The sequence below is a fragment of the Novosphingobium sp. AAP1 genome (assembly GCF_001295765.1).
Lineage (GTDB): Bacteria > Pseudomonadota > Alphaproteobacteria > Sphingomonadales > Sphingomonadaceae > Novosphingobium > Novosphingobium capsulatum.
In genome coordinates this window covers 682,102-796,437 of the sequence record NZ_LJHO01000001.1, presented here as the reverse complement: position 1 = coordinate 796,437, position 114,336 = coordinate 682,102, and the positions used below count along the sequence as shown (strand labels likewise).

The window sequence follows — 114,336 nt, the reverse complement described above, 5'->3', positions numbered from 1 at the left end:
ATGCCTGCCAGTGGCACGCCCGCGCAGATCGCCACGCCAAAGCGCAGGATCACCGGGATGGGATTGTCCATCGCGGCAAACAGGCAGCAGAACACCGCCGTCATCGCCGCGGCGCCCGCGCCATCGGCCCAGCCGGAATAGATCCACAGCGCGCAGCAGGCGATCACGGCCACCGACGCGGCGATGCCGGCCATCAAGGCATGGCCCAAATCTTGGTGCAGGCGCAGCGCGGCGCGCGGGCTGCGCAACGAGGCGGGCAGCGGCTGGCGCGGATCGCGCAGGTGGTCGAGCGCCTGGCGGCAATCGGCCAGCAGCGTCACCACCTGGGCCAGGCGCACGCGATAGCTGGTTGCCAGCAGATCGTGCCAGGATTGCGGGCGTATGCTTTCGGGCACGGCGATCGCCGGGCGATCGAGCGCAGGGCAACCCGCCGCGATCCAGGCGCGGGTGGCGGCCTGGGCGCTTTCCAGATCGGGATCGGCGCAGGCATCTTCGGTGGCGATGGCGCTGCGCCGGTCCGACAGGCCCGAGAGCAGCGGCAGCAGCACGAGCATGCGTTCGAGCAGCGCGCGCAGCGTGCCGGTCATCTCGCGCCAGTGCGAGGTATCATAGGGCACGTGAATGGCCATCAGCGCGCAATCGACCACGTCGACGGCCAGTTGCTGCTGTTCGCGGGGCGCGCGGCGAGGGGCGCCGCCGTCATCGGCGCTGCGCACGCAATCGGCGAGCCAGGCTTCGGCATCGCCCAGCCAGCGTTCCAGCCGCGCACCCAGCGGCACGGCCACCGATTGCGGCAGGAACAGGCTGTGGGTGAGCGTGGCGGCAACGATCCCCAGCGTGATTTCGGTAACGCGCGCGACTGCCGTATCGAACACGGCATAGGGCTGGTTGACCGAAGGAAAGGCGATGATCGCCGCGGTATAGCCCGCCAGCATCAGGGTATAGGACCGCGCCGAGCGATCGAGCAACGACACGGTGAGACAGCCACCCACCCACAGCGCGAGCACGGTGGAAAGGATCATCGGCGTATCGACTAGCACCGGCACCACGGCCACGGCAAAGACCGCGCCGACAAACGTGCCGATCACGCGGTAGATCGCCTTGGAGCGGGTGGCCCCGGCCAGCGGATTGGAAACGATGAACGCCGTCGTCATCGCCCAGAACGGGAACGGCAGCCCGACCCACAGCCCGATCCACAGCGCCAGAAACCCCGCCGCCACGGTCTTGGCCGAAAACAGCAGGGGTTGCACCCAGGCTTTGGGAAACAGGAACATGGGATCGGGCTGCTTTCGTTCAGGCCGCTTGCACCTGGCGCAGCAGGATGCGCGCCACCGCTTCGGAACTGGCCGGGTTCTGCCCGGTTACCAGGTTGCCGTCTTCCAGCGTGAACACGCCCCAATCCGGACCCTTGCGATAGTCGCCGCCCTGTGCCGTGAATTCATCCTCGATCAGGAACGGCACCACCTGGGTCAGGCCAACGGCCTCTTCCTCGCTGTTGGAAAAGCCGGTGACGGGGCGGCCGGCCACGATCGGGCGGCCATCGGCGCCCTTGACGTGGCGCAGCGCGCCGGGGGCGTGGCAGACCAGGCCGAGCGGCTTGCCGGCGCGATCGAAGGCTTCGATCAGGGCGATGGACACCGGGCTTTCCGCCAGATCCCACAGCGGGCCGTGGCCGCCGGGATAGAACACCGCGTCAAAGCCGGCGGCATCGACATCGGCCAGCGGCGTGGTGTGGGCCAGCGCCTGCTGCGCGGCAGTATCGGCACGGAAGCGTTCGGTGGCAGGCGTCTGGGCATCGGGTTCATCGCTGCGCGGATCGAGCGGGGGCTGCCCGCCGGCGGGCGAGGCCAGGACGATCTCGGCCCCGGCATCCTTGAACACGTAATAGGGGGCGGCAAACTCTTCCAGCCAGAAGCCGGTCTTGTGGCCAGTGTTGCCAAGTTCGTCGTGCGAGGTCAGGACCATAAGAATCTTCATGGATTTACTCCAGAGCGGCTGGCCGATCGAAGCGATCATGCCAGCGAAAGATGGACAGGGACATTCCCCATGATCGCCCGGCTATAAGGGCAGGCCCCATGGGCGGCCTCCATCAACGCACGAGCGCGTTTTGGATCCATGCCGGGCAAGGATACCGCCAGCGTGATGCCCAGGCCAAAGCCGCCTTCGGGGCGGGGCGCCAGGCCCACCGTGGCGGTGACGCTGGCATCGCCGGGAAGCGGCGGATGATTCTGATTCTTCAGCGTTTTCATCGTGCTGAGGAAACACGCGGCATAGCCTGCGGCAAACAGCTGCTCGGGATTGTTGCCATGGCCACGGCCGCCCAGTTCGACGGGAAGATCAAGCCAGGCATGCAGCGTGCCATCGCTGGTCGCAACCTGGCCTTCGCGGCCGCCATGCGCGCTGGCGCTGGCCTGATAGAGGCAATCGGTGAGCATGGACGGGTCTCTCAAGCGGCAGAACCGGGGCATTGGCCGTTGGCACAGGGCATCTAGGCGCGAACGCGACGCCGCGCCAAGAAGCGTTATGGCCAACATCCATAAAATTCCTTATGGATTGCGCTATGTCGCTCAACCGCCTGCGCGCCTTTGTCGAAGTCTATCGCCAGCGCTCGTTCACCACGGCGGCGCGCAACCTGGGGCTGACCCAGCCGGCCATTTCCCAGCAGATCGCCAGCCTGGAAGAAACCATCGGCCGGCCGCTGTTCGAACGGCACGGGCGCGGGGTGGTGCCCACGGGCACGGCCGACGAACTGGCATCGGACATTGGCGATCGGCTGGACCAGGCCGAGGCGGCCCTGGCGCAGGCCCGCGCGCGATCGGCCCTGCTGGCCGGGTCGATCCAGATCGTCGGGCATCCCGATTTCCTGTCGGAAGTGGTGGCGCCGCAGCTGGGCACGCTGCTGGAAAGCGGTATTCGCGTGCGCCTGCACGGCGGCACGCGGGGCGAGATCGAGCGCATGCTGATCCATGGCGAGGCAGACCTGGGCGTTTCGGGCTTTCCCGCCGCCGACCGCCGCCTGCGCGGGGAGCACTTGCGCGACGAGGCGACCCGCGCCGTGGCAGCGCCCGCCGTGGTGGCACGGCTGCGTGCGGCGCTGGCCGCGGGGACGGACCTTGCCACGTTCCTGACCGGGCTGCCGCTGCTGTCCTACGGCCTTGATTACCCGCTGATCGACAACTGGCTGCGCCACAATGGCCTGAACCCCGAACTGACCACGCCGGCCATGGTCGGGCTGGACGTGCGCAGCCTGCGCGGCCTGCTGATGGGCGGGCATGGCTGGACGGTTTTGCCCGAATATCTGTGCCGCGCGCATCTCGAAGCCGGCGACCTGGCCGATATTCCGGGCACCGCCGCCGGGCAGGATCACCTGAGCTATCACCTGCTGTGGTCGCCCGCCGCGCTGCGCCAGCCGCGCGTGGCCCACGTGCGCCATGCGCTGATCTGGCGGCTTTACCAGCAATAGGCGCTTGTCATCGCGGGTGATTGCGCCATGATGCTGCGATCACAGCGGTCATGGCGGGGGCACCATGTTGACGATCCACAGCGACGACCATCGCCTGCATCACGGCGCGGGCGAATTCTATCGCGGGCGGATCGTGCCCTGCTTTGAAATGCCAGCGCGGGTGGAGCAGATCCTGGCGAGCGTGGCCGGGCGCGGGCTGGGCCCGGTGGTGGCGCCGGTGCGGCACGGGCGCGCGCCGGTGGAGCGGGTGCACGCGGCCGACTATGTCGATTTCCTGGCCAGCGCCTGGGACGAATGGTGCGCGCTGGGCGAAACCGGCGATGCGTTGCCCTATGCCTGGCCGGCGCGCGACCTGCGCGCAGACCGCGTGCCAGATCATATCGATGGCAAACTGGGGTTCTACAGCATCGATGCCGCCGTGCCGATCACGGCTGGCACGTGGGCGGCGGTTCAGGCCAGCGCAGATTGCGCGCTGACCGGCGCGGCGGCGGTCTTGGGCGGAGAGCGCGCCGCCTTTGCCCTGTGCCGCCCGCCCGGCCACCACGCCGGGCCACGCGCGATGGGCGGCTTTTGCTATCTCAACAATGCCGCGATCGCGGCGCAGGCGATGCGCGATGCCGGGGTGGCCAAGGTGGCCGTGCTCGATGTCGACTATCACCATGGCAACGGCACGCAGGCGATCTTCTATGACCGGGCCGACGTGTTCTTCGCCTCGCTCCACGGCGATCCGGCGGTGGAATACCCGTTCTTTGCCGGCTTTGCCGATGAGACCGGCAGCGGCGCCGGGCAGGGGTGCACTCTCAACCTGCCATTGCCCTGGGGCATGGCGGCGGGGGCTTATCTGGCCGCGCTCGATACGGGCTGCGCGGCCATCGCGGCATTCGGCGCGCAGGCGCTGGTGGTGTCGCTGGGGGTCGATACCTTTGCCGGCGATCCTATCAGCCATTTCAAGCTGGAGAGCGCTGATTTCACCCGCATCGGGGCGCGGGTGGCGGCGCTGGGCCTGCCCACGCTGTTCGTGATGGAAGGCGGCTATGCTGTGGGCGACATCGGCACCAACGTGGCCAATGTGCTGGAAGGCTTTGCCCATGGCTGATGGGGCCGGCACGGGAGCTGGGCTGCAGGGCCGATTGGGGTTCTGGCACCTCATTGGCTATGGCCTGGCGCTGATTGCGCCATCGGCGCCGCTCAACACGCTGGGCGTTGTCTGGGGCAAGGCCCACGGGCTGATCGCGCTGTCCTATCTCTTGGGCGGGCTGTGCATGGCTTTCACCGCCACCAGCTATGCCGTGATGGTGCGCGAGGTGCGCAACGCAGGATCGCTCTATGGCTTCGCCCGCGCCGCGCTGGGGCCGTTTGCCGGATTCATGGGCGGCTGGATGATCCTGCTCGATTACCTGCTCATCCCCTCGCTGGTCTATGTGATCATGGCCGTGGCGCTGGGCCAGTTGATGCCGGATGTCGACCGCGCGGTGTGGATCGTGGCGCTGCTGGCATTCACCACCGCGGTCAACTGGTTCGGTATTCGCTCGACCAGCGTGTTCAACGCGGTGAGCGTCATCAGCCAGATTGCCATCACCGCCCTGTTGGTGAGCGCGGGCATTGTCTTCCTGGGGCCGGAGCAGGCGTTTTCGCCGGCACCGGTCTGGGCCGATCCGCTGCCCTGGCGCGGGGTGCTGGCGGGCACGTCGGTCTGTGTGCTGAGCTTCCTGGGCTTTGATGCGGTATCGACCCTGGCGGAAGATACTGCCGATCGCAGCGGGCGCACGCTGGGCCGGGCGATATTGGCGGTGCTGGCCCTGGCCACGGTGTTTTTCGGCCTTTCCACCTGGGTTCTGGGCAATGCCATGGTCGGGCGGCACTTTGCCAGCCTGGAGGCGGCCCATTACGATGTGGCGGGCATGCTGCTGGGTGGCTGGGCCCGGCCGGCGCTGGCCTGGTTCACTGCGCTGATGGTGGGCTTTACCAATGCCCTGCCGATGCAGGTGGGCGTGGCGCGCGTGCTCTATGCCATGGGGCGCGATGGCCAGGTGCCCGGCGCCTTTGCCCGGCTGCACCCGCGCCACAACACGCCCTGGGTGGCGATGCTGGCCACGACGGGCCTGTCGCTGGTGGTGGCGCTGGCGTTTCGCGACGCGCTGGATTTCCTGGCGACGCTGGTCAACTTTGGCGCGCTGACCGGGTTTGCCCTGCTGCACGTGTGCGTCTTCGTGCATTTCCGCAAGTCGGCGCGGCGCAACCTGGCGCTCCACGTGGTCTCGCCCGTGGTCGGCCTGGCGGTGATCGCCGCGATCCTTACGGGCATGGGCGCCTGGGCGCTGCTGCTCGGCTGCGGCTGGCTGGTCCTGGGGCTGGCCTGGTGGCAAGGGGCAGCGCGCCATGCGCCGCCCCCGGCCAGCGATCTGGCCTATTCGGTATAGGCCTTGCGCAGTGCGGCGATATCGGCGGCGCTGACACCGGCCACCTTGTCGAGATACCCTTCGACCGAGCCATAGCGCGTGTCGATCTCGTCCAGCGCGCTGGCGAGGAACGTGCGGCCATCGGGATCGTGCAGCGGTTGCGGCCGGGCCATCGCCGGGTTGGCCTGATAGCCGGCAAACAGCCGGGCGACCGGATCGCTGGCGGCGGTGGCCGCGTCGATGCGGGGCATTTCCCATTCCGGGCGGCGCAGCGCGGTGGACAGGTCATAGTCCTGGAGGATCACCGCACGCGGGGTGCCCAGCGCCGAGAGGATCAGCGCGGTCATGAACCCGGTGCGATCCTGCCCGGCCGAGCAATTGTATTCGATCGGGCCGGCATGGGCCTTGAGCCGGTCGAACACCAGGCGCACCTGTGGCGCCAGCAGGGTGGGAAACTGGCGATAGAGCGCTCCGCCATTGCCGGTGACCTTGCCGTGGTTGCCGGCAAACAGCGCCATCATCGAATAGGGCACGGCGTCCTGGTGGACCTGGCCGGCCAGGCGCGTGGGCGCCAGGCGGCGTTCCTCGTCAGAGCGCAGGTCGACCATCGTGGTCAGGCCCAGGCCGCGCACCATGGCGATATCGGCCGGCGATAGCAGCGGCGTGGCGCCCGACCGATAGATCAGGCCCCAGCGCACCGCCTTGCCATCGGCAGCCGGATAGCCACCCAGATCGCGAAAGTTCGATCCCTGCGCCAAGGGCAGCATGCGTTCAGCGACGGTGGTGACGCGGCCATCAGACCGGTCGCGCAGCAGCACATAGGGGCGCGGCGTGGCGGTGGCGGGCACTCTGGCATGGCCGCTGCGCACCGCGCGCGCCACGGGCCGCGCGTTGGCCAGCGGGGCATCGGGGCGGGCCGCCAGATAGACATCGACCGGGCCGCTGGCCTGCCAATCGACCAGCAGCGTGGCGGCATCGCTACGGCTGGCGATGGCATCGTGGGCGCGGGCGAGTGTCTGCGGGGCGAGCGCCGGGCTGGCCGCCAGGACCAGCCCGAGAGCCCAGGCGCCAAGATGGGTGCGGCGCATCAGAACCGCACCTGTGCTTCCACGCCCCAGGTGCGTGCTTCGTTGAAGAAGCCATAGGTACCGACCAGCGCGCTTGCCGCCTTGTAGAACATGTGCTGTTCGTTGAAGATGTTGCGGCCCCAGACCGAGACCTGCATCTTGGCGCCGTTGGCGCCCAGGGCAATGTCAGCCAGGCCGATGCGGCCGTTGAACGTCACGCTGGCATCACCCTTGGGCTGGGCCAGGGTAACGGCGCCCGTGGCCGTGTTGAAGCCGGGATCGACGTAGTTGGCGTAGAACCCGCTGTCATAGTTGGCATCGAGATGCAGGCGCAGTTCCGCGTCGGCCACCGGCAGGGTGACGTCCACCGTGCCACTGGCGGCATGCTTGGGCGTATAGACCTGGTAGATCGGGATCGGGGTGGTGATGATCACCCCGTTGGCCTGCGGAAACGGGTTCGACGTATTGGGGATCTTGACGCTGGTATAGGCATAGCTGGCGCCCAGCGTCAGCTGCGGGATGGGCTTGACCGTGAAATCGGCCTCGATCCCCTTGAGGCGTCCGGTGCCCGGCGCATTGTGGGTTTCGGTGGTGGTGCGGGTGGTGTTGAGCAGGTTGCCCTGGGCATCATACTGCAGATAGTTGGCGCTGAAATCGAGCTGGATGTTCTTGTAGGTGCCGGTGTAGGCGGCCACGTTGAAGCGGGCGCGCTTGTCCCAGAATTCGGTCTTGGCGCCTAGTTCGAACATCGAGACGGTTTCGGGATTGAACGGGGCATAGGTGAGCGAGCGCGAGTTGGCGCCGCCCGATTTGTAGCCCGTGCTCCACTTGCCATAGAGATGCACGTCTTCGCTGGCGTCGATCGCCAGGTTGATCATCGGATCGACGCGCGACCAGCTGGCGTCGAGCAGGCGCGGCGCGGTGACGCCGTTGACCGAAGGCGTGGCGCCGTTGACGGTGAACAGCGAACCTTCCTTCTTGTCGTGCGTCCAGCGCGCGCCCAACGTCAGGTGAAAGATGTCACCAGCCAGATCGGGGGTATAGGTGCCCTGGCCGAACACGCCCACGCTGGTGGTGGTGACATGGCTGGCGCGGTCGATGGTAATGCCATCGTAGGTAACATAGGGGATCACCGTGGTGGCGCTGCCGGCGGCATCGGAGAAGGCCATGGTGTAGAACGCCTGGGCGTTGTCCTGCACCTTTTCCTGATACCACATCGCGCCGGCCACGAATTTCACGCGGTCGTAATCGCCCAGCAGTTGCAGCTCTTCGCTCGCCTGGTTCTGACGGAACTGGGCCAGGCTGTAGCGCGAGAACTTGGCGCCGGTGAAGTTGCCGGTGGCGCTGATCGCGCTGGTCGTGGCCGAGCCATTGTCATACTGCGACTGGGTCAGTTCACGGTATGAGGCGATCGACTTGACCTGAAGGTGCGGGTCGAGGTGCCATTCCAGCAGCAGGCGGTGGCCATGGGTCTTGCCCACGCTGGGCTGCTGCGTCACGCCGACGGCGGCCACGCCCACGCGGTTGGGTTCGAGCGGATAGGCGACGGGGCGCTTGAGCGTGCCGGCGCTCACCGTCTGGGCATAGAGCGGGCTCGATGCGTCGTAGGACGTGTCATAGGCATAGTCGGCGCTGAAATCGGGCGTGGGCGTCCACAGCACTTCGCCGCGCAGACCGCGCTTGGTGTAGAAGTTGAAATCGGTCTGCCCGGCCAGCGGGTTCTTGACCAGGCCATCGCGGTGCGACACCACGCCATCGATCTTGGCCGCCAGGTTGCCCCACTTGGGCAGATCGACATGCAGCTCGCCCTTGTAGCTGCCATAGTTGCCGGCGCCGACCAGGGCATTGGCGTGGAATTCGCCGCTGGGCTTCTTGGTCACGATGTTGATCGCGCCGCCTTCGGTGTTGCGGCCAAACAGCGTGCCTTGCGGGCCTTTGAGCACTTCGATGTTCTCGATGTCATAGAGCGCGGTGCCCAGGCCCTGGGCGCGGCCGAGATAGACGCCATCGACATAGACGCCCACGCCCTGGTCACGCGCGGGCTGGTTGCTGTCGGACAGCACGCCGATGCCGCGGATGTTCATGATCAGCGCCGAATTGCGCGAATAGAACGGGGCGACGCGCAGGCTGGGCACGCCGCCCGATTGCAGATCGACCAGCGACTGGATGTGGCGATCGGCCAGGGCCTGGGCATTGAGCACCGAGATGGCGATCGGCGTCTTCTGCAGGTCGGTCTTGCGCTTTTGCGCGGTGACGACGATCTGGTCGAGCGTGCTGGTCAGCGTGGGGTCTGCCACGGGGGCGGGGGCCGGCTCCGGCGCCGGTTCGGCGGCGGCCGCATGCGCCAGGACGGGCAGTGCGGCGCCGGCAAGGCAGAGGGCAAGGGCGCTGGCCGTGCGCAGGGCATGCGGGTGCGCACCACGGCGCGTGGCGTTCTCGATAGGCATGGAATGGTTCCCTCACTGGTGTTGGCGCGGCCAGTACGGTGAGGGAATGTCAGGCAGGTGACGCTCTGTGCCGGTTCGTCACCGCGCTGCAACAAGCCGGAAATTTTTTGCAGTTGCGGGCTTTTGGTCCTGAATCTCGGTCAGGCGTGACAATCAGGCGCGGGGTTGAAAGGCGATGGTCACCTGTTGCGGGGCGGTGCCATCCAGCGCTGCGGCGCTCGACCCGGTGCCCGTCAGCCCGGGCAGCGCCACGGTGCAGGCTTCCTGCCAGCGGTGCACATCGCAGCGCGCGCTGGCGACGGTGTCGCTGGCCGCGCCGGCAAGGCGATAGCGCGCCACTAGCTGGCCCTGGCGCACCTTGGCGGTCTGCACGCCATGGCGGATCATCGCCACCACGGCGAGGTGATCGCCATGCTGCACCACGCGCGGCGTCGCCACGACCACGCCGGCCGGCGGCGGCGCCAGGCTGACCACCGGCAGAATTGCTGCCGTCTGGGCCGCCACGGGCAGGGCGCCCGCGCCGAGCAACAGCGTGGCCAGCGGGAGAAGGACAGGGTGGGGGCAGCGGGGCAAAGCGTTCATGGCGGGTTCCACGGGGACAGGGGCGATCAGACCGTTTCTTCCAAGCCGGACCGGCAGCGGGAGTCAAATTCGCTAACCACGTTGCAAACGCGCTGCACCGTTGCGGGACAGCGCGGCGGGCAATCGTTAGGTTGGATGCTCGTCGGTGTCTTCGTCTGCCCAGATCACGTGGGAATCGATTTCCAGCTTGATCAGGCTGCGGATTGCGGCGCTGCGCGCGGCCACTTCCAAGCGCGCCGCCTCGTGCGCCTGGCGGCGGGCGAGCAGGGCATCGGCCAGATCGATCGCGCCCAGTTGCTGCCCCCGCGCGGTGCGCGTGGCGGCCTGCGCGGTGGAACGGGCCGATGCGGCAATGCCTTCCCACGCGCTGCGCCGGCCGCGGGCATTGGCGAGGTCGCCATCGGCCATGGCTTCCACTTCGCGGCGCACATTGGCGAGGTCGAGCAGGCCGGCACTGGCCTGGGCGCCGGCTTCCTCGGCCAGCGCCTTGCGATAGCCACCACCCAGCGGGATCTGCAGCACCAGGCCGCCGCCGCGTTCCATCCCGCCGCGTTCGCTGAAGGCGCGAAAGCCCACGCTGGGGTCGGCGGTGCGATCCCGCTCTGCCCGCCGCGCCAGGGTGCCCAGCCGCGCCGCCTCGCGATCGGCCGCGCCGATTTCGTGGCTGCGGGCGATGACCAGATCGCGCAGCGTGGCAAGGTCGTTGGCCGGCGTGGGCACCTCGCCCAGCGCGGGTGGCTGATCGGGCAGGGGCAGGTCGGGAAAGTTGGCAGCCAGCAGCGCGCGCGCCTCGTTCATGTCGGCCGCGCTCATCGCGGCGGTGCCCTGTGCCTGGTCGCGCGCGGCGCGGGCCTGGTCCACATCGAGCGCGGCGGCATCGCGCAACTGCTGGCGGCGGGTGACCGCAGCCAGGGCTTCATTGAGCACGGCGACATTGGCGAGATCGACGCGGTGCAACTCGCCCGCGGTCAGCCAGTCGAACCATAGCTGCGAGAGCAGCAGCGCGGCCTGGTGGCGGCTGTCTTCCATGCGGTTGTGCGCCACGTCCACGCCCAGCACCCCGGCCTCGCGATCGAGCGCGGCCTTGCCGGGCAGGCGGATGGGGCGCAGCACCTGGGTATCGAATTCGGCATAGCGGCGCTCGTTGGTCACGTCGCGCGCCTGGATCGTGCCCGTCACCAGCACTTCGTGCGTGCCCTTGGCCAGCGCATTGGCAGCGGCGCGCGCGGCGGAAACGCGCTGGCCGGCGGCCGAGACCGTGGGGTGGTTGTCCAGCGCGGCCACCACCACCGCTTCGGGCGGCAGGTTGGCCGGCGGCACTTCGGGCAGCGGCGCGGCCCAGGCCACAGTCGGCAGCACGACCGCTGGCAGCAGGGCGGCGGTGAGGAGAAGGCAAGCCAAGCGGCGCATCAGGCAATCCTGCCGTGGGAATGGAGGGGGACTGCATGCCAGCGCACCGGGGCGCGGCAGCGGGCAGCGCGCGCGGCATCGACCACGGCGGCGCAGCGGTCTTGCGCCACGATCAGCGTCAGCGCGGCGCGGCGCAGCAGGCCTTCGACCTGCTCGCCCGTGCCGGCGTCGGCATAGTCGTGGCCCAGCACCATTTCGTCAGTGCGGTGCACCGGGGCTGCGGCGGCATCGCGCAGCGCCAGCGCCAGGCCTTCGGCATCGCCACGTGCGCAGTGGAAGGTGAGCAGCAGATCAGCCATGGTGCGCCTCTGTCGGGAGGTCAGTCTGGTTGTCACGCTCGGCCGCGCTTTCCCCGAACCGGGCAAACAGGATCGGTAGCAGCACCAGCGTGAGCAGAGTGGAGGTGACCAGCCCACCGATCACCACGATGGCCAGCGGCCGCTGGATTTCCGAGCCGGGCCCGCTGGAAAACAGCAGCGGCACCAGCCCGAACGCGGTGATGCTGGCAGTCATCAGCACGGGGCGCAGGCGCCGTTCCGCGCCCTGGCGCACGACGTCTGCCATGGGCAGGCCCTCTTCCCGCAGTTGGCGGAAATACGCGACCAGCACCAGCCCGTTGAGCACGGCGATGCCAAGCAGCGCGATGAACCCGACCGAGGCCGGCACCGAGAGATATTCCCCCGAGAGCCACAGCGACACGATGCCGCCGACCATGGCAAAGGGAATGTTGGCGAGGATCAGCCCCGAGGCGCGCAGCGAGCGCAGCGTGGCCAGCAGCACACCAAAGATCAGCAGCAGCGCCATGGGAATGACCAGCATCAGCCGCGCGGCGGCGCGCTGCTGGTTTTCGAACTGGCCGCCCCATTGGATGCGATAGCCTACCGGCAGCGGCACGGCTCGCGCCACCTGCGCCTTGGCATCCTCGACATAGCCGACCAGATCGCGCCCCGAAACGAAGGCCTGGACCAGGGCAAAGCGCGAGGCGTTTTCATGGTCGAGCTTGACTGGCCCGGCCGTGCGCGAAACGTGTGCCATATCGGCGACGCGCGCCACACTGCCCGATGGCGTGACCATCTGCATGTCGGCAAAGCGGGTGGGATCGCTGCGCAAGCTGTCATCGCCACGGATCACGATCGGCACGCGCCGCTGCCCTTCGGCGACGATGCCGGCGGGCATCCCTTCCACCCCGGCGCGCAGAGTGTCTTCCAGCTGATCGACCGGCATGCCCAGCCGCCCGGCCGCGACGCGATCGATGTTCAATTGCAGGTAATCGACGTTGTCGTTGGCCACGGTCAGCACTTCAGTGGCGCCACGCACACCCTTGAGCGTTGCCTGGATACGCGTGGCCAGGTCGGCCAGCACGCGGGTGTCGGGGCCAAAGATCTTCACCGCCAGATCGCCGCGCGCGCCGGTGAGCATTTCGGACACGCGCATTTCGATGGGCTGGGTGAAGGTGGTCTGCACGCCGGGCAAGCCCTCGGTCGCCTTGCGCAGTTCCTCGACCACGAAATCCTTGTTGCCGCGCCATTCCGATTGCGGCTTGAGCACCACGAAACTGTCGGTTTCATTGAGGCCCATGGGATCGAGCCCGATCTCGTCAGAGCCGGTGCGGGCGATCACGTCGGCCACTTCGGGCACGGTCTTGAGCGCGCGCTCCACTGCCATGTCGATCTGCGTCGATTGCGCCAGGTTGATCGTGGGCAGCTTGGTCAGCTGCACGATGACCGAGCCTTCATCCATCGTCGGCATGAAGGTCTTGCCCACTGCGCCATAGGCCAGCACTGCCACGGCGAGGCCACCGGCCGACAGGGCATAGACCAGACCCTTGCGCGCAAAGGCGCCGTCGAGCAGGCGGCGATAGCGCGGGGCCAGCCAGCGCATGATCCATGGCTCGCCATGGTGGCCCTGGCCCAGGCCGAATGAGGCCAGCACCGGCACGAGGGTGAGCGCGAGCAGCAGCGAGCCGACCAGCGCGAACACGATGGTCAGCGCCACCGGGGCAAACAGCTTGCCTTCCAGTCCCTGGAGCGAGAGCAGCGGCAGGAACACCAGGGCAATGATCACGATCCCGGCCGAGACCGGCACGATCACGTCGGCCGTGGCGCGGAACACCTGGTTGAGCCGGGGCAGGCTGTCATTCTTGGCCTGGCCGAGCCGCTCCACCACGTTTTCCACCACCACCACTGCGCCATCGACCAGCATGCCGATGGCGATTGCCAGGCCCCCCAGGCTCATCAGGTTGGCCGAGAGCCCGAACAGGTGCATGAGCAGGAACGTGATCAGCGCGGCCATCGGCAGCGTGGTCGCCACGATCGCCGCCGCGCGCCAATCACCCAGGAACAGCACCAGCAGCACGATCACCAGAATCGTCGCCTCGACCAGCGCCTCTTCCACGGTGAACACCGCGCGGCCGACCAGGTCAGAGCGATCGTAGAATGTGTGGATGGTAGTGCCGGCGGGCAGGGCGTGTTGCAGTTCGGCGAGGCGGGACTTCACCCCCGAAACCACCTTTTGCGCGTCGGCCCCGCGCAGGGCGATCACCAGCCCTTCGACCGTCTCTGCCTTGCCCCCGCGCGACACCGCGCCATAGCGGGTAAGGCTGCCGGTACCGACTTGCGCCACATCGCCCAGGCGCAGCACGCGCCCCTGCGGATTGGCGATGACCAGCGCAGCCAGGTCAGCCTCGGTCTGGATCGCGCCGACGGTGCGCACGATCAGCGCTTCCTCGCCAGTGACCAGGCGGCCGGCGCCATCGTTGCGGTTGCCGCTTTCGATCGCCGCCTTGATCTGCGCGATCGACAGGTGCGCGGCGGCCAGCGCGGTGGGATCGGGGCGCACCTCGAACGTGCGGACAAAGCCGCCCAGCGCGTTGACATCGGCCACGCCGGGCACGGTGCGCAGCGCGGGGCGGATCGTCCAGTCGAGCAGCTCGCGCTTTTGCTGAAGCGACAGGGGGCCATCGATGGTGAACATCAGCACGTCGGATAGCGGCGTGGAAATCGGCGCCATGCCGCCGCTGACCGAACCGGGCAAATCGGCCATCACGCCTGAAAGCCGCTCGGCCACCTGGTTACGCGCCCAGTAGATGTCGGTCCCGTCGACGAAATCGATCGTCACGTCGGCAATCGCGTATTTCGCGGTAGAGCGCAGCACAGCCTGGCCGGGAATACCCAGCATCTCGGTTTCGATCGGCGTGATCACCCGGCTTTCGACTTCCTCGGGCGTCATGCCCGGTGCCTTGAGGATGATCTTGACCTGGGTTTGCGCGATATTGGGATAGGCATCGACCGGAAGGCCGATGAAGGCCCAGGTGCCCAGGAGCGCCACGGCCAGCGCCAGCCCAAGCACGAGCAGGCGATACGAGAGCGAGAGCGCGACTAGCTTGCGCAGCATGGGGCGGGCCTGCTCAGTTCGCTTCGGCCAGCGCCTTCAAGGCGCTGGTGCCATGAACGACGACGGCCTCGCCGGCGCGCACGCCATCCCTGAGGATGACCTGGCCATCGGCCGCGCCCAGGCGGTGCACGGTGCGGCGCTGATAGCCACGCGGCGTGGCGACAAAGACCACCTCGTCCACGCCGATCGTGGTCACTGCGCCTTCGGGCACGCCAACCGCCCCGCCGCTGGCCGCACCCCACACGGTGATCGAGCCGACGCGCCCGGCCACGATGCCGGGATCGGCGGGCAATTGCGCCTTGAGCGTGGCGGAACGGGTGGCGGGATCGATCGCGTTGCCCACCGCCGTGACCGTGCCGGTCACGCTGCCACTGCCACCGGCCACTGGCAGGCGCACGGTCTGGCCCACGCGTACCTGGCCGATCAGCCGCTCGGGCAACTGGGCGGTTGCTTCATAGCGGCCGGCCGCGTCGATCACGAACGGCGCAGTGGTGCCATCGACCGGCATGCCGGCCTGGATATCGGCCTTGGTCACGCGGCCGGCGATCGGTGCGGTCAGCGTATAAGTGCCGCTGCTGCCGCGCGCGCCGACCAGCGCCAGGATGCGCGCCTTTTCGCTGACGTCGGCGCCGGCCTCGGCCGCTACGGCGCGGGCTTCATCGGCGCGGGCCCCGGCGATAATGCCTTCGCGGTTCAATTGCGCCAGGCGCGCCGCGCTCGATTGCGCCACCCCGGCGCGGGCATGGGCGCGGGCGAGATCGGCCGACAGCGTCATCACGTCGCGGCTGGCGACCACGGCCAGGGCCTGGCCCCGCGTCACCGCGTCGCCTTCGACCACCAGGGTGCGCAGCACGGTGCCGGGCAAGGTGGCGGCCACGGCCACGCGGGCATTGGCCGGCGGCGCGATCATCGCCGGCAGATCAGCCAGCGGTGCCTGATCGGCCGCGCGGGCCGGTGCGGTGGCAATGCCAAGCGCCGCCGCCTTGGCCTGATCGACCACGAGCAGGCCATTGGCCGCCGGCGCGCTGGCCGGCGTCTGCGCGGTTTGCGACGTGGCCGGGGTGGGCGTCCGCGTGAACCACCAGGCGCCTGCCGCCGCCACAGCCAAGGCGGCCGCGCCGCCCAGAATCGCCCGTTGTCTTGCCCTGTTCTGCATGGCGCCCAGGTATCGTCCCGGCCTGACGAAAACCTGACGGGGTAGCGTTTTGGTGGTGTTTTCTCAGGCCTCGTCAGGCAAATGCGCGGGAAAACGCAGGATCAGCGTGCGCGCTTCCGGCGCGGTGGCCAATTCTCCGCCATGGCCGGCCATGATCCGCTCGACGATGCTCAGGCCCAGGCCGGCGCCATCGCGGCTGGCATGATCGGCGCGGGCATGGCGCCGCGCCAGCCGGGCCAGCGCTTCGGGAGCAAGCCCGGGGCCTTCGTCTGCCACGCGCAGGCAGCGACCCGGCCCGGCCGCAACCCGCACCAGGCCGCCTGGCGGGGTAACACGCACGGCGTTTTCGATCAGGTTGCGCAGCGCGGCGGCCACGGCCTCGCGGTGGCCGTGCACGGTGATCGCCGCCATCTCGGCTGGCTCGTCCAGCGCGATCTCGCGCCCCTGGGTGATGATCTGTGGGGCGAGCGCGGCCACCACGTCTTCGGCCACGCCGGCCAGGGTAAAGCTTTGCGTGGGTTGCGGGGTGGCGGCCTCTGCCTCGATCTGGGCCAGCAGCAGCAGCTGTTCGACCAGGCGCCGCATCGCCCCGATCTCGCGCCGCAGGTGGGCGCGGTCCAGTGGCTCGGGGCTGTCGAGCTGCATCGCCATGATCGCCAGCGGGGTGCGCAGTTCATGGGCAACATCGGCGGCAAAGGCTTCGTGCTGGGCAGCAGCATCGTCCAGCCGGGCGAGCAGCGCGTTGATCGAGGTGACGAAAGGCGCCACTTCCACGGGCAGCTCGGCATGCGGCAGGCGCAGCCCGCGCCGGGCCGGGGCATGGGCGATGCTTTGTGCGGTACGGTCCAGCGGGCTGAGCGCGCGGTTGATCACCCAGCTCGTTGCCAACAGCGTGGGCACGATCACCACCAGGATCGGCAGCAGCACGTGATCGCGTATCTCGCGCCAGGCCGCTCTGGTGTTGGCGCCGGTCAGATCCTGCGGCGTGATGTCGTATTCCCAGAACAGCGCAAAGATCAGCGTGGCCACGGCAAACACGCAGATCACCGCCAGCCCGGCCGACAGCCGCAGGCGGATCGAGCCGCGCCCCTGGCCCAGCGCGGCGATCATTCCTGCTGGTCCTGCAACAGATAGCCCAGCCCACGGATGGTGTGCAGCATGCTGCCCAGGCCCTTGTCCTCCAGCCGGCGGCGCAGGCGCGAGGCGGCGGCATCGACGGCGTTGGGCGAAACCGCGTCATCGAAGTTATAGAGCGCGTTCTCGATCTGGCTGCGCCGCACCACGCTGCCCGCGCCGCGCATCAGCAGTTCGAGCAGGTCCGCCTCGCGCCGGGCGAGGTCAAGCCGCTGGCCAGCGACGCTGGCCACGCGGCTGGCGGTGTCAAAGCGCAGCGGCCCCACCTCGATCACTGGGTTGGCGCGCGGGCCGGGGCGGCGCAGCAGGGCGCGCAGCCGCGCCGCGATCTCGGCGGTTTCGGCCGGCTTGACCAGGTAATCGTCGGCCCCGGCATCCAGCCCGCCGATGCGATCGTCCAGCCCGCTGCGCGCGGTCAGCACCAGCACGGGCAGCGTCAGCCCTTCGGCCCGGCGCCGTTCCAGCCAGGTGCGGCCATCGCCATCGGGCAGGCCCAGATCGAGCAGCAGCGCATCGAACTGCGCGCAGGCCAATGCGGCATCGGCGTCATCCAGACTGGTCGCGCGATCGCAGACGATGCCGGCGCGCGACAGCCCTTCGCCCATCAGCCCCGCCAGCCGCACGTTGTCTTCCACGATCAGCACCCGCATGGCTGCCGTGTTTAGCCATTAGGCGCCGCCAATGCCATGGTCCTGCAACAATTCCCTGCTGGAGCGGGCCGGCAGGGCACATTCCACTCTGCGATTAATCGCGTGGTGCGTATGACCAATTCTTGACGATTCGCCTGCGCAACCTCTAGCGCGCGCGAAGACTTGCTATGCAACCGGAGTGCGTCCCGTTCGCCAAATTGCCGCCTTGCCCTATCGCACCATCGGTGATGGCCTTTCTGCGCCCATCGAAGTGCTCCTCGTCACCTCGCGCGGGACGGGCCGCTGGGTCATACCCAAGGGCAATTTCGGCAAGAGCGAAGCCGCCCATGCCGCCGCCGCCCGCGAGGCGGAGGAGGAGGCCGGCGTGATCGGGGCGATCTGCCCCGCCGCGCTCGGCCGGTTCGAATACCGCAAGACCCTGCGTTCCGGCGCGTCGGTGATGGTCCAGGTCCAGGTTTTCCCCCTGGCGGTGACCGAGGAACTGCCGCACTGGGCCGAAGGGGAACAACGTACCCGCCAATGGTTTTCGCTTGCTGCTGCCGCCGACGCGGTGGACGAGCCAGACCTGCAGGCATTGATTCGCAGCTTCCGGGCCACGGAATTCCGGGCTCTTGCCACCACCGCACCGCTTGTCCGTCGCTTGGGCAGCGTGAAAGAAAGACTGGGCATGTTTCACTGGTTCCAGAACCTGTTGCCGCGCCAGGGCAACTTCTTCGAACTGTTCGAGGCGCACGGCCAAACCCTGATCGCCGGCAGCAATGCCTTGGCGCGCCTGCTTCAGGGCGGGCCGGGCATGGCCGACCATGTGCGCGAGATTGCCGAGCGCGAGCACGATGCCGACGCGATCACCCGCGAAGTTCTGGTGACCGTGCGCCGCACGTTCCTCACGCCCTTCGATCGCGGCGCGATCACCTCGCTGATCAGCGCGATGGACGATTCGATCGACCAGATGCACCAAACCTCCAACGCGATTTCGCTCTATGAAGTGACCGCGTTCGAGCAGGAAATGGCCGACATGGCCGCAATCATCGTGGAATGCGCGCGCGTCATTGCCGAGGCGCTGCCGCTGCTGCGCTCGATCCACGCCAATGCCGCCCGCCTGCATGAGCTGACCGAGCGACTGGTGCGCCTGGAAGGCAAGGCTGACGAGATCCACGATGCCGGCCTGTCCAAGGCGTTCAAGGCCCATGGCCAGACCGCGCCGATGCAGTTCTTCGTCGCCCGCGAAATCTACAGCCACCTTGAACGCGTGGTCGACCGCTTCGAGGATGTCGCCAACGAGATCGACGGCCTGGTCATCGATCACGCCTAAGGAGCCGGGTTCATGAACCATGTGGCCGTGGCGCTGCCCCTGATCATCGCACTGGTGATCATGGCCTTGGCGTTCGATTTCATCAACGGACTGCACGACGCGGCAAATTCGATTGCCACGGTGGTGTCCACGCGCTTGCTCACACCGGTGCAGGCCGTGCTGTTTGCCGCGTTCTTCAACTTTGCCGCCTATTTCACCTTTGGCCTGAAAGTGGCCGAAACGGTGGGCAAGGGCATCATCGACAAGGACGTGATCACCCCGCAGGTGATCTTTGGCGCTCTGGTCGGCGCAATGACCTGGAACGTGATCACTTGGTGGCGCGGCATCCCCTCCTCGTCCAGCCACGCCCTGATCGGCGGGTTGCTGGGCGCGGGCACGATGCATGCCGGCACCAGCGCGATCGTGTGGAAGGGGGTTACCTCCACAACCTCGGCCATTGTGCTCTCGCCGGTGGTCGGCCTGGTTGTCTCGATGCTGCTGATGCTTTTGTCCTCGTGGCTGTTCGCCAAGGCTTCGGCGCGCACGGCGGAAGGCTCGTTCAAGAAGCTGCACCTCATTTCGGCGGCGGCCTATTCGATCGGCCACGGTGCCAACGACGCGCAAAAGACGATGGGGATCATCGCCGTGCTGCTCTATTCGCAGGGCATGCTGGGCGGCACGTTCCACGTGCCCGGCTGGGTGGTGATCTCGTGCTATATCGCCATGGGCCTGGGCACGCTGTCGGGCGGGTGGAAGATCATCGAAACGATGGGCAGTCGCATCACCAAGCTGTCGCACCACCAGGGCTTCTGCGCCTCGGCCGGCGGCTCGATCATGCTGTTCGCGGCCAGCGCCTTCGGCATTCCGGTCTCGACCACGCACACCATCACCGGCTGCGTCGTCGGCGTCGGTGCCGCCCGCCGTGCCTCGGCCGTGCGCTGGAGCGTGGCCCAGCGCGTGGTCGTCGCCTGGCTTGTGACCATTCCCGCCTCGGCCCTGGTGGGCGCGATCTTCTACGAGATTGCCAAGGTTTTTTGAGCGCTTAGGCGGCGTGGACAAATTCCGCAATGCCACGGTTGCCCTGCAAGAGGCCCTGGCGAGGCGTGAGGCCGCAGGAAGAGTGGGCCTCTTTCAAGGCGGAGCAACGCTGCCAGGGCCTCTTGCAGGGCAACCCCTTCGGGGCTGGACCAAAAACCGCCATTTCCGCGTCGGCTCGTCGCGCAATATTCCCGATATTACGCTTCCTCGCCTCCTTGAACTGGCGGTTTTTGCTTCCAGCCGTGGCACTGCGGAATTTGTCCACGCCGCCTAAGGAGCCGACCGGCTCCCCTGGCGTTGCGTGGCCATGATGTATTTCGAACACGCCGTGGTCGCGCTCGCGCTGCAGTTCCTTATCCGCCGCTGCGGCGGATCGTGGTGGCTGGGCGCGGCGATCGCATCTGCCTATTTCATCGGCCGGGAAGTGGCCCAGGCGGAATATCGCTGGATCGAGATGTTCGGCCAGGGCCGGCGGGCCAATATGCCGTGGTGGGGGCCACTCGATCTGCGCGTATGGCCCAAGCTGGACCAGTGGATTGACTGGATCGGGCCGCTCGTGGCGACCAATGGTCTGGCGCTGATCATGCAGCTGTGGCCGCGCTGGCGCTGAATCCCGGTCGGAACGGTTTCGATCCGCTATTGCGAAGTGTGCGGCGAACGCTATCGCAAACCTTTATGCACCAGCACTCTACGTTGGCGGAGCCAAGCGTGCGAACGTGCGGTCGGAGTTTTGCGTGCCCCCTCGTGACAAACTTTACCTACCCGAAGTCACTCTCTGCGCCGCCACGTCTGTCAACGTTGCAGCGACCGTGTCGGCCTTGCGGGCAAGCCTCGATCAAGTCGCGGTAGCGGACTGTGTGCTTCTCACGGATGCCGATGTCGATCCGGGCGACAGTCGCATTCGCGTGGCCCGCATCGCCCCGCTGCGATCCTCGGCGGCATACTCCGATTTCATCCTGACCAGATTGCTCGATCATGTTTCCACCAGCCACTGCCTTGTCGCGCAATGGGATGGGCATGTGCTGGACGCACGGCGCTGGCAGCCGGCATTTCTGGATTTCGACTATATCGGCGCCAGTTGGCCGCAATTTGCCGATGGGCATGATGTGGGCAACGGTGGTTTTTCTTTGCGCAGCCGCCGTTTGATGGAGGCGTGCCGCAATTGGAACTTCCAGGCGATACACCCGGAAGACATCGCTATCGGTCGTGTCAATCGCCCCTGGCTTGAAGATCAAGGCATGCGCTTCGCTCCGCGCGCTCTGGCCGACCTTTTCTCAGCGGAACGCACTGGCGATAGCAATTCCACATTTGGGTATCATGGTGTGTTCAATATGCCACGCGCTTTGGGTGTGCCCGCTTTCTGGGAAATTTATCGCACACTTGATGATCGCAGCACGATCAAAACCGATTTTTGGCCAATCCTGCGCGCGGTAGGTACCGGAAAGGGTGGGGTAGGGCGTATGCTTCGGATGATGCGTGATTGCATGGGCGCGGCGCCTCATGGCTAAAACGGGGGCCAACCAAGGCGGCGTGTCTGAAAGCTTGCTCGCACGCATTGGATTTCGCGTACGCCTCGTGTGGTGCGTGCTCGCGGTCTATTTTGATGCGCTGCGGATGGAGCCAGCGAAATTTCTTGTCGCGACCAAATGGTGGATACTGCGGAAAAAGGTGAGGGCGCGGGGGCAGTTTGCACCGCTTCTTAGCCGTTCATCACGTGCTTATCCGCTGTGGCTGCTAAAGCGTCACCGCGGTAGATCGCGGGATCTGGGGATTGATCCGCTCGCTGCTGCGGTGATCGCTCTGGTCGATACCTCTGGGCCCCACGACGCCTTGCAGTTGCAGCAAACGATCAAGAGCCTGCACGACCAAGGCGTTGCGTATCATACCGTGCAGGGGGCGTTCCGTAGTATCTTGCCAGCGCTTATAGCCGACTTGGCCAGCAGAGATAGCGCGTGGATAATGCCTATCATGGCGGGGGACAGTCTGGCTTCTGGCGCAATGGCCGCCTATCGGCAAGCTATTGTACAGACACAAGCGAGCATCATCTACGCAGACGACGATTGCATCTCGCCTAGTGGCAAGCGCCATGATCCGCATTTCAAGCCGGACTGGAACGCTCCGCTTTTCGAGTGTTGTGATTACGTTACCGGCGCGTGCCTACTACGGGCAGACCTTCCATTCATGGACACGGCTGCAGACAGAAGAGATTGGGCATCTTGTCTGGTTCGGCAGGCGCTGGACACCACGCCTGTCAAACCCGTTCATGTTCCGGCCGTGCTCCACCACCGATTGCAGCGTCCGCAGCCGATGTTGCCTTTGGCGAAATTGACTTCGCTCGAGTGCTTCCCTTTGGTTTCCGTTATCATTCCCACGCGCAATCGCGTGGATCTTTTGCGCACCTGCCTCGATGGGCTGGCTAGGACTGCCTACCCCAACCTTGAAGTTATCGTTGTCGACAACGACAGTGATGATGTCGCAACGCTGGATTATCTCGCGCGGCTTGATTCTGGGCGATATCGTGTTCTTCGTCATCACGGTCCGTTCAACTACTCCGCGATCAACAATCGGGCTGTATCACAGGCAAGTGGGGAGCTGATCTGCCTGCTTAACAACGATATCGAGATCATTGCTTCCGATTGGCTGGCGATCATGGTGACTGCCGCCCTCAAACCCGATGTGGGGGCCGTGGGAGCAAGGTTGCTGTACCCTGACGGTCGGATTCAGCACGCGGGCGTTGTGATCGGAATGGGCAACGCTGCAGGGCATGCGCATCGGTTTGTGAACCCTGCAGAGGTTGGATACTTTTCCCGGCATAATCTGCCGCAATTCACCACGGCGGTGACGGCGGCTTGCCTGGTTGTCCGGCGCGACCGTTTCTATGCCGCAGGCATGTTGGACGAGGAAAACTTTCCGGTTGCATTTAACGATGTGGATTTGTGCCTGCGGTTGAATGAGATGGGCTGGCAATCCTTTTACGAGCCACGCGCGACGCTGATCCATCACGAATCAGTGTCACGTGGCCGCGATGCTGATCCCATCGGCGCCGCCAGATTTGCCCGTGAACTCGCAGCACTTCAGCAGCGTTGGCATACCGCTGAGTTCGTGGACTCTTATCATCATCCAGATTTGAGCCGGGCCAGCGAAACCTTTGTCATCAGGCTTTGATCTGTAATTGCAGAGCTAGGCGGTGCGATCCCTTGTGGGTTTCATGGATCTGTCCGCACTGGCCGGACCGGAGCCTGGTCGTGCTGTATCGGGTCTCACAGAGGCGAACGTTGCATTGACTCGAAGCGGGCTTGTTGGCCCATCCGGTAACCTTCGCAGATCGTTCGTCCCTGCGTTCCCTCGCGGGACACCGCTCTCGGATCAGCACTGACGCTTCACCGCTGGCAAACAGCTTCTACCTTACCTCATGCCTTGAACAAAGTACCATCGCGCAGCATGGCATGCATGATGACCGCGAGGCGGCGTGCGAGCGCGACGCGGCCCTTTTTCAGGCCGCGACGCTTGGCGATCTTCATGGCCCATGTCTTCAGGGCAAAGGTCTCACGGCTTCGGGTAAGTATCGAGTTGGTGGCTTCGTAAAGCAGTTTGCGCACGGTCCCGTCGCCCTGCTTGGTAATCCGGCCCGTCCAGTCGAGTTCGCCCGATTGATGCCGTCGGGGCACCAGGCCGAAGTAGGCGCCGGCGTTGCGGGATTGTCGGAAGCGGCCTGCCTCATCGACCGCAGCTGCGGAGGCGGCCGATGTCTGCACCCCGACGCGCGGTATGGTCATCAGGATTTCACAGGCCTGTGACTTATTATAACGCGCAACCGCCGATCCATTTCCTTGATCTGTTCCATCAGCTCCGCACGTACCGACAACAAGGAAGCGATGGCGTCACTCAGACCAGGAATGTGGGCGGCCTGCATGATCTTCTCGAGGAATGCCTTTCCTTGGCCAGCGCCAGGGCGATAGGCAAACGTGGCGCAAAGACCGCGGATCATGTTGTCGAACCGGACGCGCGCTTCCACCAGATGGCTCCGCGCGGTGATGACGCTGCGCACACCATGCGCTGCTGGCGACTTGACGTGCACTTCCTTGTAGAAGCCTGTTCGTGCCAGCTGGGCGAGCCCGGCGGCATCGCGTGGATCAGCCTTGTTCGCCTTCATTGCATTCAGGCTCTGGTGCGCCTGGCGGGCATCGATGCACACGACCGCGACGCCCAGTTCGCGAAGGCCCAGGCAGATCGCAGGCGACATGCGCCCTGTTTCGATCACGACTCGCTCGATAGGACCATATCGCTCGAGCATCATCGCGATGGCCTCAGGGGAACTCTCCACCTTCTCCGACACGAGCTTCCGACCATTTTCGTCAACGATGCAGACCTGCGTGGTTTCCATCGACAGGTCCAATCCAGCGGAATGCTTCATGGCTGCTTCCTTCCTTCAGGATTCGACAACCAGAAGTGTGCGCCTCTACCGAGGCCCGAGGGAAGCAGCCGCAATTACACGATGACTCGTACCGAGTTGCGCATATCGCGGGTCTTAGCAGCAGCGATGGAACAGCCGAGTTAGTGCGGCAGCTCTCCGGGCGAGGAAGCGGAGAGGGGGCAGCAAGGCATGCGGTTTCTTGGGGTGTCCACGCCGCCTAAGCACAAAGGTTTGGCGATCTGGCAAAACCAACAGTGCTCTGGTCGTCGTGTTTTATGTTTGCTTGGCTTCCTGCGTACCTTGCGCTGCATGGGCCTATGCCCTAGCGACCACAACGATATGCGCGAGCGCTGGGGACCACTCCGGTGCTCCTTCCGTTTGACGCAGGCATTATGAACGCTGAAACCACCTATCCTGCAGATGCCGCTGCTTCCAAGCAGAGTTCCAAGGCCATGAGTTGGGCGATAAAGAACCGCTGGTTCGTCCTTTTTGTTATAATCCCTACGATATTTTCCGCGATCTATTACGGATTTATTGCCTCGGATATTTATGTTTCAGAGTCGAGGTTCGTCATCAAATCTCCTGACGAGAAACGGCCGCAATTATCCTCTCTTGCCAATCTGATCCAGACCACTGGTCTCTCCGCTGGCCAGGAGCAGTCGAACGAGATTCTTGATTTCGTGCGCTCGCGCGACGCTTTGGCCGCGTTGGAGAAGCAAGCGTCGATCCGTCAGCGCTATGCCCGCGCCGGTGACGCGCTTTCCCGATTTCCAAGTTTGTTTTCGGGCACTTCGTTTGAATACTTGTACAAATATTACACGAAGATGGTCGATGCCGATCTCGATACCCAGACCGGCACAGCTGTTGTTAAGGTTAAGGCCTTCACGCCTGAGGACGCATATCAGATAAACCGCACCTTGCTTTCGTTGAGCGAGGATATGGTGAACCGGCTCAATGCGCGCGCGCAGGGGCGTGGGATCGCCGAAGCCGAGCGGCAGGTTTTGATCGCCACCAATCGCGCCAAACAGATCACCGTCACGCTGACGCAGTATCGAAATCGCTCGGCATTGATTGATCCCAGCAAGCAAGCCGTTGGTGTGTTAGAGATTTCCAATCAGATGGTGGCACAGCGTGCGGCCTTGGCAGCGCAGTTGGCGACGATGGAGCAACAGACGCCGCGCAACCCTTCGATCCCGGCGCTGCGCGATCGCGTCGCGGCAATCTCAGCGCAAATTGCGCAGCAAAACAATCGTGTGGTCGGCGGATCTGGTACTATCGCCTCCAAGCTCGGTAGTTACGAAGATCTGCTGGTGGAACAGAAATTTGCCGATGACAGTTTGACGGCAGCCAACGCTGCGTTGGTCCAGGCTCGTGCTGATGCGCAACGGCAGAAGTTCTATCTCGAGCGGGTGGTGGAGCCTAATCGCCCTGATGAAGCCCTCCTGCCGCATCGCCTACTCAGCATACTGACGATAGCTGCCGTGGCGTTCTGCCTCTATTTTGTTGGCTGGATGCTGGTTGTGGGCATCCTCGAGCACTCGCCCGAGAACTGAGCGATGGCAAAAGACGAATGGGTGCGTTTTCGCAACGGACTGAAGATTCAGGGCCGCGTGATTCATGCTCTCATTATCCGGGAACTTATTACCAGGTTTGGCCGCGAGAATATCGGCTTTCTCTGGATGATGGTCGAACCGCTACTGTTTGCGAGCCTCGTCGCGCTCATCTGGCGCTATCTGCATGGGGCGCAGGAGCATGGGGTAGAGGTCGTTGCCTTTGTGGTGACGGGCTACATTCCATTGACGCTGTTCCGTCACGCTGTGGCGCGCAGCGTGGCGATATTTCAGGCCAACAGCAGTCTGATGTATCATCGACAGATACAAATTCTGGACTTCATTATCGTCAGGTTCGTTATTGAGATGCTGGGCGCAATGATGGCTTTTCTGCTCGTTGCCCTCATTCTAATGGGGCTCGGGCTGTTTCCCATACCCTCCAATCCTGGCCTCATGATCGCTGGATGGCTGGTTTATTGCATATTCTGCTTTTCGTTGTGCCTGATCATAGCGCCTTTGTCAGAAAAGTCGGAAGTTCTCGAAAAGTTCATGCCGGTTACCACATATATCATGATCCCGTTTTCTGGCGCGTTCAGCATGGTTTCCTGGATAACGCCGGGGTTGCGCCACTACATCCTGCTTTCGCCGTTCGTGCATGGCATGGAGATGATCCGCGGCGGAATCTGGGGCAGTAGGGTTGTAGTGTATTACGACGCGCTCTACCCGCTGGGGGTATCCCTGTTCATGGCGGCGATCGGACTGTCGCTGTGCCGTCGCATCCGTTCCGAACTGGTGGTCGAATGATTGACTGCAAGGACGTTTGCAAGTCCTACAAGATGGGACACGGACGCAAGCACGTTCTTCGCAACGTGAATCTGCGCGTCGGCGCAACCGACAAGATTGCCTTCCTTGGGCGGAACGGGGCAGGAAAATCAACTTTTATCAAGATGTTGGGCGGTGTTGAATTGCCTACGTCAGGTTCGATCAAACGCGAGATGTCGGTGTCATGGCCGCTCGGGTTTAACGGTGGCTTTCAGGGAAGTCTCACCGGATACGACAATGCCCGGTTCATCGCTCGCATCTATGGCAAGCCGTATGATTGGATGAAGGATTTCATTGAGGATTTTACCGAGCTTGGCAGGCAGTTGGCCATGCCGGTGAAGACATATTCGTCCGGGATGAGAGCCAGACTTGCATTCGGCTTGTCTCTTGCAATTGATTTCGATTGCTACCTCATCGATGAGATCATTCTCGTCGGCGATAGCAACTTCCGGAACAAATGCCATTACGAGCTTTTCGAGAAAAGAAAGGATCGAGCCTTGATTTTGGCATCTCACGACATGGGTGTGATCAAGGAACTGTGCAATCGCGCGGTCATTTTTCGCGATGGACAGGCGCATGATACCGATGATGTAGAACAGGCAATATTCGATTACGAGCGACTGTGAATATCCTGCCGACAGATATATTGCCAAGTTTTCTTCAGATATTTCGAATATATTCGAGTAAATCAAAACGCCTTAAATTAATCGATCCGCGATGATGCGGCTGCCGCCTTTCGGACGGTGGGAAATTTTTTGCCGGCGATCGAGTGACGTGCTCCCCTGATTGTTACCGATCAGAGGTAGAGTCTCGCTCCTTCATGATGATTGTTTGATGGGATGCCAACGTGTCTGGGGGTATGCCCGTGTGCCCAATGCCCGCTTGCGACCGCCACGACGCCTCACCCGCAGCCCTTCCTCGCGGGAGATCCGCAGTAGCTTCTTGTGGTTGGACGTCATGCCTTCCCGCGCCAGCAGATAGCCCAAGCGGCGATAACCGAACCGGCGGCGTTCTCCCGCCAATTCGCGCAACTGTTGCCGCAGAGGCGCGTCGTCTGGCCTGTTCGGCTGATACCGGACCATCCTGCGGCTCACGCCGACCAGTGAACACGCCCGACGCTCGTTCACCCCATGATGCTCACGGGCATGGGCGACCGCTTCCCGCTTGGCGCCGGGCGGCACCATCTTTTTGATGCCAGATCCTTCAGTACCGCGTTGTCGAGCATCGCCTCGGCCAGAAGCTTCTTCAGGCGGGCGTTCTCTTCCTCGAGCGACCGCAGGCGACGCGCCTCGGACACCTCCAGGCCACCGAACTTCGACTTCCACTTGTAGAAGGTCGCCGAGCTAATCCCGTGGCGCTGGCATACCTCCGCTGTAGCCATGCCAGCCTCCTGCTCCTTCAAGATCGCAATGATCTGTTCCTCGCTGAACCTGCTCCGCTTCATTCCGTCCGACTCCTTCGTGGTCGGACTCTACCATCGGGCGGTCACATTTCAGGGGAGCACGTCATAATCAGTCTATCACGATACCACGGCCGCAGTAGAAATCATCCAGCGCTAGAGACGAAAATATCTTCTGTTCATTTGGCGAAAGACCATGAACGAAGCGGGAGAATAGTTCCTCGCAGCGTGCGCCGTCTATGTGGAGGTTGCTACTCATTCCGCGACGGAAGCAAGCTGCATCATCCACAAATGCCAGAGCACCTCGCTGCATTTCGTGTCGAACAGATCGACCAATATCGACGTATTCGCTGCGCTCACGCAATTCTGCGTCACCGGCAGACGTATAGCGCACGACTTGCTCATCGTCGGCACTCAGCATCTTTTCGAGGAGAAAACTGTTGGTAAACAGCGGCGAAGCTGAAGGGCTGCGCTCCGCAGCGTGAACGAAACATCCCTTGGCAACGACGTTCGCGCTGTGGCCCAGCGCGCTGCCCTTCTGATCGGTCATCATGTAAAGGCCGTGAACCTTATGGTCGAGCAGTTTGATGAGATGCCGCTGGATCGTCGCGCCGTAACCAACATCGACCACTGCGCTCTTGCTCGATCCGTCCAGACCCATGGCTCGATAATATCCCAACGCGTTTTCCCGCTCCATTTTTGCCTGCGCAAAAATGTGGGGGGATACGGCGCGAAGGAACGGGCGAATATGGTCGATGCCACCGTCCTGTATGGTAAGCGGTGCGTTGCGGGCCCACAGGCGGTTTCGTTCCGCCTCCGCCCACGCCTTGGCGTCCAATACCGTGCCGAAGCGCTCGTTGAGAAACATGTCCATCGTCGCGCCGTAAAAATTGTTCGAAGCGGCGATGTGAAAGATATCTTCCATAGTTTCGATACAAGGCACTGTGACGGCGCGACGGGATATCAGCAGATAGTCGCTTTGTAGCATATCTGCGCTGCCGGCCTGCCAGCGATCGAACACGGTCTTCAGAAATTTGCCTTCACGAGCGAGAAAATAAAGGCGATCGATGCCGTGTTCTTTTGCCTGAGCCTGCAGCCATTGGGAAAAGGCCGCGGTTATGGGGCCAAGCAGCCCATAGCCGATGGCGTGCGCATCTGCGCCGAACATGTCTGCGGGCGAGAAATCGGGATAGGTGATGGCCGAATAGTTTTCGGCAGCGATCGCCCCGAACAGGAACTGATCGCCCAACGGTGCGTGCTCGCTGTCCGGCACCACCCCGGCGAAGCGTGGAATCGCTCGCAGTATGTTAGTCGCTTTGACCAAGTGGATGGTCCGGATACCCATGTCTGCTGGAATCTGGAAATCCGAACGCTCATTGTCGCCTACCATGACCATCTCGTGAGGCGCGATTTGTTCATGAGCCAGAATGTGTTCGTACAATTTGCCGCTATCTTTGCGAACGCCTACCTCGCAAGACAGATAGAGTGTGTGCCAGCCGGCGATTGCGCAACGTTGCAGCATCGCTTCGATGGCTTCGCGAGGCAGGAACATATCACTGGCAAGTATGACTTTTTTGCCACTTTGAAGCGCGAATTGAAGAAGTTCGATTCCTTGCTTGCGCGGGCGTACGGATAGGATTTCCAACTCGATCTCGCGATCGGGCGTCAGCTCCGCTGTGCTGTTGGCAGGGCCGACAAGATGCTCATAAATATCGTGGATATCGACATCCCGCGCCTTGGCTTCGCGCGCCGCACCTTCGGCCCGCATGCGCGAGTTCCTGAAATCTGACCAACCGTTCTTTTCGTGTTCCGAATGCAGCAGGCGCTTGACGTAGTCGGCGTCGAGCAGTGGCCGTGTCAGCAGGGTGTCGAAAATATCGAACGCAACGATTTGGGTTTCCGGAGCGGCGACGATGGCGTGAAGGTGCTCGATTGGCCGATCGATAAATTGATTGAGGCGCCAGCGCGACCAACTTGGCGTTTGGGTGTCGCGGACAACCCCGTGTTGGTAGTGCCGTGATGTTGGCACTACCCCCAGCATGCGCTCGATGCAGTGCGCCAGCGTGCCATCGGTCTGCCCCTGTTCGGGGGGGAAGTTTTCCCATTGCAACCCGCCTTCCAGCAGAGGGCGTAATGCGTCGGTCTTTGCCCAGAACATCGAACCGGCCGGGAAATCGAAGTAACCCTCGGGCAATGCATCCACTCCGAAGCGTGGCGCCCATGCGCGGGCGATTCCCGAGTTGGCGAGCCAGGTATTCGCCATGTAAGGAAGGTTATAGAAGCACTGTGGGTATACAATGCCATAACGGCTCGTGTTTAGTGCCCTGAGATATAGGGCGATGCGCCCGGGGCTTTCAAACAGCGAATGGAGAATGTATTCGCGCCATCCGTCTGTTGATCCATTATTATATAAAGATTTTTTTGTCTGAATGTGCGAGATGACGTCATATTTTGCCAAGTCAGCGCCGAATTCAACGACCAAGGGGGCAATGTCGCGCCCGATATTGGGCACGACACGCACATCTACCTTCTTGGCATTCGGAATTGTGCTGAAGACCCGCAAAACGGCTTCACGTGAAGCTTCGTTGGAGGTGGACGCATAAAGGTCGAATGCGCAAGGTATCTGGCCGAGATGGTAAGCAAATTCTTCGGCCAGATCGGCATAGTACATATGGGCATGAACGCCGACGCGAATGCCTTGCACGGCCGAGACATCGATTTCGCCCGGACCCACGAATTCTGCCGGTGCGCGCCCGAGGTAGGAGAGATCGGCGCTGTCATTGAAGTTTGTGTTTTCGTCCAGGCTTTCAATGGCGTCGCGCGCGATTTCGCGCACGAACTCCTCAACCCTGAATTGACGGCCGGTAAAGCGTGCGAACCCGGGCGAGGGCTTGCGGCCAATGCGTGCCCCAAGCCACAGGTAGTGGTATGCCGGGTCGAGCCCGAGGAGGCCGACATCGGCATATTCTTTCAGGTACCAGGCGGCATCAAAGTGCTTCCACTGCCGCACGGCGGAAACTTGTTCTTCCGTGATGATCTCGATCATCGTCATGCGCCCTGTCTGATCACGCGGCCTTCGCGCATACCGTGATTGATGTAGTGCCGCAGCGGGTGGATCTCCGCCCGTGCCACTTCAGGGTATATCGCAGTGTATTCGTTCGCGTCGAACAAGCCTTCCTGCCGAAGCCAGCGTTCGTGCCGTTTATGGGCAAAGTAGGTGGGCAGCAGCGTTCCGAGGCGGGCCTTGGCCGAACGGGAGTACCCCTTAGTCAAAACGGCTACAACTTGGCGTAGCCACTCAGCTCGTTCCTGCTCGCTGGCAATAGCTTGGTCACGTTCCTGCATCAGTCGGGTGAGCCGAGCAATTTCGCGGAAACGATCTTCCAGGCGCTGTTCGCATTGCGTCTTTTGGCTGGTAATCTGTTTGACCTCTTCGGCCAGTGCCGCGTGCAGAGATGTGGTGTCCGACGGTGGCGGCAGGCTAGTTGCTGCAACATGCTTCGCGCGCTCCAGGTCGGCTTCCAACCGCGCGATCTCGGCCATAAGCTGGGCGATAGCTTCGTCGCGTTCCAGCATGGCAGCGCTATGAGCCTCTTCCAAACTTTCCCGCTCACTCGCGAAATGCATACGGTCGACTTCGCGAGCAGCCGCTGCTTCCTGCTGCGCCGTCAACAACGTGTCACGCAGGACTTCGCTTTCGGCATGCAAGCGTGATTTCGTCGTCTCGATTTCTTCCGTAGCGCGCTGTGCAGCAATGCGAAGGTTGTCACATTCGATCTGAAGGGCTTCTGCCGCATGGCGCTGAGCCTCGGCTTCGTGACGGAGGCCAATTACCTCGTGGCGGAGGGCGTGCGCCTCCGCCTCCAGCTCAGCAGCCCTATTCTGGGCCGCACTGAGCAGGCGCATATCCTGGGTCTCGTCAGACGGGTTGATAGTTAGCGAAGTGCGCCAGTTGAGGGCGTTGGTTGAGGGAAATTTTAGATGCACAAAATCGCGGATCAGCGGATCCCCGCACGGACCGCGCCTGAAGACCGCGCAAAAATCATTCCAATGATCCGTCTCTCGCTCTGCGATAAAGCTTTCGATCAGCGTCAGCTCGAAACCTTGGCATCGTGCCCAGTCTTCCAGGGCCAGTCCGGAGTCTGGATAGAACCGCCAGCAATCACGGGGGTATCGATGGACTGTCCCATTAGACGGGGCGCTGATATAGATATGTCCGCCCGGTTTGGTCTTTCGGCACATTTCGAGGAACGTTCGCCAAAAAGCACTATCGTGCTCAAATACGGACGAAGCCATGACGAGATCAAAGTGTTCGTCCGGCACGTGCCAGTCGGCGGTTCCGGTGATGACGATGTCGACACCTTCGCCAGGCTCGAAGTCTAGCCCGACATATTCTGCATTACGTGGAGAGTGATCACGCAGCGACCCGTTCACGTTCAATGCGCCGATCTCAAGAATGCGCGCTGGAGCTGACGGCAGGTACGTGTCCATCACGAGGCCGCCAATACGATACGCGGTATCATGCATGGGTGATGCTCCTCGTTGGACGGAATTTCAGTGCGCGGGCAATTCCCCGATATTCAGCGCGGAATGGGCGGGAAACGTAGTTCCGATTTTTAGTCATGCAGAAGAGGCCAGGCTTTCGGCTATGTGTTTCGGTTGATCCGCGCGCGAACGTGCAGATGCGTACCCCAAAGGCATGCGTTTGGAAAACGTTCGCTCTCGGATCACTGTTTGCTGGCACACCCTGGGCACATATGGCGGCGAGTTGAAGGTCGGCGCGAAGTTACGGAGTGTGCCATCATGAAAAGTGCCATATCGGCTGGTCGCGTACCGGCGCCCGGGTGCTGGCAGGCAGCGATGGACTTCGCAGTGCGGTTAAACCTGAATGCTCCATAACCAGCAATGCAAATTCGGCCATTGTCGAAACTCGGGTTCTTTCGCGCAGTTTTTCGGGGACATATGCCTGCGCGTTCATGATGGCCGAGAGCTACCGAAACCTGCCGGCAAAGCCAACAAGAGATTTCCCGTAACAACGGTAGCTGAGCCGTTGCCGGGGCTGCTGATATTCGGTGAGAAATGGCACGAGCGAGCCTGCTGGTGACCTGCGAAGAGCGCTCGCCGCGCGTTTCTCTCATGCCGCGGCCCTTGCTTGCCTGGCGCAGAAAGAGCTGTATGCACTACGCGGATTGCCGCTGGCTATGTGCTTGAACTGTCTCGTGTGGTGCTCGTTTATGGGGTTCGCGGTACAGTGCAGGCGGTCGTGGTACTGCGCTGTGTCGAGGAAAATATGCAGGTAACGGATTTTGACATCCCAGGTTTGAAGTTGTTTGCGCCTCGCCACATCGGCGATGAGCGAGGTTATTTCGCAGAAACGTTCAGGGCCGATGTATTTTCTCAACATAGCTCATTAAATTTTGTTCAAGATAACGAATCTCTTAGCGCTAAGGCTGGAACAATTCGTGGTCTTCATTTCCAGAATGAACCTCATGTTCAAGGGAAGTTGGTAAGGTGTACCGCGGGTGCCTTGTTCGACGTAGCAGTCGATATCCGCGTCGGATCGCCAACCTTCGCCCAATGGGTTGGTGAGATATTAACGCCCGCCAATGGTAAGCAGCTATGGGTTCCTCCCGGTTTTGCGCATGGCTTCTGCTCGCTGGAGCCGAGCACGGTGATTTCCTACAAGGTGACCGGATACTACAACGCAGAGTGTGACAAGGGCTTGGCATGGGATGATCCGGCGATCGGTATTGCTTGGCCAGATATCGCTGATCCATCAACGCTTTCTGCCAAGGATCGGATTCAGCCCAGGCTTGCTGACCTCCCTGTCTATTTCCGTTCTTAACGCGACGCCCAATTGTAATAATATCCGTTTCGGAGCATTTTCTTCATGCGAGTCATCGTTACCGGCGGCGCCGGCTTCATCGGTTCTGCGCTTGTGCGTCACCTTGTGCTTGAAAAAGGCTATGATGTCCTCACGGTAGATGCATTGACGTATGCAGGATGCAAGCAATCACTCACCGCAGTAGAGGGCAAGACCAACCACCGGTTTCTGAAGGCTGACATTCGTGACAGTGCCGCCATGGCAGAGGCAATCGGTTCGTTCCGGCCGGATCGGATCATGCATCTGGCAGCAGAGAGCCACGTGGACCGCTCCATCACTGGCGCAGCCGATTTCATTCAGACCAATATGGTTGGTACGTTTGTGCTGTTGGAGGCAGCGCGCGGTTACTGGAACGGGCTGGATGCCCAAGCCAAGGCTGCCTTTCGTTTCCTGCATGTTTCCACGGACGAGGTCTATGGCTCGCTTGGCGCAGATGGGCTGTTTACCGAAAACACGCCCTACGATCCATCATCGCCGTATTCCGCTTCCAAGGCGGCCTCGGACCATCTCGCCAAGGCATGGCACCGGACATATGGGTTGCCGGTCGTGGTTTCGAACTGTTCGAATAACTATGGCCCTTACCACTTCCCCGAAAAGCTGATTCCTCTCACCATTCTCAATGCGTTGGAAGGCAAGGCTCTGCCGGTGTACGGCAAAGGTGACAACGTGCGTGACTGGCTGTACGTGGAGGATCATGCGCGCGCGCTTGACCTGATCGCCGAACGTGGCCGGCCGGGCGAAACCTACAACGTGGGTGGGCGCAATGAACGTCGCAATATCGATGTCGTGCGTCGAATCTGCTCGGTGCTTGATGTGTTGGTACCGACAGAGCAATCACGCGAAGGGTTGATTGCGTTCGTCACCGATCGCCCTGGCCATGACGCACGGTATGCGATCGACGCCACCAAGCTTGAAACCGAATTGGGTTGGCGTGCGCAAGAAACCTTTGATACCGGGATCGAAAAGACGGTGCGTTGGTATCTCGATAACATGTGGTGGTGGCAGCCATTGCGTGAGCGTTACGATGGGAAACGTCTGGGTCTGGATGGCAAAGTCGAGGTGCAATAATGAAAATTGCAGTGACCGGGCGGACGGGACAGGTCGCGACCAGCTTGATTGAGCGGGGCCGCGCTGCTGGCCATGAAATCGTCGCTTTGGGGCGTCCCGACCTGGATCTTGCAGTATCGGATTCAGTGCAGCGGGCACTCGACGCTGTCGCACCCGATGTCGTCGTATCTGCAGCGGCGTATACGGCGGTGGACAAAGCCGAAACCGAGCCCGACCTCGCCTATGCGGTAAATGCCAATGGAGCCAGCGCCGTAGCGAAAGCTGCGGCGACGCGTGACATTCCCATTATTCACCTGTCTACTGACTACGTTTTCGATGGCGCCTTGTCGCGTCCCTATGTCGAGAGTGATGCCACCGCTCCGACCGGAGTGTATGGCGCGTCCAAGTTGGCCGGCGAGCAAGCGGTACTTGCGCTGCATGCCAAGCAAGCGGCAGTGTTGCGTGTCGCTTGGGTGTACAGTCCGTTTGGCGGCAATTTCGTCAAAACCATGCTTCGACTGGCGGCCGATCGTGATGATGTTGCCGTAGTCGCCGATCAGATCGGAAATCCGACCAGCGCGCTCGACATTGCTGACGGTATTCTGGCGGTCGCCCGCAACCTTATGGTCAGCGCTGATCCTGCGTTACGAGGAATCTTTCATATGACCGCTCGCGGAGAGGCCAGCTGGGCCGATTTCGCCACCGCGATCTTTGCCGCATCGGCGCAACTTGGCGGTGTGAGGGCAGATGTCAGGCGCATTCCCACCAGCGATTATCCCACTCCGGCCAGACGGCCTGCCAATTCCCGCTTGGACAGCAGAAATATTGCCCAGGTTCATGGAGTCGTTCTGCCCCACTGGCGGGATGCGCTGGAGCCGGTTGTGACGCGCCTGCACGGCGGATGACTGGTTTCACGAAACTCGCGTAAGGATAACGATCGCAATGAAAGGCATTATTCTGGCCGGCGGCAGTGGCACCCGGCTCTATCCGATGACGCTGGCGACATCGAAACAGCTTATGTCGGTCTATGACAAGCCGATGATCTATTACCCGCTGAGTACGCTGATGCTCGCGGGAATTCGCGACATCCTGATCATTTCCACGCCGCGTGACCTGCCGGCGTTTCGCGCGTTGCTGGGTGACGGGGCCCAGTGGGGACTGCGCTTGGAATATGCCGAGCAGCCAAGCCCCGATGGACTGGCGCAGGCGTATGTCATCGGCGCAGACTTCATCGCGGGGGAGCCCTCTGCGTTGATTCTGGGGGACAACATCTTTTACGGTCACGGCTTGCCGGAATTGCTTGGTTCGGCCAGCTCGCGGAAGAGCGGCGCGACCGTGTTTGCCTATCACGTGACCGATCCGGAACGGTATGGCGTCGTGTCGTTCGACCAGTCGATGAAAGCGCAGTCGATTGAGGAGAAACCGGACAATCCCCGGTCCAACTGGGCGGTGACCGGCCTCTATTTCTATGACGCGCAGGTCGTCGATATCGCTGCGAACCTCAAACCGTCCGCGCGCGGCGAACTGGAAATCACCGACGTTAACCGCGTCTATCTGGAGCGTGGTGCGCTTTCCGTCGAGATCATGGGGCGTGGTTATGCCTGGCTCGATACCGGGACGCCAGACAGCTTGCTCGACGCGGCCGAATACGTGCGCATCCTGGAAAAGCGCCAGGGGTTCAAGATCGCCAGCCCCGAGGAAATCGCATTTCGCAATGGGTTTATCGACGCCGCAGGTCTTGAAAGGGCCATCGCCAAGCTGGGCAAATCTGATTATGGGCGCTACTTGCGCACAGTGCTGGCCGATTCCGATGTACGCTGATGGACGGGGCCGACCGTCTCCGTGCACTTAGGGGGCTTGGCGAGCGCGTTATATCTTACGGAAGTCGTTCATGAATTTCTATCGGTCACTCCTGTTGAGCACCACTTTGCTGTTGGGTGCTTGCGCAACGCTGCCGTCCAGTGGCCCTACCGGTAGCGAGGTGAGCAAGGGGGTGGCGCGCAACACCCAGCTGGGCGTGTCACTTGTGGAAGTGGACAGCGCCGCGGCAATTCCGCCGCTTCCTGCGGTGGCAACGTCGCGGCTAAGCGATCGGCCCGCGCCGCCTACCGACATGGTCGGCCCTGGCGATGTGCTGAGCGTGGCGATCTACGAGGCCGGTGTAACGCTATTTTCCGGCACGCCGGCGTTTGGCGGCGCGATGGCGACTGGCGTCGACACTGGCTCGCGCGCGCAGACGCTGCCGGAATTGCGCGTTGACGACTATGGCGACATCAATATCCCCTATGCCGGCAAACTGCGCGTGCTTGGCAAGACGCCAGCCGAAATCCAGGCCCAGATCCGCCAGGCCTTGCGTGGCTACTCGCAAAATCCGCAGGTGCTGGTCACGCGGCGGGAAGTGATCACCAATTCGGTCATCGTCGGCGGCGAAGTGGCCAAGCCCGGCAGGCTGGTGCTCAATACCAACCAGGAAACCCTATCGGACGTGGTTGCCCTGTCGGGCGGGTATAGGGGCAAGGCCAGCGATCTGGTTGTGCGGATCAAGCGCCGCGACGAAACGGCGGACTACCGCCTGAGCACCCTGCTGGAAAACCCGGCGCTCGATGTCAGGGCTTATCCCGGCGATCGCTACACCCTGATCTATGACCCGCTGTCGTTCTCGGTTCTGGGTGCGGCGGGGCGGATGGAGCAGATTCCGTTCGTCACGTCATCGATGACCTTGGCCCAGGCCGTGTCTGCCGCGGGCGGGCCAAATCCCAATCTGGGGGACCCCGCGGCCATCTTCGTGTTCCGCTATGTCGATGATCCCGATCACACCGGCCAGCGCAAGCCGGTGGTCTATCACATCAACATGATGAACCCCGGCAGCTACTTCCTGGCGCAGAACTTTGCCATGCATGACAAGGATGTGCTGTACTTCGGCAATGCGCGGGCCAACCAGCCGAGCAAGGTCATCCAGTTGATCAGCCAGCTGTTCTCGCCGGTGGTTGCCGTGACCAGTGCTGTTTCGGTTGTGAAGAACTGATCTTCCGGCAGGCCCCGGCTGGCGCAGGGGCCTGCGCGAATCAGGCCGCCTTGACGACCGTATCGATCGCGAGCAGCCGCTTCCACAGTTCCTCGAAATCAGCGAGGGGCAGGGCATTGGGGCCGTCTGACAGGGCCTTGTCCGGATCGGGGTGGGTTTCCATGAACACGCCCGCCACGCCGGCGGCCACGGCGGCGCGGGCGAGCAGGGGGACGAATTCGCGCTGGCCGCCCGAGCGCTCGCCCAGGCCGCCGGGCTGCTGGACCGAGTGGGTGGCGTCAAACACCACCGGGCAGCCGGTATCGGCCATGATCGCCAGGCCGCGCATGTCGGACACCAGGGTGTTGTAACCGAACGAGGTGCCGCGTTCGCACAGCAGGAAAGCATCGGGATCGTGCCCTGCGGCGCTGGCGGCATTGCGGGCCTTGTTGACCACCTGCTGCATGTCGGCCGGCGCCATGAACTGGGCCTTCTTGATGTTGACCGGCTTGCCGCTGGCCGCGACCGCGGCGATGAAATCGGTCTGCCGCGCGAGGAAGGCGGGCGTCTGCAAGACGTCGACCACGCTGGCGACTGGCGCTACCTGCGCCGCCTCGTGCACGTCGGTGATCACGGGAAGGCCGGTCTCGGCGCGGACCTTTTCGAGGATGCGCAATCCTTCGTCGATGCCGAGGCCCCGGAACGATTTGTCGGAACTGCGGTTTGCCTTATCGAACGAGGCTTTGAAAATGAGCAGCAGCCCCAGCCTGTCCGCCACCCCGGCAAGCGTTTCGGCGATGGAAAGCGTCATTTCCTCGCTTTCGATGACGCAGGGTCCCGCAAATGCGAATAGGGAAGACTGCGGTCGAATCGTATGGCCACAAAGGTGCATATGGGAGAGCTCGCCTGCCGAAAAATTGTGTAATTCACTGCCGGATCGGATGCAGTTTACACGGCCCGAACACAATAGTGATTTCACAACCCTTGGCGGGTATTGAAAATTCTGGCAACAGGTGGGTGATGATATGGCAGCCAATTCCCCCTGCGCACACCGCCATAGCGTGCACGCGAGACCTGCATTGAACGATATGCCCAACAAGCTGATCGACGTGCGCTATGCCGCATCTGCGTTGAAGACGATCGACATCGAACTGGACGCGCTGGAGACCTTGCGCGATGCCCTGCGCGCACCGCAGCTGCGCGAGGCGGTGGAGCAGGCGATCACGGCCCTGGCCACCACGCGTGGCCGCGTTGTCGTGACCGGCATGGGCAAGAGCGGGCATATCGCGCGCAAGATCGCCGCGACCATGCGCTCTACCGGCACTTCTGCGGTCTATCTCCATCCGGGCGAGGCGAGCCATGGTGACCTGGGCATGATCACGCCCGAGGATATCGTGCTGGCCATCACCTGGTCGGGCGAGACCAGCGAACTCAACGACATTTTCCACTACTGCAACCAGTATGGCGTCACGCTGATCGTGGCGACCTCGTTTCCCGACAGCACTGCGGGCCGGGCAGCCGATATCTGCCTGTCGATGCCCCCGGTGCGCGAGGCATGCCCCAACGAACTGGCGCCGACATCGTCCACCACCACGCAACTCGTGCTGGGCGATGCGCTGGCCGTCGCGCTGATCGAGGCGCGCGGCTTCACGCCTACCGATTTCCGTGTGTTCCACCCCGGCGGCAAGCTGGGTGCGCAACTGTGCGTGGTGAGCGACATCATGGGCACGGGAGAGGCGGTGCCGCGCGTGACCAGCGACGAATCGCTGAGCAACGCCACGCTGGAGATGAGCCGCAAGCGCTATGGCTGCACCGCGGTGGTCGATGCCGCAGGCCGGCTGATCGGCGCGTTTACCGATGGCGACCTGCGCCGCTGCATCGCGGCCTATGACCTCAGCGACCAAATCGGCCTGCACATGTCACCCAATCCGCTGCGGGTGGCGCCCGATACCCTGGCATCGGACGCGCTGCGCCTGCTCAACGACAATGCCGTGTCGGTGCTGTTTGTCGTCGAAGGCGAGATCTTGGTGGGCATTGTCCACATGCACGATATCGTCAGGGCCGGCGCCGCCTGATAAGCGGCAGGCATGTCTTCGTCTTCCTCTGCACTGATTGTCGTTCCCGCGCGCCACGGTTCGACGCGCCTGCCGGGCAAGCCCCTGCTGACCATCGCCGGCCGCACGCTGCTCGAACGCGTGCATGCCGTGGCCAGGGCTGCGGCAGAACGCGCCGGGAATTGCGCGGTGGTGGTTGCCACCGATGACGCGCGCATCGCGGCGCATGCCCAGGCGATCGGCGCGGCCGTGACGATGACCGACAGCGCGCTCGATTCGGGTTCCTCGCGCGCCTATGCCGCCGCCGCCGCCTGGCCGGATCGGCCTGACCTGGTGATCAACCTGCAGGGCGATGCGCCGTTCGTGCCGCCAGCGGTGGTGGCCGGGCTGATCGCCACATTGCGCGGCGGCGAAGCAGACGTGGCGACGCCGGTCTATCGGCTCGATTGGCAGCGGCTGGACCGCTTGCGCGCGCATAAGCAGACCGCGCCGTTCAGCGGCACGACCTGCATCCGCGACGCGCAGGGCCGCGCCTTGTGGTTTTCCAAGACGATCCTGCCGGCCATGCGCGATGAGGCCAAGCTGCGCGCCAGCGAGCCGCTGTCGCCGGTGTGGCAGCATCTCGGGCTCTATGGTTATCGCCTGGCGGCGCTGGAATGGTTTGCCCAGGCGCCGCAAAGCCCGACTGAGCGCCTGGAAGGCCTGGAACAGTTGCGCTTTCTCGAAGCCGGGCGGACGATCGCGACGATCGCGGTCGATCCGCCGCTTCATGCCATGTCGGGCATCGATACGCCGGCCGATCTGGCCCTGGCCGAGGCGGCGATTGCCCGGCTGGGCGATCCCTATCCACTGTGACCATGGGCAGCGACCTGCATGGGGCAGCCGCCCGTTTCGTAATCGTGCGCCATGGCAACACCTTTGCCCATGGCGAAGCGCCGCGCCGCATCGGCGCGCGCACCGACCTGCCGCTGACCCCGGCTGGCGAGGAACAGGCCGCGGCGCTCGGTCGCCACTTCGCCGCGCAAGGCTGGCACTTTGCCCGCGCGCTGGTTTCCCCCCTGGTGCGCACCCGCGCCACGGCGGCGGCGATCCTGGCCTGTCAGCCCAATGCGCCAGCCCTGGTGCCCGAACCGAGCGATTGGCTGAGCGAGATTGACCATGGACCGGATGAGAATCAGGGCGAGGAAGCCGTGATCGCGCGCATCGGCGCCGAGGCCCTGGCCGCCTGGGACGCGCATGGCGTGGCGCCGCGCGATTGGCAGGTCGATGCGGAAAGCCGCCTGGCAGCCTGGCACGCGTTCCTGGCCACGGCCACCGGCCCGGCACTGCTGGTAACCAGCAATGGCGCGGCGCGGTTTGCGCTGCTGGCGATCGGCGCGGTGGCTGATCGCCCGCTCAAGCTGGCGACGGGCGCCTATGGCGTGATCTGCCGCGATGCCGACGGCACGCTGCGGGTGGAAAGCTGGAACGTTCGGCCATGAGCGCAGCGCCCCTGTTGCGTGCGCCGCCCTTTCCCTGGGCAGACGCTGGCGTAAACGGCGAGAGCGTCTCGTCGCCTTCGGCTGCGGCCATAGAGGAAGCGCGGGCCTTGTTTGCCGATATCCGCACCGCGCGGGTGGGGGGCTGCTTCTGGGGTGTGCCGGTTGAAGCGCCGGGGCCGTGGCCCGTGGTCTTGCGCCCGCGCGATCGGGCAGAGATGGCGGCGCTGGCCGGCCGCGCGCCGGATCAGGCGTTGTGGCTTGTGGCCGATGAGGGCGCCGCGCTCGATCCATGGTCCGTGCTCGATCGGGCCGCGCGGCTTGTGGCACATGGTGACGACGAGTGGATCGCGCTGGCGCGGTGTGCCGGCGTGGCGGTGGACGTGCTTTCGCCTGGCCGCTTTGGCGCGCCGGGCGATGGAGACGCGGCGCTGGACCATCGGGCGGCGCTGACCCTCGCCAGCATGCGCTATCGCGATCCGTTCACCGGCCGGGAAGCCGGGCTGGCCGCAACCATCGACGTTCTGGCCACCTGGCGCGCGGCGCTCGACGGCAATCGCGCTATCGCCGTGGCCAGCGGCATGGCCTGGTGGAAGCGGGCAGAGATTCGCCGCTTCCTGTGGCATCCGGCGCGGCGGCTGCGCTTCTTCCGCAATCCGCGTCTTGCCCTGGCCCAGGCGCAGCGGGTCCAGGGCGCCGTGGCGATCTGGCCCTCGCGCGTTTCGCCGCAACTGATCGCGCGGGCGCGGCAGCGCGGCGTGCCGCTGGTGCGGGTGGAAGACGGCTTCGTCCGCTCGGTCGGATTGGGGGTAGACCTGGTGCCGCCTTCGTCGGTGGTGGTCGACGCGCAGGGCATCCATTTCGATCCGGCGGCGCCCAGTGACCTAGAAACGCTGCTGGCAACGGCCGCTTTTCCCCAGCGCCTGCTCGATCGCGCGCGCGCCCTGCGCGCCACGATCGTGGCCGCCGGGATCAGCAAGTATGCCGCCGATACCGCCGCCAGCGTGCAGGCCCGGGCCGCGCCAGGCCGCCGCCTGGTGCTGGTGCCGGGGCAGGTGGAAGACGATATGTCGGTCAAGGCTGGCGGGCATGGTCTTGCCTCCAATCTCGAGCTGGTGCGGCGCGCGCGCCAGGCAGAACCCGACGCCGAAATCTGGTTTCGGCCCCATCCCGATGTCGATGCCGGGCATCGCCGCGGCGCCGTGCCCGATGCGGCGATCCTGGCCCATGCGGATCGCGTGGTGCGCGGCGGCGGCATGGCGCCCTTGCTCGATGCGGTCGATGCCGTGCATGTTCTCACCTCGCTGGCCGGGTTCGAGGCGCTGATGCGCCGGCGCGCGGTGGTTTGCCATGGCACGCCGTTCTATGCCGGCTGGGGCCTGACGCGCGATCTGGCGCCGGTGCCCGATCGGCGCGGGCGGGCGCTGTCGCTCGATGCGCTGGTGGCGGGCGTGCTGATTCTCTATCCGCGCTATCTCGATCCGGTGACCGGCCTGCCATGCCCGCCCGAGGTTCTGGTCGATCGTATGGCCAGCGCCCGCGCCACCAACCGCCTGCGCTGGATCGCCCCCTTGCGCCGCATCCAGGGGCGGATCATGGCGGCCCTACGATGACCCAGATGATCCTCGACGTTTCCCGGCTCATTTCCCGGATGCACTATTCGACGCCATCGGGCGTCGATCGCGTGGAAATGGCCTATGTGCGCGGCCTGCTGGCGCGGTTCGGCCATGGGCTGGACTTTGCCGCCGTCCATCCCACCGGCCTCTATGGCCGCCTGCGTCGCGATGCGATCCTGCCCTATTTCGACGAGTTGGAACGCCGCTGGTCGCGCGAGGAAAACAGCCCGAACCGGCGCTCGGTCATTTCGAACCTGCCCCTGCTGTTCCAACTGCTGCCCCGGCGGGCGCGGGGCAGGGGGAGGCGCGCGGTCTATATCCAGGTTTCGCCGCACCATCTGGCCAAGACCGGCAAAATTCGCCGCATCCTGGCGCAGGAGAACGCGCAGTTCGCATGCCTGGTCCATGATCTCATTCCCATGGAATTTCCCGAATATGCCCGGCCCGATGGCGCCGCGCTGCACCAGCGTCGGATCGAGACGGTCACCAGCCTGGCCGATCTGGTGATCGTCAATTCAGCGGCGACCGGGCGCGCGATGCAGCCGTGGATCGCGCGGTCGGGCCGGTCGATCGCGATGGCGGTGGCGCTGCTCGGCACCGTGCCGATGGCGCCGGCGACGCCGTGGACGGGCGATGGCCGCCCCTATTTCGTCTGCCTGGGCACGATCGAGCCGCGCAAGAACCACCTGCTGCTGCTGCATGTCTGGCGGCATCTGGCCGAAACCTTGCCAGCTGACCGCGTGCCCAAGCTGGTGATCATCGGCCGGCGCGGCTGGGAAAATGAGCAGGTGGTCGATCTTCTGGAGCGGTGCCCGGCGCTCAAGGGCCATGTCGAGGAATGGAGCGGTTGCCCCGATCGCCAGCTATCGGCCGTGCTGCGTGGCGCGAAGGGGCTGCTGATGCCCTCGTTCGCCGAAGGCTATGGCATGCCGGTGGCCGAGGCACTGGCTGTAGGCACGCCCGCGCTGTGCAGCGATATCGCCGCCTTGCGCGAGGTGGGCGGGGCCGTGGCGGACTATCTCGATCCGTTGGACGGGCCGGCCTGGACCCGGGCTATCGTGGATTTTGCCGAAGATGGGCCGATGCGCCAGGCGCAACTGCGCCGCGTCCCTGGCTGGCACAATCCCACTTGGGACGAGCACCTCGATACCGTCGTCGCGGCACTGGCGCGGCTGCCGGGGTGACGCATGGCTAGTCTGCGCAACGGCAGCGGCGGTCTGATCTCTTGAAAATTCACACGAAGACACGAAGGCACGAAGAAGTGCCCTTTCATCCTTCCTTCGTGCCTTGGTGGCTTCGTGTGAATCTTGAAGCCGGTGCGAGACTTTGCCGCAGTGCGAGGCTTTAAGAACAAGCGGGACCCCGGATCACGTCCGGGGTGACGAAGAAAAGAAACGAATACATCTACTTATCGTCACCCCGGACATGATCCGGGGTCCCGCTCAATGCTTGGTGGCCTGGCGGTTGATTGCGCGGGTGATGTCCTTGACGAAGCGCGAGTGGCGCACCGCCTTGAGGAAGATGTTCTGGATGAGATTGCCGGTAAAGCGGCAGGGGCGCTTGATCTGGATCAGCAGGATATAGCGATCCTCGTCGGTCTCGTTCCACACCTCGTGGTTGAACATGTCATCGAACAGGAAGGATTGGCCGTCTTCCCAGTGGAGCACGTGCAGTCGCTCGCCCTCTTCGAGGTTCATGCGGCACTTCTCGCGCTCGCGCGGGGCCTTGAGCGCGAGGTGATAGGTCAGCATGCCCTTGGTCATGCCGAAATGGCGGGGAATGTGGCCGCCTGCCTCCATGACCGAGAAATTGGCCGTGACGAGGCCGGGAATCGCTTCGATCAGGCGGGCGGTGATCGGCGCGCGCGCGGCGTTGGCGGCCATGCGATAGCCATAGCCCTTCAAGAAGAACGTACGCCAGCGGCGGTCCTTGGCAATGCGGCCATGGTCGAACGACAGATCGCCAAGCGATGGGATGTCCTTGGCGCGAATCGCCAGGGCTTCGTCGCGAATGGCTTCCCAGTGCTGTTCAAGCTGCGCGATCCAGGGGAAGAATGCCTTGTCCTGCACCGCCGAATCCGGGATCAGCGAATTGCGCATGATCAGCGCATCGACCTTGGGCCGCAGCTCCTTGCCGATCTGGTAGGGCGACTTGCCCAGCAGCGGTATTTTCCAGCCGCGCGCGTTGACGGTCTGCTGCCACTGCGAAGGTTGGCGTTCACCTGCCATGTGCGTCACTTCAGCGAGTTGATCCTGGTGGCGAACACCCGATCCCAGAAGATCGCCGAGACGGCATAGTTGCCGTGCCCATCCACGAAGTGGTGGCGCATGTGGTGCCGCTTGAGCGCCATGGCGATGCGGCCGCGCATCGGCCACTGGTGGCAGGCATAGTGCAGCGTGTCATAAACCACGTAGCCGCTGATAAAGCCGAGGAACAGCCAGCTGCCCGCCGGTCCGATCGCCAGCCACGCGGCCAGCCACAACACGCCCGCCACCGGCAGGCTGGCCGGCAGCGGCATGAGATCGCGCAGCCCGTCGTTGGGATTGTCGTGGTGGTTGCCGTGGATCAGGAACACGAATCGCTGCACCGCCGCGACATTGACATGCCAGTGGAACAGGAAGCGGTGCATGGCATATTCGAACAACGTCCAGCCCAGCAGGCCGGCACCGATCAGACCCAGCGCGTGAAGCGGGCTGGCCGTGCCCCAGGCAACCCAGGCAATGCCGGGCAGAATCATCGCCCAGGCGAGAGCGAACGTGCGCCACGAAATCAGCGTCAGGCGCTCAAGGCCGTCACTGCGAAACAGCCTGATGCGCTGCGGTATGTTTTCGGAAGAAAGCATCTTGATGATGCTGGACATCATCGCCCATGCATTGTCAAGCATTGATGCTGCTAAATGCTACTTCGTTGCGACGACCGGAAGCCGTTACAAAAAGGACATAATACCGGTGGTTAATTACTCCAAATCGGTTTTAATTGTCGGGGCGTCGGGGGGATTGGGCACGGCCATCGCACAGCGTCTTGCCGGGCCCGATACCCTGCTTGTGCTGTGGGGCAGAGACCTTGCGCGCCTGCAAAATACTGCAACATTGTGCAGTGCAGCAGGAGCCGTAACGCTGACGCGTTCGCTGGACCTGCGCGATATTGCCGCCGCCCTGGCCGCGATCGCGGCAGACGATGCGGCCACGCCGTTCGACATGGTGGTCTTTGCCCAAGGGCGCGGTGACATTCGCGCCGCTGATGACCCTGTGGAGCAGCCTGGCCTGGTGACAGAGCTGGCCTTGGTTAATTTCACCGGCCCGGCCACGCTGGCTGCCGCGATGGGCCAGGCCATGGCAGCACGGGGCAAGGGGCGCATCGTCCTGATCGGTTCGGCCGCCGGGTTTCATTCCTTGCCCTTTGCCACGGCCTATGCCGGGACCAAGGCAGGCCTGGCGCGGTTTGCCGACGCACTGCGCCTGGCGCTGCGCGGCCATGGGGTCAGCGTCACGCTGGTATCACCGGGTTTCATCGATACGGCGGCCGGGCGCCAGGTGCCCGGTCCCAAGCCGATGCTGATGGCGCCCGACGTGGTTGCCGATCGCATCGTGCGCGCGGCCGAGCAGGGGCGCGCGCATCTCGTGCTGCCCTGGCCCTTCGTGGTGCTGCGCTGGTTGGATCGGCTGTTGCCACGCGCCTGGCGCGACCGGTTGCTGCTGTCGCTCGCGCCGCCGGCTTGAGTGCAAGGTGCGCTAGCGCGCGGGTTCGAGCATCATGTCGAGGATGGTGTGGTGCAGGCCGGCAGGCGTCAGGTCTGCCGCAGTGTCATCGCCGCGCATCGGCTGCCCTGCATCGTCGAACCGCATGATGACAAAGGGCGTGTGGCGCTTGCCCGCCGGCGTGGTGGCGCCGGGAATGCTGGGGCAGTGATCGCCGAAGAACACCAGCGCCGCCGGCTTTCCGCGTTGCCTTGCCAGTGCGGCAAGGCCATCGGCCAGGCGCGCCAGCATGGCATCGCTGTTGCGCACCAGGCGCAGATAGCCCGGCACCAGTTCTTCCTGGCCATCGCCTGCCCAGGGGCCATGGTTCTCGATCGTCACGGCATAGAGCAACGTCGGCGCGCTGGCCGCCTTGAGCGTGGCCAGGATCACATCGGCCATGGCGGCATCGGTCACATAGCGGCCCTGATCCGGCGCGGGCGGGGCGAAATGCGTTTCTCCCACCAGGCGGGCAAAGCCGCCGGCGGGCATGATGCGGTCGCGCCCGTAAAAGCGCATGTCGTGCGGGTGCAGAAACGCGCTGTCCCAGCCGGCCGCGCGCAGCCGTGCCGGCAAGGCCCACGATCCTTCGCCGTGTGCGGTGAGGAATGGATCGAAGCGGCGAAAACCCAGTTCGGCCTCTTCCCGCCCGAACAGCACGCCATATTCGGTGCGCATGGTATAGGCGCCAAAGCCGCTGACATGCAGGCGGCCGTGCTGCCAGGCCAGGCCGCGCGCCGCGTCGAGCCCGGGCAGCGCCAGCGTGGCATCGTCAAACAGGTCGGCCGGATCGGCAAAGCTTTCGCACTGGATCACCACCACCAGTTCGGGCGCGTCGTCGCGCGCCGGGCGGCCTGACGCGGGGCAAGGCGGCGGATCGCGCGTGTCGCGCCAGCGCCGCCAATAGAGCAGCAGCACGGGCACCAGGCCATGGCGGGCCACATCGTCATGCGGGTCGGGGGTGGCGGCGAGGGCCCGGAACGCCGGGCTGCCCCGCAGGATAGCGAGCATGCCGATCGCGCCCAGGGCAAGGGCAAGGCCGGCAAGATGCATCACCCCGTCGGCCCGGAACAGCAGGCAGAGCAGGGCGACCAGCGCGAGCGCGACCAGGCTGGCCACCGCGCGCTGCCACGGCGCCACGGCGGAGAGATAGAACTGCGGATGGCGAAACACCGCGCCGATCAGGGCAAGATCGGAAAACAGCAGCGGTTCGCCCAGCATGGTGTTCTTGGCGTTGGAGGCAACGGTGAACAGGGCGCCCAGCCCAAGGCTGAGCGCGCAGGCCACCAGGGGATTGCCGCAAAGCGCCAGGATCGCCCCGAACACGCCAAGCAGCACGCCGGCATTGATCGCCAGCCCGGGCACGCTGCGCAGGCCATGGCGCGGCCGCGGATGGACCAGCGCATCGAGCGCAGCGCCGCCGCAGACCAGCGCCAGCGCTGCGACAACAACCTGAAATATATGACTGTGCAACGTCACGCCTGTTCCATATCCGCGGCGTCACGGACTTACCCGGCTGCGCCGGCGCGGCTCATAGCCGGGGCGGCGCCGGCTGTCATCCACCACGCCGGGACGAATCGATCCGGTGTGGCGGCGGGAACTTGTGGTTGGCCATTCGCGCGGGTAACGCTTCGGGCAGAAGACCGGGGCGGGCGGCGAAGATGGCCGTGCCGCCGCGGCGGTCATCGGCGCGCCGGGTCTTCTCGACGGAGTATCGCTTTCGAATGCAAGAGTTGCCCATTGCGCCCGACACGGTCCGGGCTGCCGATACCACGCCCGATCACGACGGGGCGCCGCGCACGATCCTGCTGCTGCAAGGCCTGATGGGGCCGCTGTTCCACGAACTGGGCAAGGCCCTGCTGCGCGCCGGGCACACCGTGCACAAGATCAACTTCAACGGCGGCGATCGGCTGTTCTGGCGCCTGCCTAACGGCGTGGACTATCGCGATTCGCTGGAGCGCTGGCCGGCGTTCTTTGCGCAGTTCCTGGCCGAGAAGGGCATTACCGACGTGGTGCTGTTCGGCGATTGCCGCGATCATCACCGCCCTGCCACCGGCATCTGCAAGGAGCGCGGCGTACCGGTCCACGTGTTCGAGGAAGGCTACGTGCGGCCCGATTGGGTCACGCTGGAACTGGGCGGGGTGAACGGCAATTCCCGGCTGCCGAGCGACCCGGCGTGGTATCGCGCCACTGCTGCCACGCTGCCGCCGGTGCCGCCCCATGCCCAGGTGCCATCCTCGTTCCGCCGCCGTGCGGCCGAGGGGCTGCTCTACAACTGCGCCGACGTGTTCACGCGGTGGCACTATCCGCATTGGACCAATCATCGCCCGTGGCATCCGCTGGTCGAGGCGATGGGCTGGTGGCGCAAGCTGTCGCGCCGTAAGCTGCGCCAGCGCGAGGCCGATGCCCTGTTGCACCGCCTGGAAACAGCGGGAGAGCGCTATTTCCTGTTTCCGCTGCAACTCGATTCCGACGCGCAGATCCGCCTGCATTCCCCGTTTGCCGGCATTGCCGACGCGCTGCGGTTGATCCTCGAATCCTTTGCCGCCAACGCCCCGGCCGATGTGCGGCTGGTGGTCAAGGAGCATCCGCTCGACAATGGGGTGCGCGATTGGCAGCAGGAAACCGCCGATCTGGCGCGCCTGTTCGGCGTGGCTGACCGGGTCGATTACCTGAGCATGGGCGATATCGTGCCGGTGACCCGCAGGGCGCTGGGCGTGGTGACCATCAACAGCACGAGCGGCACCCTGGCCCTGGCCGAGGGCATCCCCGTCGTGGCGCTGGGCCACGCGGTCTATGACATGCCCGATATCACCTATCAGGACGGCCTCGACGCGTTCTGGACCAACCCGGTGCCGCCCGACGCCACCACGTTCGCCGCGTTTCGCCGCGTGCTGATCGAGCGCTGCCTGATTCCGGGCGGGTTCTTTTCTGCGCCGGCGCTGCAAAAGGTGGTGCGCCACGCCGTAGCCCGGTTGGAGCGTCGACCGATCGCGCCGGAATAAGCCCCGGATTAAGCCGATGCGTTCCGTGCAAGTGACGCATGGGGAAAGCAGGGCGGGCTGCCCGCTGTCCTGTCCAAGCTGCACGACGCGGTGATCTGCCCATCGCTTCGCCGCTGTTAACGATCATCATGGCGGTGAAGCGGGCAAAAAAAAGGCCGATCTTGCGACCGGCCTTGGAAAGTTTGGGAGAGGATGCCTGAAAGGCCCGCTCTAGATGGGCCAGATCGCCGGGGCTGACAAATGCGAATAACGGCGTTGCAGTTGCATTTCGCGCAATTATCATATTTATAGACAATGTTTGCGGGGCTTGGGTTCTGGCAGCAAATTCCGCTAGAGTGCGCAAGGCGATGGAAGGGAGTGCTTGAGCCATGACCGAAAGCCTGGCCTGGCCCAGCCTGCGGCAGTTGCGCTGCCTGGTTGCCTTGGCCGATTGCGGCAATTTCACCCGGGGCGCGGCGGCGATGGGTGTATCGCAGCCCTCGTTCTCGCAACAGATCCACTTGCTGGAAGGGTTGCTGGGCGGCGCCGTGGCCGAACGGGGCGGGCGCATGGTGCTGACGCCGCTGGGCCGCGAGGCGGTGGCGGCGGCGCGGCGCGTGCTGACCGAGGCCGAAGGCTTTGCCGATCTCGCCCGGCGCCATCGCCAGGGCGAACTGGCCGGCACGCTGCGCCTGGGCGTATCGCCCACGCTCGGGCCCTATATCCTGCCGCAACTGGTGGCGCGGCTGCACGCCACGCATCCCGATCTCAAGGTGCACGTGCGCGAAGGATTGCCCGATGCCCTGCTCGACCATCTGGGCGATGGGCGCCATGATACCGTGCTGGTGCAACTGCCCGTCACCGACGCGCGCTTTCATATCGAGCGGCTGTTTCGTGAACCGATGTTTCTGGCGATGGCGGCCGACGATCCCATGGCGGCGGTGCGCGTGGTGCGGCCCGAGCATCTCGCCGGGCGCGGTCTCTTGACCATGCAACCCGAATACCGGCTGAGCCAACAGGTGGCAGCCCTGGCCGAACGCTGCGGCGCGCAGGTCTTGCGCGATTACGAGGGAACCAGCCTCGATGCGGTGCGGCAGATGGCCGGAATGGGCATGGGGCTGGCCCTTTTGCCCGAACTCTATGTGCGCCAGGAAATCGCCGAGGGCGGTGACGTGGTGGTGCGCCCCTTTGCCGGCGGGCGTCCCTATCGCGAGATCGGGCTGATCTGGCGCATCGGCGCGGGTCGGTCGGGCGACCTCATGCTCCTCGCCGAGACATTGCGGAGCATTGCCCAGCGATAGGAAAAACCTATCGGATCGATAGGTGACCACCGTATTGGCGGATCACGCGGCGATCGTCATCTTGATGGGCACACCTTTAGCCCGCCAAGGAAAGCCGCCCGTTCATGGACGCCCGCGACCATACCGCCGCCCATTCGCCACACCATCACGGCGCCCACCATAGCCACCGTCCCACCATGCGCGATCTGCGCCGCTGGGCCAGCCTGGTCATGGCGCCCGACAAGGCTTTCATCCGCCTGGCGCTGGTGTTCGGCGCGGCGATCTCACTCTTGTCGCTGGCCACGCCGATCTCGGTGCAGCTGCTGATCAATGCGGTGGCCAACATCGCACTGCCCGCGCCGCTGTTCACGCTGGCCCTGGTGCTCTTTGCGCTGCTGCTGCTGGCAGGCGCGCTGATGGCGCTGCGCGTGGCGGTGATGGCGCGGTTCGAGCAGCGCTTCTTTGCCCGGCTGATGGCGGAGATCACCACGCGCGCGATCCACGCGCAGAACCCGTTCTTCGTCGATGCCCGGCACGGCGATCTGTTCAACCGCTTCTTCGACATGGGCACGGTGCAAAAGGCCTTGACCAGCCTGGTCATCGGCGGGTTTGCCATCGTGCTGCAAAGCCTGGTCGGGCTGGTGGTGACGAGTTTCTATCACCCGTTCTTCCTGGCTTTCAACGTGGTGCTGGTCCTGGTCGTGCTGGTGATCTGGCGCGCGTGGTTGCTGCCTTCGCTCGACAGCGCCGTGGCCAAGAGCCACGCCAAGCATGCCGCCGCGCACTGGCTGGAAAGCCTGGGCGCCTCCAACGGGTTCTACAAATCCGGCCGCCACATCAGCTTTGCGATCGACCGCAGCGAGGCGATGACGGCCACTTATGTGGCCGCGCACCGCCGCCATTTCCGCCACACCTTCAGCCAGACGCTGTGCCTCTTGCTGCTCTATGCCCTGGCCAGCGCGGGTCTGCTCGCGATGGGTGGCTGGCTGATCCTGCAGGGCGAACTGTCGGTGGGGCAGCTGGTTGCCGCCGAGCTGATCCTGTCGGGCGTGTTCTATGGCATTGCCCAGCTCGGCGGCTATCTCGAGGTGTTCTACGACTTGGCTGCGGGGCTGGAAGAACTCGCTCTGTTCTGGGACGTGCCGCAGGAAGCGCCGCCGGCGGCCGATGCCATCGGCCCCGCCCACGGCGCGATTCGCTTCCAGGGCGTGGTCCTGGGCAATCATCGCCTCGACTTTGCCATCGACAGCGGCGAGCACGTCGGCGTGCTGGCCGCGCCTGGGGTGGAGCGCAGTGTCGCCACCCTGCTCAAGCGGCTGGCCACGCCCGAGCGCGGGCTGGTGCGCGTGGGCGGGGCAGACCTGGGCAGTTTCGACATGGTGCGCCTGCGGGCCGATGTGATCGTGCTCGATCGGCCGACGATCGTGGAAATGACCGTGCGCGATTATCTGCGTTTATCAGGATCAGGGCGTGCCGATACGCAGTGGCAGGGCGGGGCGATGCTCGATGCCCTAGCGCTGGTCGGGCTGGAAGAGCGTGTCAGCGCTTTGCCCCAGGGCCTCGATACCATGCTGTCGAGTTCGGGCTGGCCGCTGGCGGTAGGGGAAACCATGCTGCTCAAGCTGGCTGGCGCAATCCTCGCCAGCCCGCGCGTGCTGATGCTCTCTCCGCTCTACGACATGCTCGACCCGGCGCGCCTGTCGCGTGTGCTGAACGCGTTGCGACCGCAAGGCACCACTGTGCTGCACTTTACCGACCGGCCGGGCGGGCCAGCCCACGATGCCTGGCTGCGCCTGGGCGAAACCGCGCAACAGCGCAGCGCCGAACGCCCCGCTTTTGAACCCGTTGTCCCGCCCACTGCCGGCAAGGAGGATTGAGCCATGGCGAGCCATGCCCAAGACATGACGCGCTTTTCCACGCTGGCCAGCCTGCGCGCCCCGCGCACGGCGGTGGCGGTGGCCTGGATGATCGGCATTGCCATTCCGCTGGTGGTGCTGGGCCTGCTGTTCGTGCCCTGGGTGCAGACTGCGCCCGGCACCGGGCAGATCGTCGCGCTCGATCCGGCAGACCGGGTGCAGCAGGTGACTGCGCTGGTGCCCGGCCGGGTCGAGCGCTGGTATGTGACCGATGGGCAAAGCGTGAAAGCCGGCGACCCGATCGCGCGGGTGGTGGACAACGATCCCGGCCTGCTCGAACGCCTGGCAGCCGAGCGCGCGCAGGTGCTGGCGCAGATCACCGCCAGCGAACAGGCCATGGCCGTGGCGCGCATCGACGTTGGCCGCTCTGCCCAGTTGCTGGCCGATGGCCTGGCCGCGCGGCGCGATTTTGAAAACGCGCAGATCAAGGTGGCCGAACATGGCGCCAAGCTGGCCGAGGCGCGCGCCAAGCTCAGCCGCGTCGACATTGCCCGCACGCGCCAGTCGGCCCAACTGGTGCGCGCGCCGCGCGATGGGCGCATCCAGTCGCTCAATACGGCGGCCGGTGCCACGCTGGTAAGCGCGGGTGATTGGCTGGCCACGGTGGCGCCGGAAAGCGCAGTGCGCGTGGTGGAACTGATGGTCGATGGCCGCGACGTGGCGCTGGTGCGGCGCGGCCAGCCGGTGCGGCTGCATTTCGAAGGCTGGCCGGCGATCCAGTTCAGCGGCTGGCCCTCGGTGGCGCAGGGCATGTTCGATGGGCGCGTGCGCAGCATCGATCCTTCGGCCCAGGCCAGCGGCCTGTTCCGCGTGCTGGTGGAACCGATGCCGGGCAAGCCGGCCTGGCCCGGCAACCAGTTCACCCGCCTGGGTTCGCGCGTGCGCGGCTGGATCCAGATGGAAACCGTCTCGGTCGGTTATGAACTGTGGCGCCAGCTCAACGATTTCCCGCTGGAATTCCAGCGCCCGGTGGAAACCGGCCCGCGCAAGGGCGCCGGCAAAGGCCTGGCCGACAAGGACGCGGCCAAGAAGGCCAAGCCCGCCAAAGATAGCACCAAGGACGGCGGGGAGGAAGAAAAGTGATCCGCACACTGCTCGCTGTTGCCGCTCTGCTGTGCAGCCAGGCGGCCTGGGCCGGCGAACTCACCCTCGATACCGTGCTGCGCGCCTCGGCCCGGCATCAGCCGCTGGTGCTGGAAGCCATGGCCCGCCAGCGCGCGGCCGATGCGCGCACGCTGGCTGCGCAAGGCCTGTTCGACATGGTCTTCGATGCCGAAGTGCAGGCGCGCCCGCTGGGCTATTACGACAATGCCCTGGCCGAGGCGAAGCTGACCCGGCCGTTCGCTACCAATGGTGGCCAGGTCTATGGCGGCTATCGCGTGTCGAGCGGGCGCTTTGCCGTCTATGACGGCAAGAACGTGACCAATGCTCTAGGCGAAGCGCGCGCCGGCGCCGTGTTTTCCCTGCTGCGCGATCGGCTGGTGGATGAACGCCGCACCAAGCTGGCGCAGGCGCAGGCCGATGCTGAGATCGCCGGGCTGGACCAGGCGATGGTGATGATCGGCGTGCAGCGCCGCGCGGCCGATGCCTATCAGCAGTGGGTGGCGGCCGGTCTGCGCATGCGCACATATCGCGATCTGCTGGCCCTGGCGCGCGAACGCCAGGCCTCGATCGAGCGGCAGGTGACGCTGGGCGCGCGCCCGGCAGTGCTGGCAGTGGAAAACCGCCAGAACATCGTGCGCCGCGAAGCGCTGCTGGTGCGCGCGGAACAGGATCTGGCCGTAGCGGCACAGGCGCTGTCGCTGTTCTGGCGCGATGATCTGGGCCAGCCGGTGGTGGCGCAGCCGGAAGACCTACCCGCGGCCTTTCCCGAAGGCGTCGCGCCGCGCCTGGCGGATACCGCCACGGTCCTGGCTGGGCGGCCCGATCTGCAGATCCTGCTGAACCGGGCGGAGCAGGCGCGGTTGCGCGGTGACCTGGCCGGCAACGATCTGCTCCCCCGGCTCGATCTGCGGGTCGAGGCGGCCAAGGATTTCGGCAGCGGCAGCCCCACGCGCGTGCCGGGCGAGGTGATGTTCGGGGTGCGCCTGTCGATGCCGCTGGAACAGCGCGCCGCGCGCGGCCGCCTGGCCGAGGCACAGGCCGATGCGGATGCCCTCACGCACCGCCTGCGCCTGGCCGAGCAGCAGATCACCGCCGATCTTGCCAGCCTGCGTGTGCAGGTCAGCGGGGCGGAGCGCCTGGCCACGCTGGCCGGCGACGAGGCAGGCCTGGCCCGCCGCATGGCCGAAGCCGAACGCCGCCGCTTTGCCCTGGGCGCGAGCGATTTCCTGCCGGTGAACCTGCGCGAGGAAGCCGCCGCCGACGCACAACTGCGCCAGATCGACGCCCAATACCGCCACGCCGCTGCCCGTGCCGAACTCGCCGCCAGCCTGATGGACAGCGCCAGCCTGGGCTTGGATTGAACGGTTGCTCGGCTTTCCACCGAATAGCGGTAGCTTCAAGGCCTGGGTCCACTATGATCGGCCCAATGGCATATCGATGGCGATCGTGTCACGGATCGCAGAGTGTGGGGCCGATCGTGCGGGTGCGGGCAATCGATCTCAGCGTCGGGTATTTCGGGCTGCAGATCGCGTTCGGTATCCAGAGCGCCAGCCTGAGCCGGGTTTTCCAGGGTCTGGGCGCGTCGGTCGATCAACTGGCCATCCTGTGGTTGGCCGGGCCAGTGACCGGGTTGCTGGTGCAGCCGGTGGTTGGCGCGCTGAGCGATCGGGCGCCCACGCGGTTCGGGCGGCGGCGGCCCTATATCCTGCTGTCGGCGCTGGTGGTGATCGCGGCACTGGCCGCCTTGCCGCTGGCGGCATCGCTGGTGGTGGCGGTGGCGGCGGTGTGGATGCTCGAAGCGGCGATGAACGCGCTGCATGCGCCCTATCGCGCGCTGGTGGCCGACACATTGCCGCCCGACGAACACGCACGCGGCTATGCGATGCAGACCGTTTTCATCGGGCTGGGCGCGCTGGCGGGCGCCTGCGCACCGATCCTGCTGGCCTGGGGCGGCTGGTCCAATGTTGCGCTGCCGGGCCAGACCGCACCCTCGATCCGGGTGGCGTTCGTTGCCGCTGCAATCGCCGTGGCGCTGTCGGTGGGCTGGACTGTGGCGCGGGTGCAGGAACCCCCGGGCAGTGGCGCGGGGGATGACAAAGCGGCGGCCACGATGGGCCGCAAAGCGGAAGTCGCCGCGCTGTGGCATGCGCTGCGGCCCGTGGCGGTGATCCAGTTTTTCAGCTGGTTCGGGCTCTATCTGCTGTGGGTCTATGCCACGCCGGTGGTCGCCGCGCAGCTTTATGGTGCCACGTCGCCATTCGACGCGGCCTATGGCAAAGGGGCAGACTTCGTGGGCGTGCTGTTCGGCACCTACAACGGCGTTGCCGGGGTGTTTGCCTTCCTGCTGCCCAGGCTGTTCCGCCGCTTTGGCGTCACCCGTGTGCATGCCGCGGCGCTGGCGCTGGGGGCAGCGGGGCTGAGTGGTTTGGCGTTGCTCACCCATCCTGCCGGGCTGATCGGTTGCGCGGTCCTGATCGGCATCGCCTATGCCTCGATCCTCAGCGCGCCGTTCGTGCTGGCTGGGCGGGCGGTATCAAGTGCGACGGCGGGCATGTTCATCGGGGTGATGAACATCTTCATCGTGGTGCCGCAGCTGTTTGCCGGGGTGAGCATGGGCTGGGTCATCGCGCATCTGCTCGGCGGAATGGCCTGGCCGGTGCTGCCCCTGGCCGGAGGGCTGATGGCCGCTGGTGCGCTGCTGAGCCTGTGTCTGTCAGGCATGGACGAGCGCGATGCCACAGCGTAGTGCAAGCTAATGCAAAAGCAGAGCAGATCATGGCGCGGGTAAAGCGCGGCGGGCCAACGCTGGGCGGTGTTGCCGCAGAAGCAGGTGTATCGGTGGCGACCGTATCCCGCGTGCTGACCGGGCACAGCGCGATCAGCGAAGAGACGCGCGAGCGTGTGCTGAGCACCGCTGACCGGCTGGGCTATGTTCACGTGCCGCAGCGGGTGCGCCGGCATCAAACATCGCTGTCGGAGCAGATCTGCCTGGTCGTGCCGGTGGCAACCGCGCACGGCAGCCAGTTGGCCAACCCGTTCGAACTGGCGCTGATCGGCGGGGTTGGCACTGCGCTGCGCGAGCGGCGGCGCGATGTCTCGATCGTGTGGCAAACACCCTATGACGATGCCACGCTGGCGCAGTTTTTGGACCAGAGCGCCTATGCCGGGACGATCTTCCTGGGCCAGTCGCAGTTTCACGATACGCTCAACCGCTATGCCGCCATGGGCAAGCCGCTGGTGGCCTGGGGCGTGGAAGTGGCAGGGCAAAGCTATTGCTCGATCGGCAGCGACAATCACGAAGGCGGTTTCCAGGCCACGGCGCATCTGTTGCGCAAAGGGCGGCGGCGCATCGCCTTTATCGGTGCGATGCCCCCCATTCCCGCCGCCCGCACGCCGTTTTCGCAGATCGCGATCCGGCTCGACGGCTATCGCGCGGCACTGGCTGCGCACGATGTGCCGTTTGATCCCGACATGGTGCAGACGCCGACGGCCGGGCAGTTTGAGGGCGCAGAAGCGGTCGACAATCTGCTCGAGCGGGGCATCGCATTCGATGCGATCGTTGCCGCATCTGACCTGGTGGCGCTTGGCGCGATCCAGACGCTGCGGCAGCGGGGCATCCGCGTGCCCGATGATGTGGCGGTAATTGGCTATGACGATATCGACGCAGCCGCGCTGTCGACGCCGGGGCTCACCACCATCCGGCAGGATGTGATCAAGGCGGGCAATCTGCTGGTGGCCAAACTGCTGCGCATTGTCGACGGCCATCGCGCCAAGTCGGAGCGGTTGCCGACGAACTTGATGATTCGGGAATCCTGCGGGCGCTGAGCGTCTATCGTTTGTGCAAAATAATGATGATGTTCATGCATAAGACGCTGGAAAAATTATCATAAAATCGGATAGTATGTGTCTCGTCATGTAAATTGCAATCGTTTGCAGAAAATATTTGCATAAGTTTGCAAGTCGGGTCACTTTCCCTCGCATCAGGTGTGCCGCCCAGCAGAGGCGTCTAGGAGGGGATTATCATGCGTGCATGTCGTTTGGCATTGATGGCTTCGGTTGCGTGGATGGGGCCGATGACCCCCGCGCTGGCGCAATCCGCCCCGTCTTCAGCAACTCAGTCTTCGGCTACCCAGTCTGCCGCTGCCGCCGACGCGCCCGCCGCCGGCGCGGCACAGGGCAGCGACCTTGGTCTCAACGAGATCATCGTGACCGGTACGCGCACGGGCACCCGCAAGTTCGAAACATCGTACGCCATCACCACCATCGATCCGCAGGCGATCGCGCAGAAGGCGCCGCTCGGGATTGCCGATCTTATCGCCTCGACGCCGGGTATCTATGTCGAAAGCTCGGGCGGGGAAGTTGGCAACAACGTCTATTCGCGCGGTCTGCCGGCCGACAACTATCGCTATCTGCCGCTGCTCGAAGATGGCCTGCCGGTGTGGGAGGAAGGGGCAGGGGCCTTCACCAATGCCGACGAGTTCTTCCGCGTCGATGCCACGATCGACTCGCTCCAGATCGTGCGCGGCGGCTCGGCCTCGATCACCGCGTCGAATGCCCCGGGCGGCGTGGTCAACGTATTGACCAAGCGCCCGACCCGAACATTCCAGGGCATGGTCAAGAGCGAGATCGGCGATTGGGATCATTATCGTCTCGATGCCAATGTCTCGGGCCCGCTGACCGATCGCCTGTCGTTTGCGATCGGCGGTTTCTATCGCGAGGACAATGGCCTCAGGGACCCCGGCTTTACCGGCAACAAGGGTGGCCAGTTCCGCGTTGGCCTGCAGTATGACTTTGTCGATAGCGGCTCGCTGTTCGTCAGCTATCGCAAGCTCAACGACAAGAACATCTTCTATACCGCCATTCCGCTGGCCAGCCCCAGCCAGGGCCTGCCGGGCCTTGATGCCGGCACGGGAACGCTGGTCAACAATGCCTTTGGCCGGCTGACCGTGCCCGATGGCAACGGCGTGTTCGACAAGAATGTCGATCTCACCCAAGGCATCCACACCAATACCGACACCTTTACCGCCATCTTCAACAAGCCGCTGGGCGATGGCTGGGAGATCAACGACCGCGCGCGCTACACATCCGGCACGGTTGATTTCAACGGACTGTTCAGTTCCGGCGTCGCCACCAGCCAGGGCTTTCTGGCGAACGCGCTGACCCGCTTGCAGGCCGCGCGGCCGGATACGGTATCGGCCGTCTATCGCGATGCCAGCAATGGCCAGACGGTGGCGGCATCGGCACTGGGCAATCAGCTTGCCCTGACCGAGAGCATTTTCAACACCGTGGTGAACGTCAAGAACGTGATCAACGATCTGACTATCACCAAAAAGCTCGACACCGGCATGGGCCAGCATACCCTGACTGCGGGATATTACTTCAGCCATTTCAACCAGACGCAAAACTGGAACTGGAATGATATCCTGGTCGAAGGCGTCAACCGTCCGCGCTATTTCGATGTGGTCGGGCTGAACGCCGCGGGGCAGCAAACCGTGGCGCTGACCAAGGACGGGCTGCTCAATCTGCACAGCAATTTGCAGCGCTTCCATGATGATGTGACGGTCAATGCGCTGTACCTGACCGATGCCTGGCAGGTAACCGATAAGCTGCGCATCGATCTGGGCGCGCGGTATCACCATGTCGCCAAGGAAGGCACGATCGCGCAGACCACCAGCGCCAACCTGGGTGATCCCTCGACCATTGCCGATGACAACGTGCTGGTCTTCACCGGCGCCAACACGCAATATCGGTTCAAGACCGGGCAATGGGCCTTTTCTGCCGGCGCCAATTATGAGTTCAGCAAGCGTGTTGCGGCCTTTGCCCGCTATAGCCGCAGCTTCCGCGTGACGCCGGAGTTCGTCCAGTGGTTTGGCGGCGTGCCGGTGGAAAACCGCATCGACCTGGTCGAAGGCGGCGTGAAATACGCGACGCGGCCGTTCTCTGCCTTTGTCACCCTGTTCTACAACCGGTTTCCCAACGTCGCCTTCCAGACGACCGTTGCCGGGCCGAACGGGCAGGCGCAGACCATCAACCAGAAGGCAGCGGCGGAATCGCGCGGTATCGAAGTTGAACTCTCGCTTCGTCCGGCCGATTTCTTCGAACTGGCAGCCAGCGGCAATTACCAGAAGATCACCTATACCAGCTTTGCCGGACAGGACGCGAACGGCCCGTTCGATTTTAGCGGCAACCAGATCGTGCGCCAGCCAGAGGTGCAGTTCTCGATCCGGCCGACGCTGCATCTGTTGCGCGACCGGGTGAACATCTTTGGTGAGGCGGCCTATACCGGCAAGCGTTATGTCGACGTGGCCAACACCATCGTCCTGCCGCATTATACCGAGGTGCGGCTGGGTGCGAACTGGAAGATTACGGATGCGCTTCAGGCCCAGGTGGTGGCGACCAACCTGTTCAACACGGTTGGCTTGACCGAGGGCAATCCGCGCGCCGGCTCGATCGTCGGGGTACAGGAAACCGCGTTCCAAGGTCGCCCGATCTTTGGCCGCCGCGTTCGCGCCAGCCTGACGTATAACTTCTGATGGAACAGCGGCTTGGCATGATCGCCGGGATCGCGGCGCTGGTCGTGGCCACTCCTGCCCTGGGGCAGGAGTGGCAGACGGTCACCTCGCCCGATGGCCGGATTGTGGTTGATCTGGCGGTCGACCAGGGCGAGGCGGTGTACCGTGCGCGGTACAACGGCAAGCCGATCCTCGATCGCTCGCGGCTCGGCTTCCGGTTCAAGGATGCCGCGCCGATCGATCATGACCTCGCGCTGGTGGCGAGCCGGGCGACCGAACTCGACCGGCCCTGGACCCAGCCATGGGGCGAACGCCGGCAGATGCGTGAGCACTATCGCGGCCTGGTTGCCACGCTTGCCGCGCCAGACGGCCGCAAGCTGGGCGTCGAGATCCGCGTGTTCGACGATGGCTTCGGTTTCCGCTATACCCTGCCCGGCTCGGCACAGCAGCCGCTGGTGATCAGCGACGAGGAGACCGAGTTCCACTTCGCGCAGAATTACCGCGCCTGGTCGATCCCGGCCTATCGCGAGAAATACAGCGAGTACGAATACAGCCGCTCGGCGCTGTCCGCGATCCAGACCGCGCAGACGCCGCTGACCCTGGAAGGCGATGGCGTTGCCCTGGCGGTGCACGAGGCGGCGTTGGTCGATTTCCCGTCGATGAACCTGCGGATGCCCGATGAAAACAGCCGTACCCTCAAAGCCGATCTCTCGCCCTGGTCCAATGGCGATCGGGCGCGGACGCATGGTGGAGCGGTAACCCCGTGGCGGGTGGTGATGGTGGCGCCCGACGCGGCCCATCTGGCGGATTCGACGATTGTCCTCAATCTCAACGAGCCCAACCGCTTGGGTGACGTATCCTGGGTGAAGCCTGAAAAATACATCGGCATCTTCTGGGCCATGCACACCGGGCTGCTGACCTGGGAGCCGGGGCCAAAGCTGGGGGCCACCACCGCGCGGGCCAAATCCTATATCGATTGGGCGGCGCAGCATGGCATTGCCGGCGTGCTGGTCGAAGGCTGGAACGTGGGCTGGGACGTGCCGGAATGGTGGAAGAACGGCCATTCCCGTTTCGTGTTCGACCGCGCCCAACCGGCCTTCGATATGGCCGAAGTATCCGCCTATGCCCGCGCCAAGGGGGTGGACCTGATCGGCCATCACGAAACCGGCGCGCAGGTGAAGGACTATCTCAGCCAGCTTGAGCCCGCGCTCGATTACTACGATCGCTATGGCGTGCGGGCGATCAAGCTGGGCTATGTCGGCACGCGGCTCGACCAGACCGAATGGCCCGACAGCCAATACGCTGTGCAGAGCCTGCAAACGGTCGTCGTCGCGGCGGCACGGCATCATATCGCCATCTTCCCGCATGAACCGGTCAAGGATACCGGTCTGCGCCGCACCTGGCCCAATCTGATGAGCCGCGAAGGCGCGCGGGGGCAGGAGTATAACGGCGGCAGCCCCGATGGCGGCAATGCACCCGACCATACCACCATCCTGCCGTTCACGCGGCTGCTGTCTGGCCCGTTCGATTACACGCCCGGCGTGGTCCATTTCGATTATCGCGCCAACCGGCCTGACAACCGCGTGCCGTCCACACTGGCCAACCAGCTGGCGCTCTATGTCGTGTTGTATAGCCCGGTGCAGATGGCGGTTGACCTGCCCGAGCATTATGACGAGCACGCCGATGCCTTTCGCTTCATCCACGATGTGCCGACCGATTGGGAGGAAAGCCGCACGCTGCAGGGCGCGATTGGCGAATACGCGGTTATTGCCCGGCGCGATCGGCACAGCCCGGATTGGTATCTGGGCGCGATCACCAGTGATACCGCCCGCAGGCTGACCGTCCCGCTCGATTTCCTCGACGCTGGCGCGCGGTATGAAGCGACGATCTATGCTGATGGGCCCGGCGCGGACTGGCGCACGGCGCCCGAAAAGATTGCTATCCGCCGGCAAACGGTTACGGCGCGAGACACCCTTGCGCTTGATCTGGCGGGGGGCGGGGGGCAGGCGATCCGGTTTCGCATGCTGCGCTGATAGTCGATCAGCCTGGGCGGCTTGGACAAATTACGCAACCCCTGCCGGGCTGGACCAAAAACCGCCATTTCCGCGTCGGCTCGTCGCGCAATATTCCCGACATTCCGCTTCCTCGCCTCCTTAAACTGGCGGTTTTTGCCTCCAGCCGTGGCGTTGTGGAATTTGTCCACGCCACCTATCGCTACTTTGGCAGAAAAATAAATTTTTGGGATTCCCAAGGTGAGAAATGAGTAGCCCCTAGTTTTTGGCGCTGCCCTATTACGATGCCACGCTGTGGCCGGCATTACAGGCGACTGGCATTACGCTCTATGCCGTCAGTGCACAGAACCCGGTCGACCTTGGTCCGACCGAGCGGCATGGCTTGCGCTATGCCACGTTGGCCGACCCAGACTATGCCCTGGCGCGGCAACTGGGCATCACGTTCTTTCCCGAAGACCCAGCCCTCGGTCGCGCCTGGCACCCCTTGGATTGGCGCCACGCTGGGTACCCAAAGCTATGAAATGACCCAGCCGCATCGATCCCGATCACACCCTGCGTCATCTGGCCGTCAGCCCGGACTGGCTGGACCGTCCCGAATTCGATGCCATTCTGGCGCACCTCCCCGAGGTCAACGTGGCTGGAGCCCTGGTGCCGGGATAACCGCCTAGCCCGAAATCGCGACGCTTGCCGTTGGAGGTGAGGCGAAGCACCCAGGATTTGTGGCCCGAGGCCTGAACCAGCAACATCAGGCTTTTGCCGTCGCCGTAGCGGCCGGGCTGGGTCAAGTTGCTGATTTTTAACGCCGTAAGTCGATGTGAGTTCGACATATGGGCTCGTCCCACAATCTTACCACACAAAAATCCGGCTTTGGGGGAACGTCAATGGACGATGCAGGACGCGCAAAGTGCCCTGAACGTCGAAAACGCTAGGGTTTTTCGGACACTTATGGATATCAGCGAATAGGTCTGGAAGGGGCAATGGTGCCCGGGGACGGAATCGAACCGCCGACACCGTGATTTTCAGTCACGTGCTCTACCAACTGAGCTACCCGGGCTTGCCGCGCTGGCGGGCCGTTTGGCCGGCGCCTTGCGTTTGGTGAAGCGCCCTATGACGAGGTGGCCGAAGGTTGTCCAGCCCTCAATTGCATCTATTTTTCCACAATGGGCTTTTTGGCTTTGGCCGCGGGCGCTTCAATCCGGGCCTTCCTCTTCGGCGTCGGCGGGCGGGCCGGGCAGGGCATAGCCGTCTTCCAGCCAGCGCATCAGGTCGCGGTCGCGGCAGCGGGCAGAGCAGAATGGCTTGTGCGCATCGCTGCGCGGTTTGCCGCAGATGGGGCAGCGCTTGGGGGTGGTGGTCATGAGGTGATGGCCTGGGAAAATCCGGCGGTGGGCGCAAGGGTTTCGTCGAGCGACCAGTGCAGCATGCGGCCTGTGCGGCGGGCCAGTTCATCCTGCCAGCCGGGCAGCACGGCACGCGCCAGGGCGGGGTGGCAGGTCAGCAGCAAGGCGCCGGGATCGCGCACCTTTTCCGCGCGGCGCAGCAATTGCCGTGCCGCCGCGCCCAAGGGGTGGCGGGCAAACAGCGCGGGCAGCGACGGGCGCTCCAGCCGGCTGACCAGCTGGACGAAGCCATAGCCGTTCATGGCCGTGCGCTCACCACGCCAGCCGGTCTGTGCGCCGCGGTCCGTCAGTTCTTGCGCCAGTGCCGCATCTACCGCCTGGCGATCGCGCTTTTCACCCAGCGTGGGGAAATCGATGCCGATCGAGCCGCCGATATCCATGCGCATGATCGCGGCGGCAATGGCCGGCACGGAGGCCAGCGCCAGCGCCGGCAGGGGCGGGCTGCCATCGACATCGATCAGGGTCATCGCCGGGGTCGGGCTGATGCACAGGGCGCCGCGCGGGAAGGCGATCTCGCCGCTCATCGCCTCGTCCATCAGGTCATCCCATCCCGCGTGGTCGAGCGCGGGATCGGTGGCATGGACCAGGCGCACGGGCTGGCCGGTGGCGGCCAGTTGCTGCGCCAGGGTGGGGGCAGGGCAGGCCTCTTCACCAGGGGCAGCAGGGCGCGCCATCGGCAGCTTGGTGCGGCCCTTTTCGGCAATGGCGGCGCGCGTGACGCGGAACAGGCCGCTGGCGCCCTCGGGCAGGTCGGGCGTCAGGCCATCGACCAGGGCAACGGCGCCGTCGGCAAACTGGACCGTGCCGCGCCGCGTGCCGGCAAGGCGGCTGGCGACGCGCGCGGGCGCTACCAGGCCCACGGCAAGCCCGCCCGGCCATGCAAGGCGCGCAGCCAGGATCTGCGCACCATCGACCAGGGCGGCGCGGGTTTCGCCAATGCCTTCTTCCACCAGCCAGGTGGCGGTCATGGCGTGCTCAGGCCAGCAGGCCGGCGGCCACCAGCAGGCGCCGGGTTTCGAACAGGGGCAGGCCGATCACGCCCGAATGGCTGCCGGCCAGCCAGGCGCAGAAGCCTTCGGCGCTGCCCTGGATGGCATAGCCGCCGGCCTTGCCGTGCCATTCGCCGCCGGCGATATAGGCGTCTATCTCAGCTTCGGAGAGGCGCTTGAAGCGTACGATGGTTTCGCTCAACGCCTCGCGCAGCGTGCCATCGGGCATCAGCAGGGCAACGGCGGAGAAAACGCGGTGGCGGCGGCCAGACAGCAGCGCCAGGCACTGGCGCGCGGTGGCCTCGTCCTCGGCCTTGGGCAGGATGCGACGCCCGGCGCCGACCACGGTATCGCCTGAAAGGATGGCGCCATCGGGCGCGAGTGCCGCCGCCGCGCGGGCCTTTTCCGCAGCCAGGCGCACGGCGTGGACACGCGGCGTCTCACCCGGCAGCGGGCTTTCATCGATGTCGGTGGCGATAATGCGATCGGGCACCAGCCCCAGGCGCGCGATCAGGTCACGCCGGCGCGGGCTGGCCGAGGCCAGCACCAGCGGCGGCACAGTCGCAGTCATCAGAACGAGCCCGGCAACGGTACAGGCCCGGGCATCAGTACTGGCCGGGGCCGCCTCGGCCAGGCATGAAGCGGTAGGTGATGCGCCCCTTGGTCAGATCGTAAGGGGTGAGTTCCACCAGCACTTCGTCGCCCACCAGAACGCGGATGCGGTTCTTGCGCATCTTGCCGGCGGTGTGGCCCAGGATCTCGTGATCGTTTTCCAGACGCACGCGGAACATGGCATTGGGCAGCAGTTCCACCACCGTGCCGCGCATCTCGAGGAGTTCTTCTTTCGCCATCGGCGGGGTCAGTAGCCTTTTGTCTTGAATGGCCGGAACGACAACCGGCACCGACGTGGCGCAAGCTGCATAGCCATGATCGAGGGGTCGCGATAAAACGACGCGCGTGGCGCCCATAGCGTTCCGGCCGGCAAAAGAAAAGCCCCGCATTTGCAGCCAGGTTCCAGTGGTGATCCGGGCATCGGCACCGCGCCCGGCCAGCCGATGTTCATCCACGCTGGACGACAAATTGATACGATTTGTGTGTTGTTTCAATTTGTCAGGCGCGCCAGCAGGATCGCCTCGAAGCCATGATGGGGTTTGTTGCGCGTGTCTGTTCGTCTTGCCTTGCTGTGTGCCGTTTCCGCGCTTGCCGTTTGCGGGGGTGAGCGGGCCTTGGCCGCAGACCAGGCTGCGCAGGCGCCCGCTCCTGCCCCTGAGGCCGATGGCAGCACCGGCGCAACCGCTGGCGGCAGCGGCCAGCAGATGGTCAATACCCAGGGCCAGTTGGGCGTGGATGCCAACGGTGACGGCGTGGACGATGTGACCGGTGAAATCCTGGTCAACGCCGCGCCGATCAAGGGCGTGGTGCAGGCGCAGCAACCCCCGATCGTGACGCTGGATGAAGACGAAATCGCCGCCTATGGCGTCAATTCGATCCAGGATCTGCTGACCGTGCTGGCGCCGCAGACCGATTCCGGGCGCGGGCGCAGCAGCGACGGGCCGGTGATCCTGCTCAACGGCATGCGCATTTCCAACTTCCGCGAAATGCGTGGGCTGCCGCCCGAGGCGATCCGCCGGGTGGAAGTCCTGCCCGAGGAAGTGGCGCTGAAATACGGCTATCGCCCCGATCAGCGCGTGGTCAACTTCATCCTCAAAGACCACTACAAGAGCATCAGCAGCGAAACCGAGGCCAGCGTGCCGGGCAACGGCAGCTATACCGGGTTGAGCGAGGAAGCCACGCTGGCCAAGATCGCCAACAAGGCCCGCATCAACGTGACTGGCACGGTATCGACGCAAAGCGCGATCACCGAAGCCGAGCGCGGCATCAGCCAGGCCAGCGCGGCCACAGGCACTGGCACGGGCGGCAACAGCACCGTGGCGGGCGATCCCAACCAGGCCGATTATCGCACGCTGCAGGCCAAGGCCGATAGCGCCGCGTTGAATGCCACCTGGTCCAAGCCGATCGGACTGGGCACCGGGTTGACGCTTAACGCGCTGGCGCAGCGTGATTACAGCCGCAGCTGGAACGGCCTCAATACCGTGACGCTGACCGATCCCGACAGCGGCAACAGCGTGACGCGCACCACCACCGCGCCCGAGCCGCTGACCACGCGCACCTATACCACCACGCTCTCGGCCGGCGCCGGGCTCAACACCGGCATCGGCGCCTGGCAGCTATCGGTGACGGCCGACGGCAGCCATGTTACCACCGATACGCGGATCGATCGCTCGGCCGATCTTTCGGGCCTGCAAACGCTGGTCGACGATGGCAGCCTGAGCGCCACGGGCGCGCTGCCCAGCGGCGCGATCATCGCTGGCGGGGCCGATCGGGCGCTGAGCCGCACCGACAGTCTGACCTCGCTGGCGACGGCCAACGGCCAGCCGTTCCGCCTGCCGGGCGGGGCGACCTCGCTCACGCTCAAGACCGGCTTTGCCTATTCCGGCATCCACAGCACCGATACGCGCACCGCCAACGGGGCGATCGATCTCAAGCGTGGCGACGCGCAGCTGGGTTTCAGCCTCGACGTGCCGATCACCAGCAAGCGCGAGAACTTCGGCGGTTTCCTCGGCAACCTGTCGCTCAACATGAATGCCGAGGCGCACACGCTGTCGGACTTTGGCGCGCTCTATGACTATGGCGCCGGGCTGACCTGGCGCCCCACCGACAAGCTGAGCTTCACCGGCACGTTCATTGGTGCCGAGACCGCGCCCTCGTTGACGCAACTGGGCGCGCCAACGACCACCACCCAGAACGTGGCGATCTATGATTTCATCAAGGGCCAGACGGTGCTGGCTACGGTGACCAGCGGGGGCAACCGCGACCTGCTCAAGGAGCGCCAGCGCGACGTGAAGCTGGCCGGCAACTGGACCTTGCCGTTCCTGACCAATTCGACCTTCGTGGTGGAATATTTCCACAACCGCAGTTTCAACACCAGCAACAGCTTCCCCCTGCTGACGGCCGAGGTGGAAGCGGCCTATCCCGGGCGCGTCACGCGCAATGCCGCAGGCGATATCGTGTCGGTCGACGAAAGCCCGGTAACGTTCGCGCGCCAGGAAAGCGAAAGCCTGCGCTATGGCATCAACCTGGCGGGCAGTTTTGGCACGCCCGATCCCAATCTGGTGCGCCAGCGCGGCATGCGGGGCATGATGGGGCCGGGTGGGCCACGCATGGGTGGCGGTGGACGTGGCGGGCATGGTGGTCCGGGCGGTCCTGGCGGGCCCGGTGGTCCAGGTGGCCCGGGCGGCTTTGACGGGCGCGGGCGCTGGAACCTGTCGCTGACCCACACGATCATGCTGATGAACCGGGTGCAACTGACGCCGGGCGGGACGGTCTACGATCTGCTGGGCGGCAGCGCGCTGTCCAGTACGGGGGTGGCGCGGCACAGTATCGAGCTGGAAGGCGGCGGCTTCTATCGCAGCTTTGGCGTGCGCCTGACCGGCACCTACACCGGATCGGCCCACGCGGATTCGGGCACGACCAGCCTGGATTTCCACCCCATCGCCAAGTTCAACTTGCGCCTGTTTGCCGATCTTGGCCGCCGCCCCGGCGTGGTCAAGGCCGTGCCGTTCCTCAAGAATGCACGGCTTTCCCTGGCGGTGAACAACGTGTTCGATGCCCAGCAGAAGGTGACCGACCAGACCGGCGCGATCCCGCTGCGCTATCAGGCCGGCTATCTCGATCCTACCGGGCGGGTGTTCAAGCTGGAATTCCGCAAGATGTTCTGAGGGCCTAGACGAACCGCCGGCCCTGGACGAATTCCCGCGCCGCGGTGCGTTCCTGTTCGCGGCGGTGTTCGCTGAAATGATCGGCGAACTGGCGCAGGGCGATCACCTGTTCCAGCGCCAGTGGCTCGTCAAAGTGAAAGCCGCAATGGCCGCCCCTGATCCACACAGCGGCGCCGAACCCTTCGAGGCGGTTGATTTCCAGCACCCCGGTTTCGCCCAGCGCCGGCGGGCATTGCAGGACCAGGCGCGCCCCGGTGCGCGACAGGTCTTCCACCAGGCAGGGGCACACGCCACGGCGCAAGATCAGGCGCCCGGGAATGTTGAGCCTTGCCCGTGCATCCGCGCGGCGGCCGCGCGTTGCACTATCACCGGTGACGGGGGCATTCACCATGGCTGCCACGTTTACCCCGGCATGGTAAAGGTATCATCTGCAATCATCTACGTAGATATACGGATAATACTTGTCCACGATCGGCATCCTTTCGGGCTCTCCCCAAACGGGGTAACAGCCACTATCTGGCAGGGATGGCCCGCAAGAGCGCATCTTCCCCGCCCGACCGTGATACCGAGCGCTTCAACGAAGACGCCGCGATCAGCACGATGCGTGGCAGCGACCAGCCCGATCTGGAACGCGGCGTGGAGACCATCCGCGACGTTGTCCGCACGCTCAAGCCCAAGCCCGGCGTATATCGCATGCTCGATGCGCGCGGCGACGTGCTCTATGTGGGGAAGGCGCGCGCGCTGAAAAATCGCGTGGCCAATTACACCCAGGTCGATCGGCTGCCCAACCGCCTGCGCCGCATGGTCAGCCAGACGCGGTCGATGACGATCGTGACGACCAATTCCGAGGCCGAGGCGCTGCTGCTCGAAGCGCAGCTGATCAAGCGCTATCGCCCGCCTTACAACGTGCTGCTGCGCGACGATAAGTCGTTTCCCTTCATTCTGTTGCGGGCCGATCACGCGTTTCCGCGGATCATGAAGCATCGCGGCGCGCGCAAGGCCAAGGGCAATTACTATGGGCCCTTTGCCAGCGCCGGCTCGGTCAACACCACGATCAATGCGCTGCAAAAGCTGTTCCTGCTGCGCAGCTGCAACGATGGCTTCATGGCGCGGCGGGACCGGCCGTGCCTGCTCTATCAGATCAAGCGCTGCAGTGCTCCGTGCGTCGATCGCATTGCCGAGGCGGACTATGCCGAACTGGTGCGCCAGGCGAAGGATTTCCTCGGCGGCAAATCGGGCGCGGTGCAGCGCGAGATCGAAACCCAGATGAGCGAGGCAGCCGAGAATCTGGACTTCGAACGCGCGGCCATGCTGCGCGACCGCTTGCGCGCAGCCACGTTCATCCAGGGCAGCCAGGCGATCAATGCCGAAGGCGTGGGCAATGGCGATGTCTTTGCCATGGCCAGCAAGGGCGGCCAGATCGCCATCCAGGCATTCTTCATCCGGGGCGGGCAGAACTGGGGCCACCGCGCGTTCTTCCCCACCCATACCGAGGGGCTGGAAGAGGCCGAGGTGATGACCAGCTTCCTGGCGCAGTTCTACGAGGAAGTGCCGCCGCCGCGCCTGATCATGGTCGATCGCATTCTGCCCGAGGCGGAGTTGCTGGCCGAGGCCTTGCACGAAGGTGCGGGCGGCAAGGTGGAGATCACCGTGCCGCAGCGTGGCGACCGGCGCCGGCTGATGGAGCAGGCCAGCCGCAATGCGGTGGAGGCGCTCGATCGGCGGCTGGCGGAAACCGGCACCAAGGCCAAGATCCTGCGCGAACTGGCCGAATTCCTGGAACTGCCCGATGTGCCGCAGCGCATCGAGGTTTACGACAACAGCCATATCCAGGGCACCAATGCGCTGGGTGGCATGGTCGTGGCCGGGCCGGAAGGCTTTCAAAAGGGCCAGTATCGCAAGTTCAACATCAAGCGCGCCGAAACCCGGCCGGGGGATGACTTTGCCATGATGCGCGAAGTCATGGCGCGCCGCTTTGGCCGCGTGCAGGAGGAAGACCCCGATCGCCAGGGCGGCACCTGGCCCGATCTGGTGCTGATCGATGGCGGCAAGGGCCAGATGACGGCCGTGCGCGAGACGCTGGAGGAACTGGGCATCGAGGATGTGCCGCTGATTGCGGTGTCCAAGGGGCCGGATCGCAACGCCGGGCGCGAGCATTTCCACTTTCCCGATGGGCGCGAAAAGCTGCTGCCGCTCAATTCCCCGGTGCTGTTCTACTTGCAGCAACTGCGCGACGAGGCGCACCGTTTCGCCATTGGTGCGCACCGCGCCAAGCGCAGCCGGGCGATCACCGCCAGCCCGCTCGACGAGATTCCGGGAATCGGTCCGGCGCGCAAGCGTGCGCTGCTGTTGCATTTTGGCACCGCCGGCAAAGTGCGCGCCGCCTCGCTCGAAGACCTCATGCGGGCGCCTGGGGTGAGTGCTGCGGTGGCGCAAACCATCTATGATTTCTATCATCCCGGGGCGTAAACAGCTGCCCCAGCGGCATTTGTGGAAATTATCAGACAATTGTCGTGCTGGTGTTGTGCCAGCGTGAAGTACCGCAGTGGTTATTTGCGGTTTCCCTCAAATAGGGGATGACGAAAACACCCTTAATGCTCGATAACCGTGTTAGGCAACGTCTCTGCACATAGCTTGCGGCATGACAGGGATGACAAGCGTAATGTGGCAAGGATCGGCAGCCCACCAGGGGACGTGGTGGAGCAGGACCGACCGGCAGGGTGGTCCGTCGCTGCCTGGGGGGTACGATGAAGCAGGGGGTTGGGCGCGCGCCGCAGGTTGGCGCGTCGCACCGTAAGGAGTGGGGACAAGTCGTGGTGCCGGGTGTCGGTGCGGGGCGGCGGCCGGTTGGCCGGCTGGTGCTGCGCGTGGCGGCCTTGGGTGCCTTGGCGCTGGGGGCGCTGCCGCTGGGCACTGCGGCGGCCCTGGCGCAGGATGCGGCCGTTTCCGACAAGACGCTCGAACTGGAATTCTGGCGCTCGGTATCGACCAGCAGCGATCCCGAGATGTACGATGCCTATCTGCAGCAGTTTCCCAACGGTACCTTTGCCCCACTGGCCAAGGTAAAGGCCGCAGCGCTGCGGCGCGGGGCGACCAGTAGCCCGGCGGCAGCGCCGGCTACGCCGCCTGCGCCGGCGATTGCCGCGCCAGTGCCGGTTGCCGCCGCGCCGGCCGCAGTCACCCCGCCGCCCGCAGCTGCCCCAACCGCTGCGGTCGCTGCCACCGCGCAGGCCGGGCCCAACGAAACCGCCGCCGCCAGCCTGCTGGCGAGCCTGGCCGCCGCGCAGGAAACCCCCGCGGCACCGGCCGCAGCTGCCTCTGCTGCAGCCCAGGCTGCCGCCCCGGCACCGCAGGACATTACAGCCGGTCGGCCCCATCTGGAAACGGTGCCGGCGGTCGTCCTGCCCGCCCGTTTTTGCAGTGCCGAGGAACGCAACGCCTTCCACGCGCAAACCTATCGCCCTGCCGGCGAAGCGGCCGAGGCCAACAACGGCAAGGCCATCGCCTATCTGCAATCGATCCAGGCCCGCTATGACGCGATGGCCGCAGGCGATGCCGACATGCGCAACGCGCTGGCCAAGGAAGCACGCGATTACAAGTCGATAGCCGACGCTGCCTTTCAGGCGCAACAGGCGCTGGTGCGCCAGTTCGATGCGCTGATGGCGGTTCCGATCACGTCTTGCGGAGTGGCCAAATGATGCGACGCGTGCCCTTTGCCCTGGCGACCCGAGGCGTGATGCTGGTCGCCCTGTGCCATGCCCCGCTGGCCCAGGCCGCCGCGCCGCCGCCGATCTCGCCACCGGCCTCTTGCCTCGATAGCCCGACGTTCGAAGCCGCGCGGTTTCATCAGTTCCAGACGATGATGATGACCGTGTCGCTGCGCTGCAAGAGCCACGGCATGGATGTGGAAACCAGCTTTTCGCGCATGATGATCGTGCACCAGGGCGTGTTCGCGGCCGCCGACAAGGCCATCCGTGGCTATATCAGCCCGGCCCACGGCTTTGCCGACAAGCGCGCCTTTGATAGCTATGCCACGCTCGTGGCCAATCGCTATGGCGGCGGCGCCACCAACCTGCAGGCCTGCACCGCGATCGACCGGGCGATCAAGACGGTGACGGCTGACATCACCGGCGCCACGCTGCGCTTTGTGGCAACGGCCATGGTAGCCCACCCGGAAATGGAGCGCATGGCCTGCGCCCTGGTCGGCCAGCCTACCAGGACTGGCACCACGCCCGCCCCGCCGGCCGCTGCCGGCGCGGCGACCATCGCAATGGCCAGCCCGGCAGCGCCACGGCCCGGCAAGTAGCGCGGTGGCGGTTCAGGCGCGGCGGCGCACCAGGCCTTCTTGCGCGGTTTCGGCCACCAGGCGGCCATCCTGGGTAAAGATGCGGCCACGGCTGAAACCGCGCATGTTCCCGGCCCAAGGGCTGTCGCAGGCATAGAGCAGCCATTGATCGGCGCGGGCATCGGCGTGGAACCACAGCGCATGGTCAAGGCTGGCCACCTGGGCGCTGCCGGCCTTGCCGCTGATGCCATGGGGCAGCAGGCTGGTGCCCAGCAAGGTCATGTCGCTGACATAGGCGATCACCGCGCGGTGCAGCGCCGGATCATCGGGCAGGGGCGCCACGCAACGCAGCCAGGTGTGCGCCACCGGTTCGGCCGGGGTTTCGCGCAGCCAGTTGAGCGGTTCGGCCGGGCGCATCTCGATCGCGCGCGGCCGCGACAGCAGGGCGCGGCGCTGCTCTGACAGGCGATCGGCATAAATCGTCAGCAGGTCTGCCTCGCTCGGCAGGTCATCGGGGCTGGGCACCGAAGGCATCGGCAGGCCGTGCTGCAGGGCAAGGCTCTCGCCGGCCTCGCTACGGCGGTGGAACGAGGCCGTCATGGTGAAGATCGGCGCGTCGCCCTGGCTTGCCACCACGCGGCGGTTGGCAAAGTTGCCGCCATCGAGATCGCGCATCACGGTATAGCGCGTGTCGGCATCCTCGCTGCCCGGGCGCAGGAAATAGGCATGCAGCGAATGCACCGGTCGATCGGCGGCGACGGTGGCCTGCGCGGCGGCAAGCGCCTGCGCCACGATCTGCCCGCCAAACACGCGTCCCACGCCGCCGGGCTTGCGCGGCCCGGTAAAGAGATCAGCGCCGGCCTCGGGCTGAACCGTCAGCAGCCGGACAAGGCCGGCGGCCGTCGCGGCAGGGTCTTTGGAATCGGACATCAGGGTGGAAGAGAGCGGGTGCAGCATGATCGCGCGCCTATTCCAGGCGTTCCGCCAAGGTCAACGCATCGCGGCGGCTCGTCACAAATATGAAACCAGGGGCAGGTGATGAACCACCCGGGCCAGGAAACAGGCCCCGCCCAGCCTTGCGGCCAGACGGGGCCTGTCCTTCTCCTCCCCAACCTCGGGCCCATGCGGGCGGGGTTTTCCCCGCTTTTCCGCGTGTCTGCCGTGGGCCACCGGTCCAGCATGCCGGCAGCCCACGGAAGCCGGTTCAGCCTGCCGCGTGGCTGGCCAGGGCGGCCAGCAGCAGCAGGGCAACGATATTGGTGATCTTGATCATCGGGTTCACGGCCGGGCCAGCTGTGTCCTTGTAAGGATCGCCCACGGTGTCACCGGTCACCGCCGCCTTGTGCGCGTCGGAACCCTTGCCGCCGTAATGGCCATCCTCGATATACTTCTTGGCGTTGTCCCACGCCCCGCCGCCCGATGTCATCGACAGGGCCACGAACAGCCCGCCCACGATCACGCCCAGCAGCAGCGCGCCCAGCGCGGCAAAGGCATTGGCCTGCCCTGCCACCGCCATGATCACGAAATAGACCGCGATCGGCGCCAGCACCGGCAGCAGCGAGGGCAGGATCATCTCCTTGATCGCTGCGCGCGTGACCAGGTCCACCGTGCGGGCATAGTCCGGGCGGCTGGTGCCGGCCATGATGCCCGGATCGGCGGCGAACTGCTCGCGCACGTCCACCACCACGTCGCCAGCGGCGCGGCCCACGGCCGTCATCCCCATCGCGCCGAACAGATAGGGCAGCAGCGCGCCCAGCAGCAGCCCGACGATGACATAGGGGTTCTCCAGGCTGAAATCGACATTCAGATCCGGGAAGAACTCGCGCAGGTCCGTGGTATAGGCGGCAAACAGCACCAGGGCGGCAAGGCCAGCCGAACCGATGGCATAGCCCTTGGTGACCGCCTTGGTGGTATTGCCCACCGCGTCGAGCGCATCGGTGCGTTCGCGCACGGTGTCTTCCAAGCCGGCCATTTCGGCAATGCCGCCGGCATTATCGGTTACCGGGCCATAGGCGTCGAGCGCCACAACCATGCCGGCCAGCGCCAGCATTGCCGTCGCGGCATAGGCAATGCCGATCAGCCCGGCGAGCTGATAGGCGACGATGATACCCGCGCAGATCACCAGCGTGGGCAGGGCCGTCGCTTCCAGGCTGACGGCCAGGCCCTGGATCACGTTGGTGCCGTGGCCGGTGACCGATGCCTTGGCGATCGATCGCACCGGGCGATAGCCGGTGCCGGTGTAGTATTCGGTGATCCAGATGATCAGCCCGGTGATCGCCAGGCCAACCAGCGCACAATAGAACAGCGTGCGGCCGGTAAAGCCCTGGTCGCCGATCGGCGCTTCCATGCTGCCCAGCGCCGCTTGCGTGGCGAACCAGATTGCCGGGATAGAAAGCAGGGCCGTGACCAGGAAGCCCTTGTACATCGCGCCCATGATGTTGTTGCTGCGCCCCAGCTTGACGAAATAGGTGCCGATGATCGAGGTGACAATGCAGACCCCGCCGATCAGCAGGGGCAGCGACATCAGCGGCAGCAGCAGATCGCCCACGCCCTTGATCAGCAGCGCCGTCAGCACCATCGTGGCGCCCACGGTGACGACATAGGTTTCGAACAGATCGGCCGCCATGCCGGCGCAATCGCCCACGTTGTCGCCCACGTTGTCGGCAATCACCGCCGGGTTGCGCGGATCATCCTCGGGAATGCCGGCTTCCACCTTGCCGACCAGATCGGCGCCCACGTCGGCCGCCTTGGTAAAGATGCCGCCGCCCAGCCGGGCAAAGATCGACACCAGCGAGGCGCCCAGCGCCAGCGTGGTGAGCGCGGTGACGACGGTGCGATCGCCCGGGGCATAGCCCGCTACGAACACCAGATACCAGAAGAAGCCCGCGATCGCGAGCAGGGCCAGGCCCGCCACCAGCATGCCGGTGATCGCCCCGGCGCGGAACGCCAGGGTAAGGCCTTGTTGCAGGCCGCTTTGCGCGGCAGCGGCGGTGCGCACGTTGGCCCGCACCGACACGTTCATGCCGATGAAGCCAGCCACGCCCGAAAGCACGGCACCAATGACAAAGCCCAGCGCCGGCAGCGGGTGCAGCGTCATCGAAACGATGGCGGCCACGACCACGCCCACCAGGGCGATGGTGCCGTACTGGCGTTTGAGATAGGCCTGCGCCCCTTCCTGGATGGCGCCGGCAATGTCTTGCATTTTCTGGTTTCCGGCCGGGCTTCCCAGCACCTGACGGCTGGTAATGAAGCCATAAAGCACAGCCAGTAACCCCAACCCGATTGCGGTTACGACAAGGTTCACGATGGCATCCCCCTAACTTCCCGTGCCCCGGCTTGTTTGTGTGCCAGGTACACCATGTCCCCGCACTTTGGTTGGGAACCAGATGGAAGCTAAATCATTTGCCGCCGCTCGCAAGCGGTATTGTACGGTTGTTCGGTTATTCCCGGCGACTACGTTTTAGCCGCGGTGTTCATAGCCCAGCGGCCCTTGCGGGCAGGCGCCATCGAGCAGCAAGGGTACGGGGCCAGCGGTCTGCGCCTCGCCGATGCAGGTGGCCGGGCAGGGGGGCGTGGTGCCCGCTGGCAGGGTGAACAGCAGTTCGTAGTCATCACCCCATGACAGCGCCTCTTGCCGGCGGGCAGAGGGAAGGTCTGGCGGCACGGGGCAGGCGGCGCTGTCGATTGCCAGGGTCACGCCGCTGGCACGGGCCATGCGCGTCGCATCGAGCAGCAGCCCGTCCGACACGTCCATCATCGCGCCAACCAGGGGGGCCAGCGCCCGCCCTTCGGCCAGGCGCGGCACCGGGCGGGCAAAGCGCGTGGTATCGCGGCCAGTGCGCCCCTCGCGCCCGTCACGCAGCGCCTCGAACCCCAGCATGGCATCGCCCAGGCTGCCGGTGACCCACAGCCTGTCGCCCACCTGTGCGCCGCTGCGCGTGGGCACCGGGCAATGCGTGGCGCGGCCCAGCGCGGTAAGGCCATGGGCCGCCGGGCCGACCCGGCGCACGGTGTCTCCGCCCAGCAGCGGCACGGCAAACGCCGCCAGCGCCTCCGCCAGCCCGGCCAGGAACCGCTCTTCGCCGCCACCCAGGCCATAGCCCAGCAGCACGCCCAGCGGCGCCGCGCCCTTGGCCGCCAGATCGGACAGGTTGGTCGCCACCAGTTTCCACGCCACGTCCGCCGGGTCCTGGCCCGGCAGCCAGTGCACGCCTTCCACCATCATGTCGTGGGTGAGCACGAGATGCTCCCCGCCCAGCGCGATCACCGCCACGTCATCGTCCAGCCCGCGCGCGGCAGGGTCTGGCGCCAGGGCGCGCAAGGCGGTGATGAAGGCTGCTTCGTCCATGCCCGCTGCGGTAGTGGCTGAAGCGTTGTTTGCAAGTAGCTTGACCCTGGCTGGCCACGCCGCCTAATCGATCGGTTGAAGAGGACCACGGCGACATGACCAACGCAGGACCACAGACCGCGCACGACCATGCTGCGCCGCCGCCTGATGCGGCCGCTGCACCGGGCGGCGCACGCGATCTGCTGCTGGCGGCGGCCTCTGCGGTGATGCGCGAGGGCGACCTGGTCGATATCTCGCTGTCCGAACTCTCGCTGCGCTCGGGCCTCAATTCGGCGCTGGTGAAGTATTACTTCGGTAACAAGGCCGGGCTGCTCACCGCGCTGCTTGATCGCGACATGGCCGAGATCGTCCGCTCGGTCGACGCCCTGGTGGCTAAGGGCGACATGGCCCCGCAGGACAAGCTGCGCCATCACATTTCCTGCTGCATCGATACCTATTACCGCTATCCCTATCTCAACCGCCTGCTCATGCGCCTGGTGCGCGATAGCGACGATGCCGAAGCGCGGCGTATCGCCGACAAGTACCTGCGCCCGCTTAGCCGCGCCTATGACCAACTGATCGGCGAGGGGGTAAGGATCGGGGTGTTCCGCCCGGTCGATCCGCAGATGTTCTATTTCACCGTCAGCGGCGCGGCCGACCGGTTCTTTTCCGCGCGGCTGGTGCTGCGCCACTGCTTTGGCCAGGATTCGTTGACCGAACAGCTGCGCGACCGCTATCGCGAGCACACGGTTGATTTCATCATGGCAGGCATTCTTGCAGACTGAACGGGACACGCCCGAAACGGGCGCACGCTGGCGCATCGGGGTGATCGGCGGCTCGGGGATCTATGATCTTTCGGTGCTGGACGATGTGCAGGAAATCGCGGTGCAATCGCCGTTTGGCGCGCCGTCCGGGCCGGTTACGCTGGGGCGCATCGGCGGGCAGGAATTCGTGTTCCTGGCGCGCCACGGCGCCGGGCACCGGATTTCCCCCGAAGCCATCAACCACCGCGCCAACATCGACGTGATGAAGCGCTGCGGGGTGACCGACCTTGTCGCCATTTCCGCGATCGGCTCGCTGCGCGAAGAGCTGGCACCGGGCAGCTTCGTGGCGGTGAACCAGTTCATCGATCGCACCCATGGCCGCCCGCAAAGCTTTTTCGGGGAAGGGCTGGTGGCCCATGTCTCGCTCGCCGATCCGGTCTGTGCGCGCCTGTCGGGCCTTCTTGCCGATGCGGCCCAGGCCGCCGGGGCCAGCGTGCACCGGGGTGGCTGCTATCTGGCGATGCAGGGGCCGCAGTTTTCCACCCGCGCGGAAAGCCGCCTCTACCGCCAATGGGGTGCCGACGTGATCGGCATGACCGCGATGCCCGAGGCGCGCCTCGCGCGCGAGGCAGAGCTGCCCTATGCCCTGATCGGCATGGTCACCGATTACGATGCCTGGCGCGATGGCGATCATGTTGACGTTGCCCAGGTGCTGTCGGTGATGCGCGGCAATGCCGCAACGGCGAAGGCCACTGTCGTGGCGCTGGCCGGTCTTTTGCCGCAGCTGCGCACGCCCAGTCCGATCGACCGCGCGCTCGACGGCGCGATCATGACGGCGCCGGCGCAGCGCGATCCCGTGCTGGTCGCCAGGCTGGGTGCGGTGGCGGGCAGGGCGCTCAAGACATAGCCGACACGCGGCTGCGGTCTGTGATCCTGTTGCATCGCAGCGCGTATCGAAAGTTGCGCTGCGATAGCTTGTCTTGCACGATTGCAAGAGTTCATAGCGATTAAAGAGAAATATCGTTATTGCCATTGCCGCTGGTTTCCGTAGATACGAAACCATGCCCGGAACCCAGACCCGTCTTGCCGAATTCGTGCCTTATCGCATGGCCATCACCTCTGGTGCGGTGAGCCAGGCCATTGCCAACGAATATCGTATGCAATTCGGGCTCAAGATCTCGGAATGGCGGGTCATGGCGGTGCTCGGCGATGCCGGCCCGCTGACCCAGCGCGACCTGGTGCGCGCCACCCAGATGGACAAGGTTGCCGTCAACCGCGCGTGCAAGGTGCTGGAGGATCGCAACCTGCTGCAGCGCAGCCCGAATGTGGCCGATGGACGCTCCCACCATCTCGAACTTACCGCCGAAGGCCGCGCCATCCATGCCCAGATTTGGCCGCAAGCGCTTGAAATTTATGAGGAAATATTCTCCGCACTGACCCCGCGCGAAACTGAGAAGCTGCGTGCCCTGCTCGACAAGCTGCTGGGCGCGGTGCGGCGGTTCGAAGCGCGCGCCAAGTAAAGTTCAAGACAAAAACCATACCAGAATAGAACCGGGATACTATCGTCGCAGCTGAAACAGGAGAGGTGAACATGAAACTGGCATCGTTGCCGCAGGGGCGCGATGGGCGCCTGATCGTGGTGTCCGACGATCTCGCCTGGTATGCCGACGCCGATCATGTGGTGCCGACGATGCAGCGGCTGCTGGACGAATGGCACCGCCACGCCGATCTTCTCGAAAGCCTGAGCATCGAACTGGCGCACGGGGTGATCCCGCGCAAACGCTTTCACGAACGCGAGGCGGCCGCGCCCCTGCCGCGTACGTTTCACTGGACCGATTCGGCTGATGCCCTGCGCCACCAGCCTGGCGACGGGCTGATGGGCGCGCGCGATCCGCTGCGCCGGCCCGGTGCTTCGGCGGTGGGCCTGGTGGCGATGACGGCCGATGTGCCGCAAGGCGCCAGCGCGGCCGAGGCCTTGGGCCGGGTGCGTCTGGTCGGCCTGGCCCACGCGGTTGCCGTGCAGAGCGCGCCAGGGGCCACGGGGCATTTCTCGCCGGTCTTCGTCACGCCCTCGGCGCTGGCGGAAGCGTGGGTGGATGGCGCGTTGGCCGTGCCGCTCAAGGTGACGCGGGGCAGCCACACCCAGGACGTGATCCTGCCGCCCACCCTGGGCGATACCATCGCCGGTCTGGCCGCCGAACGCGCGCTCGCCGCCGGAACTCTGGTCAGCCTGTCGGCGCCGCTGCCCGGCGATCCGCTGGGGCCGGGCGAAACCCTGCGCGTCGAAGCCCGCAACAGCGCCGGGCGCAGCCTGTTTGGCGCGATCGAGCAGGCGGTGCGCGTTCCTGCTTGAGGTTTGGCGGTACAGTGTCAGGTTCAGCACCACCCCCCGAACCCCTCCTCTGAAGAGGATGGAGAGTTAAAGCACTGACAATAAAAGCCCCCTCCTCTTCAGAGGAGGGGGTTTGGGGATGGTGCGAAGCCCGGCACCAAGCCCGCAGCGCAGAGCCTTACGGCCCGGGCTTGCGGTTGATGAACTGGTCGCTGATCGCGCAGGCCGCCGGGCCCAGGATGACGATGAATAGCGTGGGCAGGATGAACAGGATCAGCGGCACGGTCATGATCGCGGGCAGGCGGGCGGCCTTTTCCTCGGCACGCATCATGCGTTCGTTGCGGAATTCGGCCGACAGCACGCGCAGGGCGGAGGCCAGCGGCGTACCATAGCGTTCGGTCTGGACCATGGTGGTGGTCACGCCCTTCACCGAATCGAGGTTCACGCGATAGGCAAGGTTTTCAAAGGCCTGGCGCCGTTCGGTAAGGAACGACAGTTCGATCGCGGTGAGTGCGAATTCATCGCCCAGTTCGGGATAGGCGCGGCCCAGTTCGCGCGCCACGCGGCCGAACGCGGCGTCCACGGTAAGGCCGGCTTCGGCGCAGATCACCAGCAGGTCCAGCGCATCGGGCAGGCCCTTGCGGATGGCATGGGTGCGCTTGGACACCAGATTGGCGATCCAGATATCGGGGGCCTTGTAGCCGAAGATGACCATGACCGCGAAACCCATGAAGCGCTTGAACGCGCCCCATTCGGGAAAGAACTGCAGCACATAGATCCACAGGATAGCGAGGCCGCCCAGCACGATCGGGCCGATCATGCGGCCAAAGATCACCGCGACGGCCCATTCCTTCTTGCGGATGCCGGCCTGGGCCAGCTTCTGCTGCACCACGGCCAGCTGGCTGTCCTGCAGCACGCGCAGCTTTTCCAGCACGCCGCGGATCGTGTCGGTGGTCTGGTTGCGGCGCACGATCGAATGGCGCTTGCGCGCGGCCGAGGTGATTATCCCGGCCTTGAGCTGTTCGCGCCGCTCGCTCAACGCCTTGACCCGCTTGGCCATGGGATCGCGCACGGTGATCGCGGCATAGATCGCCAGGATCATCGCCGCGGCCGCGATCATCAGCATGATCGAGCCGGCATGGACGACATTGATGCCAAGCAGCGTGGGTGCGGGGTTCGGTTGCATCAGCGCGTTCCTTGGCTCAGATCTCGAAGCTGACCATCTTGGCCATGATGAAGGCGCCCAGGCCCAGCCAGCACAGCCCGCCCAGGCCGGCGATGATCAGGCGCTCGTCGACGAAGAACTTGCCCATGTATACCGGGTTGATCCAGTAGATCAGGGCAAAGACGATGAACGGCAGGGCGCCGACGATATAGGCCGAGGCCTTGGATTCCGAACTCATCGCCTTGATCTTGAGCTTCATCTGCGCACGCTTGCGCAGCACGTCAGCCAGGTTGGCGAGGGTTTCGGCCAGGTTGCCGCCGGTTTCGCGCTGGATCGCCAGGGTAATGCAGAAAAAGCTGAACTCGGCCATGTCGAGGCGATCGGCCGTATCCTGCAGCGCCTCTTCCATGGTCTTGCCCACCTTGATGCGATCGGTCACCAGCTTGAATTCTTCCCCCACCGGGCCGGGCAGTTCGCTGGCGACGACGCCCAGCGTTTCGGTGATCGGCAGGCCAGAGCGCAGGCCGCGCACGAGGAGTTCCAGCGCATCGGGAAAGCGGGTGACAAAGGCGTTGGCGCGCTTGGTGATCGCGCGGTTCACCACCATGTGCGGCAGGCCCGCGCCGACCAGAACGCCGGCCGGTATCGCGAGAAGCAGCGAGCCGGACTTGAGGAAGATCAGCGCGGCGATCCCCAGCCCCAGGCCAAGCGAGGCATAAAGATACTGCGACAGGGTCCAGCCCTTGCCGGTGCGGTGCAGGCGCAGGGCCAGCGCCTCGGTGCGCGAGGCAGAGCCGGCAACGCGATAGGCGCGGGGCGTGCGCGAGGCGATCGCCTTGCGATATTGCGCCTCCACCTTGTCGACCGCGCTATCCGAATGGCGGAAGCGCACCTGTTGCAGGCGGCGTGCGCCTTCCTTGCCGGCACTCGGCCCGCTGAACGCCGCCACGGCCAGCAGCAGCGCGATACCAACCCCGCCAAAGAGCAAGATCAACTGGGGATTGAGCATCGGGGAACCTGCCTACCTGAAGGAAACCGTAAACTGCATCGCGCGGTGACGGCGTGGCACGGGGCGCAAAGCGTCAGACCTGGCCAGCTTTAGACTGGGGCGCCGGTCTTGGCCTTGCCCTTTGCCGGCAACATCTTCTTGAGATCGAACTTGCCCAGGAGCGAGGTGGACTTGGCCTTGGGCTTGTCCGCCGGGCTGGCGTCGGTATCGGCGGCAAGGCTGGAGATGGCCTGCGCCACGTCCTTGATCGCCAGCGCCGCCTTGGTCGAGCGGTTGGCGCCGATGAACGTCTGCCCCAGCTTGGCGGCATTGGCTGCGGCCTTGGCATCGAACGGCACCTGGAAACCCAGCTTGCGCTCGATCGAGGATTCGAAATCGGCGCGGCTGATTTCGCCCACGCCCTGGTGCACCTTGTTGGCCACCACATAGACATGGGCGTGGCTGGCGTTGGACTTGAGCCAGGCCAGCAGGCGGATCGCATCGCGCGCGCCGGCCAGGGTCAATTCGGTGACCAGTGCCACCGCGTTCACATCGGCCAGCAAGTGCGGGAAGTTGATCAGCATGTTGCGCGGCATGTCGATCACGGTCATCTCGAACGCCTGGCGGAATTCCTCCTGCAACTGCACGAAGGCGCTGCCATCGGTCATCAGCGGCGCGGTGATCGGCGCTTCGGCCGAAAGGATCGCCAGGTTGTCGTTGGCCCGGATCATCGCGCGTTCGATGAACAGCCCGTCGATGCGGCTGGGGCTGTCGATCGCGTCGGTCAGGCCACGGCCGGGCTCGAGATCGAGCGTGAGCGCGCCGGTGCCGAAGTGCACGTCAAGATCGAGCAGCGCGGTCGACAGCTTGAAATCGGCGCCAAACGACCAGGCCAGTGAAGTGGCGATGGTGGAGGCGCCAGCCCCGCCGCGGGTGCCGACAACCGCAGTGGTCACGTGGCGCTTGGCCGCGCTGCCATCCTGGTTCTTTGGCGCATTGAAGATCGCCTGCGCCTGGCTCAGCGCGTCGCGCACCTGGGCGACTGACAGCGGCTTGAGCAGGTAATCCTGGATGCCCGAAGCGATGAGATCGCGATAGAGCCGCACATCGTTGACCTGGCCCACGGCGATGACCACCGTGCCGGGTTCGCATACTTCGGCCAGGGCATTGATATCGTTGAGGGGATCGCCGCTTTCCGACAGATCGACCATCAGGATCGCCGGGCTGGCGGTGATCGAGAGCGATTGCACGGCATTGCGCAGGCCGCCGCGCGCGCACTTTTCCGGCGCCCAGCCCATGTCGGCCGCCACGGCGCGCGCCACGTCGAGCGCCGCATCGTCGCACAGGAATGCTGCGAACAGGTCGCGATTGCCGGATTTCCAGGGTGCGCTCATGTCAGTTGCTCGCCGCTGAAGTGGAGGTGGTGACCTTCTTGACGGTGGCGCCCCCCATGCCGGAGGGTGCATTGTCGCGGTAGGCCTGGATCGCCTTGTTCGAGGTCATCACAGTGGTGCGGCCGTCGTCAGACTGGCCGTGCACCAAGTCTTCCTTGTTGGCCACCATCGCGGCCAGGTTGGAGTTGACCGCGCAGCCATAGTTGGTCGAGGTGGCGTTGTTGCCATTGCCATCGTTGTGGGTCGACCAATCCGGGCAACCCGGCACGGCAGCGGTGGTGCGCATGATTACCAGGCGCGCGATGCCCGGCGCCACGCTGCCAGCCGTGATCGGCGCGCCTTCGGCCAGGCTCATGCCGTGGCCGGCAAGCACCGCCTGCACGGCATCGTGCGTGGCCGGATCGCGGGCGGGATCATCCAGCGCCACTTTGTCGCCATAGCCAAGATCAAGCGAGTCGAACCATCCGGCCATGCGGCGCTGCTCGCTGACCGACACGCCGCCACCGGGCAGCGTATTGATGTCCAGCGTGTAGCTGGTGCGTTCGACCACCGGCTGATGCACGCTGTTAAGCGAGCGGTTGGTCGGCTGGCCGCCGACGCAGCCGGCGAGTGCCGTGGTGAGGGCGAGGGCCAGGGCCACAGGGCCGATGCGATTGCGCGTGGTGGACATGGTCTGGTTCCTTGTCGCGTAGGCGGTCACAGGTTGAAGCCGGGCTTGGCGTCGGCCTTGGCCTGCTTGTTCTTTTCGGGCTGGGCGCTGCTGGCGTCGCCTACCTTGGGTGCCGGTCCGCCTTGCACGGTACCTTCGCGTTCGGTCGGCATCGGGCGACCTTCGCCCTTGGACGGTACGGTTTCCTGGTTGCCCAGCAACTGCTGCACGGCATCGGCGGCGCGGAAGCCATCGGTGGGCAGCTTGATATCCTTGGCGTCCACCGGGTTGACCAGATACGGGGTAACCACGATCACCAGTTCGGTCTCGCCCTTCTTGAACGAGGTGGAGCGGAACAGCGAGCCCAGGATCGGCAGGTCGCCAGCGCCCGGCAGCTTGGTGATCGTGTTCTGGGCCGAATTGCTCAGCAGCCCGGCGATCATGAAGCTTTGTCCCGATCCCAGTTCCACCGTGGTTTCGGCGCGGCGCACCTTGAGCGCAGGGATGGAAAAGCCGCTGAGCGTGATCGCGCCGTCAGTGGTGAGTTCGGAGACTTCCGGCCGCACGCGCAGCGAGATGCGGCCATTGGCCAGTACGGTGGGCGTGTAGGACAGGCTCACACCATACTTCTTGTATTCGATGCTGGTGGTGCCCAGGCCCTGCGAAAGCGGGATGGGAAATTCGCCGCCGGCCAGGAATTCGGCCGTTTCACCCGACAGCGCGGTCAGGTTCGGCTCGGCCAGGGTGTTGGACAGGCCGATCGTTTCGCCCAGATCCAGCGCGCCCAGCACATCCATGCCAAACAGCTTGCCGTTGCCGACCAGGCGGGTGCCTGTCGTGGCCGAGTTGACCACCGTGGTCGTGGCATTCATCGCCACGTTGCCGCCAGCCAGTAGTGGCCCGCCCGCGACATACTGGGTGAACGCGTTGCCCTGGCCCACGCCGAACTTGAAGCCGCTGGTGGCATCGGCCGTGGCCCAGTTCATGCCGATCGCGCGGGTCAGCGTGCGGCTGACTTCGGCAATGCGCACCTGGAGCATGACCTGCAGGGGCGTGGCCATCTTGAGGCGGCTGATCACCTGCATCTTGTCGCCCACGAAGGCCTTGACCAGGCGCTCGGCCTCGGCCGCATCTTCGGGCGCTCCCACCGTGCCGGTCAGCAGCACGGTGTTGTTCATCGTGGCGGTCTGCACCTTGGCGTCGGGCATGGCGAGGTGAAGCATCTGGTCGATGCTGTCGATGTTGGTGCCTACGCGAACGTTGGCTGACCAGATCACGTTGCCCTTGGCGTCGCTGGCATAGACGGTGGTTTCGCCCGGGCCCTTGCCGAAGACATAGAGCTGGTTGGTCGATTTCACCTGCACGTCGGCGATCTTTTCGTCGGCGACAAACACATCGGCCATGCGCGAGGGCAGGGTGATCAGTTCACCCCGGCCGAGGCCCACCGCAATCGCGCGGGCCGGGCTGGTGACGCTCTGCGCCTGGGCGGCCGGAGCGGCAGCCACGATCGCGAGGGGCGCGGCAAGCGGTGCGGCCACGATCATGGCGGTGCGCAGCGCGGAAACGAAGCGGTGGGACATGGCTTGGCCTTTGGCGCGATGCCGGAACGGAACGGGCGGGCAGATGGTGGCAGTCATGCTCATCTCACTGCGCTCCCACGCTGACGGTGACAGTGTCCTTGCCGCGCGTGATGTTGACGACCGGGCCACGCGGGCGCGGCGGCACGGCCGGGCCGGCCATGGCCGCCACCGGCGCAGGGGCGGGCGGCGCGGTAAAGCCGCCGCCACCGCCAGCGCCACCCATCGGCGGCATCGACTTGCGCTGGAAGCGCGAGACATCGCCGCCCGTGGCAAAGCTGGTGCCGCCATCGAGCGGGTGGGCCAGCGCCTGCTTGAGCAGCTTTTCCTCGTCCTGCGGGGTGGCCCCGGCCGGAACCTTGACATCGCCCGAGGCGATCGCCTGCTCCAGCTCGGCCGAATTGTCGGCGAGCGAGCGCAGCGAGAGGCTGAGCGTGCCGATGGTCTGGGCCACGGCGATCTTTTCCGCGATCTTGGGCGTCACTTCCACGGTGACGGTGCTGAACGCCTTGACCTTGGTCTTGCCCTCGATCTGTTCCTGCGTGGCGGACTGGTCGGTGGCGAGCACGCGCAGGTTGCGGATGATGGTTTCCGATGCCTTGAGCGGCTGCGGATCGTTGCCCTTGACGGTCTGAGTCAGCACCAGGTCGATATGGTCGCCGGGAAAGACGAAGCCGGCCACACCGGTGCGGGCGGAAACCGGAATGGTGACGGCGCGCATGCCAGGCCCAAGCGCGGCGGCGAGGAAGCCGCGATCGCCCGGTGCCACCAGCGAACCCTGCGTAATCGGTTCGCCGGCGGTGATCGGGTTGCGCACCACGGTGCCGAGCATCTTCTGCATGTCGGCCTCGCCTTCCACGAAATAGGCGTCCTGCACCATTTCCTTGGGCCAGGCCTTGAAGCCAATCGAATCGGCGGTGATGATCGTGCCGACGGGCAGGGCGCGCTGGGCCACCAGGACCTTGGAACCCATTTCCACCTTGGCGGCAGCGATCGCCTGGGGCGAACCCGAGCCACGAATGAGGCCAAGGCCGAACAAGGCCGATGGAATGCCCAGCACCAGCGAGGCCCCCAACAACAGTAGCTTCTTCTTGTCCATCGCCAGTTTATCCCGCCCTTACAGAATAGCGCGCAGCCATCCGACAAATTGGTTAAGTTGGCCTTAGCCCGCAGCGAGCGCGTGAATGCCCGCGCCATAAGTGGTGCCAAGAACACACAGCCCCGCCGTGGCGATCGCCACGCCATAGGGAATCTTCAGCCGGTCCTTGCGGCGCCGCATCAGGTGCCACATGCCCATCCCCACGGTGAGCAGGCCGCCCACCAGGGCCATGATCAGCAGCAGCTTGGCAAACAGCACCGGGCGCAGCCACAGCGCCAGCGCGGTGAGCAGCTTGACATCGCCGCCGCCCATCATGCGCAGGGCAAACAGCCCCGCCAGCACCACGAAAGCGGCCAGCGCCACGCCCAGTTGCAGCACGACATCGGGCCACAGGTGCAGCCCGCAGGCCCACCAATAGACCGGGGCCAGCGCCGCGATCGCGGCGTTGAGCCAGTTGTCGATCTGTCTGCGGCGCAGGTCGGTAAAGGCTGCGATCAGCAGCGCGATTGCCAACACTCCGGCCAATCCGTAAACCATGGAAATCCCCCTCGATGATGTGGGGATACCGGAAAATCACTTACCAAACGGTAACCAAGCCAAGCGGCGGGATCGGGCGTGAAACAGGGCGTCGCAAGCAATGGTTAAGCATGTCTGGAAGGGCATCGGTGGGCGCGAGATCCCCGCTGGTGCGAGCGAATCGACCTGGTCCGCCAGCGATGGCACCGCCATCCGCCGGATCGACTGGCGGCGCGGCGATGGCCCGCCGAGGGGGTCGATCCTGTTCCTGCCCGGGCGCGGGGACTTTTATGAAAAGTATTTGGAAACGTTCGATTACTGGGCGTCTAAGGGCTGGTGCGTAACCGCCGCTGACTGGCGCGGGCAGGCTGGCTCTGCCGGGCCGCAAAGCGGGCCACCGGTGGGTGACATCGCCGATTTTTCGGTCTGGGTGGATGACCTTGCCCATCTTTACCAAATCTGGCGCGCGCAAACACCGGGGCCGCATGTGGTGATCGGCCATTCGATGGGCGGCCACCTGGTGTTGCGCACCTTGGCCGAGCAGCGAATCGCCCCGGATGCCGTGGTGCTGAGCGCGCCGATGCTCGGATTCGCCACCGTTCTGCCGCGCGCGGTGCAGCGCGTCTATGCCGCGCTGATGGTTCGCCTGGGCGATCCGGCGCGCCCGGCGTGGAAAAACAGCGAGAAGCCTGGCGCCCGGGTCGCGCTGCGTGCCAACCTCCTGACGCACGATGAAACCCGCTACGCCGATGAACAATGGTGGCGGGCACAGCGGCCCTGGCTGGCGCTGGGTCCGGCCAGTTGGCGCTGGCTGAAAAAGAGCAGCGAATCGTTCGACCGGCTCGATGCGCCTGGGATGCTGGAGCGCGTAACCACCCCGGTGCTGCTGCTTGCCACGCGCCACGATGCGCTGGTGTCGTGGCCAGCTATCGCGCGCGCCGCGCAGCGCCTGCCCAAGGCCCAACTGGTGGCCTGGGGGCGTGAGGCGCGGCACGAACTGCTGCGCGAATGTGACGCCGTGCGCGATCGGGTGCTTGCCTCGATCGACGAATTCCTCGAACGGGAAGCCCCACAGCGGCAAGACACGGCCGCCATGGCGGAATAAGGCAGGCAGGGGCGCGACCATGGACGAGTTCGACATCGCGATCATCGGCGCCGGCATGGCCGGGGCCAGTCTCGCCGCCGAATGCGCGCCCCATGCCCGCGTCCTGCTGGTCGAGGCGGAGGACAGCCCAGGCTACCACACCACCGGCCGCTCCGCCGCGTTCTGGGACGAGATCTATGGCGGGCCGGCGGTGGTGCCACTCACCCTGGCCTCGGGGGATTACCTGGCACAGCACGGCTTTCTGCAGCCGCGCGGCTCGCTGGTGATCGGGCGGACAGAGGATCGCGCCGCGCTGGAAACCTTCGTGTCCGACTATGGCGCGCTCGGCGCCACGGTGGACATGATCGATCGCGCCGGCATGATCGCGCTGGTGCCTGGCCTGCGCGAGCAATGGTGCCTGGGGGCCTGGCAGCCGGGCTGCGCCGATATCGACGTGGCCGGGCTGCACCAGCACTACCTGGCCCTGGCGCGCCGCACCGGAACCGTCGTCTGCCTGCGTGCGCGTATCGATTCGCTGGTACACGAGGGGGCTGGCTGGCGTCTGGCGTGGCGCGGGGGGCAGGCGCGCGCCGGGGTGGTGGTCAACGCCGCCGGGGCCTGGGCCGACGAAGTCGCCAGGCTCGCCGGGGCGGCCCCCCTGGGCATCGCGCCGCTGCGCCGCACGATCACGCAGCTGCGTGTCGATCCACCCGTGCCGGCCACACTGCCGCTCACCTTCGGGTTGGCGGGAGACTTCTATTTCAAGCCATCGGGCGATCGGCTGTGGCTTTCGCCGCACGATGAAACGCCCGACGTGGCGCACGATGTCGCGCCCGAGGAAATCGACGTAGCGCTGGCGATCGATCGCCTGGAACAGGTGGTGGATTGGCGCATCGCCGCAGTGGAGCGGCGCTGGGCCGGGCTGCGCAGCTTTGCCCCCGATCGCGCGCCGGTCTATGGCTTTGATCCTGCCGTGCCGGGCCTGTTCTGGTTTGCCGGGCAGGGCGGCTTTGGCATCCAGACCGCGCCCGCCGCCGCGCGCCTGGCCGCGCAGCAATTGCTGGGCCAGTCGGCCGATGCGATGACCGAACGGCTCGATCCGGCGCGCTATGCACCGGGGCGTTTGTCGCCCGCTGGTCTTGCCCTGGCTTGAAGCGGGCCGGCACAGCATGGTTATGTCATGCGGTTAACGCGGCGTTTGCGCTCTATTCCTTGATGCGCTTTTCCTTCACCCGCTTGTCGTGCAGCGGGGGATGGCGTGGCGGCACCCGGCGCGCTGGGCGAACGGCCACATCCACCGTGCGCGTGGTGGTCACGGTGCGGGTTTCGCCACAAGGCTGGCAGCTCCCGGTACGCGGCAGCGGCACTGGCACCATGACCACCCCTGCCACGTAATAGCCCGGCGGCGCGATCCAGCTGCCGGTATAGACCGGCACTTGCCCGGCATAGCCCGGCGCGGAATAGGCCTGGGGTGGATGGCCCGGTGCATAATAGCCAGCGCCGGGATAGGCCGGAGCAGGCATCGCCTCGCATGGCGGCGGCCAGCCGTGCCGTTGCGGTTCGCCGCCATCGATGCCGGGCACGCTGCACGGGCCTGGCCCTGGGCCATAGGGAACCATCGCGGATGATGCTGCCGGCGTGGTGACCGATGGCGGTGGTTGGTGCCGCGCCACGGCTGGTGATGCTGCCGCTGCCATCAGGCTGGCAGCCGCCAGCACCCACCCCGCACGGCTGACCGTGAACTGGCAAACCATCGAACATCCCCCGCGATCGGCCGGCGCCAAGGCGGCCTGTGCGCGGCAGTTTACCATGAAGCGACATGCCGCCAAACCGGATGGACCGCAGCTGAGTCCCGGAATGGATCAGGCTCGCGATGGATCAGGCGGCCTTGGCTGCGTCGCTGGCGAGTTTGTCGACCCGCTCGTTTTCGGGATGGCCGTCGTGTCCCTTGACCCACACCCACTCGATCTTGTGCGGACGGGCGGCGGCCACCAGTGCGCGCCACAGGTCTTCGTTCTTGACCGGCTTGTTGTCGGCCGTTTTCCAGCCTCGTTTCTGCCAGCCAAAGATCCACTTGGTGATGCCGTCGAGCACATACTTGCTGTCGGTGTGCAGGGTCACCTGGCAGGGCTGGGTCAGCGCTTCCAGCGCGCGGATAGCGCCCATCATTTCCATGCGGTTGTTGGTCGTCTCGCGCTCGGAACCGACCAGTTCCTTTTCGTGCTCGCCCATGCGCAGCAGCGCGCCCCAGCCACCCTTGCCGGGATTGCCCTTGCAGGCGCCGTCGGTGAAGATATCGACCTGCTTCACAGTGCGAACACTCCACCATTCGCCGGATCGGCATAGAATTGCAGCCGGCGGGCAAAGGCCATCGGGTCTTTCCGCGTCACCAGGGCATCGGCCGGGGTATTGAGCCAGTCATAGGCGCGGCTCATGGCAAAGCGCATCGCCGCCCCTTGTGCCAACACGGGCAGCGCCGCCCGTTCTGCCCCAGACAGGGCGCGCACGCTGGCATAGCCTTCAAGCAGCGCCGCCGAAAGATCGGCGCGGAACGCCAGGCCCGCCGCATCGAAACACCAGGCGGCATGCGTCACCGCCAGGTCATAGGCGATCACGTCGTTGCAGGCGAAATAGAAGTCGATCAGGCCAGTGACCGTTTCCCCCTGCATCAGCACGTTGTCGGGAAAGAGATCGGCATGGATCACGCCGGTGGGCAGGTCTTGCGGCCATTGCGCGGCCAAGCGGGGCAGGTGCTGCGCCACCAGGCTGGCCAGCGCCGGATCGATGCTGGCCAGGCCCTGCGGCCCGCAGGCATCGGCGAGCCGCTGCCATTCCGCAAGGCCCATGCCATTGGCGCGTGTGGCGGGGTAATCGGCGGCGGCGCCGTGCAGCGTGGCCAGCGCCGCGCCCACTGCGCGCGCCTGGCCGGGCGTGGGTTCGTGCAGCGAAACGCCGGGCAGGAACTCGATCAGTGCCAGGGCGCGTTCCCCACGCGGTGTAGCGACCACGCGATAGAGATTGCCCGCGCCATCGTGGATGGAGCGCGGCACCGGGCAGCCTTTGGCCGCGAGATGATCGAGCAGCCCGAGGAAATAGGGCAGGTCGCTGATCTCGATGCGGAATTCGTACATCGTGAGGATGAAGCGCGTGGCCTTGTCAGGCTCTTGGGCGGTTTCGATCAGCCAATTGCTGTTGGAAACGCCTTCGGCAATGCCCTTGGCGGAAACCAGATCGCCCAGGTGATAGGGAGCGAGCAGCGCGGCCATGTCCTCCGCGCCGAGGTGGGTATAGACAGCCATGATGGGGTCTTTCAGCTCATCAACTGGCGGGGCAGCTTGAACACCATGTGTTCCTCGGTGGTGGTCACCGGTTCTTCGTGAACCTGGCGCCAGGTGCCAAGCTTGGCCACCACTTCGCGCACCAGCACTTCGGGGGCCGAAGCGCCGGCCGTCAGCCCCAGCGAGGTGACCCCTTCCAGCCAGGCCGGATCGATTTCCGACGCGCGCTGGATCAGGCGGGCCTTGGAACCCTCGCGCTCGGCCACTTCGACCAGCCGCAACGAGTTCGAGCTGTTGGGCGCGCCGATCACCAGCACCAGCTGGCAGCGCGGCGCAATGGCCTTGACCGCCGCCTGGCGGTTGGACGTGGCATAGCAGATGTCTTCGGCGCGGGGGCCGACGATGCTGGGAAAGCGCGCCTTGAGTGCGGCGATGATCTCGGCGGTATCGTCGACCGACAGGGTGGTCTGCGTCAGGAACGCCAGGCGCTGGTCGGCCGGGAAATCCAGCCGGGCCACGTCTTCCACCGTTTCGACCAGGGTCATCGCGCCTTCGGGCACCTGGCCCATCGTGCCGATCACTTCGGGATGGCCCTTGTGGCCCACGAACAGGATGTGGCGCCCGGCTTCCACCTTGCGTTCGGCCTGGCGGTGCACCTTGCTCACCAGCGGGCAGGTCGCGTCCAGCCAGTCGAGCCCGCGCTCGGTCGCGGCCATCGGCACCACCTTGGGCACGCCATGGGCGGAAAACACCACCGGCTTGCCATCGGGCACTTCGTCCAGTTCCTCCACGAAGACGGCGCCCTTGGCCTTGAGCGTATCGACCACGAAGCGGTTGTGGACGATTTCGTGGCGCACATAGACCGGCGCGCCATAGCGTTCGATCGCCCGCTCCACGATCTCGATCGCACGGTCCACCCCGGCGCAGAAGCCGCGCGGGGCGGCAATCAGAAGGTGCAACGGCGGCAGGCCCGTTTCGGGCAGGGTGGCGGCGGCGGCGGAATCCGGAAAGCTGGCGTTCATGGGCCTGTCCTTAGCAGCGCAGGGCCCACTCGTAAAACAACGCCGCGTTTAAAAGATGCAGCAAAACATCGCCGTCGCCCAGGCAGCGCCATTGCCCAAGCGCCAAGGGGTGGGTAGAGGATGCGCTGCATCCGCTGCTGTTTCAGATCGGGCGGCGCCTGTGCTGCCCCTGTTTGCGCCTTAAGGAAGTTGCCCTGATGATCGCCAAGAGCCGCCGTCTCTCGCTTGCCAAGGCCGTGATCGGCACACCGTTGCTGGCCGGGCTGCTGGCCGGTGCCCTGACGGGCTGTGCCAAGAACAAGGGCGAACTGGTGGTGGAAGATGGCGTGGGCGTGACTGCGCTGCGCACGGCCTGCCCGACGGTGGAAATCCCTGAAATGACCGGCGATGTGACCGTGTTCACCGATCCGGCGCGCACCGATTCGCAGGCGATCGATCTGGTGGCCGCGATCACCAACCTGCGTTCCACCTGCGCCGAAGCGGCCGATCCCGTGACCAGCGAGGCGACCTTCGATGTCGAGGCGCGCCGCACCGACACGCGCGGCGCGCGCCATGTCGAACTGCCCTATTTCTCGGTGGTGATGCGTGGTGGCACGGCCGTGGTGGCCAAGCGCCTTGGCACGGTGGCGATCGATTTTGCCGATGGCCAGGATCGCGCCACTGGCCATGCCAAGGCCGGTGCCAGCGTCGATCGCGCCGCCGCCAGCCTGCCCGCCGATGTGCGCGCCCGCCTGTCGCGCAAGCGCCGCGCCGGCCAGGCCGATGCGGCGATCGATCCGCTCTCGCTGCCTGAAGTGAAGAAGGCCATCGCCTCGGCCACGTTCGAGCATCTGATCGGCTTCCAGCTGACCAACGCGCAACTGGAATACAACGCGCGGCGTTGAGGCGTCTGCGGTGACGGCTTAAGGTTTCCACCACCCCCAACCCCTCCTCTGAAGAGGAGGGGAGCTTTTGGTGATGGAAATCTGCCTTTAATTTTAGCGCGAGCCCAGCCCGCGCAGCGATACGCTGAACAGGAACGAGTTACCGGCCGTGGCGTCACCGGTCGTCACGTAGTCGCGCTTCCAGGTGATCGACAGGTCAAAGCAATCATCGGTATAGGCCACGCCCAGGCGGTGGCGCAGCATCTGGAACCCGTCTGAACCATAGACCGGATCGCTGGCCTTGGTCGTCAGGTTGACCACGCCCGAGGCGAAGACCGAGAAATAGCGGGCAAAGCCCACCCGCGCTGCGGCGCGCAGTTCCTCGCGATCACGCAGGTCTTCGAACGTGATCGGGATATCGCGGTTGAGGCGCAGATAGCCGATCTCGGCATAGGTCCGGTGATCGCCGATCGTCGCATCGATTTCGTTGCGGCGCAGGACGAAGCTGTCCTTGTCCAGGCGATAGCGGTGGGTGAACTGGATGATGTCCTTGATCCGCAAGTCGGTACGCCCGACGATATCGGAAAAGCGATCGGTCAACCCGGTGCCCGGCGGCAGCAGGCTCTGCTCGTCCGACAGGCGATAGCTTTGCCCCACGGTGGAGGAAATGCGCCAGCCCGGCCGCGTCAGCTGCCAGTCAAAGCCATAGGTCACGCGCACGCCGTCTTCATAACGGTCATAGCCGTTGAAGCGGTTGAGCGAGAACAGATTGGAATCATCCAGGTCCGCGGCGCGCGAATCCTCGTTGGGGATCGAGGTGTTGCGCACGTGCGGCGTGGCCACCAGCTGCACCCGCGGGGTCAGCACCTGCGTCCCGCCGAACAGCGCGCCGACCAGCGGCCACTTCACGTCCACCGCCGCCGTGGCGATGCCGCGCGCCTGCCAGCCCGACACGCCGCGATAGATATCCACCGTGGTCAGCGCGTTGGCATCGCTGTGATACACGTCGCCGCGCATCATCGCGGTAAATGTCACTTCCTGGCCAAGCCCTGTTACCGTGCGCAGATCCCACTGCGCGCGGGCAAAGGCGCGCTGGGTATCCTGCCCGGCAGAGCGGCTGATCGCCAGGGTATTGGCTTCCAGTTCCAGGTGCCCGCCAATGCCCGGCGTGGCGATGCGATAGCGCCAGTCTAGCGCGGGCAGGGCGAGCGGGACCTGGCCCTGGTTGTCACCCACGCGCAGCGTCTGCACCGCCCAGCCGGCCAGGCTGAAATAGCTGTCGTCGCCGATGCGTTCGAGGTTGATCGACGAGCGCAGCCGGTCATCGCGGCTGATGTCGTAACGACGCAGGAACGTGCGGTCGCTGGCATAGCGGCCATAGGCGGTCAGGCTCCAGTTCTCGTCGAACTGCAGCTTGCCGTTGGCCTCGAGATAGCCGCGCCACTGGCTGGTGCCCACGCCCGAACCCGCATCGATCGCCGAATAGACCGGAATGGCCGAAGAGCGCGTGAGGTAGCCGGTGATCTGGAACGCGCCCAAGCTGGTAAGCTGGCGATAGGTGCCCGAGATCATCGGCAGCGCACCGGTATAGAGGTGGCCGGCGATCTCCAGGTCCTTGTTGTCGCCCAGGCGCCAATAGAACGTATCGGCAAATTCCACGCCGTTGGCCGCAGTGGAGCGGATATCGGGGATCAACAGGCCGGTTTCGGCGCGAAAATCGCTGGTGTGGGTCAGCCCGGGCAATGGCAGCAGCGGAATGCCAAAGACGCGCAAGGTGGCGCCGGAATAATGGACCTTCTTTGTGGTCTGATTCCACGTTACCTTGACGGCGGTAACTTCCCAGCTCGGCTTCTTGGGGCAGCCATCCTCGTTTTCCACGGCGCAGCCGGAAAAGGCGGCATCGTGCAGGGTAAGGTTGCCGTTGGCATCGCGCGTGCCCTCGCGTGCGGCCAGTCGCCCACCTTCGCGCAGCACCACCAGCAGATCCTGCATGGCGCCGGCCTTCAACTCGTCGGTCAGCTCTACCTTGTCGGTATAGAGCACGTTGCCGCCTTCATCGACCGCGCGAATGTTGCCGGTTGCCTCGATCTTGCCGGTCTTGCGATTCCACGTCACGGCATCGGCGCGCACGGTCTGCTCATCGCGGCGCAGCACGACATTGCCGGTGGCGGTGACCACGTCGGGATCGCTGGCATATTGCAGCTTGTCGGCCTCGAACCGCACCTGGTCGCTCTGGGCGGCGTCGGTTTTCGTCGCATCACCCTGCGCGGCATCGCTGCCCGTGGCCGTACCAGCAGGGGTGGCGATCATGCTGCCGGCGTTGGTGTCTTCGGCCACGGCACTGGGTGGCGTTACCGGCGCGGGCGCCTTTTCCGTCACCGGTGCCATGCCCACAGGGGCATCTTGTGCCAGGGCCGGCATGGCCCAGACACTCGCGCCAAGGCCCATGGCCCCGGTCAACAGGGCATGCCGGGCGCTGCCCAGCGACAGGCAATGGGAAAACTGGCGCCGATTTCGAGCGGAGAAGGCGGCGGAAAGCGGCGTAACGGGGGACATGCGGTTGCCTATCGCACTGGTCGGTCGTAACTGCAAACCCACAATTGCGGCGCGGTTTCCCTTCTGGGCAACGTGTTGCCGCTTTCGGACAGGAGTTTGCTGATGAACATCGTATTTGCCCCGGGCCGAACCGATCTGCCGCGCCTGGTGGGCCGGATCGTGGGCGAAGGGCCGCTGCCTGAAGGCACGCCCGCCCTGGTGGCGCAAGGCGCCGCTGCAGCCCGCTTTGCCGGCAAGGTGGGGCAGACGTTCGAAGCCTTTGTCGATGGCCCCGCAGGCCTGGCGCGCCTCGCCTTTGCCGGCGCGGGTGATCTTGCCGCCGGCGCCGCGCCGGCCGATCGCCGCGCCGCGCTGGAGCGTGCCGCCGGCGCGCTGGTGGCCAAGTATCTCACCTCGGGCGAAGAAGCCCTTGCGATCGATTTTGCCGACAGCGGCCTCTCCGCCAATGAAGCGGCTGCTGTCCTGCTGGCGGCCCGGCTGCGCGCCTGGCAGTACCTGGTCTATCGCACCCGCCTCAAGGACGAGCAGAAGCCCTCGCTCAAGACCATCGTGGCGATTTCCGCGCCTGAAGGGACCGAGGCGGTGTGGGCGGTGGAAAGCGCCGTGGCCGAAGGCGTGGAATTCACCCGCGAGCTGGTGACCGAGCCGGCCAACGTGATCTATCCCGAAAGCTTCGTCGCCCGCTGCCAGGAACGCCTGGCCGGCACCGGCGTCGAAATCGTCGTGCTTGATGAAAAGCAGATGGCTGACCTGGGCATGGGCGCGCTGCTCGGCGTGGCGCAGGGCTCGGTCAAGACGCCGCGCCTGCTCGCCATGCGCTGGAAGGGCAAGGCCGGCACCAAGCCCACCGCGTTCGTCGGCAAGGGCGTGTGCTTTGACACCGGCGGGATCAGCATCAAGCCGGCTGCCGGCATGGAAGACATGAAGTGGGACATGGGCGGCGCGGCCACCGTTGCCGGCACCATGCTCACCCTGGCGCGGCGCAATGCCGCAGCCGACGTGATCGGCGTGTGCGGCCTGGTGGAAAACATGCCCGATGGCAATGCCCAGCGCCCCGGTGACGTGGTTAAGAGCATGAATGGCCAGACCATCGAGGTGATCAACACCGATGCCGAAGGCCGCCTGGTGCTGTGCGATGCGCTCACCTGGGTGCAAAAGGAATATCAGCCCGCCACGATCGTCGATCTGGCGACGCTGACCGGCGCCATCATCATTTCGCTGGGCCACGAGCATGCCGGCATGTTTGCCAACGATGATCTCCTCGCCAGCCAGCTCGACGCGGCCGGCAAGGCGGTGGGTGACATGCTGTGGCGCATGCCGATCGGCCCGGCCTACGACAAGCTGATCGACAGCCCGATTGCCGACATGAAGAATGTTGGCCCGCGCGGTGGTGGTTCGATCACGGCGGCGCAGTTCCTGGCCCGCTTCATCGACAAGGGCGTGGCCTGGGCCCACCTCGACATCGCCGGCACGGTGTGGATCGACAAGGCCGGCGCCACCCACGACAAGGGCGCCACCGGCTTTGGCGTGCGCCTGCTCGACCGCTACGTGCGCGACGTGCTGGAAGGCTAAGAGCCATGCCCAAGATGCGGCGCAAGTCTGACCTGCCAAGCAAGACCTGCGCCGCATGTGGCCTGCCGTTCACCTGGCGCAAGAAATGGGAGCGGGACTGGGACAATGTGAAGTATTGTTCCGACCGCTGCCGGCGCGGCAAGGGTGGGGCTGGGGCGGCTTAGGCCTCCACCACCCCCCGACCCCCTCCTCTGAAGAGGAGGGGGAGAACAGCGCTTCTCTTAGCCCCCTCCTCTTCAGAGGAGGGGGTTGGGGGTGGTGCGAAGCCAAGCGCAAGCCAAGAAGGAACCCCATGCGCGTCGATTTCTACCAGCTGTCCCGCGATCCGGCCGAACTGGTCTTGCCGCTGATCGCGCGCAACACGCTGGGTGCGGGCGAGCGCCTGCTGGTGGTGTCCGAAGACAAGGGCCAGCTTGATCGCATTGGCGAGGCGCTGTGGACGCGGCTGCCCGATACCTTCCTGGCCAATGGCCAGGCCGGCGGACCGCACGATGCGCGCCAGCCCATTCTCCTGTCCACCACGGTCGCGCCGGCCAATGGGGCACAGTTCCTGGCACTGGCCGATGGTGGCTGGCGCGAGAGCGAGGCGGCCCGCGTGTTCCTGCTGTTCCCGCCCGATCGCATCGACGAGGCGCGCGCCACCTGGCGCCTTTTGGGTCAGCGCGAGGGCGTGGAGCGCAAATATTGGCGCCAGGATGGCGGGAAATGGCGTGAAGGCCCGTAAGATTGCCGGCGTGCCTTGCGGTTGCGGCCCTTTCCCGCTAGGGGCGCGCCCAACAAAACCAGCATTCTTCTTTCGCTAAGGAACGCATCATGGCGGTTACCCGCACCTTCTCGATCATCAAGCCCGACGCCACCCGCCGCAATCTGACCGGCGCGGTCACCAAGATGCTGGAAGAAGCCGGCCTGCGCGTCGTTGCTTCCAAGCGCATCCAGATGACCAAGGAACAGGCCGAAGGCTTTTACGGCGTGCACCGCGAACGCCCCTTCTTCGGTGACCTGGTCTCGTTCATGACCAGCGGCCCGGTCGTGGTGCAGGTGCTCGAAGGCGAAGACGCCGTGAAGCGCAACCGCGACATCATGGGCGCCACCAACCCGGCCAACGCCGATGCTGGCACGATCCGCAAGGAACTGGCCGAATCGATCGAAGCCAACACCGTCCATGGTTCGGACTCGGAAGAAAACGCCGCGATCGAAATCGCCTTCTTCTTCAAGCCCGAAGAAATCGTCGGCTGATCCCACCGGATCACCGCTTGAAAAGGGCCGGAAAGCATCCCGCTTTCCGGCCCTTTTTCATGGGCTTCACAACAGCGGGCTCATCATGGCTAGGGTGTTGCGCCACAGTCGCTTGATCAGGGTGGTGCGCGCCGCCATTGCCGGGGTGATCGCCAGGCACTGTTCCAGCCATTGCTGCTGCCGCGCGGCAAGGTCGCGTGCCAGGGTGGCATCGGCGAAGAGGATGTTGTTCTCGAAATTCAGCTCGAAGCTGCGGCGATCGAGATTGGCCGAGCCGATGATGCCGGCGTTGTCATCAGCCACCATGGTCTTGGCGTGCAGCAGGCCGGGAAGGAATTCGAAGATTTCCACGCCCGCTTCCAGCAGCGATGGATAATAGCTGCGGCTGGCGGCGGCCACGAACCGGCTGTCGTTGCGGCGTGGCACGATCAGCGTCACGGCAACGCCGCGCCGGGCGGCGCTGACCAGCGCGGTCAGCACTTGCTCGCCCGGCACGAAATAGGGCGTGGTGATCGTCAGGCTGCGGCGGGCGGCGTGGATCAGCGCGGCAAAGCAGGCGTTCATCGCGCCATAGGCCACGGTTGGCCCGGTGCCGATGCCCTGCGCCACCACCCCTTCGCCGCACAACGGCAGCGGGGCGGTGAGCAGGGCAGACAGATCGTCGCCGCCTTCGGCCATCCAGTCGGCCGCGAACAGGAATTGCCAGTGGCGGGCGATCGGGCCGTTCCAGCGGGTCATCACGTCAACCCATGGGGCAAAGCGTGGCTTGATGCGGAATTCGGGATCGGCGGCGTTCTGGCTGCCGCACCAGGCGATGGCGTTGTCCACGATCATCGCTTTGCGATGGTTGCGCAGGTCGACCCGGCCACGGATCATCGTCCACACCAGATTGCCCACCGGCAGCGCCTCGCGCGCATCGACGCCGGCCTGGCGCATCGCCGCCCAATGGGTCGAGCGCAGGAAGCGGCGCGACCCCAGCGCATCGGCCAGCACGCGCACCAACACGCCGCGCCGGGCCGCGCGGATCAGCGCCTGGGCCAGCGCGACGCCGCTGTCATCATCAAGCCAGATATAGAAGCACACGTGCACGCTGGCCTGCGCCGCGTCGATATCGGCGATCATGCCGGCAATCGCGGCGCGGTTATCCGGCGCGATCGTGGCGCGGTTGCCGGCGGTGGGGGCAAGGCCGTTGATCGCGGCGGCCAGGGCAAAAGGCGGCTGCCACGGGCTGGCCGCGACCATGGCCGCGCCGCCAGGATCGACCGGCGGGCGGGGCAGGGCCGCCTCGATCGCCAGGCCGTGCAGCCGGCGGCGGCGGATCAGGCGCGTATCGCCCCACAGGATATAGGCGGGAATGCCCAGGCCCGGCAGCACCATGACCGCGACCAGCCACGCGAGGCGCGCGGCCGGATCGCGGTGGGGCCGCAGGATCACCCGCAAGAGCGTGACCACTTCTGCCACGGTGGCAAGGGCCAGGAATATCCAGTGGTACGCGGTCATGCGCCGCCTACGTTCCACCCCGACGCGGGTTTGTCCAGCGCCGGCGCTGCACGATCAGGCGGTTACGCCCTGGCGGCCATACCACAGCGCCAGCATGCGCCAGATCGCCGCCACCGCGATCAGGCCCAGCAGGATGGGCAGGCGAAAGCCCGCACCTGCTTCCAGCAGTCCCGCCGCGATCAGGCAGGCGAGCGAGCAGCCCAGGTCCCAGCCACCCTCGGTGGCCATGTTGAAGCGCAAAGTGCACGACGAGGCCCGTGCCATGGCATAGAGCGGGGCAAGCATGGCGGTGGCCGCCATCGGCGTGACCAGCGCGCCCAGCGCCGTGGCGCCCACTGCGGCGAGCGGCGTGGCAAAGGCCAGCGCCTTGGCCACCAGCGCCAGGATTGCCGCGCCATAGGCCAGCGCCAGCGAATGGAGCGGCCGTCCGCCGTCGATCAGGTGGCCGATCAGCAGGCTGCCGGCCGCCGCCGCAACGCCGGCCACGGCAATCGCCCCGCCAAAGGCATCGAAGTGCTGGCCCAGCGTGACGAACAGCGCCAGATTCCAGATCACCGTGGCGCAGCCGGCGTGAAACCCTTCCGACAGGTAGAGCCGGCGGGCAAAGGCGGTGAGTTGGCGATCCAGCATCGCCTCGCGCGCGACATGCGGATTGGGCGCGCCGATCAGCGGCAGCACGGCCGCGAGCTGCACCAGCGCGATCGTGCCAAAACCGATCATCGGCCCGGCGCGGTCGACCAGCACGCCGCCCACCAGGGGGGCGACGATGCCGACCACCGCGGTGGTGGCCTGCTGGATCGAGACCTGCCGGCCGCCGCGGTCGCTATCGGCCAGCGCCGAGACAAAGCTGTGCCAGCCGGTCCAATAGAGCACGCTGCCCAGGCCCGTCACGAGGATGAACAGCGCCAGCATGCCGGCCGCTGGCACCGGCCCAACGCCGGGCACCAGCGGCAGCAGCAGGAAGCTGACCACCCGCACCAGCACGCCTGCCAGCACCACGGTGCGCAGGCCTGCTCGCCACGCCAGCGGCAGGACCAGCCCGCGCAGGGCAAAGCGCGCCAGCAGCGTGCCGGCAAAAGCGGCCAGGGCCATGCCGTTGGAAAAGCCCTGGCTGACCAGGAAGCCGGCAATGAACAGCCCGCCGCTCGATTCGACAAACGATTGCAGGCCGACGTGGATATAGACCCGGCGCATGGGATCGGCGGCCATCGGTCTCAAAACTCCAGCATGGCCGCCAGCCGGCGCGGCGCGATGGCCATCCAGCTGCGCTGCAGCCAGGCGGCGATATCGTCCCAATCCACTGCGCCGGTATCGAGGCGGATGGCGATCCAGCCATCGCCGAAATAGGCCGGGCGGTAAAACCGGTCGGGATCGTTCTCGATCAGTTGCGCCTGTTCCTCGATCCCGCTGATCTTGACCAGCAGCGCCACGCGCCCGTCGCCATGGTGATCGGCGCTGACATAGGCAAACTTCTTGCCCTTGGTCACGCCAAAGCAGGCCATGCCATGGCTGCTCACTTCATCGGCCTCGGGCAGGGCCATGGCGCGGGCACGCACTTGCGCCGTCAGCCATTCGGGGCTGGTCTCGCGCGTCACCAGGCGTTCCAGGCAGCGGGAATAGAGCTGGTGCTCGGCAAACAGCACGCGCGCGGCCAGGGCTTCGGGCGTGTCACCGGGCAGGATCGCCACCGGCGTCTGGCCCAGGATCGGCCCATTGTCCAGTTCGGGCGTAACCAGGTGCACGGTGCAGCCGCCATGGCTGTCGCCGGCCGCGATCGCGCGGTCGTGCGTGTGCAGGCCCTTGTAAAGCGGCAGCAGCGAGGGGTGGATATTGACCATGCGCCCCTCCCACCGCGCCACGAATTCGGGTGAGAGGATGCGCATGTAACCCGCCAGCGCGATATAGCGCGCGCCGGCGGCCAGCACTTGCGCTTCCATCAGCGCGTCGTGTTCGGCGCGGGGGATGCCCTTGTGCGGCAGGGCAAAGGTGGCAACGCCCTCGGCCGCAGCCAGGGCCAGGCCCTTGGCCGCCGGATCATTGGATAGCACCAGCACGATCTCGTACGGGCAATCCTGGGCGCGGCTGGCATAGAGCAGGGCGGCCATGTTGGTGCCGCTGCCCGAAATGAAGACCGCTACCTTTGCCTTGGCCACTTTGCTCATTCCTTGGCACGCTGAGTTGGCGCTGCGGCCTTCGACAAGCTCAGGCCGAACGGAGTGTGGGGTAGGGGAGAACGACATCTACCCCGTTCGGGCTGAGCTTGTCGAAGCCCCGCACAGCCCGAAGCCTCAGCCGATATGCACCGCTTCCCATGGTTCGCGCGCAGACCATGCCTCGGCGCTGCCGAACACGGTGCAGCCCTTGTCGCCTTCCACCACCGTGCCGATGGTGAACACGGTTTCGCCTGCCGCAGAAAGGTCGGCGGCCAGGCTTGCCGCCTCGCTGGCTTCCACCGCCAGCACCATGCCGATGCCGCAGTTGAACGTGCGCGCCATTTCGCCCGGCTCGATGTGGCCCTGTGCCTGCAGGAATGCCATCAGGCGCGGCTGTTCCCAGCTATCGGCGTCGATCCGCGCATGCAGCCCCTTGGGCAGAACGCGCGGCACGTTTTCGAGGAGGCCGCCGCCGGTGATGTGCGCCAGGGCATTGATCCGGCCCGAACGGATGAACGGCAGCAGCGTCTTTACATAGATGCGCGTCGGCTCGATCAGCACGTCGATCAGCAGGCGCTCATTGTCGAACAGGGCAGGGCGATCGAGCTTCCAGCCCTTGTCGGCGGCCAGGCGCCGCACCAGCGAATAGCCGTTGGAGTGCACGCCCGACGAGGCCAGGCCGAGCAGCACGTTGCCCGCGGCCACCTTGTCGCCGGTCAGCTGTTCGCCGCGCTCCACCGCGCCCACGCAGAAGCCCGCCAGGTCATAGTCGCCATCGGCATACATGCCGGGCATTTCGGCGGTTTCGCCACCGATCAGCGCGCAGCCAGCCAGCTTGCAGCCATCGGCAATGCCCGCCACGACTCGCTGCGCCACGCCGTTGTCGAGCCGGCCGGTGGCGAAGTAATCGAGGAAGAACAGCGGCTCGGCGCCCTGCACGATCAGATCGTTGACGCACATCGCGACCAGGTCGATGCCGATCGCGTCGTGGCGGTCATGGTCGATCGCCAGCTTGACCTTGGTGCCCACGCCATCGTTGCCGGCCACCAGCAGCGGGTCTTTGTATCCTGCCGCCTTGAGATCGAAAAAGCCGCCGAATCCGCCCAGTTCGGCGTCTGCGCCGGGGCGTGCGGTGGCCTTGGCGAGCGGGCCGATGGCCTTCACCAATGCGTTGCCGGCGGCGATGTTCACGCCTGCCTGTTCGTAGGAATAGCTCTGGGGCTTGGAGGTGTCGTTGGCCATGATGATCGGCGCCTAGCCGTTTCCGGCTTGGATTTCCACTTGCCTTTGGGCAAAAGCGCCCGGCACCCTTTGTCCGGAGTTCCCTTGGCCGTTCTGCGCCTGTCCCGTTCGACCCGTTTTTCCCGCTCGTGGCTGGCATTTGGCGCCGGGGCTGCGGCGCTGGCCGTGGCCGGTGTCCTGGCCGGGCCGGCGATCATGGCCCAGATCGAGGGCGATCGCGGCATCGCGCCAATCGCCAGCACTGGCGATTTCGAGGTGAGCGGGATCGAGGTCAACGTATCGGGCAGCTCTGCCGCCGATGCCCGCGCCAAGGGCTGGCAGGAAGCGGAAAAGCTTGCCTGGCAAAAGCTTTGGAAAACCAACGGGCTTGGTGGTGGCACCGCGCCCGCGCTTGATGCCGGCACGCTCGATGCGATGGTCGCGGCCGTGGTGGTGGAACAGGAACAGATCGGCCCGCACCGCTATATCGCGCGGCTGGGCGTGACGTTCGATCGCGCCCGCACCGGCGGCTATCTCGGCATGCATGGCCAGGTCGCGCGGTCGGCGCCGCTGCTGATCATTCCCGTGCTGTACGAGGGCGGCGTGGCCTCGGTCTATGAAACGCGCACGCCGTGGCAGCGCGCCTGGGCCGAATTTCACACCGGCGAAAGCGCGATCGATTACGTGCGCCCCAATGGCGGCGGCGCCGATTCGCTGCTGCTCACCGAGGGCCAGCTATCCCGGCGCAGCCGCAACTGGTGGCGCCTGGTGCTCGATGAATTTGGCGCGGCCGACGTGATCATGCCGATCGCGCGGCTCACCCGCGAATTTCCCGGCGGGCCGATCCACGGCACCTTCACCGCGCGCCATGGGCCTGACAACCGCTTCATCGGCCAGTTCGAACTGACCGCGCCGAGCGATGAACAGCTGCCGCTGATGCTGGCCGATGCGGTGCACCGCCTGGATGCGCTCTATACCGGCGCGTTGCAGCAGGACCAGCTTGCGCCCGATCCCTCGCTCAACATGGCGCCGCAGTTCGATGCCAAGCTGATCAACCAGATTCTCGATTCGCTGGGGCCGGTGCAGCAGTCTGCGCCCGGTACGGTGGCACAGCCCGGCGCCCCGGCAGCGGTCGGCGCGGCCCCGGCAGCCCCGGCCGCCACGGTCACGGTGCAGGTTGCCACGGCCGATGCCGCCGCGCTCGACGCGGGCATGGCGGCGGTGCGCGGCGTGGCTGGCGTGCAGGGGGTTGCCACCAGCAGCGTGGCGATGGGCGGCACCTCTGTCCTGCGCGTCACGTATGCCGGCGATCTCGATGCGCTGGCGGCAGCCCTGCGCGCGCAAGGGTGGAAGGTAACCAGTGGCGCTAACGCGCTATCGATTCGGAAATAGCCGTTTATCCCCACCTGCGGCACCGCGATCCACAGGGTAACCCCCAGATTCGCGCCTGTTTCGCGTGGCGGGGGGCGCTCTTGCCGTTCCCTTCCCGTTCCCGCCTCCCTATATGACCGCCATGACAAGCCAGATTGCCCTTCCGCTTTCGCCAGCTAACGGCGCCGAAAACATCGTGGTCGGCCCTTCGCTGCAGCCGGTGATCGATGGCCTGATGGCCGGCCATGACTGGCCCTATCGCAGCTGCATCCTGTCGGGCCCCGCGCGCTCGGGCAAAAGCCTGCTGGCGCGCTGGTTTGTGGCCTCGGACCTGGGTGATGCGCTCGATGGCGCTGATCGCCTGCCCGAGGACGAGGTGTTCCACGCCTGGAACCGCGCCCAGGCCAGCGGCCGCCCGCTGCTGTTGATCAACGATGCCGGACCGGGCCAGTGGCGGGTGACGCTGCCCGATCTCGGTTCGCGCCTGGGCGGATCGATGGCGCTGACGATCCCCCCGCCGGACGAGGAATTGCTGATCCAGCTGCTGGAAGAGCATGCCGCGCGGCGTGGGCTGGCGCTGGGCGATGCCGCGCTGACGTTCCTGCTGCCGCGGATCGAGCGTAGCCACGCTGCCGCCGAGACGCTGGTGGAAACAATCGACCGGCTCAGCCTTGAGCGCAAGGCGCCCGTCACCATATCGCTGGTGCGCGATGCCCTGGCGCAGGTGCAGGGAGCGGATTGACCGATCCTGTCGGGATAAGGGATAAGAGGTGATGGTTTCAGGCCTGATCGCATACCTGGATTCCATCCGCGCCCGCGACCCGGCACCGCGCTCGCGGTGGGAAATCCTGCTCTATCCCGGCCTTTTGGCCGTGGGGCTGCACCGCGTGGCGCACTGGCTGTTCGAAGGGCGGATGTTCTTTGCCGCCCGGCTGGTCAATCACCTGTCGCGCTTCCTTACCGCGATCGACATTCACCCCGGCGCCACCATCGGCCGTCATCTGTTCATCGACCATGGCTTTACCGTGATCGGTGAAACCGCGCAGATCGGTGACGACGTCACGATCTACCAATGCGTCACGCTGGGTGGCACCAACCCGGCCAATGGCATTGCCGGCAAGCGCCATCCCACCCTGGCCGATGGCGTGATCGTCGGCTCGGGCGCGCAGATCCTGGGGCCAATCACCGTGGGCCCCGGCGCGCGCGTGGGCGCCAATGCCGTGGTCACCGAAGACGTGCCCGCCGGTGTCACCATGGTCGGCATCAAGTCACGGCCCACCCACGTCTCGATGGAAACCTGGCTGCGCGATTTCGTGCCCTATGGCACGCCGTGCGATGAGCCTTGCGATGCGGCCGATGTCGCGCGCGTCGAAGCGCTGGAGGCCGAGGTTGCCGCGCTCAAGGCGCAGGTTGCCGAACTGCTTGCCGATCGCGCGGTGAAGCTCTGAGCGCGCCAGGCAAAGGACCGGGCGATCTGCCCGGCAACGTGGTGCCGCTGGTGCCCGTGGTGCCGCTGGCTGCGCGCCCGGTGCCGCAGGTGGCGTTCGATCGGCTCGAACTGCTGCGCATCCTCGATCTCTATGGCCGCATGGTGGCGGCTGGCCTGTGGCGCGACTATGCCATGGATTTCGGCCGGGAAGCGGCCAGTTTCTCGGTCTTCCGCCGCACGGCAGAGCGACCCACGGCGCGGATCGAAAAGCGTCCCGCGCTGCGTGGTCGCCAGGGCATGTGGGCGCTGTATGGTGAGGCGGGCCAGGTGCTCAAGCGCGGGCACGAACTGGCCGGCGTGCTTTCGCCGCTCGAACGCCGCCTGCTCAAGGTGGTGGAAGATTAACCGCATCGCGCGGCCAGTGCGCCTTGTTCTGGTCCTGGGACCGCTGCTGTGGTTGCCGGCCTGCACCGATGCCCCGGCCCACCGCGCCGCCAACCACCATGAAACCCCGGTGATGCGTGTCCTCTACCGCGATGGGCATGACAGCATGCTGCTGACTTTCCCGCGCGATGGCCACGCCATGCCGGCAGACGAATGCCACGCCGCCCTGCTGATCGACGGGCAAAGCGGGGCAGCCCGGCAGATATCTCCGACCGAAGCAGCGGCCCGCACCCGCACCATGCAGCTTTCCGGGGCCACGCCGGGCGTGTGCCCGACATAGCTGCATTTAGTTCGCGTCGGGTTGCGCGCCGATGGCTTCTGCCGCCAGGTCGCGGATCGGCACACGCGCGCGCATGCGCACCGCCAGCAGCGCCGTGCCGCTGACCTTGCGCTGCACCAGCAGGGTTTGCACCGGCGGCACATGCCAGGCAGAGCGGTCTTCCGCAATCGGCCGGCCGATGCGGCGCAGGTCTTCGACAAAGGCGCGATCGGAAAAATCGAGCGGGCCGGGGCGCGAAAGATGCGCCATCAGCACGGCGATCATCGCATCGATGCGCTCGCCATGCCGCTGCAGCAGGGTGGGGGAAACGAACCCTACCGCCAGGATCGCATCGCGCAGCGCCTGGGAATCTTCGGCCAGGCCCGCCGCCAGCACGGCGCGATAGGCGGCTGCGGTTTCCGCCGGCACCGGCCGCGCCGCCCCGAAATCGAGCAGCACCAGCTTGCCGGTTTCGGGTTGCCAGCGATAATTGGCAAAGTTCGGGTCGGTCTGCATGTAGCCGAACACGAACAGCTCGTGCAGCGTCAGGTTGAGCAGCGCGGTCAGCATCGCGTCGCGCTGTTCCTGCGGCGCCTGCGCCAAGGTATCGATCGCGCGCCCGGCCACATAGTCCATCGCCAGCACGCGGGTGGTGGTCAGCGCATCGACCGGGGCGGGCACCAGGAACTGCGGGTCGCCAGCGAGCAGATCGCGATAGTGGCGCATCTGCGCGGCCTCGCGCACATAGTCGGCCTCTTCGTGCAGCTGGCGCTTGGCCTCTTCCAGCAGCGGCGCGATGTCGAGCGAGCTGGGCAGGAGGTTGGACAGGCGCAGCAGCGTCGCCACGTTGTCAACATCGGCATCGATGCTGGCGGCCACGCCGGGATATTGCACCTTGATCGCCAGTTCGCGTCCATCGGGCAGGCGTGCGCGGTGCACTTGCCCGATCGAGGCGGCGGCCAGCGGGCGCGGATCGAAATGGACAAAGCGGCGGCGCCAGTCCGGCCCCCATTCTGCGTTGAGCACCTGTTGCAGCTGCGCCGGTGGCATGTGGTGCGCCGAATCGCGCAACCGCGCGAGGATCGCGGTCAATTCGGCCGGCAGCATGTCTCCGGCATCGAGCGAAAGCATCTGGCCCAGCTTCATCGCCGCGCCGCGTAGGCGCGAGAGTTGCTCGGTCACGCGCATGGCATTGGCCGGGGTCAGCACCAGGTCGCTCAATTGCGGGCGCTCTCCGCGCGCCAGACGCCGTGCGCCTTCGGCCACAACCCCGCCAGCCAGGCCCCCAGCCAGTTGGCCAAAGGCGGCCAGCCGTGACAAGCGCCCGCTTGGCACCTTGCGCCCTGCCGAATCGCTCACGCCGGTTCTTTCAGCAACAGAGGCAGCAAGGCGGGAATCTCCTGTTTCAGGGCAAAGAAACCGCGCCGGCAGTGCGGCCATACGGTGTTGTCCCAGGTGCGCAGATGTTCGGCCAGGGCCAGGCCCTCGCTTTCCACCAGCGCGCGGATGACGGGCAGGGCATCGGCCAGCGGGCCGACAGGGACGAAACCGGTCACGATCTGGCTGGTTCCGAAGTCGCGCGCGGCATCGGCCAGATCGGCTGGGCTCTCGATCCATTGCGCCGGTGCCTGCCAGTGCGCCGCCGCGCGCGCCAAGGCATCGTCGAGCGCGGTGGCGTCGGCAGCGTCGCCGGCATGGCTGCGGCAGGCGACCACGCCGCGCACTGGCAGGCGCGATAGCGCCGGTTCCTGCTCAAGCCCCGCATCTTCGGGCGTGATCCACACCAGCGTCGCTTTGCCCGAATGGGGAGCAAGCGGCGCGCGCCAGGGTGCAGCGGCGGGCGGCGGCGCTTCGGCCGGGATCGTGGCGGTGCTGGCCAATCCCTTGGGGGCAAAGCGGCCGCCGGTCATTGCGGCAATGCGTTCGGCATCGGCCAGATAGGCCTTGCCGGCGGTGTGCAGGCCCGCCACCCAGCGCCACGACAATGTGTTGGATGCCGGATCGCCATCGCACAACTGGTCGAGGAAATGCGCCGCGCCCAGTTCCCACGGCAGGCCCAGGGTAAAGATCCAGATCGAGGCGACCTGCATCCGCGCCCAGTTGTGCAGGTATCCGGTCTGCGCCAGTTCGCCCATCCAATGGTCGAACGCGTCGATGCCGGTATGGCCGGCCACGGCATCGCCATGGCGCTCAGCCAGATCAGGATCGCGGCGCAGCATCTGTCGTGCGGCATCGCGCCCGGCCAGATAGCGGGTCCAGATCGCCGGGCGCTGTTCCAGCCAGCCTTTCCAATAGGTGCGCCAGAACACCTCGCTGATGAAGCTGGCCGCCGCATCGGGGCCATGGGCCGCCACCACCGCGTCGACCACGTCCGCCTCGCTCAGCACGCGGCGGCGCAGCGCGGCCGACAAGCGCGAGACGGCGTCGTGATGGCCTGGTCCCTGGTCGAAATTGCGCCGCCTGGCATAGTCCACCCCGGCATGCGGCACGAACTGCGCCAGGCGTCCGAGTGCTGCGGCGCGTGTGACGGGGAAGATGGAGGGATCGGCCATGTCCAGCCTATCGGCGCGATTGCCGATGTGGGCGAGCCGTCCCTTAGTTCAGTACATGCGGCAGGCGTGGTCAGGCAAAGACGGCCGCCTGCGTCAGGCCAGCCTGCGCGTGGTTCACCGTGCGCACCAGGCTGCGCAGCAAGATGCACGCCGCGAGACCCGCCACGGCCACCACCGGCACCAGCACGAAACGGCCGAACTCGGTGGCTTCGATCCCGGCGCGGTTGCTCAGGTTCATGCCGATCATCGCCACCAGCCAGGCGCCCCACCATTGCGGCAGCGTGGCGGTATCCTGCCCGGTGATCTGGCCATCGTGCAGCACGCTTTCGCGCCAGATCTCGCGCATCACGTCATAGGGCTTGAACAGCCCGGCCACCGGCACGAACGTCCACAGCCAGGCCATCACGGGCCCATGCTTCAGGTTGCGGCCGGCTGCGCGCAGGTTGGCATTGGCGCGCGACAGCCACATGCTGGAAAGGATGATGGCGAGCAGCGCGGCGATCACTCCCAGGATGGCGGCCGGGGCCATGACCGAGGGGAGGGTGCGCATGCCGTCGATGGTGCTGGTGCCAACCAGGGCAATGGCCATCATCACGCCGCTTACCGGCAACAGCCAGGATAGCACCGCCGTCAGCCGGTTGAGCCGGAAAAGCCCTTGTTCCAGTGTCAATTTCGCCACGCGCATCCCCCGCCGTTTCCTTGGGGGATAAGCGGGGGCTGGCGCGGCGGCAAGCGCGATCAGGCGATCTTCTTGACCCAGCCGTGGCTGTCGGCCGCTTCGCCGCGCTGGATCGAAACGAGGCGCTGGCGCAGCTTTTGCGTCAACTGGCCCGGGCCGCCCGAACCGATGGTGAATTCGCCGTTGTGATCGGCCACCTTGCCCACCGGGGTCACCACTGCGGCCGTGCCACAGGCAAAGGTTTCCACCAGCTTGCCCGATGCGGCGTCGGCGCGCCACTGGTCGAGGCTATAGCGTTCCTCGCGCACGGTCAGGCCTTCCTCGCGCGCCAGGGCGATCAGGCTTTCGCGAGTGATGCCGGGCAGGATCGTGCCGCCCAGCGGCGGGGTGACGATCGAGCCATCGTCGAACGCGAAGAACAGGTTCATGCCGCCCAGTTCTTCGATCCACTTGTGCTCGGCCGCATCCAGGAACAGCACCTGGTCATGGCCACGGGCAAAGGCTTCGGCGGTGGGCACCAGGCTGGCGGCATAGTTGCCGCCGCACTTGGCCGCGCCCGTGCCACCAGGCGCGGCGCGGGTATAGTCGCTGACCCAGATCGACACGGCGGGCGAGCCCGACTTGAAATAGTTGCCGGCGGGGCTGGCGATCACCATGAAGCGATAGGCCTTGGCCGGGCGCACGCCCAGGAACGCTTCGGACGCGAACATGAACGGGCGCAGGTAGAGCGAGCCGCCTTCGACCGTGGGGAACCAGTCCTTGTCGGTCAGTACCAGTTGCTCAACTGCGGCGATGAACAGGTCTTCGGGGATTTCGGCCATGGCCAGGCGGCGCGCCGAGGCATTGAAGCGCGCGGCGTTGGCTTCCGGGCGGAACAGGGCGATACCGCCATCGGCCAGGCGATAGGCCTTCAAGCCTTCAAAGATTTCCTGGGCATAGTGCAGCACGGCTGCCGCCGGATCGAGCGCGATCGGGCCATAGGGCAGGATCTGCGCGTTGTGCCAGCCTTCGCTTTCCGACCAGTCGATCGAGACCATGTGATCGGAAAACTTGGTGCCAAAGCCGGGATTGGCCAGTACCTGCGCGCGCACATCGGCCGCAGCAGGTGCGGGATGGGGAACGCGGGTAAAGCGCAACGCAGGCGCGGCGGTGGTCGCCATGGCACAATCATCCTTGAAGATAGGGAATCGGTGATTCGCCCGTTGAACGATTGTTGCGTTTAAAGCAAGGAAAAAGAAATAAATGTGAAGGGCCGCCTCGGCAACCCGAAGCGGCCCTTCGCATGGTCAGCGGCCGGAAGTGCCGCTCACGAAGCCTTTATCGCTGTGCTGGAAATCAGCGATAATGCCTCGCGCTGCGGAATGCCGACCTCTCTGCTGAACCATGAGACATCGGATCACCTCCTTTCGCGCTGTTGAGCCAAAGTCGCTGCCCGGGGCGTTCCGAACAGCTGGGCCGGGAGGGTTTCAGGTCCGCTCACCAACCTTGTGATCTATGTGCGCAATCGGGGGACAAACAACAAGACTTGCATTCATTTATTTTGCCGTCAAAATCGTCGCTTCGCGCCTGCGTCGAGACGGCCAGGATAAGCGTCAAAGCCCCGGTTTTGCGGGGTTTCAGCGGCAATCCTCGATCACCCGGCCCACTTCTGCCCATGCGGGCAATACCAGGGCGGGCAGGCCGTTGACATCGACCATGAAGCGCCCCCGGCTGAACGCCATGGCATCGAGCAGGTTGTCGCGCGCGGGCAGGGTGATCGCCAGGGTCTGCGTATCGAGCGGCACCGCGCTCATCGCGCGCTGCTGGCTGGTGGTGGTGATCGTGGCGGGCACCGGCTGGCTGGCGGCGCCAGCGATGCGCAGGGTGACCTGGCCCTGGCGGCATTCCATGGCAAAGACCGCGCCCACGCCGGGCTGGCCGAACTGCGCCAGGCCATTGGCATAGCGCCAGGTACCCGGCGTTTGCGGCAGATCGCGCCAATCGGCTGGCGCACTGGCCATGGGCGGCGGGGCTGATGGTGGCGGCGCCGCGGGGGCAGGGCGCACCGGGGCAGGCGGGATCACCGCTTGCGAGGCGCAGCCGGCGGCCAGCAGCGCCAGCGTGGCGGCGCCAAGCCCGGCCCAAGGGGAATTTCGCGGCGGAGAATTGCGCCCATGCCGGGCGGCGCGGTTGATCTTCATGCCCGGCTTATGGAAGGAAGCGCGCGTGACCACAACCCGAACGCCCTCGCCCGATCCGGCACCGCGTGCCAAACCTGCGTCCAAGCAGCGCATCGACCAGTTGCTGGTCGAACGCGGCCTGGCGGAAAGCCGCGCCCGCGCCCAGGCCCTGATCCTGGCGGGCCTGGTCTATGTCGGCCAGGCCAAGGTGGCCAAGGCCGGGCAGGCCGTGCCCGCCGATGCGCAGATCGAGGTGCGCGGCCGCGATCATCCCTGGGTATCGCGCGGCGGGATCAAGCTTGCCCATGCGATCGACCATTTCGGCCTCGATCCGGCGGGCGTGGTGGCGATGGACATCGGCAGCTCCACCGGCGGCTTTACAGATGTGCTGCTGCAAAAGGGCGCAGCCCATGTCTTTGCGGTGGATTCGGGCACCAATCAGCTGGCCTGGAAGCTGCGCCAGGATCCGCGTGTCACCGTTCTGGAGCAAACCAGCGCGCGTATCCTGACGCCCGCGCATATCGACCGGCCGGCTACCTGGGTGGTGTGCGATGCCAGCTTCATTGCTCTCGCCAAGGTGCTGGAAGTGCCACTGGCGCTGGCGGCGCGGCCCACCCGCCTGGTCGCGCTGATCAAGCCGCAATTCGAAGTGGGCCGGGCCGAAGTGGGCAAGGGCGGGGTGGTGCGCGATCCCGCGCTGCATGCCCGCGTCTGCGCCGAAGTGCGCGATTGGCTCGAAAGGGGCGGATGGACGGTGGAAGGCATTGTCGAGAGCCCGATCACCGGGCCAGAGGGCAACGTAGAATTCCTTATAAATGCGTTTCGGAATGAGATTCCCTCGCCAATTGCCT

General features: G+C 65.5%; 102 protein-coding genes, 1 tRNA gene and 2 pseudogenes (2 of these 105 cut by a window edge). 54 read left to right on the top strand and 51 right to left on the bottom strand.

Annotated elements, in window-relative coordinates; translation table 11 throughout:
* The 3 genes in view from IP65_RS03545 to IP65_RS03535 are tightly spaced (at most 35 nt apart) and all read right to left on the bottom strand, a layout consistent with a single transcriptional unit that may run on beyond the window.
* Positions 1–1,274, bottom strand: partial view of an FUSC family protein gene (locus tag IP65_RS03545; protein WP_054130769.1) — the 5' portion only. It extends 814 nt beyond the left edge of the window; 1,274 of the gene's 2,088 nt are visible here — the first part of the coding sequence; it begins with the start codon at positions 1,272–1,274; its stop codon lies off the left edge, out of view.
* Between the two features lie 19 nt (positions 1,275–1,293).
* The gene (locus IP65_RS03540) at positions 1,294–1,977 is read right to left on the bottom strand and encodes a type 1 glutamine amidotransferase domain-containing protein (RefSeq protein WP_054130922.1); all 684 of its coding nucleotides are present in this window, start codon (positions 1,975–1,977) and stop codon (positions 1,294–1,296) included.
* Between the two features lie 35 nt (positions 1,978–2,012).
* Entirely contained in the window at positions 2,013–2,435 is a 423-nt protein-coding gene (locus IP65_RS03535) for an organic hydroperoxide resistance protein (RefSeq protein ID WP_054130768.1), read from the bottom strand.
* Positions 2,436–2,560: 125 nt separating this feature from the next.
* Between IP65_RS03535 and IP65_RS03530 the strand changes: the two genes are divergently transcribed.
* The 3 genes from IP65_RS03530 (at position 2,561) to IP65_RS03520 (ending at position 5,883) form a co-directional block, all read left to right on the top strand.
* Positions 2,561–3,463, top strand: a complete 903-nt coding sequence (locus IP65_RS03530; protein WP_054130767.1) for a LysR family transcriptional regulator — start codon at positions 2,561–2,563, stop codon at positions 3,461–3,463.
* Between the two features lie 64 nt (positions 3,464–3,527).
* Positions 3,528–4,559: a histone deacetylase family protein gene (locus IP65_RS03525; protein WP_054130766.1), complete on the top strand. Its 1,032-nt coding sequence runs from the start codon at positions 3,528–3,530 to the stop codon at positions 4,557–4,559.
* Positions 4,552–5,883, top strand: a complete 1,332-nt coding sequence (locus IP65_RS03520; RefSeq protein WP_054130765.1) for an APC family permease — start codon at positions 4,552–4,554, stop codon at positions 5,881–5,883. Before IP65_RS03525 ends, IP65_RS03520 begins: the two co-directional genes overlap by 8 nt.
* On the opposite strand, the gene IP65_RS03515 is transcribed toward IP65_RS03520, so the two are convergent.
* The 9 genes from IP65_RS03515 to IP65_RS03475 all read right to left on the bottom strand — a co-directional run bounded on the left by IP65_RS03515 (position 5,871) and on the right by IP65_RS03475 (position 17,701).
* A complete protein-coding gene (locus IP65_RS03515) occupies positions 5,871–6,950 on the bottom strand; it encodes a tyrosine-protein phosphatase (RefSeq protein ID WP_054130764.1) in 1,080 nt (359 codons plus the stop codon). The genes IP65_RS03520 and IP65_RS03515 overlap by 13 nt on opposite strands.
* Positions 6,950–9,376: a TonB-dependent receptor gene (locus tag IP65_RS03510; protein WP_054130763.1), complete on the bottom strand. Its 2,427-nt coding sequence runs from the start codon at positions 9,374–9,376 to the stop codon at positions 6,950–6,952. The genes IP65_RS03515 and IP65_RS03510 overlap by 1 nt, the downstream gene beginning before the upstream one ends.
* A 153-nt stretch (positions 9,377–9,529) precedes the next feature.
* Positions 9,530–9,958 (bottom strand): hypothetical protein, encoded by a 429-nt coding sequence (locus tag IP65_RS03505; protein WP_156306373.1) that lies wholly within the window; start codon positions 9,956–9,958, stop codon positions 9,530–9,532.
* A 126-nt stretch (positions 9,959–10,084) separates the two neighbouring features.
* Positions 10,085–11,368 (bottom strand): TolC family protein, encoded by a 1,284-nt coding sequence (locus tag IP65_RS03500; RefSeq protein ID WP_054130761.1) that lies wholly within the window; start codon positions 11,366–11,368, stop codon positions 10,085–10,087.
* Positions 11,368–11,667 (bottom strand): DUF3240 family protein, encoded by a 300-nt coding sequence (locus tag IP65_RS03495; RefSeq protein WP_054130760.1) that lies wholly within the window; start codon positions 11,665–11,667, stop codon positions 11,368–11,370. Before IP65_RS03495 ends, IP65_RS03500 begins: the two co-directional genes overlap by 1 nt.
* Positions 11,660–14,761: an efflux RND transporter permease subunit gene (locus tag IP65_RS03490; protein ID WP_054130759.1), complete on the bottom strand. Its 3,102-nt coding sequence runs from the start codon at positions 14,759–14,761 to the stop codon at positions 11,660–11,662. Before IP65_RS03490 ends, IP65_RS03495 begins: the two co-directional genes overlap by 8 nt.
* A gap of 13 nt (positions 14,762–14,774) precedes the next feature.
* A complete protein-coding gene (locus tag IP65_RS03485; protein ID WP_054130758.1) occupies positions 14,775–15,917 on the bottom strand; it encodes an efflux RND transporter periplasmic adaptor subunit in 1,143 nt (380 codons plus the stop codon).
* Positions 15,918–15,980: 63 nt separating this feature from the next.
* Entirely contained in the window at positions 15,981–17,027 is a 1,047-nt protein-coding gene (locus IP65_RS03480; protein WP_082349734.1) for an ATP-binding protein, read from the bottom strand.
* A complete protein-coding gene (locus tag IP65_RS03475) occupies positions 17,024–17,701 on the bottom strand; it encodes a response regulator transcription factor (RefSeq protein ID WP_054130757.1) in 678 nt (225 codons plus the stop codon). Before IP65_RS03475 ends, IP65_RS03480 begins: the two co-directional genes overlap by 4 nt.
* Positions 17,702–17,879: 178 nt before the next feature.
* Here IP65_RS03475 and IP65_RS03470 point away from each other — a divergent pair, with 178 nt between their 5' ends.
* The 6 genes from IP65_RS03470 to IP65_RS03450 all read left to right on the top strand — a co-directional run bounded on the left by IP65_RS03470 (position 17,880) and on the right by IP65_RS03450 (position 23,195).
* Positions 17,880–19,013: a DUF47 family protein gene (locus tag IP65_RS03470; RefSeq protein ID WP_231627533.1), complete on the top strand. Its 1,134-nt coding sequence runs from the start codon at positions 17,880–17,882 to the stop codon at positions 19,011–19,013.
* 12 nt (positions 19,014–19,025) lie between these two features.
* A complete protein-coding gene (locus IP65_RS03465) occupies positions 19,026–20,030 on the top strand; it encodes an inorganic phosphate transporter (protein WP_054130756.1) in 1,005 nt (334 codons plus the stop codon).
* Positions 20,031–20,043: 13 nt separating this feature from the next.
* The gene (locus IP65_RS21645; RefSeq protein ID WP_197279202.1) at positions 20,044–20,304 is read left to right on the top strand and encodes a hypothetical protein; all 261 of its coding nucleotides are present in this window, start codon (positions 20,044–20,046) and stop codon (positions 20,302–20,304) included.
* Between the two features lie 33 nt (positions 20,305–20,337).
* Positions 20,338–20,640 (top strand): hypothetical protein, encoded by a 303-nt coding sequence (locus IP65_RS03460; protein ID WP_054130755.1) that lies wholly within the window; start codon positions 20,338–20,340, stop codon positions 20,638–20,640.
* A gap of 199 nt (positions 20,641–20,839) precedes the next feature.
* The gene (locus IP65_RS03455; RefSeq protein WP_231627532.1) at positions 20,840–21,538 is read left to right on the top strand and encodes a DUF5672 family protein; all 699 of its coding nucleotides are present in this window, start codon (positions 20,840–20,842) and stop codon (positions 21,536–21,538) included.
* Positions 21,531–23,195 carry a glycosyltransferase family 2 protein gene (locus IP65_RS03450; RefSeq protein WP_082349732.1) on the top strand — a complete coding sequence of 555 codons (1,665 nt, stop codon included), beginning with the start codon at positions 21,531–21,533 and terminating at the stop codon, positions 23,193–23,195. Before IP65_RS03455 ends, IP65_RS03450 begins: the two co-directional genes overlap by 8 nt.
* A gap of 245 nt (positions 23,196–23,440) precedes the next feature.
* Here IP65_RS03450 and IP65_RS20765 read toward each other — a convergent pair.
* A pseudogene (locus tag IP65_RS20765) lies at positions 23,441–24,444 on the bottom strand (IS110 family transposase).
* Positions 24,445–24,836: 392 nt separating this feature from the next.
* Between IP65_RS20765 and IP65_RS03435 the strand changes: the two are divergent.
* Genes IP65_RS03435 through IP65_RS03425 form a run of 3 tightly spaced genes read left to right on the top strand, consistent with a single transcriptional unit; the run spans position 24,837 to position 27,442 of the window.
* Positions 24,837–25,997, top strand: a complete 1,161-nt coding sequence (locus tag IP65_RS03435; RefSeq protein WP_054130752.1) for a capsule biosynthesis protein — start codon at positions 24,837–24,839, stop codon at positions 25,995–25,997.
* A 3-nt stretch (positions 25,998–26,000) separates the two neighbouring features.
* Positions 26,001–26,798, top strand: a complete 798-nt coding sequence (locus tag IP65_RS03430; protein WP_054130751.1) for an ABC transporter permease — start codon at positions 26,001–26,003, stop codon at positions 26,796–26,798.
* A complete protein-coding gene (locus IP65_RS03425; RefSeq protein ID WP_054130750.1) occupies positions 26,795–27,442 on the top strand; it encodes an ABC transporter ATP-binding protein in 648 nt (215 codons plus the stop codon). Before IP65_RS03430 ends, IP65_RS03425 begins: the two co-directional genes overlap by 4 nt.
* A 216-nt stretch (positions 27,443–27,658) precedes the next feature.
* Here the strand turns inward: IP65_RS03425 and IP65_RS20760 are convergent.
* The 3 genes and pseudogenes from IP65_RS20760 to IP65_RS03410 form a co-directional block, all read right to left on the bottom strand.
* A pseudogene (locus IP65_RS20760) lies at positions 27,659–28,260 on the bottom strand (transposase); the annotation flags it as partial.
* Positions 28,261–28,327: 67 nt separating this feature from the next.
* Positions 28,328–31,261, bottom strand: a complete 2,934-nt coding sequence (locus IP65_RS03415; RefSeq protein ID WP_054130749.1) for a rhamnan synthesis F family protein — start codon at positions 31,259–31,261, stop codon at positions 28,328–28,330.
* A 2-nt stretch (positions 31,262–31,263) separates the two neighbouring features.
* On the bottom strand, positions 31,264–32,742 hold the full coding sequence (locus IP65_RS03410; protein ID WP_054130748.1) for a methyltransferase domain-containing protein: 1,479 nt from the start codon (positions 32,740–32,742) through the stop codon (positions 31,264–31,266).
* Positions 32,743–33,505: 763 nt separating this feature from the next.
* On the opposite strand from IP65_RS03410, the gene rfbC reads away from it, so the two are divergent.
* From rfbC to IP65_RS03390, 5 genes are all read left to right on the top strand, one after another.
* Entirely contained in the window at positions 33,506–34,060 is a 555-nt protein-coding gene (gene rfbC / locus IP65_RS20755) for a dTDP-4-dehydrorhamnose 3,5-epimerase (protein WP_082349768.1), read from the top strand.
* Between the two features lie 45 nt (positions 34,061–34,105).
* Complete coding sequence (gene rfbB, locus IP65_RS03405) at positions 34,106–35,167, top strand: dTDP-glucose 4,6-dehydratase (protein WP_054130747.1); 1,062 nt, start codon at positions 34,106–34,108, stop codon at positions 35,165–35,167.
* Positions 35,167–36,051 carry a dTDP-4-dehydrorhamnose reductase gene (gene rfbD / locus IP65_RS03400; protein ID WP_054130746.1) on the top strand — a complete coding sequence of 295 codons (885 nt, stop codon included), beginning with the start codon at positions 35,167–35,169 and terminating at the stop codon, positions 36,049–36,051. Before rfbB ends, rfbD begins: the two co-directional genes overlap by 1 nt.
* A gap of 37 nt (positions 36,052–36,088) precedes the next feature.
* Positions 36,089–36,967: a glucose-1-phosphate thymidylyltransferase RfbA gene (gene rfbA / locus IP65_RS03395; protein ID WP_054130745.1), complete on the top strand. Its 879-nt coding sequence runs from the start codon at positions 36,089–36,091 to the stop codon at positions 36,965–36,967.
* Positions 36,968–37,127: 160 nt separating this feature from the next.
* Positions 37,128–38,171, top strand: coding sequence for a polysaccharide biosynthesis/export family protein (locus IP65_RS03390; RefSeq protein ID WP_369801219.1), 1,044 nt, complete (start codon positions 37,128–37,130; stop codon positions 38,169–38,171).
* Positions 38,172–38,211: 40 nt separating this feature from the next.
* Here IP65_RS03390 and kdsA read toward each other — a convergent pair whose 3' ends face one another.
* Entirely contained in the window at positions 38,212–39,042 is an 831-nt protein-coding gene (kdsA, locus tag IP65_RS03385; protein WP_054130743.1) for a 3-deoxy-8-phosphooctulonate synthase, read from the bottom strand.
* A gap of 196 nt (positions 39,043–39,238) precedes the next feature.
* Here kdsA and IP65_RS03380 point away from each other — a divergent pair, with 196 nt between their 5' ends.
* The 5 genes from IP65_RS03380 to IP65_RS03360 are packed head-to-tail and all read left to right on the top strand — an operon-like array spanning position 39,239 to position 44,482.
* A complete protein-coding gene (locus IP65_RS03380) occupies positions 39,239–40,225 on the top strand; it encodes an SIS domain-containing protein (protein ID WP_054130742.1) in 987 nt (328 codons plus the stop codon).
* Between the two features lie 12 nt (positions 40,226–40,237).
* Complete coding sequence (kdsB, locus tag IP65_RS03375; protein WP_054130741.1) at positions 40,238–41,059, top strand: 3-deoxy-manno-octulosonate cytidylyltransferase; 822 nt, start codon at positions 40,238–40,240, stop codon at positions 41,057–41,059.
* Positions 41,060–41,061: 2 nt separating this feature from the next.
* The gene (locus IP65_RS03370) at positions 41,062–41,685 is read left to right on the top strand and encodes a histidine phosphatase family protein (RefSeq protein ID WP_054130740.1); all 624 of its coding nucleotides are present in this window, start codon (positions 41,062–41,064) and stop codon (positions 41,683–41,685) included.
* On the top strand, positions 41,682–43,295 hold the full coding sequence (locus IP65_RS03365) for a capsule biosynthesis protein (protein WP_054130739.1): 1,614 nt from the start codon (positions 41,682–41,684) through the stop codon (positions 43,293–43,295). Before IP65_RS03370 ends, IP65_RS03365 begins: the two co-directional genes overlap by 4 nt.
* Entirely contained in the window at positions 43,292–44,482 is a 1,191-nt protein-coding gene (locus IP65_RS03360; protein WP_054130738.1) for a glycosyltransferase family 1 protein, read from the top strand. Before IP65_RS03365 ends, IP65_RS03360 begins: the two co-directional genes overlap by 4 nt.
* 258 nt (positions 44,483–44,740) lie before the next feature.
* Here the strand turns inward: IP65_RS03360 and IP65_RS03355 are convergent, their stop codons facing one another.
* Both IP65_RS03355 and IP65_RS03350 read right to left on the bottom strand, forming a co-directional pair.
* Positions 44,741–45,526 (bottom strand): aspartyl/asparaginyl beta-hydroxylase domain-containing protein, encoded by a 786-nt coding sequence (locus IP65_RS03355; protein WP_054130737.1) that lies wholly within the window; start codon positions 45,524–45,526, stop codon positions 44,741–44,743.
* Between the two features lie 5 nt (positions 45,527–45,531).
* Complete coding sequence (locus IP65_RS03350) at positions 45,532–46,140, bottom strand: sterol desaturase family protein (RefSeq protein ID WP_054130918.1); 609 nt, start codon at positions 46,138–46,140, stop codon at positions 45,532–45,534.
* Positions 46,141–46,246: 106 nt separating this feature from the next.
* Here IP65_RS03350 and IP65_RS03345 point away from each other — a divergent pair, with 106 nt between their 5' ends.
* A complete protein-coding gene (locus IP65_RS03345; RefSeq protein WP_054130736.1) occupies positions 46,247–47,017 on the top strand; it encodes an SDR family oxidoreductase in 771 nt (256 codons plus the stop codon).
* 12 nt (positions 47,018–47,029) lie between these two features.
* Here the strand turns inward: IP65_RS03345 and IP65_RS03340 are convergent, their stop codons facing one another.
* Positions 47,030–48,514: an LTA synthase family protein gene (locus tag IP65_RS03340; RefSeq protein WP_231627531.1), complete on the bottom strand. Its 1,485-nt coding sequence runs from the start codon at positions 48,512–48,514 to the stop codon at positions 47,030–47,032.
* 245 nt (positions 48,515–48,759) lie between these two features.
* Between IP65_RS03340 and IP65_RS03335 the strand changes: the two genes are divergently transcribed.
* From IP65_RS03335 to IP65_RS03290, 10 genes are all read left to right on the top strand, one after another.
* On the top strand, positions 48,760–50,040 hold the full coding sequence (locus tag IP65_RS03335; protein WP_197279201.1) for a capsular biosynthesis protein: 1,281 nt from the start codon (positions 48,760–48,762) through the stop codon (positions 50,038–50,040).
* A gap of 368 nt (positions 50,041–50,408) precedes the next feature.
* The gene (locus IP65_RS03330) at positions 50,409–51,320 is read left to right on the top strand and encodes a hydrogen peroxide-inducible genes activator (RefSeq protein ID WP_054130735.1); all 912 of its coding nucleotides are present in this window, start codon (positions 50,409–50,411) and stop codon (positions 51,318–51,320) included.
* A gap of 176 nt (positions 51,321–51,496) precedes the next feature.
* Positions 51,497–53,176 (top strand): ABC transporter ATP-binding protein, encoded by a 1,680-nt coding sequence (locus IP65_RS03325; protein WP_054130915.1) that lies wholly within the window; start codon positions 51,497–51,499, stop codon positions 53,174–53,176.
* Positions 53,177–53,179: 3 nt separating this feature from the next.
* Entirely contained in the window at positions 53,180–54,298 is a 1,119-nt protein-coding gene (locus IP65_RS03320) for an efflux RND transporter periplasmic adaptor subunit (RefSeq protein WP_054130734.1), read from the top strand.
* Complete coding sequence (locus IP65_RS03315) at positions 54,295–55,680, top strand: TolC family protein (RefSeq protein ID WP_054130733.1); 1,386 nt, start codon at positions 54,295–54,297, stop codon at positions 55,678–55,680. The genes IP65_RS03320 and IP65_RS03315 overlap by 4 nt, the downstream gene beginning before the upstream one ends.
* 104 nt (positions 55,681–55,784) lie before the next feature.
* Positions 55,785–57,065: an MFS transporter gene (locus IP65_RS03310; RefSeq protein WP_054130732.1), complete on the top strand. Its 1,281-nt coding sequence runs from the start codon at positions 55,785–55,787 to the stop codon at positions 57,063–57,065.
* A gap of 29 nt (positions 57,066–57,094) precedes the next feature.
* Complete coding sequence (locus IP65_RS03305) at positions 57,095–58,144, top strand: LacI family DNA-binding transcriptional regulator (protein ID WP_054130731.1); 1,050 nt, start codon at positions 57,095–57,097, stop codon at positions 58,142–58,144.
* Positions 58,145–58,392: 248 nt separating this feature from the next.
* Positions 58,393–60,852 (top strand): TonB-dependent siderophore receptor, encoded by a 2,460-nt coding sequence (locus IP65_RS03300; RefSeq protein WP_197279200.1) that lies wholly within the window; start codon positions 58,393–58,395, stop codon positions 60,850–60,852.
* Positions 60,852–62,864: a glycoside hydrolase family 97 protein gene (locus IP65_RS03295; protein WP_054130729.1), complete on the top strand. Its 2,013-nt coding sequence runs from the start codon at positions 60,852–60,854 to the stop codon at positions 62,862–62,864. Before IP65_RS03300 ends, IP65_RS03295 begins: the two co-directional genes overlap by 1 nt.
* A gap of 244 nt (positions 62,865–63,108) precedes the next feature.
* Complete coding sequence (locus tag IP65_RS03290) at positions 63,109–63,363, top strand: hypothetical protein (protein ID WP_054130728.1); 255 nt, start codon at positions 63,109–63,111, stop codon at positions 63,361–63,363.
* Between the two features lie 37 nt (positions 63,364–63,400).
* Here IP65_RS03290 and IP65_RS22185 read toward each other — a convergent pair whose 3' ends face one another.
* The 6 genes from IP65_RS22185 to infA all read right to left on the bottom strand — a co-directional run bounded on the left by IP65_RS22185 (position 63,401) and on the right by infA (position 66,083).
* A complete protein-coding gene (locus IP65_RS22185; RefSeq protein WP_369801217.1) occupies positions 63,401–63,670 on the bottom strand; it encodes an Arm DNA-binding domain-containing protein in 270 nt (89 codons plus the stop codon).
* Between the two features lie 151 nt (positions 63,671–63,821).
* Positions 63,822–63,897, bottom strand: a tRNA-Phe gene (locus IP65_RS03285).
* A 136-nt stretch (positions 63,898–64,033) separates the two neighbouring features.
* Positions 64,034–64,201 carry a DNA gyrase inhibitor YacG gene (yacG, locus tag IP65_RS20750; protein WP_062786044.1) on the bottom strand — a complete coding sequence of 56 codons (168 nt, stop codon included), beginning with the start codon at positions 64,199–64,201 and terminating at the stop codon, positions 64,034–64,036.
* Entirely contained in the window at positions 64,198–65,211 is a 1,014-nt protein-coding gene (locus IP65_RS03280; RefSeq protein ID WP_054130727.1) for a ribonuclease E/G, read from the bottom strand. The genes yacG and IP65_RS03280 overlap by 4 nt, the downstream gene beginning before the upstream one ends.
* A 7-nt stretch (positions 65,212–65,218) precedes the next feature.
* Entirely contained in the window at positions 65,219–65,803 is a 585-nt protein-coding gene (locus tag IP65_RS03275) for a nucleoside triphosphate pyrophosphatase (RefSeq protein ID WP_054130726.1), read from the bottom strand.
* A gap of 34 nt (positions 65,804–65,837) precedes the next feature.
* Complete coding sequence (gene infA, locus IP65_RS03270) at positions 65,838–66,083, bottom strand: translation initiation factor IF-1 (protein ID WP_022675624.1); 246 nt, start codon at positions 66,081–66,083, stop codon at positions 65,838–65,840.
* Between the two features lie 375 nt (positions 66,084–66,458).
* Here infA and IP65_RS03265 point away from each other — a divergent pair, with 375 nt between their 5' ends.
* Positions 66,459–69,011, top strand: coding sequence for a TonB-dependent receptor (locus IP65_RS03265; RefSeq protein ID WP_082349727.1), 2,553 nt, complete (start codon positions 66,459–66,461; stop codon positions 69,009–69,011).
* Positions 69,012–69,015: 4 nt separating this feature from the next.
* On the opposite strand, the gene IP65_RS03260 is transcribed toward IP65_RS03265, so the two are convergent.
* The gene (locus IP65_RS03260; RefSeq protein ID WP_022675627.1) at positions 69,016–69,402 is read right to left on the bottom strand and encodes a PilZ domain-containing protein; all 387 of its coding nucleotides are present in this window, start codon (positions 69,400–69,402) and stop codon (positions 69,016–69,018) included.
* A 134-nt stretch (positions 69,403–69,536) separates the two neighbouring features.
* On the opposite strand from IP65_RS03260, the gene uvrC reads away from it, so the two are divergent.
* The 3 genes from uvrC to IP65_RS03245 all read left to right on the top strand — a co-directional run bounded on the left by uvrC (position 69,537) and on the right by IP65_RS03245 (position 73,317).
* Positions 69,537–71,480, top strand: a complete 1,944-nt coding sequence (gene uvrC, locus IP65_RS03255; protein WP_054130725.1) for an excinuclease ABC subunit UvrC — start codon at positions 69,537–69,539, stop codon at positions 71,478–71,480.
* Positions 71,481–71,758: 278 nt separating this feature from the next.
* Entirely contained in the window at positions 71,759–72,709 is a 951-nt protein-coding gene (locus tag IP65_RS03250; RefSeq protein WP_156306371.1) for a hypothetical protein, read from the top strand.
* Between the two features lie 35 nt (positions 72,710–72,744).
* On the top strand, positions 72,745–73,317 hold the full coding sequence (locus tag IP65_RS03245) for a hypothetical protein (protein WP_197279199.1): 573 nt from the start codon (positions 72,745–72,747) through the stop codon (positions 73,315–73,317).
* 12 nt (positions 73,318–73,329) lie between these two features.
* On the opposite strand, the gene IP65_RS03240 is transcribed toward IP65_RS03245, so the two are convergent.
* The 3 genes from IP65_RS03240 to thiL all read right to left on the bottom strand — a co-directional run bounded on the left by IP65_RS03240 (position 73,330) and on the right by thiL (position 77,644).
* Positions 73,330–74,226: an acyl-CoA thioesterase II gene (locus IP65_RS03240; RefSeq protein ID WP_054130913.1), complete on the bottom strand. Its 897-nt coding sequence runs from the start codon at positions 74,224–74,226 to the stop codon at positions 73,330–73,332.
* A 274-nt stretch (positions 74,227–74,500) separates the two neighbouring features.
* Positions 74,501–76,600 (bottom strand): sodium-translocating pyrophosphatase, encoded by a 2,100-nt coding sequence (locus IP65_RS03235; RefSeq protein ID WP_054130722.1) that lies wholly within the window; start codon positions 76,598–76,600, stop codon positions 74,501–74,503.
* A gap of 156 nt (positions 76,601–76,756) precedes the next feature.
* Positions 76,757–77,644: a thiamine-phosphate kinase gene (gene thiL / locus IP65_RS03230; RefSeq protein WP_054130721.1), complete on the bottom strand. Its 888-nt coding sequence runs from the start codon at positions 77,642–77,644 to the stop codon at positions 76,757–76,759.
* A 95-nt stretch (positions 77,645–77,739) separates the two neighbouring features.
* On the opposite strand from thiL, the gene IP65_RS03225 reads away from it, so the two are divergent.
* The 4 genes from IP65_RS03225 to IP65_RS03210 all read left to right on the top strand — a co-directional run bounded on the left by IP65_RS03225 (position 77,740) and on the right by IP65_RS03210 (position 80,740).
* Positions 77,740–78,408 (top strand): TetR family transcriptional regulator, encoded by a 669-nt coding sequence (locus IP65_RS03225; RefSeq protein WP_054130720.1) that lies wholly within the window; start codon positions 77,740–77,742, stop codon positions 78,406–78,408.
* Positions 78,398–79,294 (top strand): S-methyl-5'-thioadenosine phosphorylase, encoded by an 897-nt coding sequence (gene mtnP, locus IP65_RS03220; protein ID WP_231627530.1) that lies wholly within the window; start codon positions 78,398–78,400, stop codon positions 79,292–79,294. The genes IP65_RS03225 and mtnP overlap by 11 nt, the downstream gene beginning before the upstream one ends.
* Before the next feature lie 154 nt (positions 79,295–79,448).
* Positions 79,449–79,907, top strand: a complete 459-nt coding sequence (locus IP65_RS03215) for a MarR family winged helix-turn-helix transcriptional regulator (RefSeq protein ID WP_022674476.1) — start codon at positions 79,449–79,451, stop codon at positions 79,905–79,907.
* Between the two features lie 71 nt (positions 79,908–79,978).
* Positions 79,979–80,740, top strand: coding sequence for a hypothetical protein (locus IP65_RS03210; RefSeq protein ID WP_054130719.1), 762 nt, complete (start codon positions 79,979–79,981; stop codon positions 80,738–80,740).
* A gap of 157 nt (positions 80,741–80,897) precedes the next feature.
* Here IP65_RS03210 and IP65_RS03205 read toward each other — a convergent pair whose 3' ends face one another.
* The 7 genes from IP65_RS03205 to IP65_RS03175 all read right to left on the bottom strand — a co-directional run bounded on the left by IP65_RS03205 (position 80,898) and on the right by IP65_RS03175 (position 88,128).
* Positions 80,898–81,905: a type II secretion system F family protein gene (locus IP65_RS03205; RefSeq protein ID WP_022675891.1), complete on the bottom strand. Its 1,008-nt coding sequence runs from the start codon at positions 81,903–81,905 to the stop codon at positions 80,898–80,900.
* 16 nt (positions 81,906–81,921) lie between these two features.
* Entirely contained in the window at positions 81,922–82,893 is a 972-nt protein-coding gene (locus IP65_RS03200) for a type II secretion system F family protein (protein WP_054130718.1), read from the bottom strand.
* 89 nt (positions 82,894–82,982) lie between these two features.
* Positions 82,983–84,266 carry a Flp pilus assembly protein ATPase CpaE gene (locus IP65_RS03195; RefSeq protein WP_022675893.1) on the bottom strand — a complete coding sequence of 428 codons (1,284 nt, stop codon included), beginning with the start codon at positions 84,264–84,266 and terminating at the stop codon, positions 82,983–82,985.
* 1 nt (position 84,267) lies between these two features.
* On the bottom strand, positions 84,268–84,936 hold the full coding sequence (locus IP65_RS03190; protein WP_022675894.1) for a CpaD family pilus assembly protein: 669 nt from the start codon (positions 84,934–84,936) through the stop codon (positions 84,268–84,270).
* Between the two features lie 26 nt (positions 84,937–84,962).
* On the bottom strand, positions 84,963–86,495 hold the full coding sequence (locus IP65_RS03185) for a type II and III secretion system protein family protein (protein WP_082349766.1): 1,533 nt from the start codon (positions 86,493–86,495) through the stop codon (positions 84,963–84,965).
* A 64-nt stretch (positions 86,496–86,559) separates the two neighbouring features.
* Positions 86,560–87,591 (bottom strand): Flp pilus assembly protein CpaB, encoded by a 1,032-nt coding sequence (gene cpaB / locus IP65_RS03180; protein WP_054130717.1) that lies wholly within the window; start codon positions 87,589–87,591, stop codon positions 86,560–86,562.
* A gap of 63 nt (positions 87,592–87,654) precedes the next feature.
* A complete protein-coding gene (locus IP65_RS03175) occupies positions 87,655–88,128 on the bottom strand; it encodes a prepilin peptidase (protein WP_043610870.1) in 474 nt (157 codons plus the stop codon).
* A 100-nt stretch (positions 88,129–88,228) separates the two neighbouring features.
* Between IP65_RS03175 and IP65_RS03170 the strand changes: the two genes are divergently transcribed.
* Both IP65_RS03170 and IP65_RS03165 read left to right on the top strand, forming a co-directional pair.
* Entirely contained in the window at positions 88,229–89,212 is a 984-nt protein-coding gene (locus IP65_RS03170; RefSeq protein ID WP_054130716.1) for an alpha/beta fold hydrolase, read from the top strand.
* 19 nt (positions 89,213–89,231) lie between these two features.
* Positions 89,232–90,344 (top strand): FAD-binding oxidoreductase, encoded by a 1,113-nt coding sequence (locus tag IP65_RS03165; protein WP_054130715.1) that lies wholly within the window; start codon positions 89,232–89,234, stop codon positions 90,342–90,344.
* Between the two features lie 52 nt (positions 90,345–90,396).
* On the opposite strand, the gene IP65_RS03160 is transcribed toward IP65_RS03165, so the two are convergent.
* The 4 genes from IP65_RS03160 to ispH all read right to left on the bottom strand — a co-directional run bounded on the left by IP65_RS03160 (position 90,397) and on the right by ispH (position 93,491).
* Positions 90,397–91,002: a hypothetical protein gene (locus IP65_RS03160; RefSeq protein WP_156306370.1), complete on the bottom strand. Its 606-nt coding sequence runs from the start codon at positions 91,000–91,002 to the stop codon at positions 90,397–90,399.
* Between the two features lie 67 nt (positions 91,003–91,069).
* Positions 91,070–91,501, bottom strand: a complete 432-nt coding sequence (gene rnhA / locus IP65_RS03155; protein WP_054130713.1) for a ribonuclease HI — start codon at positions 91,499–91,501, stop codon at positions 91,070–91,072.
* Positions 91,498–92,490, bottom strand: a complete 993-nt coding sequence (thrB, locus tag IP65_RS03150) for a homoserine kinase (RefSeq protein ID WP_054130712.1) — start codon at positions 92,488–92,490, stop codon at positions 91,498–91,500. Before thrB ends, rnhA begins: the two co-directional genes overlap by 4 nt.
* A gap of 11 nt (positions 92,491–92,501) precedes the next feature.
* Entirely contained in the window at positions 92,502–93,491 is a 990-nt protein-coding gene (gene ispH, locus IP65_RS03145) for a 4-hydroxy-3-methylbut-2-enyl diphosphate reductase (RefSeq protein WP_054130711.1), read from the bottom strand.
* A 197-nt stretch (positions 93,492–93,688) separates the two neighbouring features.
* Between ispH and IP65_RS03140 the strand changes: the two genes are divergently transcribed.
* Positions 93,689–94,375: a hypothetical protein gene (locus IP65_RS03140; RefSeq protein WP_054130710.1), complete on the top strand. Its 687-nt coding sequence runs from the start codon at positions 93,689–93,691 to the stop codon at positions 94,373–94,375.
* A gap of 93 nt (positions 94,376–94,468) precedes the next feature.
* Here the strand turns inward: IP65_RS03140 and IP65_RS03135 are convergent, their stop codons facing one another.
* The gene (locus IP65_RS03135; RefSeq protein WP_231627529.1) at positions 94,469–96,910 is read right to left on the bottom strand and encodes an LPS-assembly protein LptD; all 2,442 of its coding nucleotides are present in this window, start codon (positions 96,908–96,910) and stop codon (positions 94,469–94,471) included.
* A 102-nt stretch (positions 96,911–97,012) separates the two neighbouring features.
* On the opposite strand from IP65_RS03135, the gene IP65_RS03130 reads away from it, so the two are divergent.
* From IP65_RS03130 to ndk, 4 genes are all read left to right on the top strand, one after another.
* Positions 97,013–98,482, top strand: a complete 1,470-nt coding sequence (locus tag IP65_RS03130) for a leucyl aminopeptidase (RefSeq protein ID WP_054130708.1) — start codon at positions 97,013–97,015, stop codon at positions 98,480–98,482.
* Positions 98,483–98,487: 5 nt separating this feature from the next.
* Positions 98,488–98,646 carry a DUF2256 domain-containing protein gene (locus IP65_RS20745; RefSeq protein ID WP_082349726.1) on the top strand — a complete coding sequence of 53 codons (159 nt, stop codon included), beginning with the start codon at positions 98,488–98,490 and terminating at the stop codon, positions 98,644–98,646.
* Positions 98,647–98,774: 128 nt separating this feature from the next.
* Entirely contained in the window at positions 98,775–99,206 is a 432-nt protein-coding gene (locus IP65_RS03125) for a DNA polymerase III subunit chi (protein WP_054130707.1), read from the top strand.
* A gap of 89 nt (positions 99,207–99,295) precedes the next feature.
* Positions 99,296–99,718, top strand: a complete 423-nt coding sequence (gene ndk / locus IP65_RS03120; protein ID WP_022675339.1) for a nucleoside-diphosphate kinase — start codon at positions 99,296–99,298, stop codon at positions 99,716–99,718.
* A gap of 66 nt (positions 99,719–99,784) precedes the next feature.
* Here the strand turns inward: ndk and IP65_RS03115 are convergent, their stop codons facing one another.
* The 4 genes from IP65_RS03115 to purM form a co-directional block, all read right to left on the bottom strand.
* Positions 99,785–101,218 (bottom strand): phospholipase D-like domain-containing protein, encoded by a 1,434-nt coding sequence (locus IP65_RS03115; RefSeq protein WP_054130706.1) that lies wholly within the window; start codon positions 101,216–101,218, stop codon positions 99,785–99,787.
* A 54-nt stretch (positions 101,219–101,272) separates the two neighbouring features.
* Complete coding sequence (locus tag IP65_RS03110; protein WP_054130705.1) at positions 101,273–102,427, bottom strand: MFS transporter; 1,155 nt, start codon at positions 102,425–102,427, stop codon at positions 101,273–101,275.
* 5 nt (positions 102,428–102,432) lie between these two features.
* Positions 102,433–103,371, bottom strand: a complete 939-nt coding sequence (gene purN / locus IP65_RS03105; protein WP_054130910.1) for a phosphoribosylglycinamide formyltransferase — start codon at positions 103,369–103,371, stop codon at positions 102,433–102,435.
* 135 nt (positions 103,372–103,506) lie between these two features.
* On the bottom strand, positions 103,507–104,613 hold the full coding sequence (gene purM / locus IP65_RS03100) for a phosphoribosylformylglycinamidine cyclo-ligase (RefSeq protein ID WP_054130704.1): 1,107 nt from the start codon (positions 104,611–104,613) through the stop codon (positions 103,507–103,509).
* 84 nt (positions 104,614–104,697) lie between these two features.
* On the opposite strand from purM, the gene IP65_RS03095 reads away from it, so the two are divergent.
* The 5 genes from IP65_RS03095 (at position 104,698) to IP65_RS03075 (ending at position 108,116) form a co-directional block, all read left to right on the top strand.
* Positions 104,698–105,984 carry a heavy-metal-associated domain-containing protein gene (locus IP65_RS03095; protein WP_231627528.1) on the top strand — a complete coding sequence of 429 codons (1,287 nt, stop codon included), beginning with the start codon at positions 104,698–104,700 and terminating at the stop codon, positions 105,982–105,984.
* 112 nt (positions 105,985–106,096) lie between these two features.
* Positions 106,097–106,705 (top strand): ATPase, encoded by a 609-nt coding sequence (locus tag IP65_RS03090; protein ID WP_369801215.1) that lies wholly within the window; start codon positions 106,097–106,099, stop codon positions 106,703–106,705.
* A 31-nt stretch (positions 106,706–106,736) separates the two neighbouring features.
* Complete coding sequence (gene epsC, locus IP65_RS03085) at positions 106,737–107,411, top strand: serine O-acetyltransferase EpsC (protein WP_054130703.1); 675 nt, start codon at positions 106,737–106,739, stop codon at positions 107,409–107,411.
* A gap of 41 nt (positions 107,412–107,452) precedes the next feature.
* Positions 107,453–107,797 (top strand): DUF2794 domain-containing protein, encoded by a 345-nt coding sequence (locus tag IP65_RS03080; protein ID WP_231627527.1) that lies wholly within the window; start codon positions 107,453–107,455, stop codon positions 107,795–107,797.
* Positions 107,798–107,813: 16 nt separating this feature from the next.
* Positions 107,814–108,116, top strand: a complete 303-nt coding sequence (locus IP65_RS03075; RefSeq protein ID WP_054130702.1) for a hypothetical protein — start codon at positions 107,814–107,816, stop codon at positions 108,114–108,116.
* Between the two features lie 6 nt (positions 108,117–108,122).
* Here the strand turns inward: IP65_RS03075 and IP65_RS03070 are convergent, their stop codons facing one another.
* From IP65_RS03070 to IP65_RS03050, 5 genes are all read right to left on the bottom strand, one after another.
* Complete coding sequence (locus IP65_RS03070; protein ID WP_054130701.1) at positions 108,123–109,454, bottom strand: AarF/ABC1/UbiB kinase family protein; 1,332 nt, start codon at positions 109,452–109,454, stop codon at positions 108,123–108,125.
* Positions 109,451–110,647 (bottom strand): FAD-binding domain-containing protein, encoded by a 1,197-nt coding sequence (locus IP65_RS03065; protein WP_054130700.1) that lies wholly within the window; start codon positions 110,645–110,647, stop codon positions 109,451–109,453. The genes IP65_RS03070 and IP65_RS03065 overlap by 4 nt, the downstream gene beginning before the upstream one ends.
* A 70-nt stretch (positions 110,648–110,717) precedes the next feature.
* A complete protein-coding gene (locus IP65_RS03060) occupies positions 110,718–111,332 on the bottom strand; it encodes a DUF4328 domain-containing protein (protein ID WP_054130699.1) in 615 nt (204 codons plus the stop codon).
* 53 nt (positions 111,333–111,385) lie between these two features.
* Positions 111,386–112,486 carry a branched-chain amino acid aminotransferase gene (locus IP65_RS03055; protein ID WP_054130698.1) on the bottom strand — a complete coding sequence of 367 codons (1,101 nt, stop codon included), beginning with the start codon at positions 112,484–112,486 and terminating at the stop codon, positions 111,386–111,388.
* Between the two features lie 456 nt (positions 112,487–112,942).
* Complete coding sequence (locus IP65_RS03050) at positions 112,943–113,506, bottom strand: hypothetical protein (RefSeq protein ID WP_054130697.1); 564 nt, start codon at positions 113,504–113,506, stop codon at positions 112,943–112,945.
* Positions 113,507–113,531: 25 nt separating this feature from the next.
* Here IP65_RS03050 and IP65_RS03045 point away from each other — a divergent pair, with 25 nt between their 5' ends.
* On the top strand, positions 113,532–114,336 hold the 5' portion of the coding sequence (locus IP65_RS03045) for a TlyA family RNA methyltransferase (RefSeq protein WP_054130907.1). It continues 2 nt past the right edge of the window; 805 of the gene's 807 nt are visible here — the first part of the coding sequence; the start codon lies at positions 113,532–113,534; only part of the stop codon is in view: it crosses the right edge, with 1 base visible at position 114,336.

Excerpts from the sequence above, each read along its gene's own strand:
- kdsA (WP_054130743.1), bottom strand. The coding sequence starts at position 39,042 with ATGCACCTTTGTGGCCATACGATTCGACCGCAGTCTTCCCTATTCGCA.
- IP65_RS03165 (WP_054130715.1), top strand. The coding sequence starts at position 89,232 with ATGGACGAGTTCGACATCGCGATCATCGGCGCCGGCATGGCCGGGGCC.
- rfbA (WP_054130745.1), top strand. The coding sequence starts at position 36,089 with ATGAAAGGCATTATTCTGGCCGGCGGCAGTGGCACCCGGCTCTATCCG.
- thrB (WP_054130712.1), bottom strand. The coding sequence starts at position 92,490 with ATGGCTGTCTATACCCACCTCGGCGCGGAGGACATGGCCGCGCTGCTC.
- IP65_RS03225 (WP_054130720.1), top strand. The coding sequence starts at position 77,740 with ATGACCAACGCAGGACCACAGACCGCGCACGACCATGCTGCGCCGCCG.
- ndk (WP_022675339.1), top strand. The coding sequence starts at position 99,296 with ATGGCGGTTACCCGCACCTTCTCGATCATCAAGCCCGACGCCACCCGC.
- IP65_RS03210 (WP_054130719.1), top strand. The coding sequence starts at position 79,979 with ATGAAACTGGCATCGTTGCCGCAGGGGCGCGATGGGCGCCTGATCGTG.
- IP65_RS03060 (WP_054130699.1), bottom strand. The coding sequence starts at position 111,332 with ATGCGCGTGGCGAAATTGACACTGGAACAAGGGCTTTTCCGGCTCAAC.
- IP65_RS03295 (WP_054130729.1), top strand. The coding sequence starts at position 60,852 with ATGGAACAGCGGCTTGGCATGATCGCCGGGATCGCGGCGCTGGTCGTG.
- thiL (WP_054130721.1), bottom strand. The coding sequence starts at position 77,644 with ATGGACGAAGCAGCCTTCATCACCGCCTTGCGCGCCCTGGCGCCAGAC.
- IP65_RS03110 (WP_054130705.1), bottom strand. The coding sequence starts at position 102,427 with ATGGCCGCCGATCCCATGCGCCGGGTCTATATCCACGTCGGCCTGCAA.
- IP65_RS03490 (WP_054130759.1), bottom strand. The coding sequence starts at position 14,761 with ATGCTGCGCAAGCTAGTCGCGCTCTCGCTCTCGTATCGCCTGCTCGTG.
- IP65_RS03240 (WP_054130913.1), bottom strand. The coding sequence starts at position 74,226 with ATGTCCGATTCCAAAGACCCTGCCGCGACGGCCGCCGGCCTTGTCCGG.
- ispH (WP_054130711.1), bottom strand. The coding sequence starts at position 93,491 with ATGAACGCCAGCTTTCCGGATTCCGCCGCCGCCGCCACCCTGCCCGAA.
- rfbC (WP_082349768.1), top strand. The coding sequence starts at position 33,506 with ATGCAGGTAACGGATTTTGACATCCCAGGTTTGAAGTTGTTTGCGCCT.
- IP65_RS03325 (WP_054130915.1), top strand. The coding sequence starts at position 51,497 with ATGCGCGATCTGCGCCGCTGGGCCAGCCTGGTCATGGCGCCCGACAAG.
- rfbD (WP_054130746.1), top strand. The coding sequence starts at position 35,167 with ATGAAAATTGCAGTGACCGGGCGGACGGGACAGGTCGCGACCAGCTTG.
- uvrC (WP_054130725.1), top strand. The coding sequence starts at position 69,537 with ATGGCCCGCAAGAGCGCATCTTCCCCGCCCGACCGTGATACCGAGCGC.
- IP65_RS03500 (WP_054130761.1), bottom strand. The coding sequence starts at position 11,368 with ATGCGCCGCTTGGCTTGCCTTCTCCTCACCGCCGCCCTGCTGCCAGCG.
- IP65_RS03050 (WP_054130697.1), bottom strand. The coding sequence starts at position 113,506 with ATGAAGATCAACCGCGCCGCCCGGCATGGGCGCAATTCTCCGCCGCGA.
- IP65_RS03475 (WP_054130757.1), bottom strand. The coding sequence starts at position 17,701 with ATGCGGGTGCTGATCGTGGAAGACAACGTGCGGCTGGCGGGGCTGATG.
- IP65_RS03190 (WP_022675894.1), bottom strand. The coding sequence starts at position 84,936 with ATGTCCACCACGCGCAATCGCATCGGCCCTGTGGCCCTGGCCCTCGCC.
- IP65_RS03175 (WP_043610870.1), bottom strand. The coding sequence starts at position 88,128 with ATGGTTTACGGATTGGCCGGAGTGTTGGCAATCGCGCTGCTGATCGCA.
- IP65_RS03300 (WP_197279200.1), top strand. The coding sequence starts at position 58,393 with ATGACCCCCGCGCTGGCGCAATCCGCCCCGTCTTCAGCAACTCAGTCT.
- IP65_RS03090 (WP_369801215.1), top strand. The coding sequence starts at position 106,097 with ATGACCGCCATGACAAGCCAGATTGCCCTTCCGCTTTCGCCAGCTAAC.
- IP65_RS03170 (WP_054130716.1), top strand. The coding sequence starts at position 88,229 with ATGGTTAAGCATGTCTGGAAGGGCATCGGTGGGCGCGAGATCCCCGCT.
- IP65_RS03540 (WP_054130922.1), bottom strand. The coding sequence starts at position 1,977 with ATGAAGATTCTTATGGTCCTGACCTCGCACGACGAACTTGGCAACACT.
- IP65_RS03195 (WP_022675893.1), bottom strand. The coding sequence starts at position 84,266 with ATGAGCGCACCCTGGAAATCCGGCAATCGCGACCTGTTCGCAGCATTC.
- IP65_RS03115 (WP_054130706.1), bottom strand. The coding sequence starts at position 101,218 with ATGACCGCGTACCACTGGATATTCCTGGCCCTTGCCACCGTGGCAGAA.
- IP65_RS03510 (WP_054130763.1), bottom strand. The coding sequence starts at position 9,376 with ATGCCTATCGAGAACGCCACGCGCCGTGGTGCGCACCCGCATGCCCTG.
- IP65_RS03505 (WP_156306373.1), bottom strand. The coding sequence starts at position 9,958 with ATGAACGCTTTGCCCCGCTGCCCCCACCCTGTCCTTCTCCCGCTGGCC.
- IP65_RS03430 (WP_054130751.1), top strand. The coding sequence starts at position 26,001 with ATGGCAAAAGACGAATGGGTGCGTTTTCGCAACGGACTGAAGATTCAG.
- IP65_RS03160 (WP_156306370.1), bottom strand. The coding sequence starts at position 91,002 with ATGGTAAACTGCCGCGCACAGGCCGCCTTGGCGCCGGCCGATCGCGGG.
- IP65_RS03205 (WP_022675891.1), bottom strand. The coding sequence starts at position 81,905 with ATGCAACCGAACCCCGCACCCACGCTGCTTGGCATCAATGTCGTCCAT.
- IP65_RS03520 (WP_054130765.1), top strand. The coding sequence starts at position 4,552 with ATGGCTGATGGGGCCGGCACGGGAGCTGGGCTGCAGGGCCGATTGGGG.
- kdsB (WP_054130741.1), top strand. The coding sequence starts at position 40,238 with ATGTCTTCGTCTTCCTCTGCACTGATTGTCGTTCCCGCGCGCCACGGT.
- IP65_RS03330 (WP_054130735.1), top strand. The coding sequence starts at position 50,409 with ATGACCGAAAGCCTGGCCTGGCCCAGCCTGCGGCAGTTGCGCTGCCTG.
- IP65_RS03055 (WP_054130698.1), bottom strand. The coding sequence starts at position 112,486 with ATGGCGACCACCGCCGCGCCTGCGTTGCGCTTTACCCGCGTTCCCCAT.
- IP65_RS03320 (WP_054130734.1), top strand. The coding sequence starts at position 53,180 with ATGGCGAGCCATGCCCAAGACATGACGCGCTTTTCCACGCTGGCCAGC.
- IP65_RS03335 (WP_197279201.1), top strand. The coding sequence starts at position 48,760 with ATGCAAGAGTTGCCCATTGCGCCCGACACGGTCCGGGCTGCCGATACC.
- IP65_RS03250 (WP_156306371.1), top strand. The coding sequence starts at position 71,759 with ATGAAGCAGGGGGTTGGGCGCGCGCCGCAGGTTGGCGCGTCGCACCGT.
- rfbB (WP_054130747.1), top strand. The coding sequence starts at position 34,106 with ATGCGAGTCATCGTTACCGGCGGCGCCGGCTTCATCGGTTCTGCGCTT.
- IP65_RS03525 (WP_054130766.1), top strand. The coding sequence starts at position 3,528 with ATGTTGACGATCCACAGCGACGACCATCGCCTGCATCACGGCGCGGGC.
- IP65_RS03370 (WP_054130740.1), top strand. The coding sequence starts at position 41,062 with ATGGGCAGCGACCTGCATGGGGCAGCCGCCCGTTTCGTAATCGTGCGC.
- cpaB (WP_054130717.1), bottom strand. The coding sequence starts at position 87,591 with ATGGACAAGAAGAAGCTACTGTTGTTGGGGGCCTCGCTGGTGCTGGGC.
- IP65_RS03130 (WP_054130708.1), top strand. The coding sequence starts at position 97,013 with ATGAACATCGTATTTGCCCCGGGCCGAACCGATCTGCCGCGCCTGGTG.
- IP65_RS22185 (WP_369801217.1), bottom strand. The coding sequence starts at position 63,670 with ATGTCGAACTCACATCGACTTACGGCGTTAAAAATCAGCAACTTGACC.
- IP65_RS03515 (WP_054130764.1), bottom strand. The coding sequence starts at position 6,950 with ATGCGCCGCACCCATCTTGGCGCCTGGGCTCTCGGGCTGGTCCTGGCG.
- IP65_RS03380 (WP_054130742.1), top strand. The coding sequence starts at position 39,239 with ATGCCCAACAAGCTGATCGACGTGCGCTATGCCGCATCTGCGTTGAAG.
- IP65_RS20745 (WP_082349726.1), top strand. The coding sequence starts at position 98,488 with ATGCCCAAGATGCGGCGCAAGTCTGACCTGCCAAGCAAGACCTGCGCC.
- IP65_RS03360 (WP_054130738.1), top strand. The coding sequence starts at position 43,292 with ATGACCCAGATGATCCTCGACGTTTCCCGGCTCATTTCCCGGATGCAC.
- IP65_RS03200 (WP_054130718.1), bottom strand. The coding sequence starts at position 82,893 with ATGCTCAATCCCCAGTTGATCTTGCTCTTTGGCGGGGTTGGTATCGCG.
- IP65_RS03460 (WP_054130755.1), top strand. The coding sequence starts at position 20,338 with ATGATGTATTTCGAACACGCCGTGGTCGCGCTCGCGCTGCAGTTCCTT.
- infA (WP_022675624.1), bottom strand. The coding sequence starts at position 66,083 with ATGGCGAAAGAAGAACTCCTCGAGATGCGCGGCACGGTGGTGGAACTG.
- IP65_RS03465 (WP_054130756.1), top strand. The coding sequence starts at position 19,026 with ATGAACCATGTGGCCGTGGCGCTGCCCCTGATCATCGCACTGGTGATC.
- IP65_RS03065 (WP_054130700.1), bottom strand. The coding sequence starts at position 110,647 with ATGGCCGATCCCTCCATCTTCCCCGTCACACGCGCCGCAGCACTCGGA.
- IP65_RS03435 (WP_054130752.1), top strand. The coding sequence starts at position 24,837 with ATGAACGCTGAAACCACCTATCCTGCAGATGCCGCTGCTTCCAAGCAG.
- IP65_RS03425 (WP_054130750.1), top strand. The coding sequence starts at position 26,795 with ATGATTGACTGCAAGGACGTTTGCAAGTCCTACAAGATGGGACACGGA.
- IP65_RS03185 (WP_082349766.1), bottom strand. The coding sequence starts at position 86,495 with ATGTCCCACCGCTTCGTTTCCGCGCTGCGCACCGCCATGATCGTGGCC.
- IP65_RS03215 (WP_022674476.1), top strand. The coding sequence starts at position 79,449 with ATGCCCGGAACCCAGACCCGTCTTGCCGAATTCGTGCCTTATCGCATG.
- IP65_RS03450 (WP_082349732.1), top strand. The coding sequence starts at position 21,531 with ATGGCTAAAACGGGGGCCAACCAAGGCGGCGTGTCTGAAAGCTTGCTC.
- IP65_RS03140 (WP_054130710.1), top strand. The coding sequence starts at position 93,689 with ATGATCGCCAAGAGCCGCCGTCTCTCGCTTGCCAAGGCCGTGATCGGC.
- IP65_RS03305 (WP_054130731.1), top strand. The coding sequence starts at position 57,095 with ATGGCGCGGGTAAAGCGCGGCGGGCCAACGCTGGGCGGTGTTGCCGCA.
- IP65_RS03355 (WP_054130737.1), bottom strand. The coding sequence starts at position 45,526 with ATGGCAGGTGAACGCCAACCTTCGCAGTGGCAGCAGACCGTCAACGCG.
- IP65_RS03485 (WP_054130758.1), bottom strand. The coding sequence starts at position 15,917 with ATGCAGAACAGGGCAAGACAACGGGCGATTCTGGGCGGCGCGGCCGCC.
- IP65_RS03275 (WP_054130726.1), bottom strand. The coding sequence starts at position 65,803 with ATGACTGCGACTGTGCCGCCGCTGGTGCTGGCCTCGGCCAGCCCGCGC.
- IP65_RS03480 (WP_082349734.1), bottom strand. The coding sequence starts at position 17,027 with ATGATCGCCGCGCTGGGCCAGGGGCGCGGCTCGATCCGCCTGCGGCTG.
- IP65_RS03280 (WP_054130727.1), bottom strand. The coding sequence starts at position 65,211 with ATGACCGCCACCTGGCTGGTGGAAGAAGGCATTGGCGAAACCCGCGCC.
- IP65_RS03135 (WP_231627529.1), bottom strand. The coding sequence starts at position 96,910 with ATGTCCCCCGTTACGCCGCTTTCCGCCGCCTTCTCCGCTCGAAATCGG.
- IP65_RS03350 (WP_054130918.1), bottom strand. The coding sequence starts at position 46,140 with ATGCTTTCTTCCGAAAACATACCGCAGCGCATCAGGCTGTTTCGCAGT.
- epsC (WP_054130703.1), top strand. The coding sequence starts at position 106,737 with ATGGTTTCAGGCCTGATCGCATACCTGGATTCCATCCGCGCCCGCGAC.
- IP65_RS03125 (WP_054130707.1), top strand. The coding sequence starts at position 98,775 with ATGCGCGTCGATTTCTACCAGCTGTCCCGCGATCCGGCCGAACTGGTC.
- IP65_RS03495 (WP_054130760.1), bottom strand. The coding sequence starts at position 11,667 with ATGGCTGATCTGCTGCTCACCTTCCACTGCGCACGTGGCGATGCCGAA.
- yacG (WP_062786044.1), bottom strand. The coding sequence starts at position 64,201 with ATGACCACCACCCCCAAGCGCTGCCCCATCTGCGGCAAACCGCGCAGC.
- IP65_RS03415 (WP_054130749.1), bottom strand. The coding sequence starts at position 31,261 with ATGATCGAGATCATCACGGAAGAACAAGTTTCCGCCGTGCGGCAGTGG.
- IP65_RS03535 (WP_054130768.1), bottom strand. The coding sequence starts at position 2,435 with ATGCTCACCGATTGCCTCTATCAGGCCAGCGCCAGCGCGCATGGCGGC.
- purM (WP_054130704.1), bottom strand. The coding sequence starts at position 104,613 with ATGGCCAACGACACCTCCAAGCCCCAGAGCTATTCCTACGAACAGGCA.
- IP65_RS03365 (WP_054130739.1), top strand. The coding sequence starts at position 41,682 with ATGAGCGCAGCGCCCCTGTTGCGTGCGCCGCCCTTTCCCTGGGCAGAC.
- IP65_RS03530 (WP_054130767.1), top strand. The coding sequence starts at position 2,561 with ATGTCGCTCAACCGCCTGCGCGCCTTTGTCGAAGTCTATCGCCAGCGC.
- IP65_RS03260 (WP_022675627.1), bottom strand. The coding sequence starts at position 69,402 with ATGGTGAATGCCCCCGTCACCGGTGATAGTGCAACGCGCGGCCGCCGC.
- IP65_RS03410 (WP_054130748.1), bottom strand. The coding sequence starts at position 32,742 with ATGCATGATACCGCGTATCGTATTGGCGGCCTCGTGATGGACACGTAC.